This window comes from Nonomuraea sp. NPDC049750 (assembly GCF_040659625.1).
Lineage (GTDB): Bacteria > Actinomycetota > Actinomycetes > Streptosporangiales > Streptosporangiaceae > Nonomuraea.
Window position 1 is genome coordinate 114,918 of record NZ_JBFANB010000001.1, and the last position, 111,137, is coordinate 226,054.

Below are 111,137 nucleotides of genomic sequence, written 5' to 3' on the forward strand. Positions count from 1 at the left end.
CCTGGATAGGAGCACAAATCGATGAACGGCAATCACGTTCGGTTGACCACTTCCCTACCGACGGAGGTCATACGGTGTCCCGAGGCCGGGTTGTCTTTGGGGGCGCTGCTGCGCCGATGGCGGGGGCGGGCGTTGCTGACCCAGGAGCAGCTGGCCCAACGTACCGGCCTCAACGTTCGGACCGTCCGCCGGTTGGAGCACAACGTGCTCCAACAGCCGCGCATCACCTCGATCCTGCTGCTGGCGGAGGCGCTGGAGCTGGACAGCGAGGAGCGCGCGATGCTGGCCGTCGTCGCTCGCGGCCCGTCGGCTTCCCCTGAGTGCGTTGATCCGGAAGAGAGCGGCCGGGCGCCGGTGACCGTTCCGCGACAACTACCGGCCGATGTTGCGGCGTTTGTTGGCCGAAAGCATGAACTGACGGCTTTGTCGGATTATCAGAATGCGAACACGGCGACGGTCATCGCCATTGACGGCATGGCCGGCGTCGGAAAGACAGCGCTGGCCGTTCATGCCGCCCACCTGCTCAGCTCTCGGTTTCCCGACGGCCAGCTGTTCGTGAACCTTCACGGACATACCCGGGAAATGACCCCCGTCGATCCGCGTGACGCGCTCGCCCGCATGCTCCGCGCGCTTGGCATCCCCGATGACCGCATACCCGGGCATATCGATGATCGCGCGGCGCTGTATCGCAGTGTCGTGGCCGACCGCGAAGTCCTGATCGTGCTGGACAACGCCGCCGACGAGGACCAGGTCCGCCCGCTGCTGCCCGCCGGACCGGGCTGCCTGCTGATCGTCACCAGCCGCCGCCGGCTGATCGGCCTGGACGACACTCGAACCTTGTCGTTGGACGTCCTGCCGCTGGAGGAGGCGGTCGCCCTGTTCACCCGCATGGTCGGGCGGGAGCATGTCGCGGACGCGCCGGCGGGCGTGCTGACGGAGACCGTGGAGCGGTGTGGGCGGCTCCCGCTCGCCATCCGCATCGCCGCCGTCCGGCTGCGGGCACGTCCGACGTGGAGCGTGCGGCATCTGCTCGACCGGTTGAACGACGATCGGCTGTCCGAGCTGACGACCGGGCGGCACAGCGTCACCGCCGCTCTGGATCTGTCCTATCAGCGGCTTTCCGAGGATCAGCGACGCGTGTACCGGGTGCTGGGGTCACAGGCCGGTACCGAGTTCGGGGTCGACGAGGCCGCGGCCGTGCAGCACACGACAGTGGTGCGGGCGAGGCGGCAGCTGGACCAGCTGCTGGACGTCCACCTCTTGCAGGAGCCCGCACCCTGCCGGTACCGCTTCCATGATCTGGTGCGCGACCACGTCTCGGCCCTGCTTCGCCGAACGCCGTGTGAGGCCGCGCGGGCCAATTCCGCTTGACTACTCGACGGCGCCTGAGCGGGTGAGGAGGTCCTGGTACCAGGTGTCGTACGGGTGGTTGGACGCCGGATAGTTGGCCAGTGGGTCGGTGGCGTCGTCTTCGGAGTCGAAGTCCCAGCCGCGCACGAGCCGTCCCGCCTGCCGGGCCGCGGTGATGAACGAGGACTCGCCTGCGGTCGCCGCGTAGAACAGCGCGCCCTGCTGGAGCTCCGCGCTGTCGCCCTTCTGGAACTCGTCGAAGGCGGTCTGCTGGTAGCGGATGCGCTCGCCGGCGACCCTGTCGGTGTCCAGGCGCAGGGTCTGGGCCGGGGTCGGGCCGTCGGCGCCGGTCCACACGTGCACGCGCGACGAGCCGCTGGTCGAGGTGGTCGCGTCGTAGCGGGCGTCGGAGGTCTTGGCGTTGCCGCTCCAGGAGACCGTCGCCGTGGAGGCGTTGAGCACGCCGTCCCAGTCCCAGTTCTGGCTGTTGCTCTGGCTGCGGTGGATCTCGCGTAGCTGGGTGCCCGCCGCGTCGGTGAATCTGACCGTCGGCAGGACGCCGTTGTCGTACTGGTGGCTGGCCGACCAGGTGATCTCGCCGCTGGCGTCGAGGCGGCCGACGCGGTACCAGAGGGTGGTCGCGGTCTGGGACTGGTGGACCTCGACCAGGTCGCCGTTGTCGTTCAGCGCGATGGACGGGGTGACGCCGTTGTCGTACTTGCCGTGGCGTAACCAGGTCACGCGGCCGTCGGCGCCGTACGTGCCGCTCCAGTACCAGAGCGCGCCCGCGCCCGAGTCGTGCACCTCCACGACCTGGCCGCGACCGTTGATCGCGACGGCCGGGTGGTAGCCGACGTCGCGTTTGTACTGGGCGCGGGTCGTGCCGTCGCCGGAGATCACGGGGAGCACCCGGCCGCGCAGCGTGTCCACCGACGGCGGGCTCGCCGGGTAATCCTTGGCCCAGAACAGCCGCGAGGCGAAGACGGAGGTGAGCTCCTGGTTGAGTGCGGCCAGGTTGCCGGCGGCGTACGAGGTGTTGTCGGTCAGGTCGTCCTTGATGTCGAGCGCGACGACGATCGGTGCGGCGGTGGGGTGCTGGGCGGACCAGGTGTTGATCACGCCGAGCCAGTCGCGCAGGAGGTTCGAGGCGGGGTTTCCGTTGTGGTCGACCTGGTTGCCGGGAGAGTCGTGGCCGACGGAGTAGTCGTGCGAGGTGGCGTAACCGTTGTCGTGGATGTCGAGTTCGAGGAAGCGAATGCCGTGGTCGAGTTGGTAGGCGATCGAGTTCTTGGCGCCGCTGACGTTGCCCGAGTAGCTGTTGTGCGTGGCGCGGAAGATCGCCGAAGGTAACGGCACATCCGCGGCCGCTTCGGCGTTTCCGCTGATCAGCAATGCGGAAGTGGCGACGGCGAGCGCGGAGAGAACGGCTTTTGAAGGGGCCATTCCCCGATCTTCACACCGCCGATGATCCCCGACAATACGCTCGCGGACGCTCGCCGGCCCCATTCACCGGCTCTTAATCCGATATATCCGCTCTTGTCGGGGTAGCTGGACGAATGTCGCAGGAGAGGACAGGAGTCGCAAATGAGCACATTGGTGGGAAACTGGAAGATGGCGATCACCGACGGGTGCGTCAGGGGCGACCGGCTCTGCCTGTTCAATGTCAGCCCCAAGAACGCCCACGTCGAGCTCACGTTCTGCGCGACGGGCGAGGAGCCGCTCGGCCCCTACCGCGCGACGGTGCCCGCGCAGCGCACCAGCGACCTGAGCCTGGAAGACCTGGCGGCTGCCGATGCCCTGTCCCCCGGCACCCCCTACGCGGTCGCGGTCGTCTCGGACATGCCGGTGATCGTGCAACTCACCCATGCGCACCCCGGCGTACGCCGATCGGCCGCCTGACCTCCCATAGCGGTTCAGTCCTTGACGTCCCCGGCGCCGGAGAAGATCTGCCGGTAATGTTCGGCCGCCTGGTTCATGTCGTTGCTGAGGACTTGGAAGAACCGGCTTGCCATCAGGAGCCGGGAGCCGGCCGGGGTCTGGACGCCGAGAACGTCGACGCCCTCCTGGACGGTGTCGGCCCACAGCGTCATCGACCGGATGCCCACCAACCAGGCCCGATACCAGACGTCGACGTCGATGCTGTACCGGTCACGCCGATTGTCACGCTCGCGTTTGACCAGCCCCACATCCTCAAGCCAGCCGATCCCCTTGGAGATCGACGCGGGGCTGACCCGCAGCCGCTCGACCAGGTCGACGACGGTCATGTCGCCGCTGTCGCTGGTGAACAGGCAGACCATCACCTTGGCCGCCATCGGCGGGATCCCTGACATCGCCCCGGCGAGTTTCCGCTCGAATTCCTGTACGGCCCGGGGGTCACGCCCGCTGATATCCGCGGTGGCCGGAGTATTCAGCGGCGAGTGCGGCCGGCGGTGGGCACGCCGTCCGGTCGCCTGCTGGGCCCGAGCCGCACGGTAGCCGTGCGGGCCTCCGTTGCGGGCGATCTCGCGGCCGATGGTCGACCTCGGTCGTCCCAGACGACGGGCGATCTCCGCGTAGGTGAGTCCTTCCACCAGCCCCTCAGCGATCTTGCGACGGTCCTCGTACGTGAGGTGGCCTCCTGGCATGCGCCCTCCTCCGCTTGTCGCGCCCGCCCAAGTATGCGGCCGGGGCCCGATCGATCGCGACATACAGCACGGAGTTGTTGCATTTGCCAGCACCGTCGTTTCGCCAATTGCGCCATTCTGACCTGCGAAAACGACATTCTTAACTTGCCGAATCCGCGAACGCATCCGTAGCTTTCCTCATATGTGAACGATGACCGTTCACGTGGAGGGGACCGACAATGGCTGCCAAGATATGCCTCGTAACCGGCGCCTCATCCGGCATCGGCCACGCCACCGCACTCGAACTCCTGCGCGGCGGCCACGTCGTGTACGGCGGGGCGCGCCGAGTGCACCAGATGGAGGCGATCCGCGAAGCGGGCGGTCACGCCCTGCCGATGGACGTGACCAAGGAGGAAGACCTCCAGCGGGTCGTCCGTACCGTCCTGGACGCGCACGAGCGGATCGACGTCCTGGTCAACAACGCGGGAGCCGTCGTCCACGGCGCGGTCGAGGACACGCCGATGGCGATGGCGCGAGACGAGTTCGAGGTCAACGTGTTCGGGCCGGCCCGGCTGACCCAGCTCGTCCTCCCGCACATGCGCGCGCGGGGCTCGGGCACGATCGTCAACGTCTCCTCGATCGGCGGCGAGATCGCCCTTCCGCTCGGCGCCTGGTACTACGCCTCCAAGCACGCCCTGGAGGCATTCTCCGACACCCTGCGCATGGAGGTCGGACAGTTCGGCATCGACGTCGTGGTCGTCCAGCCGGGCATCATCAAGACCGACTTCGAGGCCGGGACCGCGCGGCAACTGCGGGAGATCTCCGGGACCGGCGCCTACCGGCGGATGGCCGAGGCCATGGCACAGGCGGCCGAGCCGCGGGCAGGCGTGGACAGCCCGGCCTCGGACCCCGGGGTGGTCGCGACGACGATCCGGCAGGCCGTCGAGTCGGCCCGGCCGGAAACCCGCTACGTCGTGGGCTGGCAGGCCGAGGCTTTCCTGCAGCTCAACAGATCCCTCCCGGACCGCGAATTCGACGCGCGCGTCACCGGCTCGCTCAAGTAATCGAGCCGCTGGCTCAGAAATTCGGAGAAACCCCATGACCCCTGCTATCGCCATTTCGGGGCTCGTCAAGGCCTACGGGCCGACACGCGCCCTCGACGGGCTCGACCTCACCGTGGGCACCGGAGAGGTGCACGGCTTTCTCGGCCCGAACGGGGCGGGGAAGAGCACCACCATCCGCATCCTGCTGGGCCTGATCCGAGCCACCTCCGGCAGCGCCAGGCTGCTGGGCGGCGACCCCTGGGCCGACGCTGTCGCGTTACACCGGCGCCTGGCGTACGTGCCGGGCGACGTGGAGCTGTGGCCCAACCTCACCGGAGGCGAGGCCATCGACGTGCTCGGCCGGCTGCGTGGCGGGCTCGACAACGAGCGCCGGAACGGGTTGATCGAGCGGTTCGAACTCGATCCGAAGAAGAAGACCCGGACCTACTCCAAGGGCAACCGCCAGAAGGTCGCCCTCGTCGCCGCTCTCGCCGCCGACGTGGAGCTGCTGATCCTCGACGAGCCCACGAGCGGGCTGGACCCGCTGATGGAGGCGGTGTTCCAGCAGGTCGTCGCCGAGGCCAAAGCCGCCGGCCGGACCATCCTGCTGTCCAGTCACATCCTGGCCCAGGTCGAAACCCTCGCCGATCGGATCACCATCATCCGCGACGGAAAGGCGGTGGAGTCGGGGACGCTGGCGCAGATGCGGCATCTGACCCGGACCACGGTCGTGGCCGAGACCGCCGCCGACGTGACCGGCCTCGACCGGCTGCCCGGGGTCCACAACGTGAAGACCGAGGGCAGGAGCGTGCGGTTCGGCGTGGACGCCGAACACCTCGACGCCGCCATCCGGCACCTCACCACCTTCGGCATCGACTCGCTGGTCAGCCACCCGCCAACGCTTGAGGAGCTCATGCTCCGGCACTACGCGCACAAGGAGGCGGCATGACCACCACGGTTACGCGGGCGCGCGGCCGTACCGGATCGAGCGCGGCGAGCAGCCACCTGACCGGCACCGGCGCGATGGTACGGCTGGCACTGCGCCGCGATCGGATCAAGCTCACCATCTGGCTGGTCGCCATCACGGCCCTCGTCCCACGCTTCTACTACGCCGCCGTCAGCGCGGTCGTCCCGACGCCCCAGGCCCTGGCCGAAGCGTCGCAGATGATCCGCGTCTCCTTCATGAGGGTGCTCGGCGGGCCCCTGTTCGGCGAGGTCACCACGCAGAGCTACTTCCTCGCCGCCTACTGGGTCGAGTTCCTGCTGGCCGCCGCGATCATGAACATGATGCTCATGACCCGGCACACCCGGGCGGAGGAGCAGACGGGCCGGGCCGAACTCATCCGGGCGGCCGTCGTGGGCCGGCACGCCCAGCTCACCGCCGCGCTGGTCGTCGCCGTGATCAGCAATGTCGTGCTCGCGGCCCTCACCACCGCCGCGACGATCGGCATCGGGTTCCCCGCCGGCAGCGCCCTGCTGTTCGGCGCCTCGCTCGCCGCGACCGGGCTGCTGTTCGCCGGGGTCACCGCGGTCACCGCCCAGGTCACCGAGCATCCCCGAGGCGCCAACGGGCTGGCGGGCATCGTGCTCTTCACGGCGTGGCTGCTGCGCGGCGCGGGGGCGCTGCAGAGCCCGGAGGGCGGTCCGCTGTTCTGGCTGTCGCCGATCGGCTGGTCACAGCAGACCCGGGTGCTGGCCGACGAGCGCTGGTGGCCGCTCGGCCTGTCGGTTCTGCTCGCCGGGCTGCTGGTCGCGGGCGCCTACTCGCTGGCGAGCCGCAGGGATCTCGGCGCCTCCTTGATGGCCCCGCGTCCCGGCCGGGCGTCGGCGCCTTCGTGGCTGCGCTCGCCGTTCACGCTCGCGCTGCGGCTCCAGCAGGCGGCCATCCTCGCATGGGGAGCCGCGTTCCTCGCCGTCGGCCTCGTCCTGGGCGCCATGACCGGGGGAATGGCGGAAACCGACCTCCCCATCTTCTCCGGTGCGGACTTCGGGCGGGCCTGGATCAGCCTCATGGTGTTCACCGGGTCCCTCTACACCGGCGTGTTCGTGGTCCTGTCGGTCCTCCGGCTCCGGTCGGAGGAGGTGCGCGGGCGGATCGCTCCCGTGCTGGCCGGGCCGACCGGCAGATCGACGTGGTACTGGTCGTCCCTGCTGGTCACCGCGCTCGCCGCGGTCGTCCTGCCGGTGGTGTACGGCGCCGCGCTCGGCGTCGGCGCCGCCCTGTCGACCGGCGAGGCCGGCCTCGTGGGAGAGGTCACGTGGGCGAGCCTCATCCGCGCCCCCGAGGTGCTGGTGCTGCTCGCCGTCCCCGCCGCGCTGCTCGGGCTCGCCCCACGGGCCGTGAACGCGGCCTGGGCGGTGCTCGTCTACAGCGGGTTCATGCAGGTACTGGGGTCCTACATGAACCTGCCGGAGTGGCTGGTGAACACGTCGGTGCTGTCCCACCTGCCCTGGCACCCGCTGGGCTCCTTCGCCCCGGTGGCCACGGTGGTGCTGACCGTGCTCGCCGTGCTGCTCACGATCCTCGGCCTGTACGGCCTGCGCCGCCGCGATCTCGCCTCGGGCTAGGGGCCGTAGGCATCGATGCCGCAGGGTGCCAGCGGCATCGATGCCGCAGGGCGCCGACGGCACCTTCAGCCCGTTGGTGACGGCCCGGTGGAGTGCGTTCCACCGGGCCGCCGGCCGTGGTCGCGGTCGTGGTCGTTCCGGGGTCAGCCGCCGTTGGTGAGGGTGAAGCCCTGCTCGGTGCCGAAGGCGGAGATGCGGTCCTGCCAGGTCTTCAGCGCGGCGGACAGGTCACCGCCGCTGTCGATGGCCTGGCCCACGGTGTCCTTGAAGATGCTGTTGGCGTACACCTGGAACGGGAGGTACTGCCAGTCGGGGCGGACGGCGGCCGAGGCGTCGCTCAGGACCTGGTTGATCTTCTGGCCGCCGAAGAACTCCTGCGGCGCGTCACGGAAGGTGGGGTCGTCGAGCAGCACCTTCGTGGCGGGGAACAGTCCGGCCTCGGTGTTGAGCGACTTGACGGCCTCCGGGTCGGAGTTGAGCCACTGCGCGAAGGCGACGGCGGCCGGGATGTTCTTGCTCTGCGGGATGACCGCCACCGAGGAGCCGCCGTTCTCGGCGTTCATCGGCTTGGCCGCGTCGTACTGCGGCATCGGGGCGACCGCCCACTTGCCCTTCGTCTTGGGGATGGAGTTGATGATGCCGTTCGGGGCCCAGGCGCCGGTCAGCCAGACGGCGTACTTGCCCGAGCCCATGCCCTTCCACCACTCGTCGGTCCAGCCGGGCTGCGGGTCGACCAGCTTCTCGCCGAGCAGCGTGCTCATGGTGCCGACCCACTGCTTGACGCCCGGGTCGGAGTCGAGCTTGACGCTGACCGAGCTCTCGCCCGAGGTCTTGAACGGCGCGCCGCCCGCCTGCCAGATCAGGCTGTCCACCCCGCCGGCGTCACCGGGGTCGATGGAGGTGATGAACGAGCCGGAGTCGGCGGCCTTGATCTTCTTGGCCGCGTCTACGAACTCCGCCCAGGTCGCCGGCGGCTTGATCTTCAGCTTGTCGAAGATGTCCTTGCGGTAGAACATCGCCATGGGGCCGGTGTCCTGCGGGACGCCGTAGACGCCGCCGTTGATCGCCACCTGGCCCCACGCCGAGTCGGCGAACTTGTCCTTCAGCGAGGCGGCGCCATAGTCGGCCAGGTTGACGACCTGCTTGGCGAGGGCGAACTGCGGCAGGGCGAAGTATTCGATCTGCGCCACGTCGGGCGCGCCGGAGCCGGCCTTGATCGCGGTCTGCAGCTTGGTGTACTGGTCGGCGGACTGCCCCGCGTTCACCACATTGACCTTGATGTTCGGATATTTCGTGGTAAAGCGGGCGACGGTCTTCTCGATCCCCGTGACCCACGTCCAGAACGTCAGCTCGGCGGGCTTGGACAGCGCGTCCTGCACGGCCGCCGTTGCGCTCGGGGCGGCGGCGGACGGGGCGGCGGCACTCCCACCGGAGCCGCCGCCGCACGCGGCGAGTGCCAGAGACAGGGCCGCGGCGATCCCGGCGGGGATGACACCGCGCCGTGATGGAAGGGTTTTCATGGCGTTTCCTTTATCCACGGGGGGTTTGTCGGGAATCACTGCTTGACGCTTCCAGTAGCGAGGCCCGACTGCCAGAACCGCTGGAGCCCCAGGAAAGCGATGATCAACGGCACGATCGACAGCAGGCTGCCGGTCAGGATGAGCGTGTAGGTGGCGTCACCGGCACCGGAGGTGCCGCTGTTGGCCTGTGCGTTCCACTGGTTGAGGCCGACCGTGAGCGGGAACCAGTCCGGCGAGTTCAGCACGATCAGCGGCAGGAAGTAGTTGTTCCACGTCGCGACCAGCGCGAAGAGCAGGACCGTGACGAAGCCCGGAGCGAGCAGCCGCAGCGCGATGGTGCGGAAGATCCTGAACTCGCCCGCCCCGTCGATTCGGGCCGACTCCAGGATCGAGTCGGGCACCGCGTCGGCCGCGTAGACCCGCATCAGGTAGAGGCCGAACGGGCTGCACAGCGCCGGGATGAGCACCGCCCACGGGGTGTCGACGATCCCGACCCGGCTGAACAGCAGGTACGTCGGCACCGCGAGGGCCGTGCCCGGAATGGAGATACCGCCCAGCACCACCGCGAACAGCAGCTTGCGACCCGGGAACTCGTACTTCGCCAGCGCGTAACCGCCGAGGGTGGCCAGCAGGGCGGCACCGCCCGCGCCCACCACGGAGTAGAGCACGGTGTTGCCGAACCAGCGCACGAAGATGCCGTTGTTGTAGCTCAGGGTGTCGCCGATGTTGGCGAACAGGTGGAAATCCCCGCCGAACCAGAGCCCGAAGGTCGAGAACAGGTCCCCGCCGTTCTTGCTGGCGTTGGCCAGCAGCCAGAACAGCGGCAGCACCGCGTACGCGAACATCACCAGCAAGATCACCGTGAGGGCGGGGCTCTTCCCCCGGCGCCGCGCCTTGGTGGAGCGGTGCGCGGCCTGCCCGCCCGTGGTGCGGTTCGCCTCGGCGACGGCCGTCACAGCGTCTTCTCCCTTCTCGCCGTGATGATCTGCACCGCGTACGCCACGACGATGGTGACGACGCCGAGCAGCACGGCGACGGTGGCCGAGTAGTTGATCTGCTGGCCGTTGAAGGCGAGGTTGTAGGCGTACATGTTGGGCGTGTAGCTCGTCCCGATCGCCGCCGGTGCGAGCTTCTGGAGAATGTTCGGCTCGTTGAAGAGCTGGAAGCTGCCGATGATCGAGAAGGTCGTCGCCACGAGCAGCGCGGGACGCAGGGCGGGCAGCTTGACGCTCCAGGCGATGCGGATGGCGCCCGCTCCGTCCATCTCGGCCGCCTCATAGAGCTCGGTCGGTACGGACCGCAGCGCGGCGTACAGGATGATCATGTTGTAGCCGACGAACTCCCAGGTCACCATGTTGCCGATGGAGGAGAGCATCCAGGAGCGCGAGAGCAGGTCGGGGACCGCGACGCCGACGGCCTTGCCGATCTGGCCGACCAGACCGAACTGGTCCCCGTACATGTAGCCCCACATGAGGGCCGACACCACGGCCGGCACCGCGTACGGCATGAAGATCGTGATGCGGAACAGCGACGGCCAGCGCAGCCTGCCGCTGTCGATGGCCAGCGCGCAGCCCAGGGCGATGAGCAGCATGACGGGCACCTGCACGACCAGGAAGAGCGCGACGCGGAGCAGGCCGGCGCCGAACAGCGCGTCGCCGATGGCGCGGGTGTAGTTGGCCACGCCGGCGAAGACCGTGCCGCCGATCATGCGTTCCTGGAAGAAGCTGAGATAGACCGCGTACACCAGCGGCGCGACCACCGCGACCAGGAAGACCACGAAGAACGGCAGGAAGAAGGCGTAGCCGGCGACACGCAGGCGCAGGACCGGCCGGGCGAGACCGCCGGGCGCGGTCACCGGCCCGGCGAGGCCGGCGGGCGCGGTCATCCTGTGCTCCTGCCGCGGGATGTTCGCGCTGCCACGAAGACTGGCACTGAACTCTCCTTGTCGGGGCATGGCGATCCATGGACCGCCCCATTACCTGCGCCACCGTGGAGCGCTCGGCGCTGCGATCGCGAGGACTCGTGTTTACGTGAACATGGCGAAGATGTCCCGTAGTCTCCATTCGCCGCCAGAACATGTCAATAGGTAACCCAAAGTTAACACCAATGCCGGATTTATCACTGTTTGTGACTACATGTCGGCTGAGACGGCACCCCATTGACGGATGGGTCATGTTCACGTAAACATCGTGCGAGAGTTTGCACGACAGCAAGCCCATCGGATGACCAGAGGTGCCAGTGGACGGGGCGACCCAGAAAACCGCGGCGGGACGGCGCTCGCCCAGGCGGCCGTCCATGGCCGACGTCGCCGCGATGGCTGGAGTCTCCAGCCAGACGGTCTCCCGGGTGGTCAACAACCGCAGCAACGTAGAGGAAGAGACCCGCCAGCGCGTCCTGTCGGCCATGCGGGTCCTCGGATACCGGCCCAACACCGCCGCCCGCGCCCTGGTCACCGGCCAGTTCCGCACCCTGGGCCTGATCAGCTTCGGGCTCGGCAGCTTCGGCAACGCCCGTACGGTCGACGCCGTCACCAAGGCGGCGCAGCGCGCCGGCTACACCGTGAACATGATCGCCGTCGAGTCGCAGACCGAGCGGGCCGTGCACGAGGCGTTCGACCAGCTGACAGTGCAGGCGGTCGACGGCATCGTGGTCGTCGAGGCGCAGATCCTCGACACCCCGGCGCTGCGCCTGCCGCCGGACGTGCCGGTCGTGATGGCCGACGGCGACGTCAGCCTCCGCCACCCGATGGTCGACACCGACCAGGCCCTCGGCGCCCGGCTCGTCACCCGTCACCTGCTCGGCCTCGGTCACGAGACGGTCTGGCACGTCGCCGGACCCGAGGACTCCTATGCCGCGCGACGCCGGGCGGAGTCCTGGCACGCGACGCTCAAGGAAGCGGACGCGACGGTGCCCCAGATGCTGTTCGGCGACTGGAGCGCGGCCAGCGGCTACGAGGCCGGCCGCGTCCTGGCCCGGCGGCCCGGCGTGACGGCCGTCTTCGCCGGCAACGACCAGATGGCCCTCGGCGTGATGCGCGCGATGATCCAGGCGGGACGCCGCATCCCTGAGGACGTGAGCATCGTCGGTTTCGACGACATCGACGAGTCGGCCTACCTGTCCCCCTCGCTCACCACCGTCCGGCAGGACTTCGACGTGGTGGCCGAGCGGATCGTGTCGCTCATGATCGACCAGATCGAGACCGGTACGGCTCCCGCCGCCACCGCCTTCGTCGCCCCTCAGCTGATCGTCAGGGAGAGCACCGGCGCACCGCCACCGACCGCCTGATCCGACCAACTCCAGCACGCCCCACACCGACGAAACGTCCCCGCCGAAGAACATCCCACCCGCCGCAGCACGCCCCGCCCAAGAAGGGAGGAGCGACGGTCCTCGCCCGCCGAGGCCGCCGCGCCGACGATGAACGCCGTACCTCACGATGTCAGGCCGGGCTCCGGGACCACCGGCGCCCCGTCCCCGGGCGACCGGTTGTGGCGCCGGCTCGGCGGCGTGGCCTTCGGCGGCGACTACAACCCCGAGCAGTGGCCGGCCGCGACCAGGGCGGAGGACCTGCGCCTCATGGCCGAGGCCCGGGTCAACCTCGTCACCGTCGGGGTGTTCGGCTGGGCGCGCGTGGAGCCCGCGCGCGGAGCGTACGACTTCTCCCTGTTCGACCAGGTCCTGGATGACCTGCACGCGCACGGGATCACCGTCGACCTCGCCACCATGACGGCGTCCCCGCCGCCCTGGCTCGTCCACGAGCACCCGGAGATCCTGCCGGTCACCGCGGACGGGACCGTGCTGGGCCCCGGCGGGCGGCAGCACTTCTGTCCCTCCAGCCCGGTCTACCGGGAACGGGCGGCGCTCCTGGTGGAGCGGCTGGCCACGCATTATCGCGACCATCCGGCACTCGGGCTGTGGCACATCGGCAACGAGTACGGCTGCCACATCGCCGCCTGTTACTGCGAGGTGTCGGCGGCCGATTTCCGCCGCTGGCTGCGCGAGCGCTACGGCGACGACCTGGAGGCGCTGAACGACGCCTGGTCGACGGACTTCTGGTCGCAGCGGTACGCCTCCTTCGACCACGTCCAGCCGCCCCGCGCGGCTCCGACGTACCCCAATCCGGCCCAGCAGCTCGACTACCTGCGCTTCGGCAACGAGGCGCTGCGCGACTGCTTCGACCTGGAGGCGGGCATCCTGCGGCGGGTCACTCCCGAGGTGCCGATCACCACGAACTTCCTGGGCGGCCTGAAGGCCGTGGACGTCTTCGACTGGGCACCGCGGCTGGACGTCGTGTCGGTCGACTCCTACCCCGACCCCCACGACGAGCGGCCGCATCTGGCCCCGGGCCTGCTGTACGACACGATGCGCGGCGCCGGCGGCGGGCAGCCGTGGATCCTGATGGAGCAGGCGCCGAGCGCGGTCAACTGGCGGGGCAGGAACGCGATCAAGCAGCCCGGCCAGATGCGGCTGTGGAGCTGGCAGGCCGTCGCGCAGGGCGCCGACGCGATCCTGTACTTCCAGTGGCGGCAGTCACGCGGCGGCGCCGAGAAGTTCCACTCGGGCATGGTGCCGCACGCGGGGGCCGACAGCCGGGTCTTCCGCGAGATCACCGCGCTCGGCCGGGAGCTGGCCTCGGTGCCCGACCTGCCGGGCACGCGGGTCCGCAACCAGGTGGCGATCCTGCTCGACTGGAACAGCTGGTGGGCCCTCGAGCTCGACTCCCACCCCTCGGACGGCGTACGGCAGGAGGAGCGCCTGCTGGACCATTACGGCCCGCTGTTCGACCTCGGGGTCGGCGTGGACGTGGTGCCGCCCTCGGCCGAGCTGACCGGCTACGCGCTCGTCGTGGTGCCGAATCTGTACCTCCTGTCGAGCGCGGACGCACAACGCGTCTCGTCGTACGTGTCCGGCGGCGGCGCCCTGGCCGTCTCCTTCTTCAGCGGGATCGTGGACGAGCATGACCGGGTCCACCTGGGCGGCTACCCCGCGCCGCTGCGCGAGGTCCTCGGGGTCCGGGTCGAGGAGTTCTGCCCGGCGGCCGAGCACGAGCGGTTCCCCGTACGCGGTCACGGGGTGCTTTCGCACCTCGAAGGGGTCGCCGACCTGTGGCGGGAGGACCTTCATCTGGCCGGCGCCGAGCCCGAGCTCGTCTTCGACTCCGCCGACTGGGCCGGGCGCCCGGCCGTGACCAGGCACGAGTTCGGCGCGGGGATCGCCCGCTACCTCTCGACCCGGCTCGACGCGGTCACCATGCGGGCGGTCCTCGGCCGGGCACTCGCCGAAGCGGGAGTGACCCCGGTCGTCGAGGGGCTGCCCGTAGGGGTTCAGGCGAGCGTCCGGGCCGGAGTCGGCCGCCGCTTCCTGATCCTGCTGAACCACACCGGCGACAAGCACGACATCGCCCTCGGCGGCGAGTGGACCGACGCCCTGGCTCCGTCGGACGAGAGCGTCGGGACCGTCACCCTGCCGCCTTCGGGCGTCGCCGTGCTCCGGGCCGCCGAGCGAGTGGACCAGACGACCCAGCGGGTGGATTAGGCGTCCGCTCAGCCCTCGGATGATCAGCGGATGATGCGGGCCCGAGCCCGGAGCAGTGCGGCCACGATCGCCTCCTCGCGTTCGGGATCGAGGCGGACGAGGGGGACGGAGCAGCTGAGCGCCTCGTTCGGGACGCGTCCCAGGTCCAGGGAGACGGCGAAGCAGCGCAGCCCGAGGGTCGATTCCTGCTCGTCGACGGCGTGGCCGCGGCGCCGGATCTCCTCGAGTTCGGCGCGCAGTGCCACTCGGTCGGTGAAGGTGTGGACGGTGCGGGGCTCCAGGGTGACCGGCAGGAGTTCGTCGACCTCGTCCCAGGGGCGCCCGGCGAGGATCGCCTTGCCGAGACCGGTGGCCCAGCACGGCAGCCGCCGGCCGGGGCGGGTGACTACGGCCAGGGAGTGCTTGGAGATGTTGGTGGCCAGGTAGACGATCTCCACGCCGTCGAGACGGGCCAGGTGGACGGTCTCGCCGAGCTCGTCGTTCAGGTCGTTCATCACCGGACGGGCCCGCTGGACGAGGTCGTCCCGCTCGATGTACGACATCCCGGCCCGCAGCGCGCGGATGCCGAGCCGGTAGCGGCCGCCACCGTCGGCCTCCACCCAGCCCGTGCTCACCAGTGTGGTGAGCAGCGCGTAGCCGCTCGCCCGCGGCAGGCCCAGCGCGCTGGTCAGCTCGCGCAGTGAGCACGCCTTCGGGGCTGAGCTGAGGTGTTCGAGCACCGCGATGGTCCGCTCGGCCGATTTGACGCTGCGGACGCCTCCCCCGGTCTCGGCGGATTGAGGTAACGAGTCCGGGGCGTATTGCGTCATCGACCACCTCTTGACGTTTGGTGAAACACCCACTTAATGTCTCGGCTACAAATATAGATGCTGTCTCCATATGTAGACAAGAGGTTGCTGTTGATGTCCCCCGCAGTCACGCGAGTCGCCGCTTCTCTCTCAGGCTTGCTCGCCTTCCCCGTCACACCGTTCACGGAGTCGGGGGACGTGGATCTGTCCGGGCTCAAGGCTCATCTCACCGACGTGCTCGCCGCGCGGCCCAGCGCGATCTTCGTCGCCTGCGGGACCGGGGAGATGGCGTCGTTGACGGCCACGGAGCACCAGGCGGTGGTCAAGGCCGCCGTGGAGCACGTCGCGGGAACGGTCCCGGTGCTCGCCGGGGTCGGCGGCGGCACGCGGACGGCCGCCGAGTTCGCCCGCGCCGCGCAGGCCGCCGGGGCCGACGCCCTGCTGGCGCTCCCGCCGTATTTGCAGGTCGGGCCGCCGGCCGGGCTCGTGGCGCACTACCGGGAGGTGGCCGCCGCCACGGATCTGGACGTGATCCTCTACCAGCGCGGTACGGCGCTGTTCTCCCCGGAGGCGGTGGCCGAGCTCGCCGAGGTGGACAACATCGTCGCGCTGAAGGACGGGCACGGCGACATGGAGCTGCTCCAGCTCATCCAGACCGCCACCGGCGGACGGCTGCCCCTGCTGAACGGCATGCCGACGGCCGAGATCTTCGCCCGCTCCTACGTCGGACTCGGCGCCCGCGCCTACTCCTCGGCGGTGCTGGCCTTCCTCCCGGAGGTCGCCGTCGCGTTCTTCCAGGCGTTCGAGAAGGGCGACGAGGCGACCCAGGACCTCCTGCTGCGCGAGTTCTACGCCCCCCTCGCCGCACTGCGCAACACGACGCCCGGCTACGCCGTCTCCCTCGTCAAGGCCGGGCTGGACATCCGCGGCCGCTCCGCCGGACCCGTCCGCTCGCCACTGGCGCAGGTCACCCCGGAGCACCGCGAGCAGCTCGCCCGCATCATCGACCGCGGCCTTTCCGCCCTCAGCGCGGCACCTGTCGCATAGCACGTGGCCTGCCCGGCATCAGGAGCAGGCGATTTCGGAGGAATTATGATCAACCCCCCCAACCCCCGTCAGGCAGCCTCTGCCCTCTTGGCGCTGGGCACCCTGCTGTCTGTCGGCGCCTGCTCGGTCGCGAACAGCGGCCCGGAGCCGTCGGCCGGCGGCGGCGCGGCGGCGAGCACCGTCCGCATCGTGCTGCCCGAGGAGCCGCCCACGCTGGAGCCGTGCGACGCCTCTCTCACCGCGACCGGACGCGTCACCCGGGCCAACATCACCGAGGCTCTGACGGAGCGTGACCCGAGCTCCGGGCAGCTCCAGCCGGCGCTGTCCACGGAGTGGAAGCAGGACTCGCCCACCGAGTGGACCTTCACCCTGCGCAAGGGCGTGAAGTTCCACGACGGCACCCCGTTCGACGCCAAGGCGGCCGCCTTCTCCATCGAGCGCACGCTCGGCTCCAAGGTCGACTGCAACGTCAACGGGTACGTCTTCGGCGGCATCAAGCTCACGGTGACGGCCGCGGACGACGTGACCCTCAAGGTGAAGACGGCCAAGCCGGACCCGATCCTCCCGCTGCGGCTGTCCTTCGTCGAGATCGTGCCGACCACCACGAACGCCACCGGCAAGGTCCGGGAGCCCGTCGGCACCGGCCCGTACAAGATCGCCAAGTGGGACGCCGGCCGCAGCCTGCGCCTGGAGCGCTTCCCCGGATACTGGGGCAAGGCGCCGGACTTCGCCGCGGCCGAGTACGTCTGGCGTGGTGAGGGCAGCATCCGCGCGGCCATGATCAAGAGCGACGAGGCGGACATCGCCGTCGGCCTCGCCCCCGAGGACGGCGCCGGCGACTCGGCCGTGCAGTTCCCCAACAACGAGACCTCCTACCTGCGCATCGACGCCGCCAAGCCGCCGCTCAACGACCTTCGCGTGCGCCAGGCGATCAACTACGCCATCGACAAGGACGGGCTCGTCGCCTCGGTCTTCGCCGGGCTCGGCAAGCCTGCGGGCCAGCTCGTCCCCGAAGGCGTGACCGGTCACAGCCCGGCCATCCAGCCCTGGCCGTACGACATGGCGCAGGCCAAGAAGCTGATCGCGGACGCCAAGGCGGCCGGCGTCGCCACGGACACCCCCATCACGATCATCGGACGGAACGGGATCTACCCCAAGGCCGCCGAGGCGATGGAGGTCGTGCAGAACTCGCTCACCGAGGCCGGGCTCTCGGTCAAGATCCAGATGCTCGACGTGAACGCCTGGCTGGAGTACCTGCTGCGCCCCTTCCCCAAGGACGCCGGCCCCACCCTGCTGCAGGCCCAGCACGGCAACCAGGCCGGTGACGCGGCCTTCACCATGGGCCAGATCTACGGCACCAAGGGCGCGCAGAGCAGCTTCGGCACCCCCGAACTGGACGACCTGATCACCGCCGGCGAGCAGGCCTCGGGCGAGGAGCGCCAGACGGCGTTCGCCAAGGCGCTCGATTACCAGAACAAGGACGTCGTACGCGACGCCGTCCTGGCGCACATGACCGGCATCCTCGCCCTGTCGAAGAAGGTCACCTACAAGCCCAACGCCGCCACGAACGACGAGATGCGCCTCGCCGAGCTGCACCCGGCCGGCTGAAAGGAGCAGGTGTGCTGACCTTCCTGCGGCATCGCGTCACCTCCAGTGCGATACCGCTGGTCGTGGTGGTCCTCGGCGTGTTCTACCTGGCCCGCCTGACCGGCGACCCGGCGAACCTCTACCTGCCGCTCAGCGCCACCGCTGAGATGCGGGCGGAGTTCGCCGCCCGGCACGGGTTCGACCAGCCGCTGCTCGTCCAGTTCGGTGACTACCTGGCTCAGGTGGTCCGGCTGGACTTCGGCGAGTCGCTGCGGACCGCCGAGCCCGCCGCCAACGCGGTGCTGCGGGCCTTCCCCGCGACGCTGCAGCTGGCGGGCGCCACGATGATCCTGGCGATCCTCGGCGCGGTCGTCGTCGGGAGCTGGGCGGCCTACCGCCCGAACTCCCTGGCCGACCGGGTCGCCAGCTTCACCTCGACGACCGCGGCCAGCATGCCGGACTTCTGGTTCGCCATCATGGGCGTCCTGGTCTTCTCCGTGGCTCTCGGCTGGCTGCCCACCTCAGGCACCGAGGGCGCGGCGGCGTGGGTGCTGCCGGTGCTCACCCTGCTGATCCGGCCGTTCGGCGTGCTGGTGCAGGTGGTGCGCGGGGCGATGGTCACGGCGCTGTCGGCGCCGTACATCAAGGTGGCCCGGAGCAAGGGCGCGAGCGAGCTGCGGGTGGTCTTCGGCCACGCGCTGCGCAACGCCGCGCCCCCCGCGCTCACCGTGGCCGGTGACCTGGCGGTCGGGCTGGTCAACGGGGCCGTGGTCGTCGAGACCATCTTCGGCTGGCCGGGCATCGGCAAGCTGATGATCACCTCGATCCTGCAGCGCGACTTCGCGGTGCTGCAGGCCGCGGTCCTGGTGACCGCGATCACCATCTTCGCGCTGAACATCGTCATCGACGCCTGTTACGCGCTCCTGGACTCCCGAGTCCGTCAGGGGGTGACGGCATGACCAGCCTCGTGGAGGCTCCTCCCGCCGCTCGGCGGATCACCTGGTGGCGGCTGCTGGCGCGGGATCGGTTCGCCTGCCTGGCGGTGGTGATCCTGGTGATCGTGGCCGTCGGCGCCATCGTGGGGCCGATCCTGCTCGGCGACCTGGCCGTGAAGCAGAACCTGCGGGCGGTCAACCGGCCGCCGTTCAGCCTCGACGACGGCTTCGCGTTCGTGCTCGGCAGCGACTCGCTCGGCCGCAGCCTGCTCGCCCGGCTCATCGTGGCCAGCCGTACGACGCTCTCCGTCGCCATCCCGGCCGTGGTGATCTCCCTGGTCGTCGGGTCGGTGTGGGGCATGTGGGCGGGCTACCACCGAGGCTGGCGGGAGAACGTCTCCATGCGCGTGGCCGACGTCATCCTCAGCTTCCCCTCGCTGCTGCTGGCCGTGGTCGTGCTGTACGTCTTCTCCCCCAGCGCCGGGAACATCGTCCTGGTCCTGGCCATCGCCCGCATCCCGGTCTACCTGCGGGCCGCGCGGGCGGAGTCCGCCGAGTTGCAGAGCCGGCTGTTCGTGGACGCGGCGCGGACGTTCGGCACCAAGAGCTGGGCGATCATCGGCAGGCACGTGGCGCCGACCGTGCTGCCCACCCTGTTCACCGTCGCGACCCTGGACTTCTGTTTCGTGATGCTGACCGAATCGTCGCTGAGCTTCCTGGGCATCGGCATCCAGCCGCCGGACATGAGCTGGGGCCTGATGGTCGCCCAAGGGCGGCAGGTACTGCAGAGCGCCTGGTGGATCGCCGTCTTCCCCGGAGTCGCCATCGTGGTGACGACCGTCTCGGCGACCATCCTCGCGTCCTGGGCGCGCCTGGCCATGGACCCCGGCCAGCGGTGGCGGCTCACCCTGCCCCGCTCTCGCCGCGAGAACTCCCGCCGCAAGAACAAGGAGGTGCGGCCATGAGCGAGTCTCCGGTACTGGAAGTGGACCGGCTGGCGGTCGACATCCGGACCCCCTCCGGGACGGTACGCGCCGTACGCGAGGTCAGCTTCTCCGTCCGCTCCGGTGAGACACTGGCGCTCCTGGGCGAGTCGGGCTGCGGCAAGAGCATGACGGCACAGGCCATCGTCGGTCTGCTCGACCCGGTGGCGCACGTAGCGGGCGGCGCCATACGCCTGGACGGCACCGACATCCTCACCCTGCCGCCGGCACAGCGCAGGCGGCTGGCCGGGCCCGGCCTGTCCATCGTGTTCCAGGACGCGCTCACCGCGCTGAACCCCGTACAGACGGTCGGCGCCCAGCTGGCCGAGCCGTTCAGGATCCACCAGCGTCTCTCCCGCCGCGATGCGCGCAAGCGGGCCGTCGAGCTGATGGAACGGGTCGGCATCCCCGAGGCCGGTGCCCGGGTGAGCGCCTACCCGCACCAGTTCTCCGGCGGCATGCGTCAGCGGCTGCTCATCGCGCTGGCGATGGCCCTGCACCCCAAGGTGCTGCTCGCCGACGAACCCACCACCGCCCTCGACGTCACTGTGCAGGCCCAGATCATGGAGCTGCTGCGCGAGCTGCGCACCGAGCAGCAGACGGCGCTGATCCTCATCACCCACGACCTCGCGGTGGTGGCCGAGCAGGCCGACCACGTGGCCGTCATGTACGCGGGAAACATCGTCGAGACCGGCCGGGTGGCGGACGTGTTCGCCCGGCCGCGCCACCCGTACACGCGCGGGCTGCTCGACTCGGTGCCGGCCGAGGTGGCGCGCGGCGTCACCCTGAAGTCCATCCCGGGCAGCCCGCCCGACCTGCACTCGGTTCCCTCGGGCTGCGCCTTCCGCGCGCGCTGCCCGATGGCGAGCGACGTGTGCGCGGCGGAGCGTCCCGTCCTCGTCGAGGCCGGACCCGGTCGCCTGTCCGCGTGTCATCACTGGAAGGAGCTGCCCGATGACTGACACATCCGACATGGAGGCGCCCCTGCTGGACGTGGCAGGGGTGAGCAAGACCTTCCACGTCGCTCGCGGCGCCTCCGGCAGCAACCGGCTGCGCGCACTGGACGGCGTCGACCTGCGGCTGGCCCGCGGCGAGACGCTGGGCCTGGTCGGGGAGTCCGGCTGCGGCAAGTCGACGCTCGCCCGGGTGCTGCTCATGCTGGAGCGCCCGGACCAGGGCCATGTCAGGTTCGAGGGTACGGACCCGTTCGCGCTGCGCGGCAAGGAGCTGCTGAAGTGGCGGCGCCGGGTGCAGATGGTGTTCCAGGACCCGTTCGCGTCACTGAACGCCCGGCTGTGCGCCGAGGACATCGTCGGCGAGCCCTGGCGGACGCACCGTGACCTGGTGCCGGTGAAGGAGCGCGGGAAGCGGGTGGCCGAACTCCTGGAGATGGTGGGGCTGCGGGCGAGCGACGCCCGCCGTTACCCGCAGGAGTTCTCCGGCGGCCAGCGCCAGCGCCTGGGGATCGCCCGCGCGCTCGCCCTCGAACCGGACGTCATCGTGTGCGACGAACCGGTGTCGGCGCTCGACCTGTCGGTCCAGGCGCAGGTGCTCAACCTGCTCACCGACCTGCAGGCCCGGCTGGGCGTATCGTACGTGTTCATCTCCCATGACCTGTCCGTCGTCCGCCACGTCGCCGACCGTGTCTCGGTCATGTACCTCGGCAAGATTGTCGAGACGGGGCCGACCAAGCAGGTGTTCGACCAGCCGCGCCATCCGTACACCGCCGCGCTCATGTCCGCGGCGCCGGTCCTCGACGTCACCGCGGGGGTTCGGCGGGAGCGGATCCTGCTGCAGGGCGAGGTGCCCTCTCCGCTCGACCCGCCGTCGGGATGCCGGTTCCGTACGCGCTGCTGGAAGGCTGAGGACGTCTGCGCCCAGGTGGTGCCGCCGCTGGAGCTGTACGGTGACGACCCGCCGCACCTGGCCGCGTGTCACCTCCCGCTCCAGGAGGTCGCGGAACCCGGTTGATGAGGCCGTTGCTGGGATGAGACTCTCAGGCGCTCGGTCACCTGACGACCGCTCCTGTCCACCCAGCTAACGGCGACACAGCCGGAGGTATCGATGGCGAGATTGACCCTCATCCATCCTGACGACGCGACCGGGGACGCGGCCAAAGTACTCGCGGCCCTACCGGTCAAGCTCAACATCTTCCGCATGCTGGCGCACGCGGAGTCGTGTGTGCTCCCGCAGGTGCGGCTGGGCACGGCCATCCTCAGCAGTCTTGATCTCGGGCATCGGCGACGCGAGCTGCTGATTCTGCTCGTCGCGCGGATCGAGGGCGGCACCTACGAATGGCGGCAACACGTGCCGATCGCCCTGGGGGTCGGCGTTCCGCAAGCGCAGATCGACGCGATCGAGCAGGGGAACCTCGCCGATAATGCCTTCGACGACGAGGTCTTCGACAACGCGGAGCGCGCGCTGCTCGCGTTCGGGAAGCAGGTGATCGAGGACGTCCGGGTCGAGGACAGCGTGTTCACGGAGGTTCGACGACACTTCTCGGAGCGGGAGATCGTCGAGGCGATCCTGGCGATCGGCTTCTACATGACCATGGCCCGGCTGACCGAGGTGACGCAGACCGATCTCGACCCGGCCTCGGGAATGACCGTGTTCGACTCCCTCCAGCCCCGGGACACATCCGCATGAGCCTCGTCGGCGCCTTCGGATCGCTGGTGGCCAGGGCGCCGACAGATACTCTCCCTCGCCGGACGTATGCTTGACCCGTCAACAAAATTCGCAACGCGGCGGACCGTAGACATCTCCGCGTCCCCACTCTGGAGACGAACATGACCGATCGTGCCGACCAGATCATCGACGCGCTGCGCAGCGGCCACGATCACCTGGCCACCCTTGTCCGCGGCCTCGCGGCCGACGACCTCACCCGGCCGTCCGGCGCGTCGGAGTGGGACGTGTCCCAGGTGCTCAGCCACCTGGGCAGCGGCGCCGAGATCAACCTGGCCGGTCTGGAGGCCACGCTGAGCGGCACCGCCGGCCCAGACGGAGACTTCAACAAGTCGGTCTGGGCCCGCTGGGACGCGATGTCCCCGGCCGAGCGGGCCGAGGGCTTCCTGACCGCCGACGAGGCGCTGGTCAGCCGCTACGAGAGCCTTGACGCGCAGACACGCGAGGAGCTGCGGATCAAACTCGGCTTCCTGCCGGTCCCCGTGGACGTCGCGACCGCGGCGGGGCTGCGGCTCAGCGAGTTCGCCCATCACTCGTGGGACGTCGAGGTCGCCTTCGACCCGGCGGCGACCCTGGCCCCCGCCGCGGCCGAACTGCTGCTCGACCAGGTGGGCATGCTCATCCACTTCATCGGCAAGGCCGACGCCCTCGCCGGCCGCCAGGTCGGCGTGGCCATCCGGACCACCTCGCCCGAGCGCTCCTTCGGGCTCGCCGTGGGTGACGCGGTCAGCCTCACCGACGAGCCGGCTCAGCCCGACGCCGTCCTCAGCGCGCCGGCCGAGTGGTGGCTGCGTCTCACCACCGGCCGCCACTCTCCCGAGCACACGCCGAGCGTCGTGACCCTCACGAGCGACAGCCTCACCTTGGACGACCTGCGACGGATCTTCCCTGGCTTCTGACCTGGCCGCTGACCCGGCCGCTGACCTGGCTTCTGATTCGGCTGGCGGCCGCCTGACCGCCACCGGCCCACCCCGCCGTCCCGTAACCGCCCAACGCGCCTGCCCACCCCGCCGGGCTGCACCCGCCCACCACGTCGTCCTGTAGCCGTGCGCAGCGCGCCTCCCCCCGCAGGCCGCACGGGCGGCCGACCATGAGGGGATGTCGGCCACCAACCGCCTGCCCATCCTGAGCCTGGCGCTGGCCTCGGGCTCCATGGACGCCTTCACCTTCCTCGCCCTGGGCCAGGTCTTCACCTCGAACATGACCGGCAACCTGGTCCTGCTCGGCGTGTCAGCCGGCCGTGGCCGCCTCTCCGAGGCCCTGGGCTCGCTGGTGGCGCTGATCGCCTTCACCTGTGGCCTGGTCGCCGCGTTCCGGTTCACCGGGGAGGCCACCGGCTGGGCCGCCCGGATCAGGCTGGCCTTGGCCGCCGAGCTGGGCCTGCTGATCGCGCTGGCCATCGCCTGGGCCCTGTCCGGCCCGCGCCTCCCGCTGATCGCGACCGCCGCCCTCGCCATGGGCGTCCAGAGCGCGGTGACCCATCGTCTGCGGACCTTCATCGGCTCGACGACGTTCATCACCGGCGCGCTGACCAGCTCGTTCTCCCGCCTCCTCACTCCCGAGGACGGGCAGCCGCACATTCCCGAGCTGGTGGCCGTGCTCTTCGCCCTGGCGCTCGGCGCGGCCGCCGCCACGGTGAGCCTGCACCTGCTCCCCGCGGCGGCTCCGGTGATCGCGCTGCTGGCCGTGGCCCTCGCTCTGATCACCGGTACGCGCTGACGCCGCCCGATCAGCTCTCGTACAGGACCGCGTGCAGCCGGGCGACGAAGGACTTCGGGTCGTCGACGAAGCCGATGTGACCGCCGGGGAACATCGTCGGCTCGATGCCGAGTGCCGCGGCGAGCGCGATCGACGTGCGGTCGCAGAGCTGGCCGGCCGAGTCCTCGCCGATGCCGATCACGACGCGGGTACTCGCCGCGCGCAGAGCGGCGAAATCGGGCCGCCAGCGGACGGTGTCGCGCATCTCGTGGGCGAACCAGCGGCGTTCGTCCGCGACCTGGCGCGGGTCGCGTTCCCCGCCGAACATCATCTCGATCGCGCCGTCCGGCATGACGATGTCGGCCTGAGCCATGAACTTCCGCCAGGCCCCTGTGACATCGCCCGCGAGGTAGGTGGCGATCTGGTCGTCGGTCCCGGCGTAGAGCTGCTCGCGGTCCTCCAGCGGGTCGACCACCGGGGCTTCGTGGGCGATGACGGTGTGGGCCTGCTCAGGGTGGGCCTCGGCGAACGCCAGCGCGGTGACGGCGCCGCCGCTGGAGCCGAAGATCGCGGCCGGGCCGGCGTCGAGGTGGGTCAGGAGCCGGGACAGGTCGTCGGCGCGCAGCTGCGGGGTCGAGTCCTGTTCGGGGTCGTGGAGGGGGCTGCGGTTGATGCCGCGCGGGTCGGTGGTGAGCACGGTGTGGTCGGTGGCCAGCAGCTCGGCCACCGGGGCGAAGGAGTCGGCGTTCATCGGGGCACCGACGAGCACCACCAGGGGGCCCTCGCCCCGTACCTCGTAGTACAGGCGGGCGTCAGGGACCTCAAGGGTGTTGTGCATCGGAGTTCTCCTGGTCTGGAGGTTGGTGGTCGGTCCAAGAGGTGACTCCGGTGATGGGGCAGAATCGTCGCTTGTGAGCGAAGTCTTTTCCGCCACAACAGCGGACACGTCGGCGGAGGGTGCCGAAGACCTGGTCCGGGCGCGGGCCGGGGACGATGCCGCGTTCAACCGGCTCGTGGAGCCGTTGCGCCGGGAGCTGCACGCCCACTGCTACCGCATGCTCGGCTCCACCCACGACGCCGACGACGCCCTCCAGGACGCCCTGCTGCGGGCGTGGCGGGGGCTCGCGCGTTTCGAGGGCCGCAGCTCGCTGCGCTCGTGGCTGTACACCGTGGCCACCCACACCTGCCTGGATAGCATCGAATCCAGGGGTAGGCGAGCCCTGCCGATGGATCTCGGCCCGTCCAGTGATCGCGCCGTGCTCGGCGACGCCCCGCTGGCCGACGTCGCCTGGCTGGGCCCCTATCCCGACGCGGCTCTCGGCGCGGGCGGACCGGCCGCGCGCTACGAGCAGCGCGAGGCCGTCGAACTCGCCTTCGTCGCCGCCATGCAGCACCTGCCGGGCAACCAGCGCGCGGCGCTGCTGCTCTTCGAGGTCCTCGGGTTCTCCGCCGCCGAGATCGCCACCACGATGAACACCTCCACCACGTCGGTGAACTCCGCCCTGGCCCGAGCCCGCAAGATCGTCGCGGAGAAGGTGCCCGCTCCCACCCAGCAGCGGACGTTGCGCCAGATCGACGACGCCAGGGTGCGGGAGATCGTCGCCGGTTACTCCACCGCGCTCGAACGCGGCGACGCCAACGCCCTGGTCGCGCTCCTGACCGAGGACGTCACCTGGTCGATGCCGCCGCTGCCGCACTGGTATCACGGCCTGGCGGCCGTCGCCGACTTCGCCAGGCGGGTCCCGCTGACCGCCTGCGGCAGCTGGCGGCACCTGCCGGTCACCGCGAACGGCCAGCCCGCCGTGGCCTGCTACCTCCGGAGCCAGGGCGCCGGCGCGCACCTCGCCTGGTCGATCAACGTGCTGACCCTGCGCGGCGAGCGCATCCGCGAGGTCACCTCGTTCATCGGCGCCGAGCACTTCACGCCCTTCGGGCTGCCCGCCTCACTGCCCTGAGATGGGCTCAGGGGCGCCGATGGCGGTAGTGGTGGACGGCCAGGGCGACGGCGCACGCGATGGTGACGAGCCCGAATCCGATGCCGACGAAGATGTTGGAGCCGATGTTCGAGGTCACTATGTTGAGGACGGCACTGATCGCGAGCAGGAGCCACAGCACGGGACGGAACATCCCGCGCCGAGCGTCGGCGGACTGTGCCGGACGGGCTGCCTCGGAGACGTTCAGGATGTCGGACATGAGGTGCTCCTCACTCGATGGGCTGTCACCCATCGAAGCTACGGACGATCACCACTGACGACGATCCCATCAACGGGACAAGCCGGGTACAGCAGGCTGTACTCCTCGGCCGATGATCTGCCGACCGCCCAAGTGATGCCCTATTGTCCTGGGCTGAGGAGGCGCCGCCGGGCGATCTCCCGGGCCAAGGAGGTGCCGCATGCCGACCGACGACCCCACGACCGGCCGGCGGGCGGCCCGCTGGGACGCCCTCGCCCTCGCCCGTGCCCGAGTCGTCCTGGACGCGCTCGAACACCTCGTCGGCGGGTTCGGCACCTCGTTCCTGGCGCTGATCGCCTTCGCGCTGGTGATCGCCACCGCGATCACCAGCCTCGTCGGCGTGGGCCTGCTGCTGGCGCCCGTCACGCTGCGCGTGGTGCGTGTCGTCGCCGATCGGGAACGCGGGCGGCTCTCCCGCTGGGGTCCGGAGGTCGTCGGCCCGGAGCCGATACCGCACGGGCTGCGCGCCGCCCTCGCGGACTCGGCCGTACGCGGGGAAGTGGGCTGGGTGGCGACGCATGCCGTCTTCGGGCTGTTTGTCGGTGCGATCGGTCTCTCGCTGCCCCTCTACGCGGTGCGTGACATCCCCTTCCCGTTGTACTGGCGGCTGCTGCCACCGGACGTGGCGGCCACGTCGGCCAGCGGGCTCTGGACCGTGCAGGGCTGGCCCAGCGCCCTCGCCGTCTCCTTGCTGGGCATCGGCTGGATCATCATCACCGCCACGATCATCCCGGGAATGGCGCGGCTGCAGGCCTGGCCCGGCCGACGGCTCCTGGCGCCCGTCTCCGGCACCGACCTCGCACTGCGCGTCGTACAACTCACCGCGACCCGCGCCGCCGCGCTCGACGCGCACTCCGCCGAGCTGCGGCGCATCGAGCGGTCGCTGCACGACGGGACGCAGAACCGGATCGTCGCCGTCAACGTCCTGCTCGGCGCGGCCCGCCGGGCTCTGACGCGCGACCCGGCCAGCGCCGAGGCCATTCTCGAACGCGCGCAGGACGCCGCCGAGCAGGCACTCGCCGAGCTCCGCGGGGTCGTCCGCAGTATCCTGCCGCCGGTGCTGACCGACCGGAGCCTCTCGGACGCGCTCACCGGTCTGGCCACGGCCTGCCCGGTGCCCTGCCGGATCGACGCCGACCTGCCCGTCCGGTGCGCCTCCTCGGTCGAGGCGACGGCCTACTTCGTGGTGGCCGAGACGCTCACGAACATCGCCAAGCACAGCCGTGCCAGTCGCGCCGACGTCCTGGCCCGTCTCCGGGACGACCGGCTCCACCTGCGGATCACCGACGACGGCCAGGGCGGGGCGGACGAACGCGACGGGACCGGGTTCGTCGGCATCCGCCGCCGTACCGAAGCACACGATGGGACATTCATGCTGACCAGCCCGCCCGGTGGGCCCACCACCGTGACCGTGAGCCTGCCATGCGGATCGTGATCGCCGAGGACGATCCGCTCCTGCGCGAAGGGCTCGCGCTGCTGCTCCGCGCCGAGGGCATCGACGTCGTGGCCACCGCCGGCGACCCCAGCGGCTTCCTGGACGCCGTCGGGGCCCACAAGCCGGACGTGGCGATCGTCGACGTACGGATGCCGCCGACCCACACCGACGAGGGGATCGTCGCGGCCGTCGAGGCCCGGCGCCGCCAGCCGGACCTGGCCGTGCTCGTGCTGTCCGCCTATGTCGAGCAGGCGTTCGCCACCGAGCTGCTCTCCCATGGCAGCTCCCGCCTCGGGTACCTGCTGAAGGAGCGGGTCGGGCGGGTGGACGAGTTCCTGACCGCGCTGCATCGGGTGGCGGACGGGGGCACGGCCATCGATCCGGATGTCGTCGCGCAGCTGCTCGTACGCACCCGGCCCGACACCCGGCTGGAGCGCCTCAGCCCGCGCGAACGCGACGTGCTGGCCCTGATGGCCGAAGGTCTGGGCAACGCCGCCATCGCCGAGCGGCTCTTCGTCACCGACGGCGCCGTGCACAAGCACATCCGCAGCATCTTCGCCAAGCTCGACCTGGCGCCCACCGACCGGGCGGACCGGCGCGTCACCGCCGTCCTGCACTACCTGGAGGACGCCAACCGCCGAGTCTGACCCGGGTGTCACTTGCTGGGCTGGGGTGTCTGGCAGGCGATCTTCGGGTTCATGCCGAGATAGTTCAGCGGACCGGCCACGATCGTCACGGCGATGGTGGCCAGCTTGTTGCAGTTGTCGACCGGTCCCGAGTAGTAGTCGCGCTGGCCCGCCGCGAAGGCACCGACGATCAGCCAAAGGATCACCACTACAGACGCTAAGCGCATCGGTTCTACCTCCGTCATTCCGCCTTGGTCACCAGTCTCTCCCCCTGGCGAGGCCGAGGAAACGGACAGTTTTCCCACCGTCCGTCACTGAAGAGGGACCTTCGGCGACTTTCTGAGCGGAGGAGCGCCGGTGGTCAGGTCCTTGACCTGGCCGGTGGTGCTGGTGGCCGCCAGAGCGACGGCGAACAGGATGAGCTGATTGAGCAACTTGAGAAACACCAGCATCCCCACTGCTCCGGCGACCACCTGATAGGCGGGGTTGGCCGCGGTGAGGTTGAGGTAGACCTGCCCGAGGGTCTTGAGGATCTCCAGGCCGATCATGATGACGAGCGCCGGGCCGATCACCCTGCGCAGCGGCAGGTGCAGCCGGGGCGGGGCGGTCAGCAACGCCATGGCCAGCAGGGTGTTGATGCCGAGACCGATGACGAACGCGGCCGCCGACAGCGCCCACTGGGCCCAGTCGGCGTCCGTCCCCACCGTGTGGACGGCCAGCCAGCTCAGCAGCCATTCGGCGGCGAAGGCGAGGGCGATCGACAGGAAGAGCAGCACACCGAGCCCGGCCACCACGCACAGGTCGATGAGCTGGCGCAGGATGAACCTCCCCGGATACTCCTCGATGCGCCAGATCGCCCTGCTGGCCGAGCGCAGGGCGTCCATCCAGAACAGGCCCGTCAACGGCAGCGCGACGAAGGCCACCGCTCCCGCCGTCGCCCGCGCGTCGATCAGCGCCTGCACGTTTAGCCGCGGGAAGTTCTCGCTCAGATAGTGCTGCACCGCGATCAGCACCGGCGGATAGTCCAGGTACCGGCCGAGAATGGCGAACCCCAGCAGCGCGAGCGCGAAGGTGGCGAAGAAGGAGTAGTACGTGAGCGCGGCCGACAGCCGGCCGCCGTCCACCTTGTCATAGCGGATCAGGGCCCGGACCAGATGATCCAGCCAGCCATGACGACTTCGCGCCCGAGCCCAAGCCGCCGGCAACCGTCCGAGCTTGCTCACCGTACCGTCCAAAACCGCTCGATCTTCAAGCTGAGCCTCTACCCGGGCGTGCGTCGAATCATCCTGGCCGCACCTTACTGGGCGGCCGGGATCCGTGCCTATCAGGAGCGGAGGTGAGAGTCTGGAAGACGTGAAGCCGGATCGGGGACCCCTCTGGGGGCTGGTGCCACCCACGTTGGCCAAGCTGGCCGCCTGGAGCGCCTGCTTGATCCTCATCGGCTTCGTGGCCAACTACATAGTCAACATCGTGGTGCTGATGCACCTCATCGCCCTGCCGGTCGCGGTCGCGCTGCTGCTGACCGCGTTGCTGTTCCCCCTCACCAGGCGGCTGCGCGCGATGGGGCTGCGGCCGATCTACGCCACGTGGATCACCATGCTCGTCGCGTTCGCCGTGGTGGCCGGGACGGGCTGGGTCATCGGCGTACGGGCCAACGAGGAGTTTCCCGGCCTGGTGAAACAGGTGCAGCAGACCGCCAAGACGATGGAGGGCTGGCTCTACACGGGCCCGCTGCACGTGAAGCCGAACCAGCTCAGCAACTGGGTCGACGACATCGCCAACCTGGTCACCGAACAGCAGCGGCAGATCACCTCGACCGTGCTCGCGGGCACCGTCGTGCTGCTCGAAGCGCTGGCCGCGACCGTCCTGCTGCTCTTCGTTACGTTCTTCCTGCTCAAGGACGGGGACCGGATCTGGGCGTGGTTCCTCAAGGGGTTCGGTACGGTCGCGCCACGGGTCGATCGCGCCGGGCGCACGGCCTGGGTCACGCTCTCGCACTACGTACAGGGCACCGTGGCCGTGGCGGCGGTGCACGGCATCCTCATGGGCATCGTGCTCGCGATCATGGGCGTCCCGCTCTGGGCGGCGCTGGCCGTACTGATCTTCCTGGCCAGTTTCATCCCGATCGTCGGCATCTTCTTCGCCGGAGCCGTCGCGACGCTGGTCACGCTCGGTGCGAAGGGTCCGATCTACGCGCTCATCTTCGTCGGCATCCTGGTCGTCGAGCAGCAGTTGGAGAACCACGTCCTGCAGCCGCTGATCGTCGGCCGGGCGCTCCATTTCCACCCGCTGGCGATCATCATCGTGCTCTCCGTCGGCGGCATCCTGGCGGGGATCGCGGGCGCGATCGTGGCCGTGCCGATCGCGGCGATCCTGTACCGATCGGTGCCCGAACTCTTCCGGGACGAACCGCTCCCGCTCCCACCTGCGCCGGAGCCGGAACCACCACCGCACCACGGCAAACCCGCCCAGACCGGCGGTGGACCAACGCTGCCTACCGGGTGACGCGATGATGCGCGGCGGGACTAGGCGCTCGTGGCCAGGAGGATCTTCAGCAGCTCGTCGGGCGCGTCCCGCATCACGTTGTGCCTGGACGCGAGGGCATGCGCGCGCCACGACGGATCGGCCAGCGCCCGCTCGTAGGCCGGCTTGAAGGCCGACTCCCCCTCGCCCTCGGCCGCGTACACATAGTCCTTGCTCCGGAACCGGTCGAGCCCGCCGCGCAGACGGATCGACTGGATGAGGGAGGCCAGCGGGTGCGGCGTGGCCCGCGGATCGAAGAAGGGCAGCGGCGCGGTCGCGTAGCCGTTCGCGTGGGCGTCGCCGATGTACCAGTGTCGCTGGTCGTCCGTGGCCAAGGTCCAGCAGGAGTCCCCGTCCTCGGGTACGAAGGCGTCGACATAGACCAGACCGTCGACCCGCTCGGGGACACGGTCGGCGGCACCGGTGATCACCATTCCGCCATAGCTGTGCCCCACCAGCACGACGTCGGTGATCTGCTCGTCCGCCAGGAGATTCACCACGTCCGCGACGTGCGTGTCGAGGTTGACCGAGGCGTTGAGCAGGTGCTTCCTGGCCCCCAGCCCGGTCAGCGTGATCGGGTACGCCTCGTGGCCGTGCTGCCGGAGCCGGCGCGCCAGCGGTTCGAAACACCACGCGCCGTGGCAGGCGCCGGGGACAAGTACGAAGGTCGTCATCTGGGATTCCTCAGGTAGGTGGCTTATGTCTCCAGCCTCCGACAGAAGGAATCAGAAGTCCAAGAGATAGTACGTCTCCTTATGAGAAGGAACGGTTATGGAGGATCATGCGGTGAGCCGGGCGATCTGCCGTAGCTCGCCGCGGGTCGTCTCGCAGTCCAGCCGCCGGAGTTGGTCCACCACCCGGCCGGCCTGAGGGCTGTACTTGAGCTCCTCGGGGCAGTTCTCCGCCACCTTCCTGAGCATGGCGGTGGCGGCTTCCGGGTTGCGGTCCATGGCGTGGGCCGTGGCCAGGGACAGGAAATAGCGGGCCTGCCGGTCCTTCGCGTACAAGCGGTCGGCGTCGACGTCCGCCGCCAGCCGGATGGCCTGCCGGTAGCGTCCCATGCGTGCCGCCACCACCACCGCGTGCAGGTCCACCTCGGTCATGAAATCCACATCGAGCTGCCCGCCGAGCTTGCGGGCGCGGTTCAGGAGTTCCTCGGTCCGGAGGAGGTCGTTCTCCTCGGCGGTGGCCAGCGCCGCCGTCAGGTAGCAGGTGCCGATGGTCGACGGGTCGTCCGTGAGCTCGGTCGCGGCCAGGCACAAGCGGCGGGCGTCGGCGTACCGGCCCAGGTGGATGAGGACTTCGGCCAGTTCGGCCCGGGTGAGCGCCCGCAGGGCGGCGGGGGCGGCGGCCACGGCGCGGTCGGCGGCCAGCAGGGCGAGCGGGTGGTGGCCGCAGCCGCGCAGCAGCGTCGCGAACAGCCGGTAGACGTCGGTGAGGTCGGCGGCGGCGGCCTGCCGGTCCTCGGCCTTCGCGTGCTCCGCCGACGTGTCGGCCATCAGGAGGAGGGCGGGCAGGCGACGGCGTAGCTCGGTGTAGCGCCTGGGCGAGCGCCGCCAGATCTCCCACGCCGACGACACGTGGCGGTGGACGCGGTGCACGCTCTCGGTCACGCCGTCGGCGCACAGCCGGGGGAACAGCAGCGCCCGGCCGACGTCATCGCATTCGCCGTGGTCGCCGGTGGCCGGCAATGTTATGTGGCCGCCGATGAGTTCGGAAAGGTCGTTGACGCGGAGTACGTCGGCGATTCGCATGATGGTGGATAATCGGTCCAGCGGCCTGGCGCCTTTTTCGACCAGCCGGAGCCATTCCTCGCTGCAGCCCACGAGATTCGCCAGAATGCGCCGGGACAGGCCGCGTGCGCGGCGCATGGCCATGATCCGGCCGCCGTCGACCAAGAAATCGCTGGCCATGCCGTCAGATTAGGCGATGAATTCGACGGCCATCGACGGCCATAAATGACCGCCGCTTTCTGCCATCGGGCGCCGAAGAAAAAGCCGCTATCGTCATTCGGAGAATCGTGGGATGCCGTCGCGCAACTCCAGTTGGATCCGGGCGGCCCGGCCGGGGTGAGACTGCCGCGACACCGTTCGGCAGGAGGAGACCACGATGACGATCGACGTCGAGTCGACGCGGAAGGCATTCCCGTTCTTCGAGACAGCCGCTGACGGATCCCGTCCACCCGTCTACCTCGACAGTGCCGCCACCACGCAGAAGCCGGCCGTGGTGCTCGACGCCCTCAGCCACTACTACACGCGCGCCAACGCCAACGTGCACCGTGGCGTCTACCGCCTGGCCGTGGAAGCGACCGAGCTGTACGAAGGGGCCCGGCGCAAGGTCGCGGCCTTCGTCAACGCGCCCCGCGCCGAGGAGATCGTCTTCACCAAGAACGCCACCGAGGCCACCAATCTCCTGGCCAACACGCTGATGTGGGGCGACGGGCGGCTCCGGGTCGGTCCCGGCGATGAGATCGTCCTGACCGAGATGGAGCACCACTCCAACCTCATCCCCTGGCGGCTGCTCGCCGAACGCGTGGGAGCGAAGGTCAGTTATCTGGGCATCACCGACGACGGCCGGCTGGACCTGTCCCGCCTGGCCGAGCTGGTCACGGAGCGGACCAAGGTCGTGGCCGTCGTGCACGCCTCGAACATCCTGGGCACCGTGAACCCCATCGCGCCGATCGCGGCCCGCGCGGCCGAGGTCGGCGCCCTGCTGGTCGTCGACGCGGCGCAGTCGGTTCCGCATCTCGGGGTGGACGTCGCCGCGCTCGGGGCCGACTTCGTGACGTTCTCCGGGCACAAGATGTGCGGGCCCACCGGGATCGGCGTGCTGTGGGGCCGGCACGAGCTGCTGGCGGCGCTGCCGCCCTTCCTCGGCGGCGGCGAGATGATCGAGACGGTCAGCGTGGACGCCATGCACTACGCCGCGCCGCCGCTCAAGTTCGAGGCCGGGACGCCGCCGGTGGCGCAGGCGGTCGGTCTGGGGGCCGCCTGCGACTTCCTCTCGGAGATCGGGATGGACGCGGTCGCCGCCCACGACCAGGCACTGATCGAGTACGCGCTGGACCGGCTCGGCGAGGTGCCCGGCATCCGGTTCATCGGGCCGGCGGACACCAGCGACAGACTGCCGCTGCTCTCCTTCGTCGTGGACGGCATGCCGCTCCAGCAGGTGCGCACGGCCTTGGACGAGGCGGGGATCGCGGTACGTTCGGGCCATCACTGCGCCCAGCTCGCGTGCAGCCGCTTCGGCATCCCGGCGGCCATCCGTGCCTCCTTCTACCTGTACAACTCGGCCGACGAGGTCGAGGTCCTGGCCACGACTCTGGAACAGGCGCGCGGCTCCCGGCCGGGCAAGCAGACCCCGGGCACGGTGTACGAGGCCGCCGACACCCGCCAGGTCCGCCCGTACCAGGAGGTCCTGGTGCCGGGGATCTTCCGGCCCTGGGCGTACCGGCTGGTCGAGGAGCTGGCTCCCGCCCAGGGAGCCAGGGCGCTCGACATCGGCACCGGGCCGGGCACGGTGGCCCGCGTCATGGCGGCGGCCGTGGGCGACGGCGGGGCCGTGGTCGGCACCGACCCGAGCCCGGCCATGCTCGCGCTCGCGCGGGAGGAGCCGCCCGTCAGCGGGGCCCCGATCCAGTACGTCGAGTGCGGCGCGGCTCCCCTGCACGTGTCGGACGAGGCGTTCGACCTGATCACCATGCAGCAGGCGCTCCAGTTCGTCCCGGACCGGCGCGCCGCGGTGGCCGAGATGCGCAGGGCCGCCCGTCCCGGCGCGCGGATCGCCATCGCCACCTGGTCACCGCTCCGCCGCAACCCGCTCTTCCGCGCCCTGCACGACGCGGTCGGCGCCGTGCTCGGCCCCGGACCGGCCGCGTTGTTCGAGGAGCCGTGGTCGCTGAGCGGGGAGGAGGTCGCCGCCCTGGTGGAGGAGGCGGGCTTCGGCCGGGTCGAGCTGCGCGAGTGGACGGTGCCGGTCACCATTCCCGGCGGACCGGACGCCTTGTGCTGCCTCTTCGACTTCTCGGCGGTCGGCCCGCACATCTCCGTCCATCGCCAATCCCTGTACGCGGCCGTCCGCGCGAACCTGGCCCACTGTACGGACGGGCACGGCGTCCACGCGGAGACCTCGGCGAGCGTGGTGACCGCCCGAGCCTGATCGTCAGAGACAGCCGATGGCCGAGAAAGCGACAGCCGATGGCGGAGTAAGCAGCCTCACCATTCCGCCATCGAGCCGTCGTCGTGCCGCCAGACCGGGTTGCGCCAGGCGTGCGGGTGGCGGGCGGCCTGCCGTACCGCCTGCTCGTCGATGGTCACCCCCAGGCCGGGCAGCGTGGTGCGGTGGGCGTGGCCGTCGGTGAAGGTGAACGGGGCGGGGTCGAGGACGTAGTCGAGGAGTTCGGCGCCGCTGTTGTGGTAGATGCCCACGCTCTGCTCCTGGATGAGGAAGTTGGGCGTGGCGAAGCCGATCTGCAGGCTGGCGGCCAGCGCGATCGGGCCGAGCGGGCAGTGCGGGGCGAGTTGCACGTCGAACGTCTCGGCGAGCGCGGCGATCCGCCTGACCTCCGAGATGCCGCCCGCGTGGGACAGGTCGGGCTGGGCCACGGCCAGGCCGGAGGTCAGCGGCGGCAGGAAGTCGGTGCGGGAGTAGAGGCGCTCGCCGAGCGCGATCGGCACGTCCGTCGCGGCGGTCAGGTCGCGGAGCCGGTGCAGGTGGTCGGGGGCCAGTGGCTCCTCCACGAACAGCGGTTGCAGGTCGGCGACGGCGGCGAGGATACGTCTGGCGTTGGCGGTCGTGGCGCGGCCGTGCAGGTCGATCGCGAAGTCGCGGCCGGGGCCGAGGGCCGACCTGGCGACCTCCGCCCGGCCCACCACGGACGCGAGGTCGGTGACGGTGAGCGAGCGCGGCATCAGGCCCGAGCCGTTCATCTTGACCGCGGTGAACCCGGCCTCGACCTGCTTGTCGATCTCCTCCCGCAGCTCGCCGGGGTCGTCGCCGCCGACCCAGGCGTAGACCCTGACCTTGTCGCGGACCGGCCCGCCGAGCAGGGCGTGCACGGGCGCGCCGTAGTGCTGGCCGGCGATGTCCCACAGCGCCTGGTCGAGCCCCGCGACGGCGCTGGACAGCACGGGGCCGCCCCGGTAGAAGCCGCCCTTGGTGAGCACCTGCCAGTGGTCCTCGATCCGCAGCGGGTCCTGACCGAGGAGATATTCACTGAGTACGTCCACCGCGGCCCGCACGACCTCGGCCCGTCCCTCGACGACGGGTTCGCCCCAGCCGACGATGCCCTCGTCGGTCTCCACTCGGCAGAACAGCCATCGCGGCGGCACCGGGAACGTCTCGATCCTGGTGATCTTCACAGCAGTTCCTCCAGGTCGCGCCACGCCTTGTCGAGCAGGTCCCGCATCGCCGCCGCCGCGGCCTCGCCGTCCTGTCTCTCGATGGCCGTCAGCACCGCCAAATGACTGGGTACGGGGTCGTCGCTGCCGCTGGAGCCGTGGACGAGCCGGTCGCGCCCGGCCAGGCCCGCGCCCATGACGACCTCCATGCGGATGAGCAGTTCGTTGTCGCCCGCCGCGAGCAGCGCCCGGTGGAAGTCCAGGTCGGCCGCGACGGGGGCGGCGGCGGACGCCATCGCGTCCAGCGCCTTCCGCAGCGCGTCAAGCTGTTCGGGGGTACGGCGCAGCGCGGCCAGCCGGGCGACCTGGGGCTCGACGATCGAGCGCAGCTCGTGCAGGTCGCGCAGGAAGCCCGGGTCGGGGCGCCCGGCGAACTTCCATCGGATCACGTCGCCGTCGAGGAGGTTCCAGTCGGCGCGCGGGCGTACATAGGTGCCGAGCTTGGGTTTGGCCGCGATGAGTCCCTTGGCGGTGAGGACCTTCATCGCCTCGCGCAGCGCCGTCGAGCTGACGCCGAGCCGTTCCTGCAGGGCGTTGACGTCGAGACTGTCGCCCGCCTTGAACTCCCCGCCGAAGATCATCGAGGCGATGGCCTCGACCGTCTGCCCGTGGAGCCCGCGCCCGCTGTAGGCGGCCATCACTCCGAGTCCTTCACGATGCTCCAGCCGCCGTCCACGACCACGCAGGCTCCCGTGACGAACGAGGCTTCCGGCGAGGCCAGGAAGGCGATCACCGCGGCCACCTCCTCGGGCGTGCCGAACCGGTCGAGCACGGTGGCCTTGACACTGTCCGCCCGGCCCGCCTCGTCCACCCGGTCCCAGGCGGGCGTCATGATCGGGCCGGGCAGGACGCAGTTGACGCGGACGGCGGGGCCGTACTCGACCGCCAGCTGCCGGGTGAGCGCGGTCAGTCCGCCCTTGGCAGCGGCGTAGGCGGGGTGTCCTGGCAGGCCGACGAGCGCGTGCACGGAGGAGGTGACCACCATGGCGCCGCCCCTGGTGGCCAGGCCGGGCAGCAGCCTGCGGGCGGCCAGGAAGGTGCCGGTCAGGTTGACGCCGAGCTGCCGGTTCCACGACTCCAGCGTGGTCTGGTGGGCGGGCGCCACCTCGGCGGCGGCCGCGTTGCTGACGATCACGTCGATCGGCCCCCACTCGGCGACCCGGTCCCAGGTCTCCTCCTCGGCCACGTCGCCGCGCAGGTAGCCGGCGCCTGTCCGCGGCGGTTCCGCGACGACGTCGACGACCAGGACGGACGCGCCCTCAGCGGTCAGCCGCGCCGCCGTCGCGGCGCCGATCCCCGACGCGCCGCCGGTCACGACGGCCGTCCGGCCCGCGAAACGCCCGTTCATGACCCTGCCAGTACGACGACATCATGGGGAGCCAGCTCCACCCCGGCCACGCTCACAGGCCGGTCACCGTAGTTGAGCAGGAACAGGTGCGTCCCACGCCGTACGGCCTCCACCCCGTCGGGCACCCCCTGGAGGACGGGCTCGACCTCCGCCAGCCGCAGTGCGTCGCGGACGAGCTCACGCATGGCCGTCTCGTCGGGGCGCGTGCCGAGGTAGGTGGCGGTGCCCAGGCCGAAGGCGTGCCGGGTGATCGCCGGCGACCCGGCCAGCGGGCCGCCGGTGTAGGCGGCCAGGACCTCGGCACCTTCCGGCACGACGTGGTCGGCCCACAGGTCCGCGCTCCCGCCCGAGGTCAGGCCCACACTCTCGCCCTCACTCAGCGGCCAGAACTCCTCCACCTGCAGCCCGAGCAGCTCCCGGAAGGCACCGGGGTAGCCGCCCAGCCGGATACGGTCGCACTCGTCGACGATCCCGCTGAAGAACGACATCAGCAGGTGCCCGCCGCCCTCGACATAGCCGCGCAGGTTGTCGGCCGCCGCGTCGGTGCACAGGTAGAGGTTCGGCACCACGACCAGCTTGTACGCCGACAGGTCCGCCTCGGGGGTCACCACGTCGACCGTGACGTTCTCCCGCCAGAGCGGCGCGTAGTGGGCGCGTACCCGCTCGGGTACCTTCAGCTCGCCCGGCCGGGCGTCCAGCTCCAGCGCCCACCAGTTGGCGTAGTCGTGCACGATCGCCACGTCGGCGCGCACCCGCGAGCCCGCGATGCCGGACAGCGCCGCCAGCTCGGCGCCTAGCCCGGCCACCTCGCGGAAGATCCGGTTGTCCGCGCCGCCGTGGGAGACGATCGCGGAGTGGAACTTCTCCGCGCCGCCCGCCGAGGCCCGCCACTGGAAGTACATGACCGCGTCGGCGCCGCGCGCCACCGCCTGGTGGCTCCACAGCCGGTTCAGTCCGTCCCGCTTCGGCCGGTTCGGCGGGCGGTAGCTGATCGCGCTGGTCGCGGTCTCCATCATCAGGTAGGGCCGGCCGCCGCCCAGGGAGCGCATCTGGTCGTGGAAGAAGGCCGCGTCGATGTGCGCGCCGGGGTCCTTCGGCTCGGGGTAGATGTCGAGCGCCACCACGTCGAAGTCGGCCGCCCAGGAGGCGTAGTCGGCGACCGGCTCCCACATGCCCATGATGTTCGTGGTGATCGGCACGTCGGGGGTCAGCTGCTGGAGCACCTCCCGCTCGGCCCGGTAGCAGGCCAGCAGCGCGTCGGAGCTGAAGCGGCGGTAGTCGAGATCCTGCGCGGGATTGCGCAGGGTCGGGGTCGCGCGGGGCGGCAGCACGTCGGCCCAGTCGGCGACCCGCTGGCTCCAGAACGTGGTGGACCAGGCGGCGTTCAGCGCGTCGAGGTCGCCGTAGCGCTCGCGCAGCCAGGTACGGAAGTCCGCTGCGGAGACCTCGCAGTAGCACTCCTGGATGTGGCAGCCGTACTCGTTGCCGACGTGCCAGATGGCCAGCGCGGGATGCCCGCCGTACCTCTTGGCCAGCTGGACGGCCAGATTCACGGCCGCCTCGCGGTAGACGGGGGAGCTGGGGCAGTAGTGCTGGCGCGAGCCCGGCGACAGGCGCACGCCGTCGCGGGTGACCGGCAACGTCTCGGGATGCAGGCGCGACAGCCAGGCAGGCGGCGACGCGGTGCCCGTGGCCAGGCTGACCTCGATGCCCGCGTCGCCAAGCAGGTCCATGACCTCGTCCAGCCAGCCGAAGTCGTAGACCCCCGGCTCGGGCTCGACGAGGCCCCAGGAGAAGACGCCGAACGTGACGATGGTGACGCCCGCCTCGCGCATGAGGCGGATGTCCTCGCGCCAGACCTCCGGCGACCACTGCTCGGGGTTGTAGTCGGCGCCGAAATGTACTCGGTCGTGCTTCATCTGAATGGTGGCGCGGAGACCCGGTCCTTCAGGGCCGGGAGGAAGCGCCACCCCTCCTTTCGAAAACAGTATGGAAACTATCGGTCACGTTCGGTAATGTGAGCGGTGGGTGAGGACGTTGTGACAGGAGGTGCGCGATGGCGATCCGCCGCTCCACCACCAAACTCCACGGCCTGCCCTCGATCGTGCAACTGCGGCTCACACCCGCGCCGGCCCAGGCTGGGGCGCTGGCGGCGGCGGTGCTGTTGTGCAATCAGGCGGCCACCCTCGTCTCCCGCCTGGCCTGGCAGCACCGCACGTTCGCGGTAGTGGAGCTGCACCGGCTGGCCTACTACGAGGTGCGCGGGCAGGTGGCCGGGCTGGGCGCGCAAGCGGCCGTGCGGGCGATCGCCCGCGTCGCCGGCGCCTACGCCAACCGGCGCGCCAGCAAGAAACGCGCCCACATCTTCCGCCCGCACGGCGCCGTCCCCTACGACGCCCGGCTGATGAGCTGGAATCGTGATGCCCGGACCGTGTCGTTGTGGACGCCCACCGGCCGCGTCGCCGTGTCCTACACCGGTCGGCCAGATGACCTCAAAGCCGTGGATGTGCTGCCGGTGGGTGAGGCCGATCTGATCTGCCGGCGCGGGGTGTGGCTGCTGCAGGTCGCCCTCACCCTGCCCCGACCGGTGGTGCGTGAGCCGGTCGGCGGCTTCGTGGGGGTTGATCAAGGGGTGGCGAACCTGGCGGTCACCTCCGACGGTGTGGCGCTGCCCGGCACCGAGCTGCCCGGCCCGATCGGCGGTAATGGCCACGTCCGCACCCTGCGGGAGCGGCGGCACCGGCAACGCCGCCGGTTGCAGAAGAAGGGCACGTCGGCGGCGCGGCGGGTGCTGCGCCGCCTGTCCGGGCGTGAACACCGGATGATGACCGACCTCAACCACCAAATCAGCAAATATGTGGTGCGCGAAGCCGAACGCACCGGCCGCGGCATCGCCCTGGAGGACCTTCAGGGCATCCGCAGCCGGGTAAGGGCTCACCGGCTCCAGCGGCGCACCCTGCACACCTGGGCCTTCGCCCAGCAGATCACCTTCACCCGCTACAAGGCCGCCCGCGCCGGGATCGCCTTCATCCTGGTCGACCCCGCCTACACCTCCCAGACCTGCCCGGACTGCGGGTACATCAGCCGGGCGAATCGACCCGCGCGGGGACGGTTCGTCTGCACCAGGTGTGGCCTCGCTGGGCACGCCGACCACATCGCAGCCCGCAACATCGCCACACGCGGCATAGCGGGCTGGGCTGCCATCAACCAGCCACACGCTACCGGCCTCCCCTCACCCAGACGGGACCGCGAGAGCAAACCACTAGATTCAACCAGTGGTAGTTGATCCCTTGACACTCCCAGCCGGGCCCCTGGGAATCTTCGATCCCATGCTGACTCCCTTCGAACGGAACGCCTGACCTGCGGGTTCCGGTTGAGGGGAGACATTATTCGTATTTTATTAATAATACAAGAGTGTTGCTGGGCGGTTTCCTGCGATTTCGTGTGACATATGGGACTATGGGGGTCTCGGTAGTGAAGGGATGCTGAATGCACGATGACTTGCAGGCTGCCATCGAGGGTCTGGTGGCGGAGTTCGGCAGGCAAGTCAGCCAGGTCCGGGAGACACACGCCCAGCTCCGGGAGGTCACGGCCACGGTCTCCGACGGCAACGTGACCGTGACGGCGGGTCCGCAGGGCCGGATCGACGAGGTCGTCTTCCATCCCCGCGTCTACACCCGGTTCTCCCCGTCGGAGCTGGCCCAGGCGGTCCTCGACCAGATCACCGATGCCAACGCGCGGGTCGCCGAGGAGTCGCGGAAGCTGATGGCGCCGCTCGTGCCCGAGGGGATGTCGGCCGAGCAGCTGTTCGGCGGCGAGTTCGACCTTGACCGGCTGCTGCCGGACACGCCACTCCAGCGCGGGGAGAGTCGATGAGCGAGTGGGCGCAGGGGTTCGACGTCGCCTGGGGCCAGATGCGCCGGGCGGGCACGGACTGGTGCGCTCCCGCCGCCACCCTGCGTGAGGCGAGGGGGGTCGTGCGGTCCGTGCTCGACAGCGCCCCGTGGGGACAGGACCAGTACGGCCGGCAGTTCGCCGCCCGGTTCACCGGCACCCTCGAAGACCTCCTTGAGGACTTCCACCAGGGCGCGAAGAGCGTCGACGACCTGACGGAGCAGGTCGACACGGCGGCCCGCAACTACGAGCGGGCCAATCACCTGTATCCGCAGGTCTGAGGCGTGGATCTGAAGACCCTGCTCGGCCCCGCGTTCCCGTACGTGGAACCGGTACTCGGCTGGGTCGTCGGCATGGACTACCCGCAGGGCGACGGCGAGGAGAGCCTGGCGCGAGCCGCCGACCTGCGCGGTGCGGCCGGGATGTGCCGCACAGCGGGCGGCCAGGGGGACGAAGCGCTCAACCACGTGCTGGCCTACGCCGTCGGCCCGGCGGCCACCGCGCTGTGCGGCTACTGGGAGAAGTTCACCACCGACGATCCCGCGTACGTGGAGGAGCTGGCCAAGGCCTGTGAGGCGGCGGCGAAACAGCTTGAGTCATACGGCCTGGACACCGACTACACGCAGAAGTACATCGCGCTCTGCCTGATCCTGCTGGCCTTCCTGCTGCTGCGGTCCTACGCGTTCGGGCCCGCCACGGGCGGTGCCTCGTTCCTGTCCATCGGGCCCGCCTGCTCGATGGCCAGACTGAACGTCCGGACGATCGCCAAGCTGCTGCTGCTGAGCATCGCGTTCATGGTCGGACTGGACGGCGGCACCCAGCTCTGGCAGTTCGCCGAGGGGAAGCGGCACGAATGGGACGGCGGCAAGACGGCCGCGGCGGTGGAGGGCGGGCTGCTGACCGGGCTGGCGTTCGCCGGGCTGGGCGGGATCATCGCCAAGGTCGGCGGTCCGCGACTGCTGGGCGGCGTCGTGCTGAAGGAGGAGCTGACGGCGCGCGAGCGGGTGGCCGCGTTCCTGACCCAGACCGTGGGCGGAGTGGCGACCCAGAGCAGCGTGGCCTCGGTGATCGGCTCGATCCCCATGCTCTACGAGAGCGGTCAGCTCACTCCGGAGGTGCTGGCCAAGGCGGCGGTGGCGGGCTTCGTGGGCGGCATCGACGGCAGAGCGGGCTACGCGGGCCCGCGCGTCGCCGACGGCCTGCGCATGCCGCGCCTGGGAGAGGCGCCGCGACTGGACGGCACCCGGCTGGAGGGCACGCGGGCGGAGGGTGCCCGGCTGGAGGGCACGGGGCGTCCGGCTGATCAGCGGGCGCCCGCGTACCACTTCGGCCAGGACCCGCACGACGGTCCGGGCCGGCCGCCGCCCGAGGGGACCGGACGGGCCGAAACCGGCGGCGGCGGAACGGCCGTGCCGGTGCTCACGCCCAGGCACCGGGAGATCATCCGGCAGAGCAGGCACGAGGTCGCCGCGGGCGTCTGGTACCGGGACCCGGGCCGGGCGGTCATGCCCAGCGCGGACATGCGACTGCTGCGGCAGACGCCCGGCGTCATCGACGTGGGCATCCGCACCGACCGCCACGGGTTCTACATCGGTGACGAGCGGCTGTCGAGCCGCGACGTGGGCACGATGCTCGCCCACGACCCGGCCGTGCGGGCCGACCCCACCGCCAAGCTGCGCCTCCTGGGCTGCGACCTCGACCTGAATCGCGTCGCGGTGCGGCAACTCGCCGACCTCACCGGCCGGGAGGTCATCGCCGCCGACAAGCTGGTCTACATCGGCGCCGACCGGCAGGCGCACACCGGGAGCATCCCCCAGTACCGCCCCGACGGCCGGCCGATCTTCCGCGACGACGGCCAGTGGCACCACACCCGGCCGGAGCAGCCGCACCAGCAGCCGGCCGTCCCGGCGGACATGGCCCGGCCGAGCCCCGAGCTGCCGCCGGGGGCGCTCAACGAGGAGACGCTGAAGGCGAAGCTGGAGCAGGAGAAGCCGCAGCCCAAGTTCCTGGCCGGTGGCCAGCATGGAGTGGTGCAGACGGTCCGGTTCCGCGACGGCACCGTCCTGATCCGGAAACTTCATCTCTATGGGCATGTCACGGTGAAAAAAGACCTGCTCGCCTCCCTCGTCGGGCGGATGGTCGGCGCCCCCGTACCGCACGTCATCAGGGATCCGTTCAACCGGGACGCGGTCTACATGCAGTTCATGGACGGCGTGGACCGGTCCGAGATCAGGGGCGAGATGTTGCCCTTCTACGAAAGTACGGGGGGAAGGCGGCTCGGTCTGCTCGACGCCCTGGTCGGCAACACCGACCGCAGGGGCGGCAACTGGCTCGCGCACGGGAGGGACGGGGTGGGCGGGATCGACCTCAGCAGGTCCTTCTCGTTCGGCCTCGACAAGATCGAGTACGCCCAGAACGACTTCGCCTGGCACTACATGGACGACGACGGCGAGTGGATCGACAACCAGCTCACCCGCGAGGACATCGACCTGTTCACCGAGCGGATCCAGGCGCTGCGGCCGGAGTTCGAGCGGCTGGGTCGCCAGGCGTGGCACGACGAGGTGCTCGACCGCCTGTACCAGATCGGCGACCACGCGACCGGTGACGTGCCGTTGACCCATGAGCCCGTCCACCACTTCGGCGGTTCCTGAGGTGACCGAGCAGCTCATCAGCCGCTATGCGATCATCGGCTGGCAGCCGTCCATTCGTCCGGAGGGGAACAGGCCATGATCATGGTCGCTCGGGTGTTCGACGGCGTCCTGGACGGGGTTCCGTACTTCGAGCCCGGTCATCCGCTGGTGGACAGCCCGGAGGAGCGCGAACGGCTGGCCGGCTACCTGGAGGCGGGCACGCCGATCCTGGGCACCACCGGACTGGACGTGGACCGGGTCGAGCCGGCGCGCGGCGAGGTGGTGCCGCTGAGCTTCCGCACCGACGGGACGTACGTCTGGACCGACACGGTCACCTACTACCTGCGCGCCCACCACCTGCGGCCGGACCCGGAGCTGTGCGCGCACATCGCGGCCGGCGGGTACGTGTGTCCCGAGGTCGGCGAGGACGCCGCCGCGCGGGTCCTCCAGGAGTTCTACCGGTTCTCCGCCGAGTCCGGATAGCCGATCGCGGCTCTCTCCGGGTACGGGCAGCCGCTCGGGTGAACCTGTGCGGCCGGAGGTCCGTACCTCTACGCAGGACGGGTGTCGCGAGCCGAGGAGGTCTGCCACGTGGGCGTGCGTCGTCGCCGGATCGTGGGCGGGGCCGTCGTCGCGCTCGGCCTGCTCGCCGGCGGCCCGCTGCTGCCCGCCGCACCGGCCGGCGCCCATGGGGCGCTGGAGAACCCGCTCAGCCGGGCGGCGGCTTGCGGCACCGACAGCCCGCTGACGAAGAAGTCCCCTGCCTGTACGGCCGCCCTGGCGGTGAGCGGTACGGAACTGCCCGACGAGTGGGACAACCTCAGGGTGGCGGACGTCGCGGGCCGGGACCGCGAGGTGATCCCGGACGGGAAGCTGTGCAGCGGCGGCATCGAGGGCTTCGGCGGCCTCGACCTCGCCCGTGCCGACTGGCCCGCCACCAAGCTGACGGCTGGGGCGGGGTTCACCTTCAGGTATCGCGGCACGATCCCGCACCAGGGGACCTTCCGGCTGTACGTCACGGCGGACGGCTACGACCCGTCTCGCGCCCTCAAGTGGTCCGACCTGGAGAAGCAGCCCTTCCTCAAGGTGACCGATCCGGCACTGGCGGACGGCTCGTATGTCATGAAAGGGCGGCTGCCCGCAGGCAAGAGCGGCCGTCACCTGATCTACACGATCTGGCAGAACTCCGACACGCCAGACACCTATTACTCCTGCTCCGACGTGGTCTTCCGCGCCGCCAAGGCCGCCGCCGCACCCTCCGAACCCGCACCCACGGACTCCGGGAGCGGCGGCCTGCCGTGGGCGGTCGGCGGCGTGGCGCTCCTCGCCGCCGTGGCCGGGGCGATCATCGTGCTGACCCGAGCGAAGGGCCGCCGCCCGAGGTAGGGGCCCCAGGGCTCGGGATCAGGTCCCCGGCCTCCCGAGATCATCGGGAAGCCGGGGATCCCGTCCGGTCAGCCCGTCGTGATGAAGCCGTCCGGGTTCACCACCACCGGGGACTCCAGGTAGAGGTCACGGTATTCGTCCTGGATGCCGCTGTTGTGGATCTGGATGGCCAGCGGGCCGGTCTGCCCGGCGGTGGTGTCCTTGAAGGCCAGCACCTTGACCGCCGTACACGTGGGCGTGCCCGCCGTGATCGGGCAGCAGGCCATCTTCGCCTCGCCGGTGCTCTGGTTGGCCACGAGCTCGCACTGGCTCCAGTTGTGGATGTCCCACTTGGTGTGCGGGAACTGGGTGAACAGGCTGCCGCCGCCGTTGTTGTGACCGGGGCGGTAGTCCCAGTGGCCGCCGTTGGGCGGCTGGAACTGGATGGCGCTGAGGGCGTCCCTGATCGGCGTGGTAGTCCCCCAGATCAGCACGGTCGGCGCGTGGTCGCCGGACACCTGCCGGACGCTGAAGATCCAGCGGAACGTGCCGGTCTGCTGCTTGTTGTAGTAGATCCAGCCTCTGCCTGCCGTACCCGTGCCGTGGATGGCGTTGTCGCGTACGGTCCAGCCGGCCGCGGCGTGCGGGGTCCAGCCGTTCAGCGTGGTGCCGTCGAACATGGGGACCAGGTACGGGTCGCCGTACGGGTTCTGCGCGACAGGAGTGTGGACGGTGAGATCGGGGCTCGGTGGGGAGGCGTTGCCGGCCGCGTCTCGCGCGACGACGTGGATGGCGTGGTCGGTGTCGGCGCTCAGGCCCGTACAGGTGCCCGTGGTGGTCTGTCCCGAGACGGTGCCGCATGGCCTCCCATCGCCGAACAGGTCGTAGGAGGCGATGCCCACGTCATCGGCCGAGGCCGCCCAGGTCACCGTGACGCTCGACGAGGTGATGGCCGTCTGGCTCGGCTGGCCGGGGGCCGTGGGCGGGTGGGAGTCGATGGGCCCGGAGACGGTGAGCTTGTCGAGGTTGGGCCCGCCGGTGGCGGCCGTGGCGGTCGCCCTGACCGTGTTCGCCCCGGCGTTGAGCTGGGCGGTGATGGGGAGGTCGACCCAGGTGTCCCAGTTCGCCGTGGGGCTGAACGCCTTGCCGGCCGCGACCACGGTGCCGTTGACCGAGATGTCCAGTGGGCGGTTCTCCTTCGTGCCGTTGGCGTAGCGCAGGGTCAGCGTCGCGGTGGCCGCCTCGGGTGCGTTCACGGTCCACTCGACGTAGCCGCCGGTGGTGTTGACGTAGTCGACGAAGCCGGTGCCGGTGAAGCCGGTGTGGTTGGTGGCCACCGCCGCCTGGGAGAGTACGGCGCTCTCCGCCTGGTAGGCGATGTCCTGGGTGCTGGAGGGGGTGACGTCGAGGAAGTCCAGGTTGGGGTTGCCGTTGGCGGTGGTCGCGGTGACCCGGACCGTGTTGGCGCCCGCGCGCAGCGTCGCGGTGAGCGTTGCGGTGGTCCAGGTGTCCCAGGTGCCCGTGCTGGTGAACGCGTGGCCGGTGGCGATCGCCGTGCCGTTGACCGCGATGGTGGCGGGGCGGTTGGTGGTGGTGCCGTTCGCGTAGCGCAGGTCGAGGGTCGCGCTGCCGTCCGAGGGGGCGGTGACGGCGAACTCCAGGTAACTGCCCGAGACGTTGTCGCCGTTGACGTAGCCGGTGCCGGAGAAACCCGTGTGGGTGGTCTCCAGGACGCCCTTGGAGATCGTGGCGGCCTCCGCCTCGTATCGGTTGGTTGCTGCCTGTGCTACACCTCCGATCAATATCGTCGCCAGGAGGGCGAGTACGGCTAAGACAGGCGCCGTTCTGGACATGGCGCAGCTCCCTGTGACGTGCGCTCGTTAACAAACTTTCCTAATATTTCTCGATATGACCACCGACGGTCAGGCGAGTCAATAGGTCGGATGTGTTCAGTTGGAACGGCATGGAACGCCCCTTTGTCAGGAGATATAGCTACACAGGGGAAAGGCGCCCATATGGAACTGCGGACACGCTTCACCGAGGCGTACGGTCTGACCACCCCGATCGCGCAGGCCGGCATGGCGTTCGCCGGGATGCTGCCGGAGCTGGCCATCGCGGTGAGCGACGCCGGCGCGCTGGGGTCGCTCGGGGTGGGACTGATGCCGACCGCCGCCATGGTCGAGACCATCGAAGCGGTACGGGCCGGCACGACCGGGCCGTTCAACGTCAACTTCGTCACCCCCTTCGCCAAGCCCGAGCAGATCGACGCCGTCTGCGCGGCCGGCGTCGCGGTGGCGTCGTTCCACTGGGGGCATCCGCCGAAGAGCTGGATCGGCCAGTTGCACGGTGCGGGCGTACGCGTCTTCGAGCAGGTCGGCTCGGTGGACGACGCCAAGCGGGCGGTGGACGACGGGGTGGACGTCGTGGTGGCGCAGGGGCTGGAGGCGGGCGGGCACAATTACGCGACCCTGCCGACGTTCGCGCTGGTCCCGCTGGTGGTCGACGCGATCGCCCCGGCGCTGGTCCTGGCGGCCGGCGGGATCGCGGACGGCCGGGGGCTGGCCGCCGCGCTCATGCTCGGGGCCGACGGCGCCTGGATCGGTACGCGGCTGGTGGCCACGACCGAGTCGGCGGCGCACGAGGGCTACAAGAGCCGGCTGGTGACAGCAAGGGGCACCGACACCGCGCGCACGCCGGTTTTCGGCCCGGAGCATCCGGCGTTCAATCCGACGCGGGTGCTACGTAACCGGGTCGTCCGCGAGTGGCACGACCGGGCGGACGAGGTGCCGCGCGACACCTCGGGGCTGGAGGTCATCGGGCACACGGTGGTCAACGGAGAGCCGGTGGAGATGCACAAGTTCTCCTTCCTGGTCCCGATGCGCGGCCTGACGACCGGCGACCTGGAGGAGATGGCGCTGCTCGCGGGCGAGGGCGTGGGCCTGGTCGACTCGATCGAGCCGGCGGGCGTGGTGATCGACACGATCACCACGCAGGCCCGCGCCGCCCTCGACCGCTACCGGGGAGCATCCTGAGCGTCACCAGTTGGCGGGCAGTCCCGGCGTGGTCGCGGGCAGGGCGCGGCCGGGCGGGTGGATGACGTACACGATGCCGCCGCTGCTGGAGCTGCGCAGCCAGACGTTCTCGAACGCGGCCCGCGGATAGACGTGCCGCACGGCGTCGTCATCGGCGGATGCGGGGTCGTTGGCGATCACGTCACCCTCGGCGGTGAAGCCGACGATCACCATGATGTGCCCGTTGGTGCCGTACCCTGCCCCCGGCAGCTCGCCCTTCTTGAACGACTGCGAGGTGATGACCGGGATTCCGGCGCTGATCAGCTTCTCCAGCTCGGTCAGCGTCCGCAGGCGGGTGACGAACCCGTCCATGCCGTAGCGACCGGCGTAGGCGGTGTTGAACGGCCAGTTGCCCGCGCCCTGGTAGGCGTGGTCGTAGGCGTAGCGGGCGGCGTAGTCGACCTCAGGGTCGGGATCGGACGGATCCACCCAGGAGGTGTCTTCCGCGCTCGGCCACTTGTCCCAGTAGCCCAGGACCATCGTGGTCGAGGTCGGGCTGCACCACGCCTGACCGCCGCCGTCCCATTCCGGGTAGTGGCCCTCGTGCACGTTCTGGGAACGACGTGGGACGGCCAGCTCGGTGCCCCACGCGCCGCCGCCGGGGCTGACCGGCACGGTCTTGCGCTCGGGCACGTTCGAGACCATCGCGCCCAGCGTCCGTACGGTCGGCGTCACGGCGGAGCCGGGCGTCCGGTACAGGGTGAGGCGCAGCTGGTAGGCGCTGATCTGCTTGTCCGCCGCCGCGACGAACGTATCCACGGAGACGGTGCCGTCGGCGTCGGCCTGCCCGGGCACCGAGGTGCGGCGGATGTCGCCCTCTCCGTACGCCCAGCGGCCGAGCACGTACCACTTGCTCAGCCCGGCCGTGTGCCGGGTGCGCGCCTCGACCTGCAGCCAGCTGCCCGCCGGGAGGTCGGCGGTCCAGGAGGCGATGAGCTCGGTGGCGGCGAAGCCGATCGGCCGCTCCGGGCCGGTCCAGCGGGCGTACTCCCAGCTCTTGGTGCCGAGCGCGTCGGTGTAGGTGGTGGTGCCGACCGCGGCGGCGAACGACAGGCCCTCGCCGATGGCCGTCCCTTCGGGCGTACCGGAGGCGAAGTCGGCCCGTTGATAGACGACGTCCGTCGTGGCCGCCGCGGGTTTCGTGGCGGCGAGACCGGTCGCGGGAGCCGCCAGGGTCGCGGAAACCAGGACGGTGGAGAGGAGTACGGTCAGCGCGCGCATGAACCTACCTTGCTTGGACGGCGCTCGATGCGGCAGACAGTAGACATAGAGGGCATACAACGCATCGGAAAATGTACGTACGCGCACAGCCCGTTATCTCTGCTCAGGCTCGCAGGGCTGCTCGGCGCTCCAGCCGGGGCAGCCGCATGGTGACGGTGAGACCGCCCTCCGGCCGCGCCTCGGCGGTGACCGTGCCGCCGTGCGCGTCGACGATGGCCCGTACGATCGACAGTCCCAGCCCCGCGCCGCGTGCCGACCGCACCCGGTCGCCCTGCAGCCGGCGGAACGGCTCGAACAGGTCGTCCACCTCGTACGGCGAGACCTGCGGCCCGGTGTTCTCCACCACGACCACCGCCTCGTCACCCTCCTGCCGCAGGCGCAACCACACCTCACCCCCGCGGACGTTGTACTTGATCGCGTTCTCCAGCAGGTTGAACACGCAACGCTCCAGGAACAGCGGGTCGCCCATCGCGAGGGCGGCGCTCAAGTCCTGGTGCAGGGTGACCGGCCGCTTGCGGGGTTGCAGGTCGAGCTGCTCCTCCACGGCCCGGATCACCTGGCGTACGTCGACGCTCTTACGGATGGCGAGCTCCTGCTCCGACTGGGCCAGCAGCAGCAACCCCTCGATCAACCGCTCATAACGCGCGTTGGTCCCCAGCAACGCACGAGCCAGCGCCTTCAGGTCCGGCGAGGCCGCCGGCTCCTCCAGCGACACCTCCAAAATCGTGCGATTGATCGCCAACGGCGTCCGCAACTCATGCGAAGCATTACCGATGAACCGCCGCTGCGCCTCGAACACCCGATGCAACCGATCCAACATCGCATCGAACGTATCGGCCAACCGCTTGACCTCATCCTGCGGACCCCGCAACCCGATCCGCTCATGCAACGTACTCTCCGACAACCGCCGCGCCGTCTCCGTCACCCGATCCAACGGCCGCAACGCCCGATCAGCCATCAGATAGCCGAGCACGAACGCGATGATCCCGATCACGATCATGATCACCACCGAGGACCGCAGCATCTCGTCGAGCACGCCGTCCGCCCGCTGCTGGACGTTCACCTTCTCGAAGACCATGTCGCTCTTGACGGCGCCCTCCTGCACGGGCCCGGCCCGCTCGCCGACGACCCTCATGGCCTTCGCGGGGAACTGCTGCTCCAGGGCCTGCCCCGTGATCAGGTACGTCGACCAGAGCAGCAGCGATCCGGCGACGAAGAACGAGCCGCCGTACAGGAGCGTGAGCCGCATCCGGAGCCCCAGCCGGTTCCATGGGCGCACGGCAGGACCGTCGGGCTCCGTCACGACCAGCACCCCTTCCGCTCTGGGTAGAGGATGACGGACCACGTGTCAGCCCGGGGTAAGCCAGCATGATTTCCGTACGGTCGATTACGTGACCATCAACCGGCAGGCATCCGAACAGGACGGCACACTCCTCAAGAATCGCGACTTCATGCTCTTCTGGACCGGGCAGAGCATCAGCGACCTGGGCGCGGCGGTGACGACGCTGGCGGTCCCCCTCGTGGCCGTCACCATGCTCCGCGCCACCACCTTCGAGGTGGGGGTGCTGACCGCCTGCGCCACGGCCGCCTGGCTGGTCATGACGCTGCCCGCCGGGATGATCGTCGACCGCGTGGCCAAGCGCCCGCTGATGATCGGCTGCGGCGTGGCGCGGGGGGCGGTGGTGGCCTCGATCCCGGTCGCGGCGGCGCTGGGCCATCTGACGATCAGCCACCTGTACGCGATGGCCTTCCTCGTGGGCTCGATCAACGTCGTCTTCGAGATCGCCTGCCAGAGCTACCTGCCGGTCCTGCTGCCGCGGCGGCGGCTCATCGAGGGCAACGGCAAGATCGCCACGACCAACGCGGTGGCCCTCGCCGTCGGCCCCTCCCTGGCGGGCGGCCTGATGACGCTGCTGCACACAGCGGCTCGGGTGATGGTCGTGGACTGCCTCTCGTACGTGATCGGCATCGCGTCCCTGCTGCTGATCCGCACCCCCGAACCACGGCCCGCCGACCGCGAGCCCTGGCGCATGCGCGAGGCGGCGGCCGAGGGGATCACCTTCGTTCTGGGGCACCCGGTGCTGCGGCGCGTCGTGGCGTGCAGCGCGATCTCCAATCTCTGCGACGCCATGATCACCACTCTTGTGGTCGTCTTCGTGCTCGGCGACCTCGGCGCCGATCCCGCCACGCTCGGACTGGTGCTGGGGCTGGGCAGTGCCGGTGGGATCGTGGGCGGCGTGCTCGCCACGTCGTTCGCGAGGTGGGTGGGTCCGGCCAGGGCGTTATGGGCGGGCAAGCTGTGTCTCGGCGGGTTCACGCTGCTCATCCCGCTCGGCGGGCCCGGCTGGGGAGTGCTGGCCGTGGCGGCGGGGCTGTTCGCCTCGCGCCTGTCCACCGTCGCGTACAACGTGCTGCAGATCACCTACCGGCAGTCGATCTGCCCGCCCGAACTGCTCGGCCGGATGAACGCGAGCATCAGATGGCTGATTCGCGGCGCCATGCCGTTCGGCGGCCTGCTGGCGGGCACCCTTGGCGCGTGGCTCGGCGCCCGCACGACCCTGGCGGTCGCGGTGACCTGCTCGTGGCTCGCGGTGCTCTGGCTGGTGTTCTCACCGCTGCGGCGGCAGCGGGACATCGCGCTCACGCCGGATTGGTCCTGATCACCTTCCCCTTGGTGTTGGCCACCAGGTAGCCCGTCCGGTTGTACTTGTCGCTCACATAGACGAGCAGCGACTCGCGGGCACCCACGAACTCGTAGGCGGGGTCCACGACGATGTAGTGGGTGGTGGGCTTGCGGACGCCCAGAGCCTGGTCCGCCTTGCGGAGCAGGGCGGGCAGGGCGTCCCAATTGAACTTGGTCAGGTCTACCGGATCCTCATCCGTGGTGCTGCCTCCGAGCTGCTGAGAGACGGTGCCGTCGCGGTACATGAAGTTTTCGTAGACGCCCTTCTCGCCCTTGACCGGCGCCTGGACGCTCGCGTACTCGGGGTAGATCACCATTCTGATGACCTTGGTGCCGCCTATCGCCGGCTTCAGCTTGGCGATCGCGGCCCGGATCCCGGCCGGGGCCAGCAGGTTGCCCGGGTCGGCGGCGGCCGTCTCGGTGGCCTCGGGCGTGGCCTTGGGCGTGGTCTTGGGCTTCCGCCCGGACTTGGTGGCGGTGCTGGTCGGCTCCCCGGACCCGGTGGAGCGCGGGTCGTCGGCAGCGTCGCCGTTCAGTATCGGGGGCAGGAACGTCCACACCAGCACGCCGACCACCACGACCACGGCGGCGGACACCGCGATCATGGCCGGGTGCGCGCCGCGCTTCGATCGGCGGGTGGCGCCGGTGACCGAGCGCGGGAGCGGCGGGCTGGTGTTCACCTGGGCGTACTGCGGGCCGGTGGGCCGCGAGCCCATGGGCGGCTGCGGGCCCATAGGTGAGTGCGGGCCTAAAGGCGAGTGCGGGTACGGCGAGCCGCCTGTCTGCTGCGGGTACGGCGAGCCGCCGGTCGCCTGTGGGTAGGGCGAGCCGCCCGTCGGCTGTGGGCCCATGGGCGGCTGCGGGAGCGGTGGGCCCGGGGCCCAGGCCGGCGGCGCGAGCGGCATCGACGCGGGGGCCTCGATCACCGAGGCGAGCATGCGGTCCAGCGTCTCGGCGTCGGGCCGGGCGGCCACGTCGCGCGTGAGCACGTAGCCGAGCACGGGACCGAGCGCTCCGGCCCGCTGCGGCGGCGGCACGTCCTGGTTGAGCACCGCGGCCAGCGTCGCCAGCGTGGTGGCCCGGCGCAACGGATGGCGGCCTTCGACAGCGACGTACAGCAGCATCCCCAGCGACCACAGATCCGAGGACGGGTCGCCCTCGTAGCCGTTGATGCGTTCCGGCGCGATGTACTCGGGCGAGCCGATGAACGAGCCGGTCGCGGTCAGGCTGGTGGACTCGCGTACCGCGGCGATGCCGAAGTCGGTCAGCACCGACCGGCCGTCCGGCCGCAGCAGGACGTTGGCGGGCTTGACGTCGCGGTGCTGGATGCCGACGGCGTGCGCGGCCCGCAGCGCGGAGAGGATCTCGCGGCCGAGGCGGGCGGTCTCGTGCGGTGTCATCGGGCCGCGTTCGAGGCGTTCCTGGAGCGATCCACCGGAGACCAACTCCATGACGAGCCACGGATAGCCGCTGTCGCCGTGGTCCACGATGTGGTGGATGGTCACGACGTGCGGGTGGTTGAGCCGGGCCAGGGCGCGGGCCTCACGGAGCACCCTGGCCCGCAGCTCGCGGGCGGCCTCGGGGTCGCGCTCGTCCATGTCCGGGTCGGGCGGGCGGACCTCCTTGAGGGCGACCTCCCGGTGCAGGGCCACGTCCCAGGCCCGCCACACCAGGCCCATGCCGCCGCCGCCGAGCCGTTCCACCAGCTCGAACCGGTCGTCGATCACCCGTCTGCGCATGCAGAGCAGCGTACGCTGTCGGCCTGGCCCAGGATGGGCCGTCTCATATACGGATTTTCGGCCATTTATCGCTGCTCATCGGCCGTTCAGCCCGGCGCCTTGCGGCTGAGGTGCTCCCAGGCGCGGTACACCTCCGTACGAGCCTGGTCCATCTGCTGCACGAGGTCGAAGGAGTGGCCACCGACGATCAGCCGCAGCGGCGGCTCCGGAAGATCGACCAGCTCCATGATGACGGGCGCCGCCGTGCTCGGAGCGGGTCCGGCGTCCTCGCCCCACATTTCGGCCAGCTTCGTCCGAAGGGGCTCGTACTCGGGAAGGTGCTCAGTCACCGTGGTGCCGACCGTGAACAGTCCGGTGTCGTACCCGCCCGGCTGAACGATCGTGACCTTGATCCCGAACGGCTCGACCTCCATCGCCAGCGCCTGGCTGACCGAGTCGAGGGCCGACTTGCCCGCCGCGTACAGGCCGACCGAGGCGAATCCCCCGCCGGAGCCCATCGAGGTGACCTGCAGGATGTGCCCGGAGCCCTGCTTGCGCAGGTGGGGGACCACGGCCTGGGCCACCCAGATCGCGCCGAAGAAGTTGACGTCGAAGTGCGCCCTGATCTGCTCCTCGGTGGCCTCCTCCAGCATGCCGAACAGGAACCCGCCGGCGTTGTTGACCACGACGTCGAGGCGCCCGAAGGCCGCCGCCGCCCGGTCCACGCCGTCCCGCACCGCCGCGCGGTCGGAGACGTCCATCACCAGGCGTAGGAGGCGGCCCGGATGCTCCTCGGCCAGCTCCGCGAGCGGATCGACGTTGCGCGCCGCCGCCACGACCCGGTCTCCGGCAGCCAGCGCCGCCTCCGCGAACGCTCGGCCCAGGCCCCGGGACGCCCCGGTGATGAACCACACTCGGGTGCTCGTCACAGGCCCCACCTCCTCGACTTCAAGACGAGACGGTTCGTCTCGCTGCGACGCACAGCTTGCCCGATCTCATCCATTCCGTCAAGACGGAACGTCTCGTCTCGCCTTACTGCTATCCTCACCCGCATGTCCAACGCCAAGCAGCCGGACCCCGGCCGCCGCAACGAACGGTCGCGCCAGGCGATCCTCGACGCGGCGCGCGAGCTCGTCACCGAGGTGGGGTACGCGAAGGTCACGATCGAGGCCATCGCCGCGCGGGCGGGGGTGGGCAAGCAGACGATCTACCGGTGGTGGCCGGGCAAGGGCGCGGTGATCTTCGACTCCTTCCTGACGCTCAGCGAGGGAGCCGAGGGCTTGGCGCTGCCCGACACGGGCGACATCGAGGCCGACCTGAAGATGGTCATGCGGGCGACCGTCGCCGAGTTCGCCGATCCGGCCTTCGAGGCGCCGATCAGGGCGCTCAACACGGAGATCATCCACGATCCGAAGCTCGCCGCCCAATACCGCGAGAAGCTGGCCGGCCCCGTCGACGAGGCCAAGAAGGAGCGGCTGCGCAGTGCGCAGCGGGCGGGCCAGTTCGCCGTGGACGCCGACCTCGACCTGGCGCTCGAACTGCTCTACGCCCCTCTCTACCAGCGCTGGCTGCACCGTTCCGGGCCGCTCACACCCGAGTACGCCGACGCCCTGGTGGAGCTGACACTCAAGGCGTTCCGCCCCCTGGAGTAGTGCGGGCCCTACCCACAAGTAGCCCGGCAACCTGACTGATCTTGAAGGCCACAGACCCAAGGATTAGGACATCACCCCAGATAAAGAGGAGATGTCCAAAATGCGGAAGTACCTCGCAGCAGCCGCGGCCGCCGTCGTGCTCCTGAGCGCCGCCTCTCCGGCCATGGCCGCCGTCGCCACCACTGAAGGCGTCCAGCAGCAGGTCGACCGGCTGACCAAACAGGATGGCCTGACCGGCGCGGTGGTCTCGGTGCGCGACGCGAACGGCCGCACCACCACGTGGACCTCCGGCACGGCCCAGCGTGGCACCGGCAAGCCGATGGTCGGCGCCGACGGACGGTTCCGCGTGGCCAGCGTGACCAAACCGGTCATCGCGGTGACCGTGCTGTGCCTGGCGGCCGAGGGCAAGGTGGACCTGGACGAGCGGGTCGAGCACTACCTGCCCGGCTCACTCGACGGCCGGCCGATCACCGTCCGCCAACTCCTGCTGCACACCAGCGGCCTGCCCGAGTACTTCGACCTGGTCGACTGGACCAAGCCCGCGATCCCCGCCGACCACCTCGCGCTGGCGATGACCCGCGAACCCGTGGGCGAGCCCGGCGAGCGCTGGTTTTACTCCAACACCAACTTCCTGGTCGCGGGCATGCTCATCGAGAAGGTGACGGGCAAGGACTTCCGCCGGGTCACCGAGGACACCGTGCTGCGCGGCCTGCCCGGTACGTACTGGCCCAAGAACGGCGAGCTGGACATCCGTGGCGAGCACGCACACAACTACGGCGTGAACCCGATGGACCCGAAGGGCGGCGAGACGGACATCACCCAGCTGCCCGGCTACGGCTTCGGGGCGGGCGGCGGGCTGGTCTCCACGCCGGCGGACCTGAACCGGTTCTGGCAGGCCATCCCCCAGCGGACCCTGCGGACCATGCTCACCGGCACGGTCCCCGCCACCGACCCGGCGGGCAGCCGCTACGGCCTGGGGCTGTACGCCTACCCGCTGAGCTGCGGCCTCGCCCTCATGCACGACGGCGGTCTGCCGGGCGTGCGGGTGCTCAGCGGGCGGAACCGGGCGGGCCGGGCGGCGACCGTGTACGTCACGGGCACCCCGAAGGACGACCGGCACCTCTTCGCCGCCTTCGACGCCGCCCTCTGCTCCCCGGTGAAGTAAAGCGGTTCAGCCCACGTGGACGTGCGGTCTGCGTACCGGGTCGGACTCCGCCTTGCGGAGGACCTCGCGGGTGAGGGGCGGCACGTCGCCGCCGCCGAAGACCAGGTAACGCAGCATCGCCACGACCGGGTTGCCCTCGGTCCAGTGGAAGTAGATGTGGGGTACGCCGCCGGTCCGGTCCCGCAGGTACAGCAGGAGCGCGGCCAGCGCGTTCGGCACCGCCGAGCTCTCGATCTTCAGGACCTTGTGGCCGTACCGCTCCTCGCCCTGGACGTACAGCTCGGTCTCGAACTCCGAGGCGTCCGGCACCGTCACCTCGACGAACAGGACCGGCTCGTTGCTGCGCAGCCGGTGGGTGATCCACGTCTCGCGCAGCTTGTCGTTGTACTCGGCCTGGTCGCGCTGCTGCGGCTCGTTCGCGATCACATGGATGTCGCCGCACGCCTCGTTGACGAACTCCTCGGCCAGCGAGTCCAGGTGCACGTCGATGACACGCAGCTCCGTGGAGCGCGTCGCCCGCGAGATCACCGACAGGCTGACGATGGCGGCGATGAAGAATGAGGCGATCTTCACACCGTCCGGCCGCTCGAAGACGTTGTCGATCAGCGTGTACGCCAGCACCGCCGAGATCACGCCGAACCCGGCCGTCGCCGCGTGCTGGCGTTTCTTCCTGGCCGACAGCGTCACGGCGACCGCCGCCGACAGCATGAGCACCAGCACACCGGTGGCGTAGGCGCCGCCCTGGGCGTCGACGTCGGCGTCGAAGATGATCGTGATGGCGAACGCGATGGCGGAGAAGACCAGCACGAGGGGCCGCACGGCCCCGGTCCACTCCGGCGCCATGCCGTACCGGGGCAGGTAACGCGGCACCAGGTTGATCAGGCCCGCCATCGCCGACGCCCCGGCGAACCAGAGGATCGCGATCGTGCTGATGTCATAAACCGTGCCGAACCAGTTGCCCAGATAACCGTGGGCCAGGTAGGCCAGCGCGCGCCCGTTGGCCTTGCCGCCCTCCGCGAACTCCTCGTGCGGGATGAGCACGGTGGTCACGAAGCTGGAGAAGATCAGGAAAACGCTCATGATCAATGCCGCGGTGGTGAGCATCCGCCTGGTGCCGGCGATCCGCTCCTCGATGCCGCCCTTGATCACCGGCATCACCGCCACGCCGGTCTCGAACCCGGACATTCCCAGCGCGAGCTTGGGCATCACCAGCAGCGACAGCCCGATCATCGCCAGCGGGCTGCTGTAACTCACGCTCAGCGCGCTCTCCCAGTCCCACACCAGCCGTGGCGCCTGGAGTACGTGCACGATCCCGGTCGCCACCACCACCGCGTTCAGTCCCAGATAGACGAAGACGAGCGGGACGGCGATGGCGATCGCCTCGGTGAACCCCATCAGGAACACCCCGCCGAGCAGGGCCAGCAGCACCAGCGTGACGATCACCCGCTGCCCGGCCAGGAAGTCGGGCATGAACGGGTTCTCCAGCAGGTGCGCGGTGGCGTCGGCGGCCGACAGCGTCATCGTGATCACGAAGTCGGTCGCGGCGAACCCGAGCAGGGCCAGCACGAAGAACTTGCCCCACCACTGCGGGGCGAGCCTCTCCAGCATCGCAATCGAGCCCTGCCCGTACGGGCTCTCGGCGGCCACCCGCCGATAGACCGGCAACGCGCCCAGCAACGTCAGGGCCACCAGGAACAGCGTGGCCAGCGGCGACAGCAGTCCGGCCGCCAGCACGGCGATGCCCGGCTGGTAACCGAGCGTGGAGAAGTAGTCGACACCCGTCAGGCACATCACCCGCCACCACGAGTGCTTCACGTGCGGGCCGTGCTCGATCTGCTTGCGGTCGGTCTGCAGCCCTTCGAGCAGCCACGACCGCAGCGTTCCCTCAGTAGCGACCGGCCGTTTCGCCAGCACCATCCCGGTCACCCTCCATCAATATCGTGCACTACGACACTAGTGACGGCAGATGAGTGTTTCGCCTGGTGAGGGCGTCAAGAAAACGTATATATCGCGCCAGACCGGCCACGAGGCCGGATGCGAAGACGACCGGCTATCTAACACGATCGATCACATCCACTTTGAGCTGGGCTCCACTGGACTGAGGATGATCCGGAAGGCTCCTTTGTAACACTGGACAACGTGAGAATCACATGCGAATGTTAGGCCGCTTCAGCAGCCGCGTACCCCTTGGAGCTGGCATGACCCTGCCCGTCGCGCTCGCCGACATCCTGCGTGACCCGCCCCGGGCGTACTCGCCCGCGGCCATCTGGTGGTGGAGCGGCGAGCGGTTGAGACGCGATCGGCTGCGCTGGCAGCTGGAGCGGTTCGCCGAGGGCGGCGTGTGGAACCTCGTGATACTCAACCTGGCGCCGTCGGGGCCGATGTTCGGCTCCGACGCCGACGATCCGCCGTTCTTCTCCGAGGAGTGGTGGGCCCTGCTGGAGCAGGTGTGCGACGATGCCGAGGAGCTGGGGATCTCCCTGTGGTTCTACGACCAGCTCGGCTTCTCGGGCGCCGACCTCCAGGCCCGGCTGGTCGACGAGGAGCCCCGCTTCGCCGGCCGCTGGCTGGCCCCCGACGGCTCGGTGACCACCCGCGGCTTCGACTACCTGTCCGCGGACGCGTGCGCGGCGCTGATCGACCGGGTGCACGGCGAGTTCGAGCGCCGGCTGGGGCACCGGCTGGGCGGGGTCATCGCCGGCTCCTTCCAGGACGAGCTGCCCGCGGTCCCGACCTGGTCGGGCACCTTCGCCGTGGAGTTCGAGAAGCGCCGGGGCTACGACCTCACCCCGCACCTGCCGCTGCTGTGGGCGGACGGCACGGGGGCGGGCGAGATCCGCCGCGACTACCAGCGCACCCGCGCCGAGCTGGCGGAGGAGGCGTTCTTCCGGCCGCTCGCCGAGTGGCACGCCCGCCACGGCCTGCTGAGCGGCTGTGACCAGCAGGATCCCGCCCGTGCCGGTCATCCGGTGGAGGGCGTGCAGCTGTACGCCGACTACGCGCGCACGCACCGCTGGTTCAGCGCGCCGGGCTCGGACCATCATGGTGACGCGCGAGTGCACTCCTCGCTGGCCCACCTGTACGACCGGCCGCGCACCTGGATCGAGGCGTTCCACTCCAGCGGGTGGGGCGGCACGCTGGAGGAGACCTTCGACTGGCTGCTGCCCTGGCTGCGGGCCGGAGCCACCCTGTACAACCCGCACGCCGTCTACTACACGACCAAGGCGGGATGGTGGGAGTGGGCGCCGCCCGCCACGGACTGGCGGCAGCCGTACTGGCGGCACCACCACGTCTTCGCCGACGCCGTCACGCGGTTGTGCGCGGCGCTCTCGCTGGGCCGGCACGCCTGTGACCTGGCGGTCCTCATGCCTACTGCGACAGTGCAGGCGGACACGCGGCTCGACGGGGTGGGGGCGGAAGCCGCGCGGGCGCAGGAGGTGTACCGCGAGATCGTTGGGGAGATGGCCTGGTTCCGGATGCTTCCTGGCGTTCTGGACCGGCTTGGGCTGGACGCCGATGTGATCGACGACGACTCGGTCCAGCGGGCCACCATCCGGCCCGGCCGGACCGGCGCGGCCGGGGACGGTGCGGGGGCGAGCGCCGCGAGTGGGGGCGGCGCCGTTGGGGACAGTGCGGCCCGGACGCGGCTGGAGGTCGCGGGCGAGTCCTATGCCGGGATCGTGCTGCCCGCCTGCACGACGCTCGACCCTGCCACGGAAGAGGCGCTCGTGGCGTTCGCCGATCGGGGTGGGCTGGTCGTCGCCGTGGGTGTGCGCCCGGAGGGGCCGCTGCGCTCGCGGGTCCGCTTCGCCGCGACGACGGCCGAGCTCGGTCCCCTGCTGTCGCCGCTGCGCCGGGTCGAGGCGCCGGTTCCCCCGCTGGTACGGGAGTTCGACGGCGCCACCATCGTCTACCTCCAGGCCACCTTCCCCATGGCGAGCCACGTGTCGGTCGAACGGCCGGGCGACCGCGGCATCGACCAGGGCTGGGACTCGGCCACCATCGACTTCGACCCCGGCCGATACGCCGCCGAGATGCCGGTGAGAGTGCGTGGCGTCTCCGGGACGCCGCTGCTGGTGGACCCGTTCGGCGGCGGGGTGCGCGCGCTGCCGTACACAGTGGAGGGCGAGCACACCGAGGTCGTCGTGCCGTTCGACGCCGGGCCCGCCGCACTGCTCGTCTTCACGGGCGAGCGGGACCAGCAGAATGAGCAGGGCCAGCAGGACGAGCCGGGCCAGCAGCGCAAGCGGGGCGTGCAGGTGGCGGGAATCGAACCCGCCTCCCCCACGGGGGAGCTCGATCTCGGCACCGGCTGGGAGATGGAGCTCGTACCCACCCTGGACGACGCCTGGGGCGACCTCGGCCACTCCGGGCCGGTCCTGCACCGCTGGGAGGTCGAGCACCGCGTGGACGGCCTGAAATGGCGGCCCGCGTACGCGACGTTCGGCTCGCACGGCAGTCTGCGGACGGACGGCGAGGAGTGGCGGCCCGCGGTGTACTCGACCTCGCGCGGCATCAGGAAGGACCCCATCCACCGCCTCGACCTCGGGCCCAAGGGGCACGTGCCGGAGGAATTCCTGGACTTCGGGCAGGTGGCCATGGGGCGGAGTGCCCGGTTCAGGGCCGAGCTGACCGTGCCGGAGCACGGGTTCCTCGCCGTCGGCGCCGCCGCCGCCAAGGCGGTGCGGATCGACGGCCATGACATCGACCTGGACGACAGGGGCTACCTGGCGTTGGCCCGCCGGCCTCTCTCGCCCGGCAACCATCTGCTGGAGGTCCGGCTGGTGCCCGAGGACGACGGGTGGCTGCGCGCGCACGTCGCCGTCGTGACCGACCCCGAGCACTACGTACGCCCGGAATGGATCACCGGTCCGACGGGCCCGACCGAGCTGACCGCCGCGTTCACGCCGAAGGGTACGGTCCTCCAGGTGGCCTCGATGACGGCCTGCCAGGTGCTGGTCAACGGGGTGGAGATGGGCCGGCAGGGCGGCTTCGACCCGTACGCCGACCACCGCAAGCCCCGGGTCCGCCGCTACGACCTGGCCGGGGTGCTGCGGCCCGGCGCGAACGAGGTGACCGTCCGGGTCGGTGACGGCGCCGAGCCGGTCCTGGTCGACGGCTGCGTCACCTCCGGGCCCGGCTGGTGGGCGGTGCACGACGGCGAACGGGTCGCGGCCGAGATCCACCGGACGCAGTACCGCGACCCCGCCGCCCTGCACCTGCCGCGCCGCCCGCACCCCCTCCCCGACACCTCCTGGCTGTCAGGCGACCGAAACGAACCGGGCGACCCCACGTCACCGACCACGTCCTCGACCGTGCCGCCAGCCACGGCCTCGACCGGTAGCCCTGCCGCGTCCTCGGCCGGGCTACCGGCCGTGTCCTCAGTCGTGCTGCCGGTCGTGCTGCCGACCGTTCTGGCCGAGCCGGGCACGGCGGGGCGGGTCGAATGGCTGCGCTTCCAGGTCCCGCCGGGCGCCACCGCCCTCCGGGTGCCCTTGCGCGGCGCGGCCGAGCTGCTGATCGACGGTCAGCCGGCGGCGGAGGGCACCGGCCCCCTGGCGGTGTCCCTCAACGGCCAGGCCGGACCGCGCGAGGCCCTGCTGCGCGTCGTGACCGAGGCCGGGCACACCGGCGGCGCCATCCTCACCGGCCCGATCGAGATCGAGACCGGGCCTGGCCCGATCGAGCTGGGCAACTGGGAGCGTTCGGGCCTGCCGGAGTACAGCGGCGGCGTCCGCTACCGCCGCACCGTCCATCTCGACGAGCGCCCGGACACCGCTCTCCTGGACCTCGGCCGGGTGCGCGGCACCGCGGAGGTGCGGGTCAACGGCGGGTCGTGTGGGGTCAGGGTGTGCTCGCCGTACCGGTTCGACGTCGGCCCGGCGCTACGGGAGGGTGAGAACACGGTCGAGGTCGAGGTGTACGGCACGCTCGCGCCGCACCTGGACGCGGTCAGTCCCACGCATTTCATCTTCCCCGGGCAGCGGGTGAGCGGCCTGCACGGCCCGGCCCGGCTGCTGCTCGGCTAAGACGGGTCTAGGTGCGGAATCGGTTGCGGTAGGTGGTCGCGCTGAGTCCGAAGTACGCCTTGAAGCGGCGCGCGAAGTGGCTCTGGTCCGGCCAGCCCACCGCCCGGGCGATCGACGTCACCGGCTCCTCGGTACGCAGCAGCATGTCGGCCGCGGTCTCGACGCGCAGCCGGCCCAGGTAGGCCATCGGCGGCAGTCCGGTGGCCGACTTGAACAGCCGCACCAGGTAGGCGGGGCTGAGCGCGACGGCCCCGGCCAGCTCGTTCAGCGTCCAGTCGTGGGCGAGGTCCCCCTCCACCATGCCCACCACGCGCATGACCGTCGGATGCGTCGCCGCGCCGACGGCCGCCGCCTCGTCTTGGCCGGTGTCGACGGTGCGGGAGAGGTGTCCGAGGAACAGCGAGAGCCAGCCGATGACGTCGGCCCGGTGCCGCTGGATGCTGCGGTCGCGCAGCCCGTCGAGCGCCTCCAGGTAGCCGAGGCACCTACGCAGATCAAGATCCGCCAAATGGGTGGTCAGCAGGCCGCGCCGCTGTAACGAGTGCGGACCGGTCCAGAGCAGGTAGCCCAGCCGGGGGTCCTCGCGCGTCCACGACAGCTCGTTGCGGAGCAGGTCGGTGCCGATGCAGCAGTTGTACAGGACGAGCCGCGCGCAGTCCTCGTACCCGTGCCAGACGCCTGGACGCAGCAGGACGACATCCCCGGCCTGCAGTTCCTGGCGTCCCGCGGAGGAAAGGTGTACGGCCGTGCCGGCGACCACGACGGCGATCTCCACGAAGCTGTGCGCGTGCACGGGCTCCTCGCCGTCGTGCGTGTAGCGCCGCGCGTAGGCGGGAGAGCCGTCGGCGATGAAGAGCAGACCTCGGGACAACTTCAGGGGGGTGGCCGTCACAGCCGCCACCCTAGCCGTCGCATTGATGTCAATTTCATCCGACTAAGACGTGTTTAGTGCTATCTGAGGGCCTGCTCCGGATTCCATGATTTCTGCTGTCCCCTTCTCGAAATATGGGGACATGTGCCGGTAAGAGAGGACACCCCCTTGTCCAGACTCGTGGCCATCCTTCTGCTACTCATCGTCCCCCTCGCCGTCGCCACTCCGGCGCACGCCGACCCCGTCGACGACTCCGCCTACGGAACCCCGCTCGTCGCCGTCTCCGGAGCCGGTGTCATCTGGCACCCGACGACCGGCCTGAGCACGCTCAAGGCGCAGCCGGGCCTCACCGAGGTCGAGTTCGCCGACGTCATGACCAGCGCCAACCACCCCATGCGTACCTGCGACAGCACCGAGGCCGCGGGACTACCGATCAAGCCGGCCGCCACGGTCAGCTGGTGCTGGGACAGCAGTGACGCGAGCACCGAGACGTGGATCCCACAGAGCCTCACCACCTCCGGCGACGCCGACGACGACGGCACCTGGGGCGCGTACAAGGCCATCCTCGGCGGCTGGAACTACTGCAACTCCGGCGAATGCGGCGTGAACCCCCGCAACAACGACGCCAGGGTCGCCTTCATCGACTACACCAACCCGTCGGCGCCGGAGTACCGCTGGGTCTACCTGGTCGCGCCGACGGACGGCACCACCAACGCGAACGCCACCAGCTACGCCAACAACGACTTCGGCCCCGCCAAGGCGCACATGGGCGGCATGGTCTGGTACGGCGACAAGCTGTACGTCAGCGCGACGGGCGCCAACTCCACCGGTATCAGGGTGTTCAGCATGTCGGAGATCCTGCAGGTGAACGACGCGAGCTCGGCGATCGGCAAGACGAGCAGCGGGTACGCCGCGTACGGCTACCAGTACGTCATGCCGGAGGTCGGCTTCTACAGCTACGCCAGCGGCACCTGCACCATGAGCAGCGACACGGGCGTACCGTGCTTCGCCTCCATCTCCCTGGACCGCAGCACCAGCCCCGACTCCCTGACCGCCGTGGAGTACTTCAGCAATCCCGCCCTGCACGGCAGGGTCTACCGGTACAACCTCGGCGGCGCGAACTTCCTGCTCAGCGCCAACGCCAGCGGCTACACCCCGGCGGCCCAGGCGTACCGCACCCAGGTCGGCAACATGCAGGGGGTGCTGTCCTGGAACGGCACCTGGTATGTGGCGCACAGCTGGCAGGACGAGGCAGGCGAGCTATGGGCACTGAACACCTCCACCGGCAGATCCCACACCTGCGCCAACCCCTACAGCTCGGCTTACGAGTGCTGGGGGATGCATCCGGAGTCCCTCACCTACGACTACGCCACCGGCCTGGTCTGGTCGCTGACCGAATGGACGAAGAACCAGTGCGCCACTGAGACAGCCACCCCACTGAGCTGCGGCCGAGCCATCTTCGCCGTCCCCCGCACCGCGCTTCCGTAGCCGCTACCCCTCGCCGCCCTCCCCTGATTACTCGACCTGGTTACTCGACCTGGGCGACGTCGACGCGGTGGTGGCGGTCGCGGAGCCGTTGCACGGCCTCGGGCGGCGCGTGCGAATCGACCACGATGACGTCGAAGGCGTCGAGAGGAGCGACCCGGTGCAAGGCCACGCGGTCGAGCTTCGTGTGGTCGACCGCCAGGACGCACCGCGTGCCCGCGGCCAGCATGGCCCGCTTCACCAGCACGATCTCCTGCTCCTGGTGGAAGGCGTGCCGGTCGGAGATGGCGGAGGTGGAGACGACCACCGTGTCGGTGTTCATCGCCTCGACCGCGTCGACGCAGGCCACGCCCAGGAAGGAGTCGTGCGTCGGGTAGTACTCGCCGCCGAGCGCCATGAGCCGGATGCCCGGCATGGGGGCGAGGAGCCTGATCGCCTCCAGGAAATTGGTCACCACGGTCAGGGGAGCCACCTCGTCGAGATGGCGCGCGACGGCCAGCGCGGTCGTGGAGTCGTCGATGATGACCGAGCTCCCCGGCTCGATCAGCCCCACCACATGCCGGGCGATCGCCTCCTTCTCCGCCGTCTGGGCGGTCTTGCGGTAGGCGATGTTGCTTTCGAAGATGCTGGAGGCCTGGGCACTCGCGCCACCGCGATACTTGCGCACCATGCCCTGGCTCTCCAGCTGATCCAGGTCACGGTGGACGGTCATCACGCTCACGCCGAACGTCTCGGCGAGCTCCGTCATCGAAGCCGAGCCATGCCGCAGGACATGCTCCGCCATGGCCTGGCGCCTGGTGGCCCCACTGGCCGCGCGTGACTTCACCTACGGCACTCCCCATGCATCGGTGAGACCTCCACGAATCCTTCTAATCTCTCACACCACCGGCACCGCGAGGAGCGACGAGCCGACTTGACATAAACCTTGGTTGAGGTCCGAAGCTGGTCCCATACCAATCCACAGGGGGAAATCATGAACAGAACTTCGCGGGCACTGGTCCTCGGGCCCGGAGGCGTCCCCGGCACGGCCTGGATGGCCGGCCTGGCCGCCGGGCTACGGCACCGCGGAGTGGACCTCGCGGACGCCGACCTGATCGTCGGCACCTCAGCCGGGGCGATCGTCGGCGCCATGCTGGCGACCGGTCAGGACCTCGACCGGCTCGCCACACGTACTGGTCCCGACCCCGACCTCCGACAGGAGCGGGACGGGCGCTCGACCGCCTCGCAGACAGGCCCGCAGACGGACGCGCGGGCAGACTCGCAGACGCACCCGCGAACGGACCCGGCGCGGATGGCCGAGGTCTTCACTGTGCTCGGCGACCCCACCCTGGAACCCCAGGAGGCCCTGCGCCGGGTCGGCCGCATCGCTCTCGAAGCTCCCACCATGCTTGAGGCGGAACGCATCGCCCTGATGGAGTCCCTGATCACCGCGCGCCAATGGCCCGACCGGCGACTGCTCATCACCGCGGTCAACGCGGAAACCGGCGAGCCGGAAGTCTGGGACCGCGACAGCGGCGCGCCGCTGGTAGCCGCGGTGGCGGCCAGCTCCGCCATGCCGGGCGCCTACCCGCCCATCACGATCAACGGCCACCGGTACATCGACGGCGCCCTGGCCGGCGGCACGAACGCCGCCCTGGCCACCGGCGCCCGCGTGGTGCTGCTCGTCGAGCCGCTGGCGCACCTGTTCCCCCGCGAGCCGCTCGACGGGCTCGGTGCGGACACGACCGTGGCGGTCAGCCCCGATGCCCCCTCTCTGAAGGCGTTCGGCTCCGACATGTCAGACATGGCATCCTGGCAACCGGCCTTCCACGCCGGGGTCGCGCAGGCCGCGCAGGAGGCCGAACGGCTGCTCGTGGACTGGCCCGCCACCACACTGTCTGCGGAAACGGTGAGGAAACAGCCGCTGGCCTAGAAAGTCCTCGAACGTCGGCACGCTGGGAGCGTCTTGGCCTTGCCGGATGCTCCCCGCGCGCTCCCGCGAGGAGAGGACCATTGTTGTGAATCGTGCGACCGCAGCTCGTACTGCCGGTCTGACCTGCGTGATGTTGACCCTGAGCATCGCCACGCCCGCCACGGCCGCCGACCGACCGCGGACCGGGTATGTACAGGAGGCGTTGAACGCCCTCGCGAAGACCACCGGAGTGGTCGGTGCCATCGGCGAGGTGTACGTCGACGGCAAGCGCGTCGGCCAGGGCTCGGCCGGCTCCCGCCTCCTCGACGGCAAGGGCGGCAAGATCCCCGCCGGTGCCCGCTACCGCGTCGGTTCCCAGACCAAGCAGATGACGGCCACCGTGCTGCTGCAACTGGTCAAGGAGGGCAAGCTCGGCCTGGATGACAAACTCAGCGATGTCCTGCCGCAAGTGGCTCAGCAGGACCTGGTTGAGCGGGCCGATGAGATCACCGTACGACAGCTGATCCGGCACACCTCCGGCATCCCCGACTTCTTCGCATCCGAGCTGTTCGACGACTTCGACTTCACGACCTACCACCCTCCGGTCGAGCTGGTGAAGGCCACCCGCGGCCTGCCCCGGACGGGGGCGCCGGGGGAGAAGTTCTCCTACTCCAACACTAACTACATGCTCCTCGGCATGATCATCGAGAAGGTGACCGGCCACCCCCTGTCCGCCGAACTCACCCGGCGCGTCTTCGCCCCTGTCGAGATGAACCACACCTACCTGCCCACCAAGCCGCCCGCCGCTATCAAGGGCCCGCACGGGCATGGCTACTACCCCGACCCCGAAGGCAAGCTGCGCGACGTGGACCGGCTCAACGCGAGTTACGGGTACGCGGCCGGCGGAGTGATCTCTACCGCACGTGACGTCAGCGCCTTCCAGCGCGCGTTCGTCCAGGGCAAGCTGCTGCCGGCGTCGTTGCAGAAGGTGATCACCGACCCGCCGGAGGGCGCGCCTCCCCAGCCTTCCCCCGGTGCCCGCCTGTGCGGGGGCGAGCCCGCGCTGCAGGCGATCGGGGGCAGCGGGTCCGGCTTCGTGGCCATGACCTTCACCTCACCTGATGGCCGCCTGCAGCTCGCCGTGTCCGCCACGTTGAGCGTGAGCAACAGGGACTTCTCCCCAGCCGCCATCGACCAGGTGGCCAAGGCGGTCTTCTGCCCTGGGAAGTAGGCGCCTGAGCATGGAGAGGAAGTGACGCCTGCACCCTTCGGTGAGTGGCGAAGCATTCGCCGCATAAGGTCGCCAGCATGGCAATCTTGTCCGGCTCTGGCTCTGGCTCTGGCTCTGACTCTGGCGGCGATGCGACGCTAGGTCGCACAGCGTGACGCCGGGAGAGATGCTCGCGGTGTTCGTGGCCGGGGTCTGCGCCGGCACCATCAACACCGTGGTCGGCTCCGGGACACTGATCACCTTTCCCGTTCTGCTGGCCACGGGCCTGCCGCCGGTCACCGCCACGGTCTCCAACGCGCTCGGCATGATCGCCGGCTCCATCAGCGGAGCCATCGGCTACCGGGCCGAACTCACCGGTCAGGGCCGTCGCATCCTGAAACTCAGTGTGGGTGCCATGCTGGGCGGGCTCGCGGGCGCCACGCTCCTGCTGACGCTGCCCGCCACGGCGTTCGAGACGATCGTGCCGGCTCTGGTCGGCCTCGCCCTCGTCCTGGTAGCGTTCCAGCCCTTGATCAGCAGGTACGTACGAAACCGCCGCGAACAGAACGGTAACCCCGGCATCCGGGACGGCGGCCCGCTGCTGTACATCGGCCTCACACTGGCCAGCGTCTACGGCGGCTACTTCGCCGCCGCCCAGGGCATCATCTACGTGTCCCTGATGGGCATGCTCCTGGACGAGACCCTGCAGCGCCTCAATGCCATCAAGACCGTTCTGGTCGCCGTCGTGAATGCCGTCGCCGTGCTCTTCTTCCTCTTCGTCGCGGACTTCGACTGGACGGCCGTCGTACTCATCGCGCTCGGGTCCGCTCTCGGCGGCCAGATCGGCGCCCACATGGGCCGCCGCTTCAGCCCCGCGGTGCTACGGACCCTGATCGTGGCGATCGGTACCGTCACCATCGCCCGCCTGCTGCTGTGGCCGTGATCGGTCACCGGTCCCACCGAACCGGCAACAGCGCGGACGGGACCTGCGGCACGGCCAGCCGCAGGTAGAAGTAGCCGATCCCGGCAAGACCGAGCATCAGGTTCGGGGTCTCCGCGGTATGAGTCCCGCACGGCCAGCTCACGCCGGCGCGCGCGTACCGCTCCAGACCGTGATCGGCGACGAGCCGCGGGATGTCCATGCCGACGGCGCCGGCGCCGAGCCGTGGAATGACCGTGCCGACGGCGCCGACGCCGAGCCGTGGAATGACCGTGCCGGCGGCGCCGAGGACCTCGCGGGCCTCCTCGAAGGGCTCCGCGTTGCCGGCGAGCCCGTGGCAGAGCGAGAAGTCGGCCCCGCCGCCGTTCGCCAGCGGGCGTGTCACCCGCTCCGTGGTGGCGAGCGCCGTCATCGCGTCATGCCGCCACCGCGCCTCGCCGAGCACCTCGTACGCGTACAGCCGGGACAGCGCGATGCCCGGCGCGCCATGGCACCACAGCGTCACGAAGGTGCGGGCGCGGCGGTCGGCCGTATTCTCCCGGAAGTCCGGCCAGTTGCCCTCCCCGACGTCCAGCCAGCGGTCCTCGTACCGCATCGCGTTGCGGGCGCCCGTCGCGAACATCTCCTCGCCGGTCAGCCGGAACACCTCCAGGAAGGCCACGGCGACACCCGCCGCCCCGTGCGAGAGGCCGGTGAGATCGTGCTGGTTACGCAGGCCGGGCGAGCGCCAGGACCAGCCGGTACGGGACTTCCTGGCGGATCTCCCCAGCCATAGGGCCGCCGTGACCGCCGCCTCGGCCATCCGCTCGTCGCCGGTGTACCGGTATCCCAGGGCGAATGCCGGAACGGCCCCGGCCACCCCGGACATGAGGTCGTACTCCTGGTCCCCGCCGTCCGCCACCCCGGACATGAGGTCGCGCTCCTGTCCCCCGCCCTCTGCCGCGTCGGACATGAGGTCGCGCTCCTGTCCTTCGCCCTCCGCCACCTCACTGAGCTGCTGGGCGAGGTCGTGGAGCAGGTCGCTTCCAGCGTCGACGAGCTCCGCGGAGTCGAGCAGCCGGCCGGTGCGGAGCGCGGTCGCCGCCATTCCGGCCCAGCCGCTGTAGAAGCCCAGACGGGCGGCAGGGCTGACGTCCTCGCGCCGGGAGATCGCGTGCCGCATCGCCGCCAGCGCCGTCCGGCGGAACTCGTCCTGGCCGGTGGTCGTGGCCAGCTGGGCGAGGAACAACGCGACGCCGCTGCTGCCCACGTACAGATTGGGGCCCAGCGCCCGATACGTCACCGCACCGACTCGGTCCCGCAGGTCCACCGGCTCGGCCCCGACCCAGTTGCAGCGGTCCCCCGACCAGACGGCCTCCTTCACCAGCCGCTCGCCGATCGCCACCGCGACCGCCAACTGCTCGGCAGCGGGCCCGCCAAACGGCGCGGTCATGGCGCGGTCTTGGGGGGTCATGGCGCGGGAGCCAGGTCGGCGGGCGGATCGGGGCTCAGGTGCGGGGCGTCCAGGTCGATCCCGGCGCGGGCGAAGCGTTCTTCGACGGCCGCCAGTCTGGCCGCGTCGTCCGTCCATCCCGATTCGTGCGACCGTACCAGCGCCTCCGCGAGCAGTCGGCAGCGGTGCTCCCCGAAGCTCTCCCCCGTTCCGGGATCCTCAGCGAACCCCAAGCCGGGCGCCAGCTCAGCGGTGAACACCGGTGTCCGAGGCGCCAGGAACCCACCGATCTCGGCATGCAGCGCCAGCATCAGGTCGGCCAGCTCCGGATGGTCGTCACGGGCCAGGTAGACCACACCCGCGTCGCACCGGCTGAAGGCGCCGGGATCGTTCAGTACCTTGAGCTGGAAGGCCGCGCCCGCCGAGTTGAGCAGCCGCGTCGCGGCCCCGACGAACGGGACGGCCCCGTCCGCGCGGAGGTTCCAGTACAACCGCACCACCCGGCCGCTCGGCCCGGTGTCCATCGGGCGGTCGGCGCGGGCCAGGTAGAAGCCCGGGGAGATCTCGAAGAGCTCCTTGGGCAGCCGCATCGCGGCCCGTTCACCGACGACCGGTACACCCGCCAACTCGGTGGCGTGGACGGTCAGCTCCAGCCCGTTCTTGGCGACCATCACCCCGCGCTCGTCGATTCCGCGCACGTGCCAGCCGTCGTCCAGATATCCCTGCCCGCAGTTCGCCGCCGACAGCGCGGCCGCGAAGCCGCTACGGCTCGCGGACGACCCCTGGACACTCCAGCGCGGCGGCTCGGCCCGGCCGCGCCAGTAGAAGTCGCCGTACAACTGACCGGCCAGCCGGTGCACGAGGTAGTCCCGGCTGGCACGCGGACTGAGCACCTGGGCGGCGCGTACGGTCAGCCGGGGCGACATCCGCCCGAACCAGGTGTAGCGCGTCGGCGGGTGAATACGCGTCGCGGCGACGGCCTCGGCCACCAACGCGCGGCTGTCACTCATCAGCCCCTCCTCGCAGGGTCACGCCAACCAGATCAGCTTCGCCTCGCAGTGGTGCGCCTGCTCCTCCTCGCAAGGGCGGCGCACCAACCGGGTCGGCTCCTCTTCGCGGGCGTACACCCGGCCGGTCGGCCTGGCCTCGCCAAGGCACACCGAGCAGGTGCTCGACCGCTTCTTCCGGCCGTACCAGCACGTTCTCCGCCAATTGCGCCAGGCACACCACGGTCGTGGAGACGCGGGCGGCACCCTGAGCCCGTTCGTACGCCGACTGCAGCAGGCGCGCCCCGGCGTAGCGGGCGCTGCGGATCAGCGCCGCGTCCGCCGTCGCGGCGTCCCACTCACGCGTGCCGGCGTACGCCGCCCAGAACGCGCGCATCGCCGGTCGCATGCGCGTCAGCGGGTACTCGGCCAGCTCCAGGTAGCGGTCGGGCAGCTCGCTGCCGGTCACCGGGATCGAGGCCAGCCAGCAGCCGAGGTAGGCGCCGAACACCGAACCGGTGTCCCAGCACGCGTCTCCCAGGTCGGCGAACTCCCAGTCGACGAGCGCCACCCGGGTACGCCGCCCCGACGCCCCGCTCGCGAGTACCAGGCAGTTGTCCCATTTGACGTCGTGGTGGACGAAGGCATCCTGACGCCAGCCGGTACGCAGCGCCGCGAGCGCCGCCCGGAGCTCCGGGGACGACTGCAGGATGCGGACGAGTTCGAGGCCCGCGTTGCTCATCTCGCGATAGAACGCCGTTCCCGGACGGTCGATCCCGAGCACCCAGGGCAGCCGCCCGGGAAAGTCCGCCGGATTTCGCCGCGCCGCGGCAAAGGCGCGCTCGTGCAGGTCGGCGAGCGCGGTCCCGAGCCGGGTTCCGACGGTGGCCGGAAACCGGCGCGTACGAGAGTGGTACGAGGTGAGATCCCACGCGTCCGGTAGCGCTTCCAGGATGAGCAGATCGCGCTCGGCGTCGAATCCACGGCAGCGCGGCAGTGCTCCCGTTATCCCCCCGCCGCTGGAAGGGCGCGGTAGTGAGTCGAGCAGGTCGAGCAGAGAGTAGACCGCCGCCTCGTGCGCCAGCGACCCGCTCCCGGTCCAGCCGGTAGCCGACTGGACCGGATCGGAACGACCCTGTTTGACGAACAGCCCGACCGCCGGCTCAGCACTCACCAGGACGTTGTGATTGCGGCGGGACGCGTCGACGACGATGAGACCACCGTCGACCACCGCCTCCGGGTGAACGTACTGCCGATCCAGCAGGTAGGTGGTGAGTTCCGGCAGAGCGAGAACCATCGGTCAGCACACGAACTCGCGGGTCGGGCAGAAGGAACCGGTCGGCGTGTCGGGGCAGCTGTTGGTGCAGTCGGTCGTCGGGAATCGGCAGGTCGGGATGTGCTGGTTGATCGAACAGTCGATGCCCTGTGTCCCCGAGGCGCGGACGTAGGGGTCCCGGCGCACCGCGAACGGAGTGACGTCGGCCGAAGGCAGGTACCGGGCCGCGATACCGCCCTGGAGAAAGGACGCTTGCGCGGTGACGCCGTACTGAATGCTCATTGCTTTTCTCCCCATGGGTGTGCGGCGAATGATGTCGTCGCATCCGTTTGTGAGGCGGCCCCCTGGAGATATGGCGTTCCACCACGTTCCAACCCGTTCCATGCCGCATGGCCGGGAACCCGGGGTGAGGTCAGCGGCTGGCGAGCTCAGCGAAGATGTCCACCAATTCAGGCCGGTCGAACGGCCCGAAATGGGGCGCCGCGATGCTTCGCACGTCAGTCAGGTTGTCCGGAGTGAGGCGGTCGGCCTCGTTGATGAACCGGTCCTGCAGCGCCGGCGGAACCAGCCGGTCGAGGGTGAAGCGCACATAGGTACGGGGAATCCGGCCCCAGGTCTCCGCCTGGCCCCGGGCTTCGGCCATGGGGATGCCGGCGGTCTCGTCTGGTTCGAGCAGGTTGAGTAGCCGGCTCACACCTTCGTCGGTGAAGTCGCCGGCAAGGGCCGCTTTGACGCCTTGGAACACCACCGGGTCGGCCGAGCGCCAGTTGAGCCGGCTCACCCCCAGGACCGCCGGGTCGGCGACCATCGCCGCGGTCAATTGGGGGAACAGGCTCTCGCTGTTCTCCGGCGTTTCGAGGTAGGCGGCCATGTTCGGCAGGTCGACGCAGCAGTACGCCGCGACATAGACCACCCGGTCGAGCAGGTCGGGGATGGCGTTGCCGACCCTGCTCACGGTGACCCCGCCCTGGTCGACGCCGGCGAGGATCACCGGCCCGTGGCGGCGGGCGCGACGCACCACATCCTCAACTCGCTCGACATAGTCGTCGATGGTGATCTTGGCGAGCGGCGACGGCTCGGTCGCCAGCGCCTCAAGATCCTGCGGGGCCTGGTACCCACGAGGGAAGTACGCCTCGCTGCCGTGTCCAGGAAGGTCGACGGCCACGCTCCGGTGCCCGCGCAGGTTGAGTTCGGTGATCAGCCCCGACGCCAGAGCGGACGAGGAGTTGGTGCCGTGGACGAACACCAGGGTCGGCGGGCGCCGATCAACGTTGGCCGCTGCTTCGTGGGTCATCTGTTCTTCCCTTGTGTTTGTTGGTGGATACCGCTGTGTTTGTCGGGTGCCGCGAATTGGCAGCGGTGTTTGTCGGGTGCCGCGAGTCGGCGGCTGTGTTTGTTGGGTGCCGCGAGTCGGCGGCGTTGTCGTACATCGGCCGTCAACGACTCGGGGGCCGCCACATCGGCCATAGGAGCGGGCTGTCGGCCACGCGAAGCGGTTCGCCGAGATTCTCGAATCCGTACCGCAGGTAGAGGGCCCGGCTCCGGGGCGAACTCGCCTCCAGATAAGTGCCGAGCCCGTCGGCGTCCGCTCGCGCCAGCCGGTGCCGCAGCATCGCCGAGCCCAGCCCGGCGCCCCGCCGCTCGCCGACCACCCCTATGCACGGCAGGTAGAGGTGCGGTTCGTGAGCGGGGTGCCGCTCAGCCAGTGCCTCATCCAGAGCCCGCGCCCGCGCGCCGATCTCACTGAAGCCCATGTCCGACCCCGCGTCCGGGCCCGTCTCCGGTGCATCCGGACGCCCCTCATAGACCGGATGCTCTCCAGAGAGCGTTTGACCCGCGGCCAGCGTCAGCCACACCGACGCCCCCTCGCGACGGCCGACCAGGTATGCCTCCCCGGCGGGATGGCTGAGCAAGGCGCGGTAGAAGCGCGGCTGCAGCCGACCTCTCTCGCCCGCCGCAGGAAAGGCCCAGCAGGCGACGGGATCGTTCATGAACGCCACGGCGAGGACGTCCAACACCGCCTGATGGTCTTCGACATCCGCCCGCCGCACGGATGCGTACGCCGTATCAAGTGCCATGCGCACACGGTATCGACGCCGCCAGCCGCGTGCGCTTTATCCGGCCATTTAGCAAAAACAAGTGCACTAGTCCTGCCAGATATTGCACTAGTACATTTCCAGCAGCATAAAGGGCTCGGGGACTCCAACCCGTACACGGTCAGGAGGATCCGTCACCCAGCACCTGAGGCCGCTCCCACACGTCACGGCCGTTACGCCAAAGCTCGGAAGCATGCTGCGCGAGCCGGTCGAACAGGCCGTCGTCCTGATGGCGCCGCAGGTGCAGCAGCGGTGAGTCGTGCCCCACCAGCTTGGCCAGGTGCGGGGCGACGAGCATCTCGGAGTCGAAGCGGAACACGCTCATGGCGAGGTGCTCGTCGCCGAACCGGGCCTCCACCCCCGCGACGTCCCGCAGTCGCTCGATCGCGGACAGAGTGATCCGGATGCGGGTCGAGACGCTCAGCGGAGCGTTCTCCACCTCCTCACGGTGGCGGGTCACGTCGCTCTCCGGGTCTCCGACCACGAACCAGATCTTGCATCCCTGCTGGGCTTTCCGCTCAAGGAGCGTCACCAGGTTGGGGTGTTCGAGCCACAAGAAGTAGTTGGTGTAGTCGGCGAACACGATCTCGTCGTCCGCGGAGTTGATCAGATTGCACCAGTTCGATTTCGGACACGCGGAACGATACGGATAGACGGTCAAGACTTCGCGATCCGGCCCAGTTTTGAGGGTGTTGCGAAGAGCGTCTGGCCATAGCACGGAATGTCTCAGCTCCTAGTGCCTCTCCGACGGACCACTGGCGTCGGGGCGTGGAAGGCGAGTTCGTCCTGCAACCAGCGTTGGCCACGGTGCACCTCGGGGGACTGAGGACGTCGGGGACGTTTTGACGTTAACGCCGGAAGGTCCTGGACGTCTCGATAACGCGGTGTGCACGGCGCATGACGCACGGAGAACTACGGCGACAGTACGACTCGAGTAGCCACCACAACGCCTGCATTCGAACGCGGATACGACTGCGAAGAGTGATCTATAGCCTACATAACGTGTCTGACGCGACTACCGTTTCAGACGACGGACCACCCGCCACCCATGGAGCCCCCCGCTGTGTGGACCAAACACTCCGCCGTCATCGCCACAGCCCTGACCCTGGCCACCACGCCAGCTAACTGCGGCAGCGGCAGCGGCAGCACCACCCATCCCGCAGGCCGCCACGGCTGCGTCAACTCGTGGGGACCGCTTACCGTCGTCCAGGTCGGCACCGCCGAACCCCGCATCCGAGCGAGCCTCCGCGTCAGGTGCGACCAAGAGGTCATCACCACCTTCATGGCCAGGTTCGCCATCGACCACAAGGACGGTCGTTTCGCCGACTGGTACGAGGTCGACTACGACCATTACCACGAACTGCCCGGACTCGCTCACTCGTACCCATTGCTGTCGCGGCCGTGTCGGGATGGCTGGTACCGCGCCCGAGCGTCGATCTCCGGCACGTTCATCGACGGCAGCCCCTACAAGGTCACCGACGAGAGCAGCAGTACCAGCTTGGACTGCGACAACTCCGAGCCGCTCACATGAACGGCGCTGCTGGATCTCCCCGGTGCGAACACGAGATGTGCAGGCGCGGGTGCGCGGGCACCACGCCTGCCGCCCAGCAGCAAGCCGCGTCCGAGTCGGCCTGCGGGATGTTCCCTGTCGCGTAGATGGGCTCGGCTGCCATCGGATCAGCGTCGGCCGGCCAGACGCCCCAGCCGCCGTGCCACCAGGCGACCCGCCACACCTGCTCGTCCCCTTCCGCTGGCGGGTCATCTGCGAACGCATGGATGGGCCGGTGCCAGAACCAGCGCCGTCGACTCGGCCGAAAGTAGAAGCCCTGGCGCTTGTGACCGAACATGCACCTAGGGTTGCACGAGAACTAGCGGCTTGCACGGTGAGTGCTGTAGCGATCTTGCCGTGCCGCCGTGAGCGATGGATCCAGGCACCACCTTCAACCATGGTCGGCCTCCATCCGAATGAGAAAGACGTCAGCGCAGGGCGTCGCGGAGCGCCTGGGCGAAGGGTTCCGGATCGTTGATGAAGGCGATGTGGTTGCCCGGAAACTCGACGTACGGGCAGCCGGTGCGCTCGGCGACGATGGGCGCGGTACGGGCATAGAACGCGCCGGTGCTGGCGCTGCCGGCCGCACTGACCATCGCCACCCCGTTGACGCGGATCCGGTCGAGGTCCGGCGTGTAGTACGTGATCGGCAGGAACTCTCGCGACAGAAAGAACTGGCTGTTCGGGGTGATGTTCTCCGCCGAGATGCGGGCGACCGTGGATTCGTGGAAGCCCACGAAGGAGGAGTGGAACACCTTCATGGCCGCGACCTCGCCCTCTTTGACGAAGGTGTCGTGGGCACCGTCCATGAACGTCTGCCAGAAACGGCCGTCGGGCAGGATCGACATGACCGGAGCCTCGTGGGCGATCAGTTTTGTGATCGCTTCCGGGTGGTGAGCGGCCAGTTCGAGGCCGATGGAGGCGCCGCAACTGTTGCCGAAGATGTAGGCCCGCTCGTGGCCCAGGGCATGGATCACGGCGACGGCGTCGCGGGCCTGCTGGGCCATGTCCATGTCCTGGGTGGTGTCGCCGGTGCTGCGGGAGTTGCACCGGCGGTCATAGCTGACCACCGTGTACTCCTCGGCGAGCAGGGCGGCCAGGCCCTGGTGACGGGCGGCGTCGCCGCCACCGCCGGAGATCAGCAGCAGCAGCGGGCCGCGGCCCTGGTAGTCGTAGACGATCTGCGCGCCCTCGGTGTGAACGCTGTCCGTGGTGATCATGAACTCTCCTTAAGATGCTGGGCGCATCTAATTGCGTTTCGGTACGCTAACACGCGTAAGATGCGAAGCGCATCCTAAGGAGTGATCAAGTGACGGCCACGCGGCGACGGGGAGAACGGCTGGAGCACGCCATCCTGGACGCGACCTGGCAGATAGTGACCGAAGTCGGCTATGCCAGGCTGACGTTCGAAGCGGTTGCCGCGCTGGCCGGCACCAGCCGCCCGGTGCTCAGCCGGAGATGGCCCACCCGGGCCGAACTCGCGCTCGCCGCCATGGAGCACGCCGCCCCGCCCAGCATCAAGGCGCCGGACACCGGCAGCCTGCGTTCGGACCTGATCGAGCTGCTACGGCAGGCGGTGAACGGGCTCGGCACCGTACGCGGCGAGGTGCTGGCGGGATTGGCCGCGGAAACGGCCCGCGACCCGGACGCCACCGCCGCCCTGCACGCCTGGCTCGCCCGCTCCACCCGCGAAGACACGACGGCGACCGTACTCGCCAGGGCAGCGGACCGGCACGAGATCCGCGCCGTGGACCTGTCGCCGCGAGTGCTCCGACTGCCCTTCGACCTGGTACGCAACGAAGTGGTCGTCTACGGCCACCTGCCCGCCGACGACACGATCACCTCCATCGTCGACGATGTCCTCCTCCCCCTCATCCACCAACTCACCACCGCCTGACAACGCGTCAAGAGACCCATTCGCCCGTGGAGCCCATGCGGCCCCAACGCAGCCAGCCACCCGCGCACGGCCATCGCCGCCCTTCGCAACATCAGCGTGTCACCCTGGCTCAGGCCCTGGCCATCTGCTCGGGCATGCCGAACTCGGAGGCCATGTGGAGGACCTGGCCGCTCTCCTCCAGGACGCACTTGGTGCCGATGTGCGACCCGGCGCTGGTCACGGCCTCGACCAGCAACTCATCGAGGCGGGATGAGCCGTTCGCCGCGCCGAGGACTCGGGCCTCCTGCACCCGCTCAGCACACTCCGCTCACGCGCAGGTGCATGGGCAGTTCCTCAATCTCATCCGGGCCGACCTAGCGAACCTCGATCGACTCGTCGCTGCGCGCTAGGTGGTCTCCGGTTCCCAGTGTTCGCGGTCCGCGACCTTCGAGCCGATGCCCGGCTCTGTCCGGATCAAGCCGTCCGCGCGAAGCTGCCGGATGACCTTCTGTGCTGTGGCGTTCGCGATGCCGAACTCTGCCGTCAGGTCCACGAGCGACGGGACGCGCTCCCCGACTTCGATTTCTCCTGAGCGGATCCGTCCGCTGATCACCGCGTACACCTGTCGCCAACGAGGCTGTTCGGTCTCGATCTGTGCCACGTGATCACGCTAGGGACATCTGCCTCACGTGGCGATGGCGGCGCACCTAGTAGACCTAGCGCACGTAGCGCACTAGCCCTACTCTTGGCACCAGGACAAGACAGGTGAGCGAGGCGAGGCTCAATGGATCAGCCCGATTACCAGACCCCAACCCCGATGGTCGGATTCGAGGTCTGGCGCCAGGATGACGGGACGTGGCGCGGTCGGCACAAGGACAGCGGCCGGGAGATCAGCGCGGAACACTGGGAACTGCTCATCTGGCGGGCCCGCGAAACGGTCATGTTCGTAGCGATCACGAATATGACCGAGCTTCTCCAGCGAGTCACCCCAGACACCGGCGAATCCAAGTGACCGCCGTTCACGTCGGTCTGGAGTGGACCCCATACATCGAGCGCGTCGAGCGCTCCCGCGTGCTGGAGTTCGTCGCGATGGGCAGAGTCGAGTACGAACTGTGCGGCGAAGGTGGACAGTGGGTCATCCGGCGCACCGACCGAACCAACGGCCCGACCGTCGTCACGGAGTCGAGCCGGGGACGGCCACGCGACGTTCAAGAAGTCTGGCGGAAGATCTGGCTCTGGGGTTGACCGCTCACGGCTGGCCGTGTCGCTTCAGGAGGCCACCGCAAGGGCCACGGCCCGTCATCAGGGCGGAAGAAAGAGCGGGTCACCGGCGGTCAACGATTCTGTTAATGCGGAAAAGCGTAAGGGGCTCGAATACTTGGGTTTCGCTACCGACCAACTCCGGCGTCCCCCTGGACGACAATGCGCTGCTCGCTTTCGACTGCCGGAGTACTGGACGTGGTCGAATCGGCCGAATGCCGGGGAGCGCGAGGGGCTGGCAAGCCCCTCGCCCGGGGGCGAAGCCCCCAATAAGAGCGCCCGAGCGAAGCGAGGACCATGCTTTTGTGGGGCATGGGGGCGCAGCCCCCATTGAACACAGCCCGACCTTCCATAGCGCGAAGCGCCCAAAGAGGGAGGCCCTTGCTTGTCAGGGGTGGTAGCCGATCTGCTGGAGTACGGCCGTGAGGTACGACTTGACGTCGGCCGCGCTCGTCGAGTCCGGATACGCGCCGAGGTGGTGCAGTATCGCGCCGGTGAGCAGCTGCTGGATGATGTTCAGGTCCCTGTCGGGTGGTAGCTGGCCGTTGTCGCGGGCCCGGCTCAGTGTCGTGATCTCGGCCGAGGCGCGGCCGCCGCTATAGGAGTTGCGGTACGTCTGGAGCAGCTCGGGATAGTCGTCCACGGCGCCATAAAGCCGGCGGAGCATGCAGCGGTTTCGGGGCATGCTCAGATAGGTGGCCCAGTCGGTCAGCATCCGGTCGATGTCCGGCCAGTCGAGGATCTCCGACTCGGGCGCCTGGTGGACCGACTCGATGGCCTGGATCAGCAGTGAGGTCTTGTCGGGGAATCTCCGGTAGACGGTGGCCCTGGTCACGCCGGCCCGTTGGGCGACCTGCTCGATGCTGGTGAGCACGGCGCCCCGTTCGATCAGCAGGTCCAGTGCGGCGGCGAGGATGGCCGCGTCCACCTCCTGGCTGCGCGGCCGACCAGCCGGCCGCTGCGAGGCCGCGGTGCCGCTCATGTTGACCGCCCAGGGAGAGCCACCACGCTCATCCCCTCCACGCCGACGAGCGGGCCGACGAACGGGCCGACGAAGATGCTCGCGAAGATGCCGGGCCAGCAGCCGACGAAGGGCCCGGCGAACGGACCGGGCGAGGTGCCAGGGGACGTACCGGCGATGGTGCAGACGAAGGCGCCGGCGGAGGTGCGAGACACGACCGCATTGTAGCCGCGCGGCACCGGACCGGCCCGAGCGGCCCGAGCGGCGAGCCGGGGTGATCGAAGGGCATGGGGTCTCCTGCGGTTTGATTTCAATACAGTACTGTACTGTATTGGTAGTGGCTCGAAGCCCTTCACACGAGAGGGCAGATGGGATTCAGCGATGAGCGCCTACGTACTCGGCTTCCACGAGATCGACAAGACCCTGCTCCCCCAGGTCGGCGGGAAGGGCGCCAACCTCGGCGAGCTGTCCGGCATTGACGGCGTTCGCGTGCCGGACGGGTTCTGCGTGACCACTGCGGCGTATCGGGCGATCGTGGAGGAGGACCCCACGGTCAGCGCGCTGATCGATGGGCTGGCCGGTCTGCGGGCCGACGACCGCCCGGCTATCGCCGCCGCCTGCGCCCGCCTTCGTGCGACGATCGAGGCGCTGGCCGTACCCGCTGAGATCGAGCGGGACATCGTCACCCACCTGGCGGAGCTCGGCGACGTCCCCTGTGCCGTACGGTCGAGTGCCACCGCCGAGGACCTGCCGTCGAGCTCCTTCGCCGGCCAGCAGGACACCTACCTGAACGTCCGCGGCCCCGAGTCGGTGGTCCACAACGTCAGGCGGTGCTGGGCTTCGCTGTTCACCGACCGGGCCGTGGCGTACCGCATCAAGAGCGGCTTCGACCACCGTGCGGTCCAGGTCTCGGTGGTCGTGCAGCGGATGGTCTTCCCCGAGGCGGCGGGCATCATGTTCACCGCCGACCCCGTCACGTCCAACCGGACGGTGGTCTCGATCGACGCGGGCTACGGCCTGGGCGAGGCGCTGGTCTCCGGCCTGGTCAACGCCGACACCTACCGGGTCAAGGCGGGGCAGATCATCGACAAGATCGTCTCCGTCCAGACGATGGAGTTGCGCGCCTCGGCGGATGGTGGCACGGAGGAGCGGCCGGTGGAGGCCGCGCGGCAGAACGCGCAGACCCTGGCCGACGAGCAGATCCTTCAGCTGGAGACCCTCGGGCGGCGGATCGAGGCCCACTTCGGCCGGCCGCAGGACATCGAGTGGGGCCTGTCTGACGGTGTGTTCCACGTGCTGCAGAGCCGTCCCATCACCACGCTGTACCCGGTTCCGGCCTCGGACGACGGCAAGAACCACGTCTACATCTCCTACGGGCACCGCCAGATGATGACCGACGCGTTCACCCCGCTCGGTCTGTCGTTCTTCCTCCTGCTGGACGAGTGGCTCGGCCGGCCGAAGATGGCAGTGGCCGGGAACCGGTTCTACAAGGACATGTCCAACGAGCTCTCGTCGACGTGGGCCAGGCCGGTCACGATCAAGAGCCTCGGCCAGGTCGACGTGCTGATGGCCAACGCCCTGCGCACCGTGCTCAGCCGGAAGGACTTCGTCAAGTCGCTGGCCCACGGGAAGACGTCGGTGATGAACTTCGGCAAGGGCGGGCCCCTGCCGATGGCCCGCCAATACCTCAAGCTGTCCCGCGAGGACGACCCCAGTGTGGTCCCCGAGCTCATCGAGCAGAACGAGGAGTCGGTGGCCAGGCTCCGGGAAGCGATCGCCGGCAAGTCCGGTGACGACGTGTTCGCGTTCATCATCGAGGACCATCGCGAGCTGACCGACATCATGTTCGAGCCGCGGAGCGTGGCGTCAGCGTTCCTCGGCATCCAGTCGGTGAACTGGGTCAACAAGCACATGAACGCATGGCTGGGCGTGAGGAACGCCGCCGACGCCGTCGGCCAGTCGGCCGACCACAACGTCGTCGCGGCGATGGGGCTCGACCTGCTCGACGTCGCCGACGTGGTGCGGCAGTACCCGGCCGTCCTCGACTATCTCGGCGGAGGCGCGGACGAAGGCGGGGGCGCGGGCGAAGGCGGATCCGAGCGCGACATGTTCTTCACCGGGTTCTCCGGCCTCGACGGCGGTGACGTCGTGCGCCAGGCCATCGAGGAGTACCTGCACAAGTACGGCATGCACTGCCAGGGCGACATCGACATCACCAGGACGCGCTGGAGCGAGGACCCGACGCTGCTCGTCCCGCTCATCCTCGGCAACATCAAGAACTTCCCGCCCGGCGAGCGCGAGCGCCGCGTCGAGCAGGGCCGTGCGGACGCCGAGCGCTCGATGAACGACCTCCTGGACCAGCTGAGAAGCAAGGTGGGCGGCCGGAAGGCGAAGAAGGCGGCGCGGCAGATGAGCCTGGTGCGCCACTTCATCGGATACCGGGAATACTCCAAGCACGCGTGCCTGCAGCGCTACGGCCTGTACAAGCAGGCGCTGATGGGCGAGGCCAGGAAGCTGGTGGCGCAAGGCGTGATCAAGGAGCCGGAGGACGTCTACTTCCTGTCGCTGGAGGAGTTCAGGCAGGTGGTCAACAGCGGGCGGCTGGACTACGCCGTGATCACCGAACGGCGGGAGGCGCACGAGACGTACCAGAAGCTGACCCCGCCGCGAGTGATCACCTCGGAGGGCGAGGTGATCAACGGCGAGTACGACGCGGGCGATCGGCCCGAGGGGGCGCTGGCGGGCATCCCGGTGTCGTCCGGCGTCGTGGAGGGCCGCGCGCGGGTCGTGCTGAGCATGGAGGACGCCGAGGTGGAGGAGGGCGACATCCTGGTCACGGTCTTCACCGACCCGAGCTGGTCGGCGCTGTTCGTCTCGGTGAAGGGCGTCGTCATGGAGGTCGGCGGGGTGATGACGCACGGCGCGGTGGTCGCGCGGGAGTACGGACTGCCGTCAGTCGTCGGCGTGGAGGGCGCCACCCAGCGCATCCAGGACGGGCAGCTCATCCGGGTGAACGGAAGCGAGGGCTACGTGGAGCTGCTGTCCTGATCGTCCCGAAAGGGAAGGCTACGTGGAGCTGTTGTCCTGATCACGGGTTCCGTCAATGTCCGGATCGTCGATCTTCGTGGTGTCGCGCGGCTCCACGTACGGCTCCCGCCCGGGGGACTGACCCGCCTCGATGGCGCGTTCGCGGGCGAGCTCGGCGTCGAACTCCACGCCGAGCAGCACGGCGATGTTGGTGATCCACAGCCAGATCAGGAAGACGACGACGCCGGCCAGTGCGGCGTAGGTCTTGCTGTAGGTGGCGAAGTTGGCCACGTAGAAACCGAACACGGCGGACGCGACGATCCACACCGTGACGGCCAGCACGCTCCCGGGGGTGATCCATCGGAAGCCGGGCTGTACGACGTTGGGCGCCGCCCAGTACAGCAGGGCCAGCACGAGTGTCACGACGAGGACCAGGATCGGCCACTTGGCGATGCCCCACACGGTCAGGGCGGTCTGACCGATGCCGAGAAGCCGACCGGCCTGGTCGGCGAGCCCGCCGGTGAACACGACGGCGACCGCGCCGGCCGCCATCAGGACCACCAGCACGGCGGTGATGGCCAGGCGCAGCGGCAGCGTCTTCCAGACGGGGCGGCCTTCCGGCATCTCGTACATGACGTTCGAAGCCCGCATGAAGGCCCCCACATAGCCGGAGGCCGACCACAGGGCGATGGCCAGGCCGACGACGGTGGCGAGGCTCGCGGCGCGCGGGCTCTCCTGCAGCGCCTGGAGCGCGGTGTCGATGATCTGCCGCGCGGGCCCCGGCGCCATCGCGCTCAGGTTGTCCGCCAGCGGCTGGGTGGCCGACTGGCCGAACACGCCGAGCAGCGAGACGACCGCGAGCAGCGCCGGGAAGATCGACAGGACCGCGTAGTAGGTGAGCGCCGCCGCCCAGTCGGTGACCTTGTCGTCCCTGAACTCCTTGACGGTCCGCTTGAGCACTCCCCACCAGGAGCGCTTGGACAACTCCGCCGGCCCTTCGACTACCTGCGTCACGATCTTCCCGCCCTCAGCTGGTCGTGGCCTGGCGGCTACCCTCGCCTTCCATCCCTACGCCTACGACCGCTATACGCGCGCATAGTAGGCTTTCTGTGCAGGCAGCGAGCTATACAAAAGGTGGCAGCGTGACGATCGCACCCGACCCCGAAGACCTCACCGCCCGCGCCCGGATCCGCGACGCGGCGCTGCGGCACTTCGGCGAGCACGGGTTCGAGCGGGCCACGATCCGGGGCATCGCCGAGACCGCCGGTGTGTCCTCCGGGCTGGTACGCCACCACTTCGGCTCCAAAGAGGCGCTGCGCGACGCCTGCGACGACTATCTGGCCAAGTTGATCCGCCGGATCAACGACCAGGTCCGGAACGACACCATGCCGAGTGACGTGAACTATGTGGCCGTCGCCCGGAACCTCCTGGGGCCCCACCAGCCGTATGTGGGACGGGCCCTGGCCGAGGGACGGGCCGAGGCCGTCTTCGACGAGCTCGTACGGCTGAGCGAGGAGTGGATCGAGGAGTACGACAGGACCCGGCCCGATCCCTCTCCGGTGCCCCGCAAGGCACGGGCGGCGGTGGGCACCGCGATGGCGCTGTCGGTGACCGTCCTGCGCCACCACATGTCCCGGGCCCTGGGCGTCGAGGTGCTGAGCCCCGAGGGGGACAAACTGCTCGCCAAGACCCTGATCGACATCTACTCGCATCCCATGCTCAGCCTGGAGGACGCCGCCAAAGCCCAGGCCGCCCTGGATCAGCCCGGCTGAGACTCAGTGCGGGTGAGACTCAGCCCAGCTGAGGCGACCACCCGGCGGTCCCGGCCACGATGCGCACGGCCGCGCGGGCCAGCGGCTCCAGCCCCGCCACGTCGATCTTGTCGAGCGTGTCGGCCGAGTCGAACAGGTACATCGGCGCCGACAGGAAGTGCACGAGTGGCACCCCCTCCGGATGGAAGAACGCCCCGTCGGTCGGCGGCATGGGCGAGAACACGTCGGGCGGCAGCACGAAGGACCGCCGCAGGCCCTCCTCCGCCAGCGTCTCGGCGACCAGCTTCTCCAGCCGCGGCATCCGGCTGGTGAACCACCACCTGACCTCGGGGTCCGCGGTGGGAACGAGCTCGCCGTCCACGGCCTCGCAGCGCAGCGCCGCGTGTTCGAGATGCAGCTGAAGCACCACATCGGCCAGCGCCGCGCGGTGACGCTCGATGAACGCCCGAGTGCCCGCCGCATGCGCCATGTGCCCGGACGTCAGCAGGAACATCAGGTTGTGCGGCCGCGCCGAGACGGGCACAGCGGCCCAGTGACGCGCGGCGGCCAGGACGAGCGCGATGCCGGAGGCGTCCTCGACGGCTGAGGCCCACGGCCCGTCGTGGTGGGAGCCGATGATGACCGTGTGCGGCGAATTGCCGGGCAGCGTGGCGACCACGTTGTGCGTGGTCACCGTGTCGATGACCGACTGGGCGACCAGCTCACCCGTGCAGGGCAGCCGGTCCAGGAGCCGCCGGGCATCGGCCCGCGACAGCCACAGACCGGGAATCGGCCGCTCGATCGCGTCATAGGGCACGTAGTAGTCGCGCGTCTCCCACGGCAGCCCGGTCAGCGCCCCGATGAAGCCGGCCGCGCCCGCCTCCAGCGCGGGCTCGACGACCTCCATCATCCGCGGTCCGAACGGGAGGGTCTGGACGAGCGTGTCGAAGACGCCCTCCGGGTCGTAGGACGACGTGGCCAGCGTGCTGACGTACGACTGCGGCAGCTCGGTGAAGGCCAGTTCGTCCACCGCGATGTCGCCGGGCCGCGCGTCGGCGAGCGGCGCGATCCTGGCGCGCAGGCTATCCGTCGGCAGGGTGTGCGGGAGCGGGAACCCGGTCAGCTCCGTGCCGTCGTCGAGCCGCAGCACCCCGGTGCCGGGCTGCCAGCGGGGCACCTCCACCGGCTCCAGCGAGACCTCCAGCCCGAACTCTGTCAGCCGCTCGGCCAGCCACTGCTCGGTCCACGCGTCCGCCGGATAGCCCGGCCGCCGGATGCCCCGGGACACGACGGTCTCGATCCAGCCGAGCATCTCGGCGGCGGAAGGCAGGTGATCCATGGGCTGATCCAACCATTGACAGCGGTCCTTTGTGAAGCGACAGTTTCGGTCATCCGTACAACTTTGTGGAGGCTGTATGAAGCTCGTCGTGGCCGTCATCATGGTCCTGCTGGGGATCATGGCCAGACCGGCCCAGGCCGCGGACACCATCGAGGCGCACTACAAGGTCGCGGGCCCCTGGGCGGTCACGACCGCCGACGCCCCGGGTTACAAGCTCTACTACCCGGCCGACCTCGGCGCCGGAGGTGTCAAGCATCCGATCATCACCTGGGGCAACGGCACGGGCGCCGTGCCCACGCAGTATTCCGGGTTACTCAACCAGCTCGCCTCCTGGGGCTTCGCCGTGGTCGCCTCGACCGACACCACGACCGGCACCGGGTCGGAGATGATCGCCGCCGCCCAATACCTGATCGCCAGGAACGCCGACAGCTCCAGCGTCTTCTACGGCAAGCTCGACGTGACGAAGGTCGGCGCGGTCGGCCACTCCCAGGGCGCCGGCGGCTCGGTGAACACCGCGACCAAGTCCGGCGGCCTGATCGACACCGTCGTCCCCATCGCGCTGCCCGCGCCCATCTGGGTGGGTTCGGGGGACAAGTTCTACGTCGACCAGTTGGCCTGCCCGGTGCTCTTCGTAAGCGGCGCCAACGACACCATCATCTCGCCCAACTCGGCCCTCCAGACGTACTACGGCCAGGTCCCGGGAGCGGCGGCCAAGGCGCAGCTCAAGGGCGCCGACCACAACACGATCCAGGGCACGGGCGGCGGCTTCCTGGGTTATGTGACGGCCTGGCTGATGTACCAGCTCCAGGGCGACACCTACGCCAGAGGCGCCTTCGCCGGCACCACCCCGGAGCTCAACACCAACGCCGGCTGGCAGAACCAGGTGGAGAAGAACCTGCCCTAACGACGCAGCGCGAAGGCGGCGCGCGGGTTGCCGATCAGCGCCGCCTTCGCCACCTCACCCAGCCCCGCGGCCTCCAGCCGCGGCACGAACCGCTCCAGAAGGTACGTCAGGCCGGGCCCGCCGCCCAGGCTCGGCCAGTACGACCTGCGCGCCAGGTCCATCCCGAACAGCACCCGATCCCCCAGCCCGCGCTCGGCGAGCTCGGCGACGAGCGTGACGATCGCGCTGTCCGGGCCGTACTTGACCCGCCCCGGCCGGTCAAAGGCCAGATAGGCCCCTCTCTCCGCCAATGAGGCGAGATATCCGGCGTCGGGATTGTGGTCGATGTGCCCGAGCACCACCCGATCGGCCGCCACCCCTTCCGAGGCCAGCGCGTCGAGCAGCTCGTGCCCCATCGTGCCCTTGTCGCAATGGGTGACGACCGGCACCCCCGTCCGCCGGGCGGCGGCGGCCACCGCGCCCACCAATCGCGCCACACCGCGCCCGAACGAGTGATATGACGTGGCGATCTTGATGGCGCCCGCGCGGGCAGACGACCGCCGCACCAGCGGCCCCACCAGCCCGTACTCGTCCATGCCCTGGTCGATCTCGGCCACGAGGAGCTCCGTGATCTCGTCGACCGAGTAGCGGTGCATCCAGTGCATGTCGCTGTAGTAACCGCTCTTGTGGAACCCGGTCACCGCGATCACGTGCAGCCCGGTCCGCTCCGCCAGCTCCTTCATCAGGGACGGACTGCGGCCGAACCCGAGCGGCGTCATCTCGACCACCGCGGAAAGGCCCAGCCGCTGCGCCTCCGTCACCTCCACCACGGCCGCGTCGAAGGAGTCGAGCCGGTAGTCCGGCTCGTTGCGTACCGGCCAGCCACCGGTCATGAACAGGTGCTCGTGCGCATAGGTGATGCCAAGCTCCTCGACATCCCCCAGCACGGTACGGACGGTCACAGAAGCGCTCCTTCTTCTCGCAGCCGCGTGCGCAGCAGTTCTACGTCCACCGCCGCGGGCTCCACCCCGGCCTGTACGGCCAGCGCCGCGGCCGTCCCCGCCGCCTGCCCCATCGCCATGCACTGCCCCATGGACCGGGCGGAGGCGTGGGCGTCGTGCGTGGCCGACAGGCAGCGCCCGGCCACGATCAGCCCGCCGATCTCGACGGGGAGCAGGCACCGGTAGGGGATGCCGTAGGTGCCGAAGTCGTGGACGTACTCCCAGCGGGTGGCGGCCCCCGAGTCGTGGTCCTCGATGGGCGCGCCGCACCGCGCGATCGTGTCGGGAAAATCCCTCCCGGCCAACACATCATCAGAAGTCAGGACATATCGTCCGACTAGGCGCCGTGACTCCCGTACACCAATACGTATGGACGTGCTGAGCAGCACGGCCGAGCCGTACCCCGGGACCTTCGCCCGCAGGAAGGCGACATAGTCGCGGACCTGCCGCCGCCCCACCCGCTCGGCCTCCGCCAGCTCCACCGGGTCGGTCGGGTCGAGGCCGGTCACCCGCGTGAGGTTGGTGTGCACGATCCCGTCGTTCACGGTCCGATGCACGGACCCCTCGCGCCGCGGCAGGTCGGCGTCAGCCATCAGCGCGTGCAGCTCCGCCGTACTGGTGGCGGACAGATCGACCCCGCCGAGCCGGAACGTGGCCGTCATCGGCTGGAGCCGCATGCCAGGGCGTTCGAGGGTGGCCCCGGCCCGCCAGGCGACCTCGGCGTCCCCGGTGGCGTCGATCACCACCCGGGCCTTGACCAGGAACCGGCCCGCCACGGTCTCCACGACGACGCCGGTGCCCGGCACGAAGTCGCAGACCCTGGCGTGCAGGAGCGCGTCCGGGACCAGCTCGTCCCAGACCAGCTTGAGTTCCTCGGGCTCGTAGGTCACTCCGGTGCCCGCGCCATAGGTGTTGGGCCGCTCGAAGGCGGCCCCGGCCTCGAAGAGCCGCTCGCACACCTCCCAGCCGACGCCGCCGACGACCCGCCGCGAGACGGGGCCGGGGGCGTAGAAGCCGTAGAAGGTGTCGAGCACCGCGGCACCCGTACCGCCGAGGAAGCCCGCCGACTCCACCAGCAGGCACGACGCCCCGGCACGCGCCGCCGCGACGGCGGCCGCGCACCCCGCGCTGCCGCCGCCCGCGACCACGACATCGCCTTCCCACAGGACGTTCATCGCAGGTGCCACCCTCCGTCGACGGGAATGACCGCGCCCGTGGTCCGTCCGGACGACGGCGACAGCAGCCACAGCACGGCCTGGGCGACCTCCTCCGGCTGGCACAGCTCGGCGCCGAGCGGCATCAGCGACGGCAGCTTGGCCTTGATCGCCTCGGAGGTCTGGGCGCGGCGGCTCATCGGCGTGGCCACCAGCCCGGCCGAGATCAGGTTGACCCGCACGCCGTGCGGCGCCGCCTCGCGGGCCGCGGTCCTGATCAGCGGGATCAGCGCGCCCTTGGCCGAGGCGTAGGCCACGGTGCGGAAGTCGTCGTCGAGCGAGGAGCCCAGCGCCGAGCCGATCACCACGATCGACCCGCCCTCCCGCATCGCGGGGATCGCCGCGCGCAGCAGCCGGAACACCGACTCGTGGTTGACCCGGTGCACCTCGTGCCACGCCGTGTCGGTGCACTCGACCACGCCGCCGTCACCGAGCGAGCGGCCCGACATGCCGACCGCGTGCACGACGCCGGAGATCTGCCCGTGTACGGCCGTCGCCTGGGCCAGGGCCTTCTCCGCGTGCCCCGGCGTGGTGATGTCGATCCCGCCGGCCAGGTCCACGCCGAAGGCGGCCCCGCCGGTGGCCTCCACCGCCGCCACGCAGGCCCGGCCGATGCCGCCGTCCGAGCCGGCCACCAGTACGGCGCTCATGGTTTCCTGAGCACGGCGGCGGCGCGGCGGGCGTGTTCGAGATAGGCGGCCTCGAACAGCTCCTCCGAGCGCGGGCCGCCGACGAGCTTGGCGCTGGAGATGACCGGCGGGACCCAGCCGCCCGCGACGAGCAGTTCAGCGGTACGGACCTTGATCTCGTTGACCACGGAGACCGCGGCCAGCGTGCTGCCAGGACCGACCGGCTCGGCCAGCCCGTCGACGGAGCACAGCGCGTCACCGACCGGGGTGCACAGGTCGATCACCACGTCGGCGTGGTCGGCGAGCCGGGTCCCGCTGGGGTGACCGGGCTCGACGGCCGTGGTCTCCCGCATCGACGTGACGGCGACCACGGGCAGTCCCGCCTTGCGCAGCCCCATCGCCATCTCGATCGGCACGGCGTTCAGGCCGCTGACGCTGAACACGATGGCCGCGTCGCTCGGCCGCAGCTCGAAGTTGGCCAGGATGGCGTCGGCGAGCCCTTCTACCCGCTCGATGAACATCGCCTGCCGCATCCCGTTCGACCCGGCCACCTGCGTGTAGAACGTCGTCGACAGGTCCACGATGGGATGGAAGCCGGGATAGGAGCCGTAGCGGGGGAACATCTCCTCCACACCCATCCGCGAATGTCCGGTCCCGAACGTGTGCACCACGCCCCCGCCGCCGATGGCCGAGGCGGCCGTCCGAGCGGCCGCGGCGAGCGCGTCCTCCTGTGTCCGCTCGATCTCGCCGAGCAGGTCCATCGCGCGCCGTATCCATTTCATCCAGATCTCCTCCCGTAGAGCGCGGCGCCGATCGCCCCGGCCATCGGGCCGAGTACGGCGGGTAGCACCGCGATTTCCCCGATGAGCGGGCGTCGCCGCTCAAGTTCCTTGTCCAGGGCGGATCGCATGAGATCGAGCGCGCCGGAGATCCCGCCGCCCACGACCACCGTGCCGACGCCGAAGAACGCCGCCGCGTCGCCCAGCGCGATGCCGAGCGCCCAGCCGGCCCTGGACAGCACGCCCAGCGCCCGCCCGTCGCCCGTCCTGGCGGCCTCGGCGACCTCCTTGGGCGAGCCGGAGCCGAAGGCCCGCACGATGCCCGGCCCGCCGGCGAACGTCTCCACGCAGCCCCGGTTGCCGCAGCAGCACACCGGCCCCCAGGGGGAGACCGTGACGTGCCCGATCTCGCCGAGATTGTCGCGCGGGCCGACGAGTATCCCGCCGCGCAGCGCCACCGCCCCGCCCACTCCGGTCCCGAGCACCGCGAACAGCACGTCGGGCAGCCCGCGAGCCGCCCCGAGGAGCAGCTCGGCGAGCCCGAACGCGCGGGCGTCGTTGACCACGGTCACCGGCGCCCCGGTCAGGGCGCCCAGCCGCGAGCCGACCGGATAGCCGTCCCAGTCGCCGGGCGGGTTCGGCACGAACAGCGCGGTCCCGGTGTCGCGGTCCACGTGGCCGGGCAGCCCGATCCCGATGCTCTCCACCCGGCGGGCGGCCAGCGAGGCCACGAACGTCATCGTCTCGTCGGGGTCCGGCGGGGTGGGGACAGTGCCCTCGCCGACCACCCTCTCGCCCTCCAAAACCACCCATTTGGTGTACGTCCCGCCGACGTCGATCCCGAGCCGCGTCACAGCCCGACCCTCAGGACCCGCGAGGCGAACCCGGCGTCCTCGGGCGCCGCGACCGGGCGGAACGGCTCGACGCCGAGCAGCCGCAGGTAGGCCAGCAGCGGTTGGGAGTGGCTGTGCAGGTTGGCGACGGGGTAGGCCTGCATGGCCACGCCGACGTCGGCCAGGTCCCAGGTGCGTCCCGGCCGCTCGGTCTCGGGCGCCAGATAGGCGTCGGGGCCGGACAGCGTGCCTTCCCATACCTCCGGATAGGCAGCCGCATGGGCGGCCAGGGACATCCGGCGCCACCACTGCCAGCCCAGCTCGGGAGCGTGCTCGGCGGCGGCCCAGATCAGCGTCATGTTGATCGCGTACCAGATCGTGCCGACCCCGCCGGGGCCGTATGCGCCCTTGTCGGGCCAGCGCAGCCGGGCGCCCAGCGGTGAATCGGCGGCGGAGGTCCGCTCAATCGTGTGCAACAGCTCCACAGTCCGCTCAGGCGGGGCGGCGCCGCACAGAATCGCCCAAGGCTGCACCTCCAGCCACAGGTCGGACTCCCCGACGACGGCTCCCGGGCCGTACGCGCGCCGGTACCACCGGCCGTTCCACTCCCCCGCCACCAGGTCGCGCAGCTCCTCGCCGAGCTTGCGGGCCTCGGCCGCGGTCGCGTGGTCGCCGAGCCGCTCGGCCAGGACCGCGTAGCGGGGCAGGACCCAGGCGGCCATGGCCGAGTTCAGGACCGACTCGCCGTGGGAGATCATCACCTCGCGGTCCACCCCGCTCTCGGTGATGGCCATGTCGTTCCAGTCGGCGTTCAGTATCCGCAGGTGGCCGTGCTCTCCCCGGCCCACCACGTCGGTGAGGAACCTGAACTGCCGGCGCAGGTTCGCGCCGAGCGACACAGGCGTGGCCCCGTGGACCGGGTGGTACGGCACGGGGGCGCCGAAGGCCGCCAGGTCGCCCGTCGCGCTCAGGTATTCGGCCGCCAGCCACAGGGCCCACAGGTTCTGGTCCGAGGGCCGGAAGAGGTCGGTCCATGGCTGCTTGTCCGGTCCGAGCGCATAAGGCAGATCACCGTCGGGGCCGCCCCAGGCGCACGTGTTGCGCAGTACGGACAGGGCCAGGTCCGGCTCGATGTACACCAGCGGCAGGGCGTGCTGGAGCGGGTCGCGCGCGGCGCCGTTGAAGCCGTGCCGGAAGGAGTAGCACGAGCCCTGGTCGAGGGTGTGGCCGCCGAGCACGCCGTCGGCGCAGGCCGCGCCGGTCAGCAGCGCCGCGTGCCACGGGACCTCCCGCTCGGCCTCGGGCGCCCGCGCCGCGACCGCCCTCGGCAGCCGCTCGCGCAGCGCGGCGAGGCTGCTCGCGAACGACCCCGTCACCTCGCCCACCCTGCCGTCCATCTCGTCGTCCAGCAGCCCGTATCTCAGCTCCAGCAGGCGCTCTCCGCCGGCTGCCAGCTCCAGGGGTACGGCCAGGCGGCCGGACCCGGTTCTGGGGCCGCCGACGAGCTCCAGCTCCAGCCCGGGGTCCTCGGTCGGCTTCGCGCCGTTGATGAGCTCGACCCTGGCAGCCCCGGCCGTCCACTCCTCGGTCAGCTCCAGCCGTACCGGCTCGTCGAGCAGGTTGCGTACGTGCAGCCGGATCAGCACCCATGGGTGCTCGCCCTCGGGGCACAGCACCGTGCGGTCCAGCGCCACGCGGTCGTCGGCGACCCGGACGCTCGCGAACGTCGGCCCGAAGACCCGCTCCGATCCCGAAATATCGGTGGAAAGGGTGCCGACGCGTGTCACCCCCGTGCCACGGGTGAGCCACAGCAGGCCGGTGTGCTCGTCGAACAGGTCGCTGAGCCCGTAGTTGTCCGCGACCAGCGTGATCCGCCGGTTCCCGACATGGACGAAGTGCCGCCGGGTGAGCGGGTCCAGGACGGGGTCCCACTCCGCTCGCGGGTCGCTCTCCTGGTCCGCCGTGTAGGCGAAGGCGGGCAGCCCGTACGCGGTGGTCCATGTGCCGAACGCGCTCATTTCCGTACCCCTCCCAGGGTCAGCCCCGCCACGTAGTAGCGCTGCAGCAGGAACATCAGCACCAGCGGCGGCACCGCCGTGATCAGGGCCGCGGTGCTGACCAGGCCGATGCTGAAGTCGTACTCCGTCTGGAGCTGCGAGAGCCCCACGGGCAGCGGCCAGAGGCCGGGATCGTTGGCCACGATGAGCGGCCACAGCAGGTTGTCCCACTGCGCGAGGAACTGCAGCAGGAAGAGCGTGAGCAGGGCGGGCCGCAGCAGCGGCACCCCGATGCGGAGGAAGATCCGCAACTCGCTCGCGCCGTCCACCCGCGCCGACAGCAGCAGCTCATGCGGCAGGGCCAGGGCGAACTGGCGGACCAGGAACACCCCGAACGCGCTCATCATGAACGGCACGATCATCCCCTGGTAGGAGTTGATCCAGCCCAGCTCCTTGACGATGAGGTACATCGGCACGAGCACCACGATCGGCGACAGCGACAGCGTCCCCACGATGACCGCGAACAGCACCCGGCTGCCGGGGAACCTGAGCTGCGCGAGCGCGTATCCGGCGGCCGAGGAGAAGATCACTTCGAGGACACCGATGCCGAGCGCGAGTATCAGGCTGTTGCGCAGGTAGATCGGGAAGCCGCCCTGGTCGAACAGCTGCGAGACATGCGCGCCCAGCTGGGAGACGTCGAAGCCGAACCCGCCGAGATCGGTCGCGTCCGACGCGGAGGAGACCGCGAACATCGCGTACACCGGCAGCAGCAGGACGGCCACGACCAGGGTCAGGATCGTGTTGCGTACCACCTTCACCCGTCATCGCCTCCCCGGAGCACCCTGAACTGCACGAGCGAGAGCGCCAGCATGGCCACCAGCAGGACCATCGCGATGGCCGAGGCGTAGCCCATGCGCTCGAACCCGAAGCCGGTCGCCCACAGGTAGAGCGGCAGCACCTCGGTGGCGCCGGCCGGGCCACCCTTGGTGAGCAGGAAGGCGGGCACGAACGACTGCATCGCCCCGACCACCGCGATGACCAGCACGAACAGCAGCGTGCGGCGCAGCAGCGGGAGCGTGATGCGGTAGAAGACCCGTATCGGACCTGCGCCGTCGAGCGCGGCCGCCTCGAACACGCTCAGCGGCAACCCCTGCAGCCCGGCGGTCAGGATGATCACGAACAGCCCGAGGTGCTTCCATGTCGTCATGATCACCAGGGCCCAGAGCGCGAGCCCCTCGTCGGTCAGCCACGGCTTCGGCTCGGCCCCGACGAGCCCGATCAGCGCGTTCGCCAGGCCCTTGTCGGCGAAGATCACCGACCACACCATCGAGGTGGCCACCAGCGGCATCGCCGCCGGGATCATGACCAGCCCGCGGAGGAAGGCGTTGTAGCGACCCGGCTTGCTCAGCGGCACGGCTATCGCCAGGCCGAGCACGATCGACGGGACCACGGAGCCGATCGTGTAGAGGGCGGTGACGCGGGCCGAGTTCCAGAAGCCGGGGTCGCCGAGCATTCTGCGGTAGTTGTCCAGGCCAGTCCATTCGGGTGTCCCGGCGAAGTCGTAGCTGGTGAAGCTGAGATACACGGCCGCGACGAACGGCACGAGCCAGAAGACCAGGAAGTAGACTGCCGCCGGCAGGGCCAGCAGGCCACCGGTGCGCGCCTCCGCCCATCGCTGGCCCTTGCCCGAGACCTTTGTGACGGGCGGCACCAGTCGTAAGGACATCGTCACAGCGTCATCCGCATCGCCTGGTCGAAGTCCGCCGCCGCCTGCTCGGGCGTCTTCTTGCCGAAGGCCACCGCGTCGGCCGCGTCGGTCAGCGCCTTGGCCATTTCGTTCCACACCGGCGTCTGCGGGCCGAAGTCGGCGTACGGGGCCGCGTCCGCCATGATGTCCAGCGCCTTCTGGTCGGCGCCCGACAACTTCTCCCAGCCCTTGACCGGAGTGAGGATGCTGGCGTCCTTGAGCTGCTTGGCCGCGACGTCTTGGCGCTGGAGGTAGTCGACGAAGTGCCAGGCGGTGTACGGCAGCTTCGACTGCTTGGCCACCGCCCAGCCCCAGGTGTAGGCCGGGGCGACCGGCTTGCCCGCGTCCCAGCGCGGCATCGGGGCGATGTCGAAGACGTCGCCGAAGGTCAGCTTGGGATTCAGCGTGGGGAACAGGTCCATCGCGAACAGCCCGGAGACCAGCATGGCCGCCTCACCGGTGGCGAACAGCCCGAAGCCGGACAGCGGGCTCGACAGCTTCGGGTTGCCCAGGCTCCCGTAGTAACGCAGCGCCTCGACCCCCGCGTCGGTGGCCAGCGTCGCCTTGCCCGCGTCGGGGCTGAGTATCGTGCCGCCCTTCCCCTTGACCAGAGCGAGCAGCTGCATCAGCGTCCACTGCGGATTGCCCAGGATCCACTGCAGGCCCACCTTCTTGCCGTCGGCCGAGGTCAGCCGCTTGCTGTATTCGGCGACCTCTTCCCAGGTGGTGGGCGGCTTGTCCGGATCGAGGCCGGCTGCCGCGAACCTGTCCTTGCGGTAGTAGAGGTAGCAGATCGTGTAGTCGGTGGGGACGCCGTAGAGCCTGCCCTCGTACGACAGTGAGCTGATCGCGTGCTCGTCGTAGTCCTGGACCAGCGCCTTCTCGTCGGCCACGCCCATGGCCTTGGGGATGATCGGGGCCAGCCGGCCCTTGCGCGCGTGACCCGGGATGGTCCAGCCGCCGATCCTGAACAGGTCCGGCGGCACGTCACCGGCGAAGGCGGTCAGCAGCTTGGCGTCGAGCTTGTCCACGGGCACGTAGAGCGGGGTGATGTCGACACCGCCGAACTCCTGCATGTAGCTGCGCAACAGCGGGGTGAACACCGCGTCGTACGCCTTGGTCTGGTGCAGCCAGACGGAGATCTTCCCTCGCGGCACCCCGTCGGCGGGCACCGAGGCCACCGGATCGGCGGAGCCGCAGGCGGCCAGCAGGCCGGACGCCGTGGTCAGCGCGGCGGTCTTGAGCAAGTTGCGCCGGGTCATCATGGACATGCTCAACCTCCGGAACGGCGATGCCGTCCAGGTAGATGACTGTTTTGGGGGGTGTTACTGGCCCATCAGGGCGTTCTTGGCGTCGTTGAGCTCCACGGAGAACACGGCGAAGTCGCCGCGCGCGTGGCGGATGGTGTATTCGAGCGCGACACCGCTCTCGGTGCACGTGTTGCGGGCGGTCGCGAGCAGGGCTGCGGCCATGGGGACATGCAGCAGCTGGGCGAGCCGGTAGTCGGCGTTGACCGCGCCGATCGTCTCCCTGCCGCTCGCGGGGGACAGTCCGTACTTCACCCGCAGCAGGTCATAGAGCGAACCGGTCAGATCCTCGTCGAGGATGCCGGGCACCAGCTCGGCGGGCAGGTGGGCGCTCTCCAGCATGCAGGGCGCGCCTTCGAGCAGCCGCAGCCGCTCGACGAAGACGACCTGCTCCGTCTCCCGGACACCGAGCGCCACGGCGACCTCGGCGCCCGCCGGCTGCAGATGGGCCTTGAGCACCTGCGTCGTCGGCCTGCGGCCGAGCCGCGCCATCGTCTCGGTGAAGCCGACCGGGCCCGCGCCCAGCTCGGGGGCCACGGCCAGCGGCGCGGTGTAGGTGCCGCTGCCCTGCCTGGCCACCAGCAGGCCCTCCTGCACCAGGTCGCCGATCGCCCGGCGGGCCGTCGCCCGGCTCACGCCCGCGTACGCCATGAGGTCCTTCTCGGCGGGGATGGGCGTGTCGGGCTCGCAGTCGCGGATGGCCGCCCTGAGGCGCTCGCGCAGTTGGTAGTAGAGCGGCACCACGGCTGACGGGTCGAGGGCCAGCCGGCGTTCCCAGTCGGTCATACGCTCACGTCCTAAGTTGTACGGACGACCGTATCTTTTCCGCTCGACCCGGATGGTGTCAACCACTCGTTGTGTATCGTGCTGAGGTCGAGCGCCGGTGGAGGATCTGTGCGGGGCGTCATGTGTACGGTGATCTGCGCGTCTCTCGTGCTGGGCGGCGGCGACTCCCGGCCCCACGAGGGCGGCTCCCGGCCCGCCGCGAGCTCGCCGAGCACCGCCACCCCGGTCGGCTTCAGCGCGGCCAAGGTCGACTTCAACCGTGACGGCTTCGAGGACTACGCGGTCTCAGCCCCGGCGGGCACGGTCGGCCACATCCTCAAAGCCGGATATACCGCCATCTTGTATGGCGCGGCCAGTGGCGTCGATCCCGCCCGGCGCCGGATCCTGCACCTCGACAGCTCCAACGTGGCCGGCGATCCCGTGGCCGGTGACGCGTTCGGGGCCCGCACCGCCGCCGGTGACTTCGACGCCGACGGCTACACCGATCTGGCGGTCAGCTCGTACAACCCCTTCGAGCTGGACCGGCGGTTCGTCACCCTGCTGTGGGGCGGCAAGGACGGGCTGGCGCTGGGCACTCCGCTGGTCGACCCCCCGCGCACCGACGTCCCGCCGGACCTGGTCGACCGGACCGAGGGCCGGGAGCTGGCGGTCGGTGACTTCGACGGCGACGGCAAGGACGACCTGGCCGCCACCAGCGAGCGGGGGCTGGTGAATGTCTTCCACGGCCCGTTCCCGCGTGACGGCCGCCCGGCCCGCAAGGTCGTCCTTGACGGGACCTACGAGCAGCCGACCAGGCTGGTCGCCGGCGACCTGACCGGCGACGGCAAGGACGACCTGGTCACCACGCACGCCTGGGAGGAGACGGCCGAGCCGTCCCTGTTCTGGAAGGGCGGTCCGCAGGGGCTCGCCGGGCGGCCGAGGCGGCTGGACGCGGCCGCCACCGGAGCCGTGGGCGACCTCGACGGCGACCACTACGGCGACCTGGTGCTGCGCGTCATCCCCAGCGGCTTCGTCGACACCCTGAAGGCCGACAAGGGCACCATCAAGGTCCTGTACGGCTCGCCGGACGGTCCCGGCCGCCGTACCCGCACTCTCACCCAGGACACCCCCGGCGTGCCGGGGAGCGGCGCGCGAGGTGACCAGTTCGGCTTCGACCTGGCCGCCGGGGACGTGGACGGCGACGGGTACTCCGACATCGCCGCGGGTGTACCCGGCAAGACCGGCGGCGGCGCCGTGCTGCTGCTCAGAGGCGGCAAGAGCGGCCCGGCCGGGGCACGACTGTTCACCCAGGCCAGTCCGGGCGTTCCGGGGACCGCCGAGGACGGGGACCGGTTCGGCGCCTCCGTCAGCCTGCGCGACCTCAACGGCGACGGCCGGGCCGATCTCGGCGTGGGCGCCCCCGGAGAGGACGGCACAGTCGTGAAGACTGGCGCGGCTTGGGTGCTGCCCGGTTCACCCGGCGGCTTGACCACCGACAGTGCCCTCTCGTTCGACCCGGCCGCCATCCAGGCGTCCGACACGGGCTCCCACCTGGGAATGTGGTCCGCCAAATAGGGCCGTCGAAGGGCTGCCCCGGCGTAGGCGCGGGCCGAAAGATCAGTTTCGGCTGAACCGACTCCCATACCCCCGCGTACCTACTCACGTCCGGACACGTGCCCCAGGAGGTGTCGTGGAGCTCAGCCTTTTGCGAGCGCAGGCGCACAGCCCTTCGTACTTCTCACTGCTGCGCGGATCATCGGGACAGCTTGCCCCGGTGGACTTCTGCATCCCGTGTAACCCTTACTTCCCGACCCCGGAAATATTCGAGCATCTCGGGAGGAACCTGGAGACGATCCTCAAGTTCTATCCGAGCGACGCGGACACGATCACCGCGGAGCTCTGCTCCACCCTCGGGCTCCACCCCAAGACGGTCGCAATGGGAAACGGATCCACCGAGCTGATCACCTGGATCGACCACCTGCTGGTGAAGGAGAGCCTGGCGGTGCCGATCCCCACCTTCGGCCGCTGGACCGACCAGCCGATGGAGACCGGGAAGCGGGTCGACATGTACCCGCTGATGGAGCACCACAACTTCGGCCTCGACGTCAATGACTTCGTGCGCTTCGTACGCATGCGCGGCTCCCGCGTGGCGGTGATCTGCAACCCCAACAACCCCGACGGCGGGTACCTGCCCAAGCACGAGGTCCTGCGCCTGCTCGACCTGCTCATCGACCTGGACCTGGTGATCGTCGACGAGTCGTTCGGCGAGTTCGTGGACGCCGAGCCGTATCCGGGCGTGGCCGCGGAGGCCGCGGTCCGGCCCAACGTGATCGTGCTCCGCAGCCTGGGCAAGAACTTCGGGTTGCACGGCATCCGGTTCGGCTACATGGTCGCCAACCCGGCGCTGGCCGGGAAGGTACGCGACGCGCTGCCCAAGTGGAACCTCAACTCGTTCGCCGAGGTCGTGGTGTTCATGATGAAGCAGTGCCGGCCCGAGTACCAGGAGAGCCTCAGGCGTCTCGGCCAGGACAGGCGGGCGATGTTCCACCAGCTCAGCGCGATGCCGGAGCTGACCGTCTACGCCTCGCAGGGCAACTTCCTGCTGGTGAAGCTGCCCCCGGGGCACGACGGGGTGCCGCTGCGCGACCACCTGCTCTCCGAGCACGGCGTGTACGTCCGCGAGTGCGGCAACAAACTGGGCACGACCAGCCAGTTCCTTCGCCTGGTGGTCCGGCCGCAGGAGGACGTACGGCGATTACTGGTCGGCATGACCCAGTATCTGTACTCCGGCAGCCTGCACGAGATCCCCGTCACCGGCCTGCACCATCGAGCCGTGAACCCGTTGTCCGCCTGACTCACCGGCGGAAACCCCACATTCGTGGTGCCGCGCCCGTCCACCCGGGCGCGGCACCCGGCCCTACCCAGTAAGCCGACTGGACCGAGAAGGGACCACGTCGCGGTGCGCATGAAACGCAAGATCTCCTACACCGCCGCCACGGGCACACTCGCCCTGCTCACGGCGTGCGGCGGCAACGACATGACTGGCCAGGACGGCAGAGCGGGCGGCGCGCTCGGCGCCGCCACGTCGGCCGCGTCACCGTCGGTCGTGTTCAACGACGCCGACGTCATGTTCACGCAGATGATGATCCCGCACCACGAGCAGGCGGTGGAGATGGCCGGCCTGGCGCCGTCCCGCGCGAGCGACATCGAGGTCACGGAGCTCGCCGAGAAGATCAAGGCCTCCCAGGAGCCGGAGATCCAGACCATGAAGGGCTGGCTGACGGCGTGGAACAAGCCCGAGATGTCCAGCCATGTGGGTCATGAGATGCCGGGTCTCATCTCCGAGGAGGCCATGGAGCAGCTCAGGAAGGCCAAGGGCAAGAAGTTCGACAAGCTGTTCGCCCGGCACATGATCGTGCACCACAACGGCGCGATCGAGATGGTCCGTACCCAGGAGGCCGAGGGGGCCGACCCCAAGGTCAAGAAGGTGGCCACGCACATGGCGTCCCACCAGCGGGACGAGGTCGCCCAGCTCCAGACGATCGTCGACCGCCTCTGAGCCGGGCGCTCATCCCACCGGGAAGCGTGCCACCCACCTGCGCTGCCACGGGGTCTCGACCGCCCGCCGGTTGTGGTGCTCCCGTGTCCAGGTGATCGCCTCGTCCGGCGACAGCCCGGACAGTACGGCCAGGCAGGCGATGACGGTGCCGGTACGGCCGACGCCATGTCCGCAGGCCACCTCCACCTGGCGACCGGCCTTGGCCTGCTCGTGCAACGAGCGGATCAGGCCGACCGCGCCGTCGCGGTCGCGCGGCAGCAGGAAGTCCGGCCAGTCGATCCAGTCGTGCGGCCACGACAGCCCGGCCCCGCCACGCCGCCGCAACTTCGAGGTTCCCAGGTAGAGGCCGTAGTCGGGGGCGGGCCCGGTAGGCGGCTCGTCCAACAGGCCACGGCCGCGAACATAGGTTCCATCGGGGAGGCGGATCGCTCCCACAAGCTGCGAGTCGGTCATGCCCCCATTTTTGCCCCTGATCAGCTGACCAGGAAATTGATACCGAGCATGCGGGCTCCCGTCTCGGTCCGCGGCTGGTGACGGCTGCCCGCGGCGAACACCACGTAGCTTCCCTCCCTGTACCGCGTCTCGCCCTCGATCACCTCGCCGCTGAGCACGTAGTAACGCTCCTCCCCCTCGTGTACGTCCACCTCGGGCCACTGCGTACCGGGGGCGAAGTCGATGAGCCAGCCCCGCGCCAGCCCGGTCGCGGTGAGCCGCCTCCTGATGATGCCGGGCGCCACCTCCACCGGCTCCACGTCGTCGATGTGCATTGCCTGCCGGTCCGTTTCCATGCCGCCATCCTGGCTAGCGCGCCGGGCATCCACCCAGTGCCAGAAAAGACGTCATGGAGTACTTTTCTGCCATGTCGTCAGAGCATCGCGTCGTCGCGCTGGCCAGCCCGCCCCAGGCGACGTTCGAGCTGAGCTGCGCCGCCGAGGTGTTCGCCACCGTACGGCCGGGGCTGGCCCACCCCTACGACTTCCGCGTCTGCGCCGAGACGCCGGGACCGCTGCCCACCCTGGCCGGTTACTCGATCACGGTCACCAAGGGCCTGGTCGCGCTGGAGAGCGCCGACACGGTCGTCATCCCCGGCTGGCAGACGCGCACGGCCTCGGGGGCCGTACTAGCCGCGCTCCGCCAGGCGCACCGGCGTGGCGCGCGGATCGCCGCCATCTGCTCCGGCGCGTTCGTTCTGGCGCAGGCCGGGCTGCTGGACGGGCGGCGGGCCACCACCCACTGGCGGCTGGCGGCCGAGCTCGCGGAGCGCTTCCCCGCCGTCCCCGTCGATCCCGACGTGCTCTACGTGGACCATGGCGACGTCGCCACCAGCGCCGGCACCAGCGCGGGGATCGACCTGTGCCTGCACCTCGTACGGACCGACCACGGCGCCGCCTACGCCGCGAAGGTGGCCCGCCACATGGTCATGCCGCCGCACCGGGAGGGCGGGCAGCTCCAGTACGCCATCGCGCCATCGCGTGGCCGGGCGCCCGACTCGCTCGCGCCCCTGCTGGATTGGGCGGCGGAGCGGCTCGGCGAGCCACTGACCGTCGACGACCTGGCGGCCCACGGCGGCGTGTCGACCCGGACGCTGGCCCGGATGTTCACCGCCCAGCTCGGCACCAGCCCCGGGCAGTGGGTGCTCGCCCAGCGGATCGCCGGGGCGCGGGCGCTCCTGGAGGAGACGGACCTGTCCGTGGACGCGATCGCCGCCCGGGTGGGCCTCTCCTCGGCCACGAACCTCCGCCGCCGTTTCAACGACGCCCTGCGCACCACCCCCGCCGCCTACCGGCGCGCCTTCCACCTGCGCACGCGGACCGAGCCACCGTCCGGCCAGGGCCGGGAGCAGCCGCCCGCCATAGCGGGGCAACGTCTCAGGTAGGCGGGCGGCGGAGCAGGCCGGTCCAGGACCGGATCCTGTCTCAGCACGGCCACCTCCAGGTCCCGCAGCGGCTGGCTGGGATGAATGCCCAGCTCGTCGATCAGAGTGCGGCGCAGCCGTTGATAGACGGCCAGCGCCTCACCCTGCCGACCGGCCCGGTACAGCGCGAGCATCAGCTGCGCGTGCACCTGTTCGTGGAGCGGATGCTGCCTGCTCAGGTCCGTCAGCTCGGGGACAAGCTGCCGATCCTGCCCGAGGGCCAGCCGCGCGTCGATGAGGGCGTGGCGCGCCTCCAGCAGCAGTTGCTCCAGCCGCTGGGCCTGCTCGTCGAACCAGGCCAGCCCGGCCAGCTCGGCCAGCGGCGCGCCCCGCCACAACGCCACGGCGGTTCGCAGGCGGTCGGCCCGCACGTCCGGGGCCGCGGACTCCATTCCCTGCCGGATGAGTCGCTCGGCGGTCTGGACGTCGGTGGCCTCCCGCTCGCCGAGGTCCAGCAGGTAACCGGGCCGGCGGGCGGTGATCGCCTCCCGGCGGTCGAGCACGCCGCGCAGGTAGGAGACATGGGACTGCACCGTCGTGGCGGCCGAGGCCGGTGCCGTCGTACCCCAGACCGCCTCGACCAGGAGATCGACACTGACCACGGCACCGGGCCGCAGCGCCAGCGCGGCGAGCACGGCCGTGCGGCGAAGCCCCATCACCCTTCGCGGGATGTCGTCCACCAGCACGTCCACCGGCCCCAACAGTCTCACCCGCATGCCTGTCCCCCTTACGCACCACCAGCCCCCGTCGTCTCATACCCCGTTCCAGCCTGGTTGGAGCTCCATTACAGCCCGTGATGGCACCCTGACGGAGTTTCCACCCAGGAGGGATCAACATGAGGGTGACCGTCAAACCCGGCCTGTCGGCCAGGACACGCATAATCAGGACATTCGCCGGGCTCTTCGCCCTGGTCATGGCCATGGTGGGCCTGGTGGCGACACCGGCCTCCGCCGCCGTCGCCCACACCATCTGCGCGCTCTCCCCGGGGAGCGCGGGCGTGTGGCGCTACGACGACGATGGCACCAGCTGGACACAGATCGGCGGGCCCGCCGGGAGGCTGTACGGCGGCGGCTTCGGCCTGTTCGCCACCTCGCCCGACGGCAGCGGCATCTGGCGCTATCTCCGCTCGCACAACCTCTGGCAGAACGTGGGCGGCCCCGGCCTCACCTGGTCCGTCACCAACAACGCCCTCTACGGCCTCGCTACCGACCGCAGCGGCGTGTACAAGTGGAACGGCGCCGGCACCAGCTGGACCCAGGTCGGCGGCCCGGCCAACTGGCTCTACGGCGGCGGCTTCGGCCTGTTCGCCACCTCCCCGGACCGCAGCGGCATCTGGCGCTACCTGAACTCGCCCCATCTCTGGCAGAACGTGGGCGGCCCCGGCCGGACCTGGTCCGTCACCAACGACGCCCTCTACGGCCTCGCTCCTGACCGCAGCGGCGTGTACAAGTGGGACGGCGCCGGCACCGACTGGACCCAGGTCGGCGGCCCGGCCAACTGGCTGTACGGCGGCGGCTTCGGCCTGTTCGCCACCACCCCGGACCGCGGCAGCATCTGGCGCTACCTCAACACGCCCTACGCCTGGCAGCTCGTCGGCGGCCCAGGCTGGGACTGGGCGGTCACCAACGGTGACATCTACGGCCTGAGCCCTGACCGCAGAGCCGTCTACAAGTGGACCGGCTCGGGCACCAACTGGGTCCAGGTCGGCGGCCCGGCCGAGCAGATCGTCCCCTGCCCGTAACACCGTGCCGCGCCGTATGGGCCGGGGTGACCAGTCACGACAGGTCTCCCCGGCTCGTGTGCGCGGATCCGCGGTCAGTGCCCGGAGCGGTGGATCACCAATCGCCGCCCAGCGCCTCCTTGGCGGCCGCGATGCGGTCCTCGTTACGCCGGTAGAACACCCACTGCTTGATCTTCTTCCCGCGCACCAGCCCCGCCCCGCTGAGCACCTTCAGGTGCCCGCCGCAGGTCGGCTGGCTCACCCCGAGCTTCTCCGCGATGAACAGCGAGCAGACCCCGTCCTCCACCAGGTCACCGTCACGCTGCGGCCGGAAGTGCCGCTCAGGCTCGCGCAGCCACTCGAGGATCAGCAGCCGCTTGTCGTTGGCCAGCGCCTTGACCAGGTCCACATCCAGCACCAGGGCATTGTGGCAATTAGCTAACTAGCTGTCCAGCGGCCGGTCTCGCAGCCGGGCCTTCTGGATCTTGCCCGACCCGGTCCGGGGCAACTCATCCACCCGGTCGAAGTAGCGCGGGATCTTGTACCTGGCCAGCCGCCCGTCGAGGAACTCTCGTAGCTCCTCGGCCGTCACCGCCGCCCCACTGACCACGAACGCCCGCCCGACCTCGCCCCACGTCTCGTCCGGCACTCCGACCACGGCGACCTCGGCCACCGCTGGGTGCTCGAAGAGGACGCTTTCCACCTCCGCCGGATAGACGTTCTCCCCGCCCGAGATGAACATGTCCTTGACCCGGTCCACGATGTACAGGTGCCCCTCGGCGTCGAACGCGCCGATGTCGCCCGAGCGGAGCCAGTCGCCAGACGCGAACGCCGCCGCGGTCGCGGCAGGATTCTGCCAGTAGCCGGGGCTCACGTTGGGCCCCTGGACGAGCACCTCGCCCCGCTCTCCGACTGCGGCGTCGGTGAGATCGGGCCGGACCACGCGTACATCGGCGAAGAACACCGGCACCCCGGCCGAGCCGACCTTGCGCACGCTCTGCCCGGCCTCCAGGAAGGTCGCGCCCGGCGCCGTCTCGGTCAACCCGTAGCCCTGGCAGAACACCAGGCCCCGCTCCTGGTAGACGCGGATGAGCGCGGGCGGGATGGGGGCGCCGCCCGACATCAGATTACGCAGCGAGGAGAGGTCGGCCGTGGCCCAGCGCGGCGACCGGGCGAACGCGGCGAACATCGTGGTGACGCCGAACATCCAGGTGATGCCGTGCTTCTCGATGAGGTCGTAGCACCCGTCCACGTCCCAGGACGGCATGATCACCGAGCAGCCGCCCTTGACGAACGTGGGCAGCAACGTCTGGTTCAGCGCCGCGACGTGGAAGAGCGGCGCGCTGATCAGCGTCATCTCCTCGCTCGTGACATCGACGCCGATCAGCATGTTGTAGGTGTTCCACACCAGGTTGGCGTGGCTGAGCATGGCACCTTTGGGCCGGCCCGTGGTGCCGGAGGTGTAGAGGATGAGCGCGATGTCGTCGAGCCCGACGCGTACGTCGACCGGCGCGGGATCACCCTCGGCGAGAAACGTCTCGTAGTCCGGCACCAGCAAGGGCGGGACCTCGGGGAGCGCCCCGACCACCTCGGCGCACTCGGGCGCGTGGATCAGCACAGACGGCTCGCAGTCGCCCAGCATGTAGGCGATCTCGGGCGCCGCCAGCCGGAAGTTCAGCGGCACGAAGATCCCGCCGAGCAGATGGGTGGCGAACATGGTCTCCGCCAGAGCCGGGTGATTGGGGCCAAGGTAGGCGACCCGGTCCCCCGGCCGCACCCCGGCCGCACGCAGGCGCGCGGCCAGCTTCGTCGTACGCGTGTGCACCTCGGCGTAGGTGACCGCCCGGCCCTCGAAGACGAACGCCGTACGGTCCGGCGTCATCTGGGCCCGGCGAGCCGGCCACCCTCCCACTCCCGCGTTGTTCATGGGCGTACGGCCTCCCGCGTCGGTAAGTCGCCGTGATCGCGAGGCTAGGCAGCACGATCACGCCCGTCAACAGCGTCGGTCGGCAATTTCCCAACCTGAGTCAGAGTTTTGCCGACTGTGACGGATCCGTCTACCCTCTTGCTGTGATGCTCGCCGAAGGAGACGTGCTGACGGCCCGTCCGCAGTCCCTGATGTTCAGCTTTCTCGGCGTCTACGTGCTGGGGCGCGACACCGCCGTCTATTCGGGCAGCGTCATCGACGTCTTCGCCCGGCTCGGCGTCACCGAGGAGGCGGTGCGCTCGACGCTCACCCGCATGGTCAAGCGCAACCTGCTGGCCCGGCATCGTCAGGGGCGCAGGATGTACTTCGGGCTCACCGAGCACGCGGCGGAGGTGCTCGACGACGGGCGCCGCCGGGTCTGGGAGACCGGCGCGGTCAACCGCGACTGGGACGGCGCCTGGACCCTGGTGGGCTTCTCGATCCCCGACAGCCGGCGCAGCACCCGGCACGACCTGCGCTCCCAGCTCATCTGGGCCGGGTTCGGGCTGCTGCAGAGCGGGCTGTGGATCGCGCCGGGCGTCAAGGACGTCGCGGGCATCCTCGCGCCGCTCGAACTCGGCGATCACATCACCGTTCTGACGGCGCGGGCCTTCGAGCCGACCGAGACGGCCGACCTCGTACGCAAGGCGTTCAGCACCGAGCGGATCGCCGCCCGCTACCGGGCCTTCCTCGACCGCTGGGACACCCCGACCCCGCTCCCCTTCGCGGCCGACGACCTGGCCCGGCAGCTCCTCCTGCACACCGACTGGCTGCAGCTGGTCCGCCAGGACCCGCACCTGCCGGCCGAACACCTGCCGGCCGACTGGCCGGCGATCCGGGCCGAGCAGGTGTTCCGCGCCCTGGCCCGCGACTACGCGCCGAGCGCCAGGGCGCTGGCCGACACCGTGCTGGACGAACTGACGCTCACCGCACCGGCCCGCTGACTCTCTAAGAGCCGAGGCCGGGTCAGCGGGTGCCGGCCGCCGCCCGGCGCTTGGTCCACACGTCGAAGGCGACCGCGGCCAGCAGGACCGCGCCCTTGACGAGCATGACCCGCTCACTCGGCGCGCCGACCAGCGACATGCCGTTGTTGATGACGCCCATGATCAGACCGCCGGTCACCGCGCCGACCACCTTGCCGACGCCGCCCTGTACGGCCGCGCCGCCGATGAACGCCGCCGCGATGGCGTCCAGCTCGAAGGAGTTGCCCGCCGTGGGCCCCGCCTGGTTCAGCCGTCCGGCGAAGATGATCCCGGCGAGCGCGGACAGGACGCCCATGTTCACGAAGATCCAGAAGACGACGGACTTGACCTTGACACCGGACAGCAGCGCCGCCTGCAGGTTGCCGCCGATGGCGTAGATCCGCCGGCCGAACACGGCGCGGCCGGTCAGCAGCGAGTAGCCCAGCACCAGCGCCGCGAGCAGGATCAGCACCCAGGGCAGGTTCTTGAACCTGGCCAGCTGCACCACCACGGCGAGGATCACCGCGGCGGCCGCGGCGATGCGGAGCAGGAAGATCGGCAGCGGGTCCACGCTCTGGCGGTAACCCAGCCGCGCCATCCGGCTGCGCCACTGGCTGGCGGCCATGCCGGCCACCGCCACCAGGCCGAGCAGCAGGCTGAACACGTCGGCGCCGCCCAGCGGGCCGAGCCCGACATTGCCCAGGTAGCTGTCGGTGAAGCCGTTCGACAGCGTACGGACGGCGTCAGGGAACGGGCCGATGCCCTGGTTGCCCAGCACGGTCAGCGTGAGCGCGCGGAACAGCAGCATGCCGGCCAGCGTCACGATGAACGCCGGAATGCCGTAGTAGGCGATCCAGAACCCCTGCCACGCGCCGATGAGCCCGCCCGCGACCAGCGTGATGACCAGCGCCACCGGCCACGGCACGCCGTAGTTGACCATCAGCACGGCGGCGATGGCCCCGGTGACGGCCACGACAGAACCCACCGACAGGTCGATGTGCCCGGCGATGATGATCAGGATCATCCCGATGGCCAGGATCAGGATGTAGGAGTTCTGGACGATGATGTTGGAGATGTTCTGCGGCTGGAGCAGGGCCCCCTTGGTGAGGAAGGCGAACAGCACGACGATCAGCGCGAACGCGACATAGATCCCGCTCTGCCGTACGTTGAACGACAGCCACGATGATCTGCCCGCTTCCCGCGGCGGAGGCGGCTCCTGCCCGGTGGGCGCCGGCCCCGCGGCGGTGGATGAGGTACTGCTGCTCATCGGATCTCGTCCTGTCCTTTCGTCATGTACTGCATGAGGCCCTCCTGCGTGGCCTCCTCGCGCGGGACCTCACCGGTGATCCGACCGGCCGACAGCGCGTAGATCCGGTCGCACAGGCCCAGGAGTTCCGGCAGCTCCGATGAGATGACCAGAATGGCCTTACCGTCGTCGGCGAGCTGGTTGATGATCGAGTAGATCTCGTACTTGGCCCCGACGTCGATGCCCCGGGTCGGTTCGTCCAGGATGAGCACGTCGGCGTCCGTGAAGATCCACTTCGACAGGACCACCTTCTGCTGGTTGCCGCCGCTGAGCTTGCCGGTGACGCTCAGCACGCTGGGCGCCTTGATGTTCATGCTCTTGCGGAACCCCTCGGCGACCTGGTGCTCCTCATTGTCGTTGACCCAGCCACGGCGGGCCAGCTTCCCGAGCGCGGCGGCGGAGACGTTCCGCTTGATGTCCTCGATCAGGTTGAGGCCGTACCTCTTGCGGTCCTCGGTGGCGTACGCGATGCCGTGGCGGATCGCGTCCTGCACCGACTTGATCTCTATCTGCCGGCCGTTCTTGTAGATGCGGCCGGAGATGTCGGTGCCATAGGAGCGGCCGAAGACGCTCATGGCCAGCTCCGTACGGCCGGCCCCCATGAGCCCCGCCAAGCCGACGATCTCGCCCTTGCGCAGGGTGAGGCTGGCGTTGGAGACCACCACCCGGCCCCGCTGGGCCGGGCTGTGCACCGTCCAGTCCTCGATGCGCAGCGCCTCCTCGCCGACGTTCGGCTCGTGCGGCGGGAAGCGGTTCTCCAGGGCGCGGCCGACCATGCCGGAGATGATGCGGTCCTCCGTGACGTGGTCGGTGACCATGTCGAGCCGCTCGATCGTCCGGCCGTCGCGCAGGATGGTGATCGAGTCGGCGATGTCGATGACCTCGTTGAGCTTGTGCGAGATGATCACGCAGGTGATGCCCTCGTCACGCAGGCCGCGCAGCAGGTCGAGCAGGTGCGCCGAGTCCTCGTCGTTGAGCGCCGCGGTCGGCTCGTCGAGGATGAGCAGGCGCACCCGCTTGGACAGCGCCTTGGCGATCTCCACGAGCTGCTGCTTGCCGACGCCGATGTCGGAGATGAGCGACACGGGGTTCTCCCGCAGCCCGACCCGGTTCAGCAGCTCAGCCGCCTCATGGTTGGTCCGGTTCCAGTCGATCAGGCCGCGAGTGGCCTGCTCGTTGCCGAGGAAGATGTTCTCGGCGATGGACAGTTGCGGGCACAGGGCCAGCTCCTGGTGGATGATGACGATCCCGCGGTGCTCGCTGTCACGGATGTCGGC

At 70.0% G+C, this 111,137-nt stretch carries 105 protein-coding genes (1 of these 105 only partly in view); 49 read left to right on the forward strand and 56 right to left on the reverse strand.

Features of this window, described 5'->3' with window-relative positions; all coding sequences use genetic code 11:
- Positions 1–21: 21 nt before the first annotated feature.
- Entirely contained in the window at positions 22–1,371 is a 1,350-nt protein-coding gene (locus AB0J16_RS00530) for an NB-ARC domain-containing protein (protein ID WP_358532778.1), read from the forward strand.
- Here the strand turns inward: AB0J16_RS00530 and AB0J16_RS00535 are convergent, their stop codons facing one another.
- The gene (locus AB0J16_RS00535; RefSeq protein ID WP_358532780.1) at positions 1,372–2,793 is read right to left on the reverse strand and encodes a hypothetical protein; all 1,422 of its coding nucleotides are present in this window, start codon (positions 2,791–2,793) and stop codon (positions 1,372–1,374) included. It lies immediately after the preceding gene.
- 141 nt (positions 2,794–2,934) lie between these two features.
- Here AB0J16_RS00535 and AB0J16_RS00540 point away from each other — a divergent pair, with 141 nt between their 5' ends.
- Positions 2,935–3,249 carry a sensory rhodopsin transducer gene (locus AB0J16_RS00540; RefSeq protein WP_358532783.1) on the forward strand — a complete coding sequence of 105 codons (315 nt, stop codon included), beginning with the start codon at positions 2,935–2,937 and terminating at the stop codon, positions 3,247–3,249.
- Positions 3,250–3,263: 14 nt separating this feature from the next.
- On the opposite strand, the gene AB0J16_RS00545 is transcribed toward AB0J16_RS00540, so the two are convergent.
- The gene (locus tag AB0J16_RS00545) at positions 3,264–3,974 is read right to left on the reverse strand and encodes a helix-turn-helix domain-containing protein (RefSeq protein ID WP_358532785.1); all 711 of its coding nucleotides are present in this window, start codon (positions 3,972–3,974) and stop codon (positions 3,264–3,266) included.
- Positions 3,975–4,192: 218 nt separating this feature from the next.
- On the opposite strand from AB0J16_RS00545, the gene AB0J16_RS00550 reads away from it, so the two are divergent.
- The 3 genes from AB0J16_RS00550 to AB0J16_RS00560 are packed head-to-tail and all read left to right on the forward strand — an operon-like array spanning position 4,193 to position 7,564.
- The gene (locus tag AB0J16_RS00550) at positions 4,193–5,017 is read left to right on the forward strand and encodes an oxidoreductase (RefSeq protein WP_358532788.1); all 825 of its coding nucleotides are present in this window, start codon (positions 4,193–4,195) and stop codon (positions 5,015–5,017) included.
- A 34-nt stretch (positions 5,018–5,051) separates the two neighbouring features.
- Positions 5,052–5,945, forward strand: a complete 894-nt coding sequence (locus AB0J16_RS00555; protein ID WP_358532791.1) for an ABC transporter ATP-binding protein — start codon at positions 5,052–5,054, stop codon at positions 5,943–5,945.
- The gene (locus AB0J16_RS00560) at positions 5,942–7,564 is read left to right on the forward strand and encodes a hypothetical protein (protein ID WP_358532794.1); all 1,623 of its coding nucleotides are present in this window, start codon (positions 5,942–5,944) and stop codon (positions 7,562–7,564) included. The genes AB0J16_RS00555 and AB0J16_RS00560 overlap by 4 nt, the downstream gene beginning before the upstream one ends.
- 143 nt (positions 7,565–7,707) lie before the next feature.
- On the opposite strand, the gene AB0J16_RS00565 is transcribed toward AB0J16_RS00560, so the two are convergent.
- From AB0J16_RS00565 to AB0J16_RS00575, 3 genes are read right to left on the reverse strand one after another with little or no spacing between them, the layout of a single operon-like run.
- Positions 7,708–9,084, reverse strand: coding sequence for a sugar ABC transporter substrate-binding protein (locus AB0J16_RS00565; RefSeq protein ID WP_358532797.1), 1,377 nt, complete (start codon positions 9,082–9,084; stop codon positions 7,708–7,710).
- Positions 9,085–9,119: 35 nt separating this feature from the next.
- Positions 9,120–10,040, reverse strand: a complete 921-nt coding sequence (locus AB0J16_RS00570; RefSeq protein WP_358532800.1) for a carbohydrate ABC transporter permease — start codon at positions 10,038–10,040, stop codon at positions 9,120–9,122.
- Positions 10,037–10,969 (reverse strand): sugar ABC transporter permease, encoded by a 933-nt coding sequence (locus tag AB0J16_RS00575; RefSeq protein WP_358532803.1) that lies wholly within the window; start codon positions 10,967–10,969, stop codon positions 10,037–10,039. Before AB0J16_RS00575 ends, AB0J16_RS00570 begins: the two co-directional genes overlap by 4 nt.
- 410 nt (positions 10,970–11,379) lie before the next feature.
- Between AB0J16_RS00575 and AB0J16_RS00580 the strand changes: the two genes are divergently transcribed.
- Both AB0J16_RS00580 and AB0J16_RS00585 read left to right on the forward strand, forming a co-directional pair.
- Entirely contained in the window at positions 11,380–12,369 is a 990-nt protein-coding gene (locus AB0J16_RS00580; protein ID WP_358532805.1) for a LacI family DNA-binding transcriptional regulator, read from the forward strand.
- A 129-nt stretch (positions 12,370–12,498) separates the two neighbouring features.
- Complete coding sequence (locus AB0J16_RS00585) at positions 12,499–14,616, forward strand: beta-galactosidase (RefSeq protein WP_358532808.1); 2,118 nt, start codon at positions 12,499–12,501, stop codon at positions 14,614–14,616.
- A 23-nt stretch (positions 14,617–14,639) separates the two neighbouring features.
- On the opposite strand, the gene AB0J16_RS00590 is transcribed toward AB0J16_RS00585, so the two are convergent.
- Entirely contained in the window at positions 14,640–15,425 is a 786-nt protein-coding gene (locus tag AB0J16_RS00590; RefSeq protein ID WP_358532811.1) for an IclR family transcriptional regulator, read from the reverse strand.
- Positions 15,426–15,518: 93 nt separating this feature from the next.
- On the opposite strand from AB0J16_RS00590, the gene AB0J16_RS00595 reads away from it, so the two are divergent.
- The 9 genes from AB0J16_RS00595 (at position 15,519) to AB0J16_RS00635 (ending at position 24,357) form a co-directional block, all read left to right on the forward strand.
- Entirely contained in the window at positions 15,519–16,451 is a 933-nt protein-coding gene (locus AB0J16_RS00595) for a 5-dehydro-4-deoxyglucarate dehydratase (RefSeq protein WP_358532814.1), read from the forward strand.
- Positions 16,452–16,538: 87 nt separating this feature from the next.
- Complete coding sequence (locus tag AB0J16_RS00600; protein ID WP_358532817.1) at positions 16,539–18,059, forward strand: ABC transporter substrate-binding protein; 1,521 nt, start codon at positions 16,539–16,541, stop codon at positions 18,057–18,059.
- A gap of 11 nt (positions 18,060–18,070) precedes the next feature.
- Positions 18,071–18,997, forward strand: a complete 927-nt coding sequence (locus AB0J16_RS00605; RefSeq protein WP_358532820.1) for an ABC transporter permease — start codon at positions 18,071–18,073, stop codon at positions 18,995–18,997.
- Positions 18,994–19,938: an ABC transporter permease gene (locus AB0J16_RS00610; RefSeq protein ID WP_358532823.1), complete on the forward strand. Its 945-nt coding sequence runs from the start codon at positions 18,994–18,996 to the stop codon at positions 19,936–19,938. Before AB0J16_RS00605 ends, AB0J16_RS00610 begins: the two co-directional genes overlap by 4 nt.
- Complete coding sequence (locus AB0J16_RS00615) at positions 19,935–20,918, forward strand: ABC transporter ATP-binding protein (protein WP_358532826.1); 984 nt, start codon at positions 19,935–19,937, stop codon at positions 20,916–20,918. The genes AB0J16_RS00610 and AB0J16_RS00615 overlap by 4 nt, the downstream gene beginning before the upstream one ends.
- Complete coding sequence (locus tag AB0J16_RS00620; protein WP_358532829.1) at positions 20,911–21,927, forward strand: oligopeptide/dipeptide ABC transporter ATP-binding protein; 1,017 nt, start codon at positions 20,911–20,913, stop codon at positions 21,925–21,927. The genes AB0J16_RS00615 and AB0J16_RS00620 overlap by 8 nt, the downstream gene beginning before the upstream one ends.
- A 93-nt stretch (positions 21,928–22,020) precedes the next feature.
- Positions 22,021–22,602, forward strand: a complete 582-nt coding sequence (locus AB0J16_RS00625; protein WP_358532832.1) for a carboxymuconolactone decarboxylase family protein — start codon at positions 22,021–22,023, stop codon at positions 22,600–22,602.
- Between the two features lie 140 nt (positions 22,603–22,742).
- Positions 22,743–23,537, forward strand: coding sequence for a maleylpyruvate isomerase family mycothiol-dependent enzyme (locus tag AB0J16_RS00630; protein ID WP_358532835.1), 795 nt, complete (start codon positions 22,743–22,745; stop codon positions 23,535–23,537).
- A 199-nt stretch (positions 23,538–23,736) separates the two neighbouring features.
- The gene (locus AB0J16_RS00635) at positions 23,737–24,357 is read left to right on the forward strand and encodes a YoaK family protein (protein ID WP_358532838.1); all 621 of its coding nucleotides are present in this window, start codon (positions 23,737–23,739) and stop codon (positions 24,355–24,357) included.
- Positions 24,358–24,367: 10 nt separating this feature from the next.
- Here AB0J16_RS00635 and AB0J16_RS00640 read toward each other — a convergent pair whose 3' ends face one another.
- Positions 24,368–25,174: an alpha/beta hydrolase gene (locus tag AB0J16_RS00640; RefSeq protein ID WP_358532841.1), complete on the reverse strand. Its 807-nt coding sequence runs from the start codon at positions 25,172–25,174 to the stop codon at positions 24,368–24,370.
- Between the two features lie 73 nt (positions 25,175–25,247).
- On the opposite strand from AB0J16_RS00640, the gene AB0J16_RS00645 reads away from it, so the two are divergent.
- Positions 25,248–26,291 (forward strand): sigma-70 family RNA polymerase sigma factor, encoded by a 1,044-nt coding sequence (locus tag AB0J16_RS00645; protein ID WP_358532844.1) that lies wholly within the window; start codon positions 25,248–25,250, stop codon positions 26,289–26,291.
- A gap of 7 nt (positions 26,292–26,298) precedes the next feature.
- Here the strand turns inward: AB0J16_RS00645 and AB0J16_RS00650 are convergent, their stop codons facing one another.
- Positions 26,299–26,529: a hypothetical protein gene (locus tag AB0J16_RS00650; protein ID WP_358532847.1), complete on the reverse strand. Its 231-nt coding sequence runs from the start codon at positions 26,527–26,529 to the stop codon at positions 26,299–26,301.
- Between the two features lie 199 nt (positions 26,530–26,728).
- Here AB0J16_RS00650 and AB0J16_RS00655 point away from each other — a divergent pair, with 199 nt between their 5' ends.
- Together AB0J16_RS00655 and AB0J16_RS00660 are read left to right on the forward strand one after the other, a co-directional pair.
- Positions 26,729–28,003, forward strand: coding sequence for a sensor domain-containing protein (locus tag AB0J16_RS00655; protein WP_358532850.1), 1,275 nt, complete (start codon positions 26,729–26,731; stop codon positions 28,001–28,003).
- Entirely contained in the window at positions 27,991–28,650 is a 660-nt protein-coding gene (locus AB0J16_RS00660; RefSeq protein ID WP_358532853.1) for a response regulator transcription factor, read from the forward strand. The genes AB0J16_RS00655 and AB0J16_RS00660 overlap by 13 nt, the downstream gene beginning before the upstream one ends.
- Before the next feature lie 8 nt (positions 28,651–28,658).
- Here AB0J16_RS00660 and AB0J16_RS00665 read toward each other — a convergent pair whose 3' ends face one another.
- On the reverse strand, positions 28,659–28,835 hold the full coding sequence (locus AB0J16_RS00665; RefSeq protein ID WP_357652507.1) for a hypothetical protein: 177 nt from the start codon (positions 28,833–28,835) through the stop codon (positions 28,659–28,661).
- Positions 28,836–28,940: 105 nt separating this feature from the next.
- Entirely contained in the window at positions 28,941–29,852 is a 912-nt protein-coding gene (locus tag AB0J16_RS00670) for a YihY/virulence factor BrkB family protein (RefSeq protein WP_358532856.1), read from the reverse strand.
- 130 nt (positions 29,853–29,982) lie between these two features.
- On the opposite strand from AB0J16_RS00670, the gene AB0J16_RS00675 reads away from it, so the two are divergent.
- Complete coding sequence (locus AB0J16_RS00675) at positions 29,983–31,134, forward strand: AI-2E family transporter (RefSeq protein WP_358532859.1); 1,152 nt, start codon at positions 29,983–29,985, stop codon at positions 31,132–31,134.
- A gap of 20 nt (positions 31,135–31,154) precedes the next feature.
- Here the strand turns inward: AB0J16_RS00675 and AB0J16_RS00680 are convergent, their stop codons facing one another.
- Both AB0J16_RS00680 and AB0J16_RS00685 read right to left on the reverse strand, forming a co-directional pair.
- On the reverse strand, positions 31,155–31,826 hold the full coding sequence (locus AB0J16_RS00680) for an alpha/beta hydrolase (RefSeq protein ID WP_358532862.1): 672 nt from the start codon (positions 31,824–31,826) through the stop codon (positions 31,155–31,157).
- A gap of 105 nt (positions 31,827–31,931) precedes the next feature.
- The gene (locus AB0J16_RS00685; protein WP_358532865.1) at positions 31,932–33,065 is read right to left on the reverse strand and encodes a helix-turn-helix domain-containing protein; all 1,134 of its coding nucleotides are present in this window, start codon (positions 33,063–33,065) and stop codon (positions 31,932–31,934) included.
- A gap of 196 nt (positions 33,066–33,261) precedes the next feature.
- Here AB0J16_RS00685 and AB0J16_RS00690 point away from each other — a divergent pair, with 196 nt between their 5' ends.
- Entirely contained in the window at positions 33,262–35,310 is a 2,049-nt protein-coding gene (locus tag AB0J16_RS00690; RefSeq protein ID WP_358532868.1) for a SufS family cysteine desulfurase, read from the forward strand.
- A 56-nt stretch (positions 35,311–35,366) separates the two neighbouring features.
- Here the strand turns inward: AB0J16_RS00690 and dgoD are convergent, their stop codons facing one another.
- The 4 genes from dgoD to AB0J16_RS00710 are packed head-to-tail and all read right to left on the reverse strand — an operon-like array spanning position 35,367 to position 39,818.
- A complete protein-coding gene (dgoD, locus tag AB0J16_RS00695; RefSeq protein ID WP_358532871.1) occupies positions 35,367–36,512 on the reverse strand; it encodes a galactonate dehydratase in 1,146 nt (381 codons plus the stop codon).
- Positions 36,509–37,189, reverse strand: a complete 681-nt coding sequence (locus AB0J16_RS00700; protein WP_358532874.1) for a FadR/GntR family transcriptional regulator — start codon at positions 37,187–37,189, stop codon at positions 36,509–36,511. Before AB0J16_RS00700 ends, dgoD begins: the two co-directional genes overlap by 4 nt.
- The gene (locus AB0J16_RS00705; protein WP_358532877.1) at positions 37,189–37,899 is read right to left on the reverse strand and encodes an SDR family oxidoreductase; all 711 of its coding nucleotides are present in this window, start codon (positions 37,897–37,899) and stop codon (positions 37,189–37,191) included. Before AB0J16_RS00705 ends, AB0J16_RS00700 begins: the two co-directional genes overlap by 1 nt.
- The gene (locus AB0J16_RS00710; protein WP_358532880.1) at positions 37,896–39,818 is read right to left on the reverse strand and encodes a beta-galactosidase; all 1,923 of its coding nucleotides are present in this window, start codon (positions 39,816–39,818) and stop codon (positions 37,896–37,898) included. The genes AB0J16_RS00705 and AB0J16_RS00710 overlap by 4 nt, the downstream gene beginning before the upstream one ends.
- 137 nt (positions 39,819–39,955) lie before the next feature.
- Here AB0J16_RS00710 and AB0J16_RS00715 point away from each other — a divergent pair, with 137 nt between their 5' ends.
- From AB0J16_RS00715 to AB0J16_RS00740, 6 genes are all read left to right on the forward strand, one after another.
- Positions 39,956–41,185, forward strand: coding sequence for a transposase (locus tag AB0J16_RS00715; RefSeq protein WP_358532883.1), 1,230 nt, complete (start codon positions 39,956–39,958; stop codon positions 41,183–41,185).
- Between the two features lie 203 nt (positions 41,186–41,388).
- Positions 41,389–41,775: a YbaB/EbfC family nucleoid-associated protein gene (locus AB0J16_RS00720; RefSeq protein ID WP_358532886.1), complete on the forward strand. Its 387-nt coding sequence runs from the start codon at positions 41,389–41,391 to the stop codon at positions 41,773–41,775.
- Entirely contained in the window at positions 41,772–42,074 is a 303-nt protein-coding gene (locus AB0J16_RS00725) for a hypothetical protein (protein WP_358532889.1), read from the forward strand. The genes AB0J16_RS00720 and AB0J16_RS00725 overlap by 4 nt, the downstream gene beginning before the upstream one ends.
- A gap of 3 nt (positions 42,075–42,077) precedes the next feature.
- Positions 42,078–44,444: a hypothetical protein gene (locus AB0J16_RS00730; RefSeq protein ID WP_358532892.1), complete on the forward strand. Its 2,367-nt coding sequence runs from the start codon at positions 42,078–42,080 to the stop codon at positions 44,442–44,444.
- 75 nt (positions 44,445–44,519) lie between these two features.
- The gene (locus AB0J16_RS00735) at positions 44,520–44,906 is read left to right on the forward strand and encodes a hypothetical protein (RefSeq protein ID WP_358532895.1); all 387 of its coding nucleotides are present in this window, start codon (positions 44,520–44,522) and stop codon (positions 44,904–44,906) included.
- A gap of 108 nt (positions 44,907–45,014) precedes the next feature.
- Positions 45,015–45,809 carry a lytic polysaccharide monooxygenase gene (locus tag AB0J16_RS00740; RefSeq protein ID WP_358532898.1) on the forward strand — a complete coding sequence of 265 codons (795 nt, stop codon included), beginning with the start codon at positions 45,015–45,017 and terminating at the stop codon, positions 45,807–45,809.
- 68 nt (positions 45,810–45,877) lie between these two features.
- Here AB0J16_RS00740 and AB0J16_RS00745 read toward each other — a convergent pair whose 3' ends face one another.
- Positions 45,878–47,641, reverse strand: a complete 1,764-nt coding sequence (locus AB0J16_RS00745; RefSeq protein ID WP_358532901.1) for a CBM35 domain-containing protein — start codon at positions 47,639–47,641, stop codon at positions 45,878–45,880.
- Positions 47,642–47,803: 162 nt separating this feature from the next.
- Between AB0J16_RS00745 and AB0J16_RS00750 the strand changes: the two genes are divergently transcribed.
- Positions 47,804–48,820 (forward strand): nitronate monooxygenase, encoded by a 1,017-nt coding sequence (locus AB0J16_RS00750; RefSeq protein WP_358532904.1) that lies wholly within the window; start codon positions 47,804–47,806, stop codon positions 48,818–48,820.
- A gap of 3 nt (positions 48,821–48,823) precedes the next feature.
- Here AB0J16_RS00750 and AB0J16_RS00755 read toward each other — a convergent pair whose 3' ends face one another.
- Both AB0J16_RS00755 and AB0J16_RS00760 read right to left on the reverse strand, forming a co-directional pair.
- Complete coding sequence (locus tag AB0J16_RS00755) at positions 48,824–50,080, reverse strand: C39 family peptidase (RefSeq protein WP_358532907.1); 1,257 nt, start codon at positions 50,078–50,080, stop codon at positions 48,824–48,826.
- 103 nt (positions 50,081–50,183) lie between these two features.
- The gene (locus AB0J16_RS00760) at positions 50,184–51,383 is read right to left on the reverse strand and encodes a HAMP domain-containing sensor histidine kinase (RefSeq protein WP_358532910.1); all 1,200 of its coding nucleotides are present in this window, start codon (positions 51,381–51,383) and stop codon (positions 50,184–50,186) included.
- A gap of 88 nt (positions 51,384–51,471) precedes the next feature.
- Here AB0J16_RS00760 and AB0J16_RS00765 point away from each other — a divergent pair, with 88 nt between their 5' ends.
- On the forward strand, positions 51,472–52,740 hold the full coding sequence (locus AB0J16_RS00765) for an MFS transporter (RefSeq protein ID WP_358532913.1): 1,269 nt from the start codon (positions 51,472–51,474) through the stop codon (positions 52,738–52,740).
- Here the strand turns inward: AB0J16_RS00765 and AB0J16_RS00770 are convergent.
- Together AB0J16_RS00770 and AB0J16_RS00775 are read right to left on the reverse strand one after the other, a co-directional pair.
- Entirely contained in the window at positions 52,721–54,502 is a 1,782-nt protein-coding gene (locus AB0J16_RS00770; RefSeq protein WP_358532916.1) for a protein kinase, read from the reverse strand. The genes AB0J16_RS00765 and AB0J16_RS00770 overlap by 20 nt on opposite strands.
- Positions 54,503–54,588: 86 nt before the next feature.
- Positions 54,589–55,410, reverse strand: coding sequence for an SDR family NAD(P)-dependent oxidoreductase (locus tag AB0J16_RS00775; RefSeq protein WP_358532919.1), 822 nt, complete (start codon positions 55,408–55,410; stop codon positions 54,589–54,591).
- A gap of 123 nt (positions 55,411–55,533) precedes the next feature.
- Here AB0J16_RS00775 and AB0J16_RS00780 point away from each other — a divergent pair, with 123 nt between their 5' ends.
- Both AB0J16_RS00780 and AB0J16_RS00785 read left to right on the forward strand, forming a co-directional pair.
- Entirely contained in the window at positions 55,534–56,133 is a 600-nt protein-coding gene (locus AB0J16_RS00780; RefSeq protein ID WP_358532922.1) for a TetR/AcrR family transcriptional regulator, read from the forward strand.
- Positions 56,134–56,233: 100 nt separating this feature from the next.
- Positions 56,234–57,298: a serine hydrolase domain-containing protein gene (locus tag AB0J16_RS00785; protein WP_358532925.1), complete on the forward strand. Its 1,065-nt coding sequence runs from the start codon at positions 56,234–56,236 to the stop codon at positions 57,296–57,298.
- 6 nt (positions 57,299–57,304) lie between these two features.
- Here the strand turns inward: AB0J16_RS00785 and AB0J16_RS00790 are convergent, their stop codons facing one another.
- Positions 57,305–59,215 carry an amino acid transporter gene (locus tag AB0J16_RS00790; RefSeq protein ID WP_358532928.1) on the reverse strand — a complete coding sequence of 637 codons (1,911 nt, stop codon included), beginning with the start codon at positions 59,213–59,215 and terminating at the stop codon, positions 57,305–57,307.
- Between the two features lie 281 nt (positions 59,216–59,496).
- On the opposite strand from AB0J16_RS00790, the gene AB0J16_RS00795 reads away from it, so the two are divergent.
- Positions 59,497–63,327 (forward strand): glycosyl hydrolase, encoded by a 3,831-nt coding sequence (locus AB0J16_RS00795; RefSeq protein WP_358532931.1) that lies wholly within the window; start codon positions 59,497–59,499, stop codon positions 63,325–63,327.
- Between the two features lie 7 nt (positions 63,328–63,334).
- On the opposite strand, the gene AB0J16_RS00800 is transcribed toward AB0J16_RS00795, so the two are convergent.
- Complete coding sequence (locus AB0J16_RS00800; RefSeq protein WP_358532934.1) at positions 63,335–64,219, reverse strand: AraC family transcriptional regulator; 885 nt, start codon at positions 64,217–64,219, stop codon at positions 63,335–63,337.
- Positions 64,220–64,366: 147 nt separating this feature from the next.
- Here AB0J16_RS00800 and AB0J16_RS00805 point away from each other — a divergent pair, with 147 nt between their 5' ends.
- Positions 64,367–65,686 (forward strand): hypothetical protein, encoded by a 1,320-nt coding sequence (locus AB0J16_RS00805; RefSeq protein WP_358532937.1) that lies wholly within the window; start codon positions 64,367–64,369, stop codon positions 65,684–65,686.
- Between the two features lie 40 nt (positions 65,687–65,726).
- On the opposite strand, the gene AB0J16_RS00810 is transcribed toward AB0J16_RS00805, so the two are convergent.
- The gene (locus AB0J16_RS00810; protein ID WP_358532940.1) at positions 65,727–66,509 is read right to left on the reverse strand and encodes a DeoR/GlpR family DNA-binding transcription regulator; all 783 of its coding nucleotides are present in this window, start codon (positions 66,507–66,509) and stop codon (positions 65,727–65,729) included.
- 147 nt (positions 66,510–66,656) lie between these two features.
- Here AB0J16_RS00810 and AB0J16_RS00815 point away from each other — a divergent pair, with 147 nt between their 5' ends.
- From AB0J16_RS00815 to AB0J16_RS00825, 3 genes are all read left to right on the forward strand, one after another.
- A complete protein-coding gene (locus AB0J16_RS00815; protein WP_358532943.1) occupies positions 66,657–67,595 on the forward strand; it encodes a patatin-like phospholipase family protein in 939 nt (312 codons plus the stop codon).
- Between the two features lie 130 nt (positions 67,596–67,725).
- Positions 67,726–68,805, forward strand: a complete 1,080-nt coding sequence (locus AB0J16_RS00820) for a serine hydrolase domain-containing protein (RefSeq protein WP_358534797.1) — start codon at positions 67,726–67,728, stop codon at positions 68,803–68,805.
- Positions 68,806–68,956: 151 nt separating this feature from the next.
- Positions 68,957–69,727 (forward strand): sulfite exporter TauE/SafE family protein, encoded by a 771-nt coding sequence (locus tag AB0J16_RS00825; RefSeq protein WP_358532946.1) that lies wholly within the window; start codon positions 68,957–68,959, stop codon positions 69,725–69,727.
- A 4-nt stretch (positions 69,728–69,731) separates the two neighbouring features.
- On the opposite strand, the gene AB0J16_RS00830 is transcribed toward AB0J16_RS00825, so the two are convergent.
- The 7 genes from AB0J16_RS00830 to AB0J16_RS00860 form a co-directional block, all read right to left on the reverse strand.
- Complete coding sequence (locus AB0J16_RS00830; RefSeq protein WP_358532949.1) at positions 69,732–71,156, reverse strand: lanthionine synthetase LanC family protein; 1,425 nt, start codon at positions 71,154–71,156, stop codon at positions 69,732–69,734.
- A gap of 17 nt (positions 71,157–71,173) precedes the next feature.
- Positions 71,174–72,166 carry a T3SS effector HopA1 family protein gene (locus AB0J16_RS00835; RefSeq protein ID WP_358532952.1) on the reverse strand — a complete coding sequence of 331 codons (993 nt, stop codon included), beginning with the start codon at positions 72,164–72,166 and terminating at the stop codon, positions 71,174–71,176.
- Positions 72,159–73,439: a phosphotransferase gene (locus AB0J16_RS00840; RefSeq protein ID WP_358532955.1), complete on the reverse strand. Its 1,281-nt coding sequence runs from the start codon at positions 73,437–73,439 to the stop codon at positions 72,159–72,161. The genes AB0J16_RS00835 and AB0J16_RS00840 overlap by 8 nt, the downstream gene beginning before the upstream one ends.
- 3 nt (positions 73,440–73,442) lie before the next feature.
- Positions 73,443–73,700 (reverse strand): hypothetical protein, encoded by a 258-nt coding sequence (locus AB0J16_RS00845; protein ID WP_358532957.1) that lies wholly within the window; start codon positions 73,698–73,700, stop codon positions 73,443–73,445.
- 130 nt (positions 73,701–73,830) lie between these two features.
- Complete coding sequence (locus AB0J16_RS00850; protein WP_358532959.1) at positions 73,831–74,712, reverse strand: alpha/beta hydrolase; 882 nt, start codon at positions 74,710–74,712, stop codon at positions 73,831–73,833.
- A gap of 142 nt (positions 74,713–74,854) precedes the next feature.
- Complete coding sequence (locus tag AB0J16_RS00855; RefSeq protein ID WP_358532962.1) at positions 74,855–75,496, reverse strand: GNAT family N-acetyltransferase; 642 nt, start codon at positions 75,494–75,496, stop codon at positions 74,855–74,857.
- Between the two features lie 139 nt (positions 75,497–75,635).
- On the reverse strand, positions 75,636–76,175 hold the full coding sequence (locus AB0J16_RS00860) for a hypothetical protein (protein ID WP_358532964.1): 540 nt from the start codon (positions 76,173–76,175) through the stop codon (positions 75,636–75,638).
- Positions 76,176–76,577: 402 nt separating this feature from the next.
- Here AB0J16_RS00860 and AB0J16_RS00865 point away from each other — a divergent pair, with 402 nt between their 5' ends.
- On the forward strand, positions 76,578–77,045 hold the full coding sequence (locus AB0J16_RS00865) for a hypothetical protein (RefSeq protein WP_358532967.1): 468 nt from the start codon (positions 76,578–76,580) through the stop codon (positions 77,043–77,045).
- Here the strand turns inward: AB0J16_RS00865 and AB0J16_RS00870 are convergent.
- Together AB0J16_RS00870 and AB0J16_RS00875 are read right to left on the reverse strand one after the other, a co-directional pair.
- Complete coding sequence (locus AB0J16_RS00870; RefSeq protein ID WP_358532969.1) at positions 77,038–77,361, reverse strand: hypothetical protein; 324 nt, start codon at positions 77,359–77,361, stop codon at positions 77,038–77,040. The genes AB0J16_RS00865 and AB0J16_RS00870 overlap by 8 nt on opposite strands.
- A gap of 130 nt (positions 77,362–77,491) precedes the next feature.
- On the reverse strand, positions 77,492–78,283 hold the full coding sequence (locus AB0J16_RS00875) for an alpha/beta hydrolase (RefSeq protein WP_358532971.1): 792 nt from the start codon (positions 78,281–78,283) through the stop codon (positions 77,492–77,494).
- Between the two features lie 89 nt (positions 78,284–78,372).
- On the opposite strand from AB0J16_RS00875, the gene AB0J16_RS00880 reads away from it, so the two are divergent.
- Positions 78,373–78,960: a TetR/AcrR family transcriptional regulator gene (locus AB0J16_RS00880; protein ID WP_358532972.1), complete on the forward strand. Its 588-nt coding sequence runs from the start codon at positions 78,373–78,375 to the stop codon at positions 78,958–78,960.
- Between the two features lie 109 nt (positions 78,961–79,069).
- Here the strand turns inward: AB0J16_RS00880 and AB0J16_RS00885 are convergent, their stop codons facing one another.
- The gene (locus AB0J16_RS00885; protein WP_358532975.1) at positions 79,070–79,249 is read right to left on the reverse strand and encodes a hypothetical protein; all 180 of its coding nucleotides are present in this window, start codon (positions 79,247–79,249) and stop codon (positions 79,070–79,072) included.
- Positions 79,250–79,345: 96 nt separating this feature from the next.
- Positions 79,346–79,600, reverse strand: a complete 255-nt coding sequence (locus tag AB0J16_RS00890; protein ID WP_358532978.1) for a winged helix-turn-helix domain-containing protein — start codon at positions 79,598–79,600, stop codon at positions 79,346–79,348.
- Between the two features lie 123 nt (positions 79,601–79,723).
- On the opposite strand from AB0J16_RS00890, the gene AB0J16_RS00895 reads away from it, so the two are divergent.
- Together AB0J16_RS00895 and AB0J16_RS00900 are read left to right on the forward strand one after the other, a co-directional pair.
- Complete coding sequence (locus tag AB0J16_RS00895) at positions 79,724–79,951, forward strand: hypothetical protein (RefSeq protein WP_358532981.1); 228 nt, start codon at positions 79,724–79,726, stop codon at positions 79,949–79,951.
- Positions 79,948–80,184, forward strand: coding sequence for a hypothetical protein (locus tag AB0J16_RS00900; protein WP_358532984.1), 237 nt, complete (start codon positions 79,948–79,950; stop codon positions 80,182–80,184). The genes AB0J16_RS00895 and AB0J16_RS00900 overlap by 4 nt, the downstream gene beginning before the upstream one ends.
- Before the next feature lie 403 nt (positions 80,185–80,587).
- Here AB0J16_RS00900 and AB0J16_RS00905 read toward each other — a convergent pair whose 3' ends face one another.
- Positions 80,588–81,181 carry a TetR/AcrR family transcriptional regulator gene (locus tag AB0J16_RS00905; protein WP_358532987.1) on the reverse strand — a complete coding sequence of 198 codons (594 nt, stop codon included), beginning with the start codon at positions 81,179–81,181 and terminating at the stop codon, positions 80,588–80,590.
- On the reverse strand, positions 81,178–81,375 hold the full coding sequence (locus AB0J16_RS00910; protein WP_358532990.1) for a hypothetical protein: 198 nt from the start codon (positions 81,373–81,375) through the stop codon (positions 81,178–81,180). The genes AB0J16_RS00905 and AB0J16_RS00910 overlap by 4 nt, the downstream gene beginning before the upstream one ends.
- A 166-nt stretch (positions 81,376–81,541) precedes the next feature.
- Between AB0J16_RS00910 and rph the strand changes: the two genes are divergently transcribed.
- Positions 81,542–84,208, forward strand: coding sequence for a rifamycin-inactivating phosphotransferase (gene rph / locus AB0J16_RS00915; RefSeq protein ID WP_358532992.1), 2,667 nt, complete (start codon positions 81,542–81,544; stop codon positions 84,206–84,208).
- A gap of 18 nt (positions 84,209–84,226) precedes the next feature.
- On the opposite strand, the gene AB0J16_RS00920 is transcribed toward rph, so the two are convergent.
- A complete protein-coding gene (locus AB0J16_RS00920; protein WP_358532995.1) occupies positions 84,227–85,201 on the reverse strand; it encodes a YihY/virulence factor BrkB family protein in 975 nt (324 codons plus the stop codon).
- Between the two features lie 128 nt (positions 85,202–85,329).
- Between AB0J16_RS00920 and AB0J16_RS00925 the strand changes: the two genes are divergently transcribed.
- Positions 85,330–85,959, forward strand: coding sequence for a helix-turn-helix domain-containing protein (locus AB0J16_RS00925; protein WP_358532998.1), 630 nt, complete (start codon positions 85,330–85,332; stop codon positions 85,957–85,959).
- A 19-nt stretch (positions 85,960–85,978) separates the two neighbouring features.
- Here the strand turns inward: AB0J16_RS00925 and AB0J16_RS00930 are convergent, their stop codons facing one another.
- Complete coding sequence (locus AB0J16_RS00930; RefSeq protein WP_358533001.1) at positions 85,979–87,277, reverse strand: M28 family peptidase; 1,299 nt, start codon at positions 87,275–87,277, stop codon at positions 85,979–85,981.
- Between the two features lie 76 nt (positions 87,278–87,353).
- On the opposite strand from AB0J16_RS00930, the gene AB0J16_RS00935 reads away from it, so the two are divergent.
- Positions 87,354–88,181: an alpha/beta hydrolase gene (locus AB0J16_RS00935; RefSeq protein WP_358533003.1), complete on the forward strand. Its 828-nt coding sequence runs from the start codon at positions 87,354–87,356 to the stop codon at positions 88,179–88,181.
- Here the strand turns inward: AB0J16_RS00935 and AB0J16_RS00940 are convergent.
- Genes AB0J16_RS00940 through AB0J16_RS00985 form a run of 10 tightly spaced genes read right to left on the reverse strand, consistent with a single transcriptional unit; the run spans position 88,178 to position 98,453 of the window.
- Positions 88,178–89,122, reverse strand: a complete 945-nt coding sequence (locus AB0J16_RS00940) for a hypothetical protein (protein ID WP_358533006.1) — start codon at positions 89,120–89,122, stop codon at positions 88,178–88,180. The two genes, AB0J16_RS00935 and AB0J16_RS00940, sit on opposite strands and share 4 nt — an antisense overlap.
- Complete coding sequence (locus AB0J16_RS00945) at positions 89,119–90,336, reverse strand: FAD-dependent oxidoreductase (protein WP_358533008.1); 1,218 nt, start codon at positions 90,334–90,336, stop codon at positions 89,119–89,121. Before AB0J16_RS00945 ends, AB0J16_RS00940 begins: the two co-directional genes overlap by 4 nt.
- Complete coding sequence (locus AB0J16_RS00950) at positions 90,333–91,025, reverse strand: SDR family oxidoreductase (RefSeq protein ID WP_358533010.1); 693 nt, start codon at positions 91,023–91,025, stop codon at positions 90,333–90,335. Before AB0J16_RS00950 ends, AB0J16_RS00945 begins: the two co-directional genes overlap by 4 nt.
- The gene (locus tag AB0J16_RS00955) at positions 91,022–91,786 is read right to left on the reverse strand and encodes an SIS domain-containing protein (RefSeq protein ID WP_358533012.1); all 765 of its coding nucleotides are present in this window, start codon (positions 91,784–91,786) and stop codon (positions 91,022–91,024) included. The genes AB0J16_RS00950 and AB0J16_RS00955 overlap by 4 nt, the downstream gene beginning before the upstream one ends.
- A complete protein-coding gene (locus AB0J16_RS00960; protein ID WP_358533015.1) occupies positions 91,783–92,637 on the reverse strand; it encodes an ROK family protein in 855 nt (284 codons plus the stop codon). The genes AB0J16_RS00955 and AB0J16_RS00960 overlap by 4 nt, the downstream gene beginning before the upstream one ends.
- Complete coding sequence (locus AB0J16_RS00965) at positions 92,634–94,634, reverse strand: hypothetical protein (RefSeq protein ID WP_358533017.1); 2,001 nt, start codon at positions 94,632–94,634, stop codon at positions 92,634–92,636. The genes AB0J16_RS00960 and AB0J16_RS00965 overlap by 4 nt, the downstream gene beginning before the upstream one ends.
- Positions 94,631–95,431 (reverse strand): carbohydrate ABC transporter permease, encoded by an 801-nt coding sequence (locus tag AB0J16_RS00970; RefSeq protein ID WP_358533020.1) that lies wholly within the window; start codon positions 95,429–95,431, stop codon positions 94,631–94,633. Before AB0J16_RS00970 ends, AB0J16_RS00965 begins: the two co-directional genes overlap by 4 nt.
- Positions 95,428–96,339, reverse strand: coding sequence for a sugar ABC transporter permease (locus AB0J16_RS00975; protein WP_358533023.1), 912 nt, complete (start codon positions 96,337–96,339; stop codon positions 95,428–95,430). The genes AB0J16_RS00970 and AB0J16_RS00975 overlap by 4 nt, the downstream gene beginning before the upstream one ends.
- Positions 96,340–96,341: 2 nt before the next feature.
- Positions 96,342–97,631 carry a substrate-binding domain-containing protein gene (locus tag AB0J16_RS00980; RefSeq protein WP_358533026.1) on the reverse strand — a complete coding sequence of 430 codons (1,290 nt, stop codon included), beginning with the start codon at positions 97,629–97,631 and terminating at the stop codon, positions 96,342–96,344.
- 54 nt (positions 97,632–97,685) lie between these two features.
- Complete coding sequence (locus AB0J16_RS00985) at positions 97,686–98,453, reverse strand: GntR family transcriptional regulator (RefSeq protein WP_358533029.1); 768 nt, start codon at positions 98,451–98,453, stop codon at positions 97,686–97,688.
- A 108-nt stretch (positions 98,454–98,561) separates the two neighbouring features.
- Here AB0J16_RS00985 and AB0J16_RS00990 point away from each other — a divergent pair, with 108 nt between their 5' ends.
- The 3 genes from AB0J16_RS00990 (at position 98,562) to AB0J16_RS01000 (ending at position 101,991) form a co-directional block, all read left to right on the forward strand.
- A complete protein-coding gene (locus AB0J16_RS00990; protein ID WP_358533032.1) occupies positions 98,562–100,007 on the forward strand; it encodes an FG-GAP-like repeat-containing protein in 1,446 nt (481 codons plus the stop codon).
- 115 nt (positions 100,008–100,122) lie between these two features.
- Positions 100,123–101,286, forward strand: coding sequence for a histidinol-phosphate transaminase (locus tag AB0J16_RS00995; protein WP_358533035.1), 1,164 nt, complete (start codon positions 100,123–100,125; stop codon positions 101,284–101,286).
- A 111-nt stretch (positions 101,287–101,397) separates the two neighbouring features.
- Entirely contained in the window at positions 101,398–101,991 is a 594-nt protein-coding gene (locus tag AB0J16_RS01000) for a DUF305 domain-containing protein (RefSeq protein ID WP_358533038.1), read from the forward strand.
- A gap of 9 nt (positions 101,992–102,000) precedes the next feature.
- Here AB0J16_RS01000 and AB0J16_RS01005 read toward each other — a convergent pair whose 3' ends face one another.
- On the reverse strand, positions 102,001–102,444 hold the full coding sequence (locus AB0J16_RS01005) for a protein-tyrosine phosphatase family protein (protein WP_358533041.1): 444 nt from the start codon (positions 102,442–102,444) through the stop codon (positions 102,001–102,003).
- Between the two features lie 20 nt (positions 102,445–102,464).
- Positions 102,465–102,779: a cupin domain-containing protein gene (locus tag AB0J16_RS01010; protein ID WP_358533044.1), complete on the reverse strand. Its 315-nt coding sequence runs from the start codon at positions 102,777–102,779 to the stop codon at positions 102,465–102,467.
- A 71-nt stretch (positions 102,780–102,850) separates the two neighbouring features.
- Here AB0J16_RS01010 and AB0J16_RS01015 point away from each other — a divergent pair, with 71 nt between their 5' ends.
- Complete coding sequence (locus tag AB0J16_RS01015; protein ID WP_358533047.1) at positions 102,851–103,867, forward strand: helix-turn-helix domain-containing protein; 1,017 nt, start codon at positions 102,851–102,853, stop codon at positions 103,865–103,867.
- On the opposite strand, the gene AB0J16_RS01020 is transcribed toward AB0J16_RS01015, so the two are convergent.
- The gene (locus AB0J16_RS01020) at positions 103,771–104,622 is read right to left on the reverse strand and encodes an AfsR/SARP family transcriptional regulator (protein ID WP_358533049.1); all 852 of its coding nucleotides are present in this window, start codon (positions 104,620–104,622) and stop codon (positions 103,771–103,773) included. The two genes, AB0J16_RS01015 and AB0J16_RS01020, sit on opposite strands and share 97 nt — an antisense overlap.
- 119 nt (positions 104,623–104,741) lie before the next feature.
- Between AB0J16_RS01020 and AB0J16_RS01025 the strand changes: the two genes are divergently transcribed.
- A complete protein-coding gene (locus tag AB0J16_RS01025) occupies positions 104,742–105,647 on the forward strand; it encodes a hypothetical protein (RefSeq protein WP_358533052.1) in 906 nt (301 codons plus the stop codon).
- A gap of 94 nt (positions 105,648–105,741) precedes the next feature.
- On the opposite strand, the gene AB0J16_RS01030 is transcribed toward AB0J16_RS01025, so the two are convergent.
- Positions 105,742–106,044: a metalloregulator ArsR/SmtB family transcription factor gene (locus AB0J16_RS01030; protein ID WP_357939213.1), complete on the reverse strand. Its 303-nt coding sequence runs from the start codon at positions 106,042–106,044 to the stop codon at positions 105,742–105,744.
- 24 nt (positions 106,045–106,068) lie between these two features.
- A complete protein-coding gene (locus AB0J16_RS01035) occupies positions 106,069–107,553 on the reverse strand; it encodes a long-chain fatty acid--CoA ligase (protein WP_358533055.1) in 1,485 nt (494 codons plus the stop codon).
- A gap of 146 nt (positions 107,554–107,699) precedes the next feature.
- Here AB0J16_RS01035 and AB0J16_RS01040 point away from each other — a divergent pair, with 146 nt between their 5' ends.
- Entirely contained in the window at positions 107,700–108,536 is an 837-nt protein-coding gene (locus AB0J16_RS01040; protein ID WP_358534800.1) for a PaaX family transcriptional regulator C-terminal domain-containing protein, read from the forward strand.
- A gap of 22 nt (positions 108,537–108,558) precedes the next feature.
- On the opposite strand, the gene mmsB is transcribed toward AB0J16_RS01040, so the two are convergent.
- Both mmsB and mmsA read right to left on the reverse strand, forming a co-directional pair.
- Positions 108,559–109,821, reverse strand: coding sequence for a multiple monosaccharide ABC transporter permease (gene mmsB / locus AB0J16_RS01045; protein WP_358533057.1), 1,263 nt, complete (start codon positions 109,819–109,821; stop codon positions 108,559–108,561).
- Positions 109,818–111,137 carry the 3' portion of a multiple monosaccharide ABC transporter ATP-binding protein gene (mmsA, locus tag AB0J16_RS01050; protein ID WP_358533059.1) on the reverse strand. It continues 219 nt past the right edge of the window, so 1,320 of the gene's 1,539 nt are visible here — the last part of the coding sequence; its start codon lies off the right edge, out of view — the gene reads right to left on this strand; its stop codon occupies positions 109,818–109,820. Before mmsA ends, mmsB begins: the two co-directional genes overlap by 4 nt.

Excerpts from the sequence above, each read along its gene's own strand:
- AB0J16_RS00530 (WP_358532778.1), top strand. The coding sequence starts at position 22 with ATGAACGGCAATCACGTTCGGTTGACCACTTCCCTACCGACGGAGGTC.
- AB0J16_RS00535 (WP_358532780.1), bottom strand. The coding sequence starts at position 2,793 with ATGGCCCCTTCAAAAGCCGTTCTCTCCGCGCTCGCCGTCGCCACTTCC.
- AB0J16_RS00540 (WP_358532783.1), top strand. The coding sequence starts at position 2,935 with ATGAGCACATTGGTGGGAAACTGGAAGATGGCGATCACCGACGGGTGC.
- AB0J16_RS00545 (WP_358532785.1), bottom strand. The coding sequence starts at position 3,974 with ATGCCAGGAGGCCACCTCACGTACGAGGACCGTCGCAAGATCGCTGAG.
- AB0J16_RS00550 (WP_358532788.1), top strand. The coding sequence starts at position 4,193 with ATGGCTGCCAAGATATGCCTCGTAACCGGCGCCTCATCCGGCATCGGC.
- AB0J16_RS00555 (WP_358532791.1), top strand. The coding sequence starts at position 5,052 with ATGACCCCTGCTATCGCCATTTCGGGGCTCGTCAAGGCCTACGGGCCG.
- AB0J16_RS00560 (WP_358532794.1), top strand. The coding sequence starts at position 5,942 with ATGACCACCACGGTTACGCGGGCGCGCGGCCGTACCGGATCGAGCGCG.
- AB0J16_RS00565 (WP_358532797.1), bottom strand. The coding sequence starts at position 9,084 with ATGAAAACCCTTCCATCACGGCGCGGTGTCATCCCCGCCGGGATCGCC.
- AB0J16_RS00575 (WP_358532803.1), bottom strand. The coding sequence starts at position 10,969 with ATGACCGCGCCCGCCGGCCTCGCCGGGCCGGTGACCGCGCCCGGCGGT.
- AB0J16_RS00580 (WP_358532805.1), top strand. The coding sequence starts at position 11,380 with ATGGCCGACGTCGCCGCGATGGCTGGAGTCTCCAGCCAGACGGTCTCC.
- AB0J16_RS00585 (WP_358532808.1), top strand. The coding sequence starts at position 12,499 with ATGAACGCCGTACCTCACGATGTCAGGCCGGGCTCCGGGACCACCGGC.
- AB0J16_RS00590 (WP_358532811.1), bottom strand. The coding sequence starts at position 15,425 with ATGACGCAATACGCCCCGGACTCGTTACCTCAATCCGCCGAGACCGGG.
- AB0J16_RS00595 (WP_358532814.1), top strand. The coding sequence starts at position 15,519 with ATGTCCCCCGCAGTCACGCGAGTCGCCGCTTCTCTCTCAGGCTTGCTC.
- AB0J16_RS00610 (WP_358532823.1), top strand. The coding sequence starts at position 18,994 with ATGACCAGCCTCGTGGAGGCTCCTCCCGCCGCTCGGCGGATCACCTGG.
- AB0J16_RS00615 (WP_358532826.1), top strand. The coding sequence starts at position 19,935 with ATGAGCGAGTCTCCGGTACTGGAAGTGGACCGGCTGGCGGTCGACATC.
- AB0J16_RS00620 (WP_358532829.1), top strand. The coding sequence starts at position 20,911 with ATGACTGACACATCCGACATGGAGGCGCCCCTGCTGGACGTGGCAGGG.
- AB0J16_RS00625 (WP_358532832.1), top strand. The coding sequence starts at position 22,021 with ATGGCGAGATTGACCCTCATCCATCCTGACGACGCGACCGGGGACGCG.
- AB0J16_RS00630 (WP_358532835.1), top strand. The coding sequence starts at position 22,743 with ATGACCGATCGTGCCGACCAGATCATCGACGCGCTGCGCAGCGGCCAC.
- AB0J16_RS00635 (WP_358532838.1), top strand. The coding sequence starts at position 23,737 with ATGTCGGCCACCAACCGCCTGCCCATCCTGAGCCTGGCGCTGGCCTCG.
- AB0J16_RS00640 (WP_358532841.1), bottom strand. The coding sequence starts at position 25,174 with ATGCACAACACCCTTGAGGTCCCTGACGCCCGCCTGTACTACGAGGTA.
- AB0J16_RS00650 (WP_358532847.1), bottom strand. The coding sequence starts at position 26,529 with ATGTCCGACATCCTGAACGTCTCCGAGGCAGCCCGTCCGGCACAGTCC.
- AB0J16_RS00655 (WP_358532850.1), top strand. The coding sequence starts at position 26,729 with ATGCCGACCGACGACCCCACGACCGGCCGGCGGGCGGCCCGCTGGGAC.
- AB0J16_RS00660 (WP_358532853.1), top strand. The coding sequence starts at position 27,991 with ATGCGGATCGTGATCGCCGAGGACGATCCGCTCCTGCGCGAAGGGCTC.
- AB0J16_RS00680 (WP_358532862.1), bottom strand. The coding sequence starts at position 31,826 with ATGACGACCTTCGTACTTGTCCCCGGCGCCTGCCACGGCGCGTGGTGT.
- AB0J16_RS00685 (WP_358532865.1), bottom strand. The coding sequence starts at position 33,065 with ATGGCCAGCGATTTCTTGGTCGACGGCGGCCGGATCATGGCCATGCGC.
- AB0J16_RS00690 (WP_358532868.1), top strand. The coding sequence starts at position 33,262 with ATGACGATCGACGTCGAGTCGACGCGGAAGGCATTCCCGTTCTTCGAG.
- AB0J16_RS00700 (WP_358532874.1), bottom strand. The coding sequence starts at position 37,189 with ATGGCCGCCTACAGCGGGCGCGGGCTCCACGGGCAGACGGTCGAGGCC.
- AB0J16_RS00705 (WP_358532877.1), bottom strand. The coding sequence starts at position 37,899 with ATGAACGGGCGTTTCGCGGGCCGGACGGCCGTCGTGACCGGCGGCGCG.
- AB0J16_RS00710 (WP_358532880.1), bottom strand. The coding sequence starts at position 39,818 with ATGAAGCACGACCGAGTACATTTCGGCGCCGACTACAACCCCGAGCAG.
- AB0J16_RS00715 (WP_358532883.1), top strand. The coding sequence starts at position 39,956 with ATGGCGATCCGCCGCTCCACCACCAAACTCCACGGCCTGCCCTCGATC.
- AB0J16_RS00720 (WP_358532886.1), top strand. The coding sequence starts at position 41,389 with ATGCACGATGACTTGCAGGCTGCCATCGAGGGTCTGGTGGCGGAGTTC.
- AB0J16_RS00725 (WP_358532889.1), top strand. The coding sequence starts at position 41,772 with ATGAGCGAGTGGGCGCAGGGGTTCGACGTCGCCTGGGGCCAGATGCGC.
- AB0J16_RS00735 (WP_358532895.1), top strand. The coding sequence starts at position 44,520 with ATGATCATGGTCGCTCGGGTGTTCGACGGCGTCCTGGACGGGGTTCCG.
- AB0J16_RS00745 (WP_358532901.1), bottom strand. The coding sequence starts at position 47,641 with ATGTCCAGAACGGCGCCTGTCTTAGCCGTACTCGCCCTCCTGGCGACG.
- AB0J16_RS00750 (WP_358532904.1), top strand. The coding sequence starts at position 47,804 with ATGGAACTGCGGACACGCTTCACCGAGGCGTACGGTCTGACCACCCCG.
- AB0J16_RS00755 (WP_358532907.1), bottom strand. The coding sequence starts at position 50,080 with ATGCGCGCGCTGACCGTACTCCTCTCCACCGTCCTGGTTTCCGCGACC.
- AB0J16_RS00770 (WP_358532916.1), bottom strand. The coding sequence starts at position 54,502 with ATGCGCAGACGGGTGATCGACGACCGGTTCGAGCTGGTGGAACGGCTC.
- AB0J16_RS00780 (WP_358532922.1), top strand. The coding sequence starts at position 55,534 with ATGTCCAACGCCAAGCAGCCGGACCCCGGCCGCCGCAACGAACGGTCG.
- AB0J16_RS00785 (WP_358532925.1), top strand. The coding sequence starts at position 56,234 with ATGCGGAAGTACCTCGCAGCAGCCGCGGCCGCCGTCGTGCTCCTGAGC.
- AB0J16_RS00790 (WP_358532928.1), bottom strand. The coding sequence starts at position 59,215 with ATGGTGCTGGCGAAACGGCCGGTCGCTACTGAGGGAACGCTGCGGTCG.
- AB0J16_RS00795 (WP_358532931.1), top strand. The coding sequence starts at position 59,497 with ATGACCCTGCCCGTCGCGCTCGCCGACATCCTGCGTGACCCGCCCCGG.
- AB0J16_RS00815 (WP_358532943.1), top strand. The coding sequence starts at position 66,657 with ATGAACAGAACTTCGCGGGCACTGGTCCTCGGGCCCGGAGGCGTCCCC.
- AB0J16_RS00820 (WP_358534797.1), top strand. The coding sequence starts at position 67,726 with ATGTTGACCCTGAGCATCGCCACGCCCGCCACGGCCGCCGACCGACCG.
- AB0J16_RS00830 (WP_358532949.1), bottom strand. The coding sequence starts at position 71,156 with ATGACCGCGCCGTTTGGCGGGCCCGCTGCCGAGCAGTTGGCGGTCGCG.
- AB0J16_RS00835 (WP_358532952.1), bottom strand. The coding sequence starts at position 72,166 with ATGAGTGACAGCCGCGCGTTGGTGGCCGAGGCCGTCGCCGCGACGCGT.
- AB0J16_RS00840 (WP_358532955.1), bottom strand. The coding sequence starts at position 73,439 with ATGGTTCTCGCTCTGCCGGAACTCACCACCTACCTGCTGGATCGGCAG.
- AB0J16_RS00845 (WP_358532957.1), bottom strand. The coding sequence starts at position 73,700 with ATGAGCATTCAGTACGGCGTCACCGCGCAAGCGTCCTTTCTCCAGGGC.
- AB0J16_RS00850 (WP_358532959.1), bottom strand. The coding sequence starts at position 74,712 with ATGACCCACGAAGCAGCGGCCAACGTTGATCGGCGCCCGCCGACCCTG.
- AB0J16_RS00855 (WP_358532962.1), bottom strand. The coding sequence starts at position 75,496 with ATGGCACTTGATACGGCGTACGCATCCGTGCGGCGGGCGGATGTCGAA.
- AB0J16_RS00870 (WP_358532969.1), bottom strand. The coding sequence starts at position 77,361 with ATGTTCGGTCACAAGCGCCAGGGCTTCTACTTTCGGCCGAGTCGACGG.
- AB0J16_RS00875 (WP_358532971.1), bottom strand. The coding sequence starts at position 78,283 with ATGATCACCACGGACAGCGTTCACACCGAGGGCGCGCAGATCGTCTAC.
- AB0J16_RS00895 (WP_358532981.1), top strand. The coding sequence starts at position 79,724 with ATGGATCAGCCCGATTACCAGACCCCAACCCCGATGGTCGGATTCGAG.
- AB0J16_RS00905 (WP_358532987.1), bottom strand. The coding sequence starts at position 81,181 with ATGAGCGGCACCGCGGCCTCGCAGCGGCCGGCTGGTCGGCCGCGCAGC.
- rph (WP_358532992.1), top strand. The coding sequence starts at position 81,542 with ATGAGCGCCTACGTACTCGGCTTCCACGAGATCGACAAGACCCTGCTC.
- AB0J16_RS00930 (WP_358533001.1), bottom strand. The coding sequence starts at position 87,277 with ATGGATCACCTGCCTTCCGCCGCCGAGATGCTCGGCTGGATCGAGACC.
- AB0J16_RS00935 (WP_358533003.1), top strand. The coding sequence starts at position 87,354 with ATGAAGCTCGTCGTGGCCGTCATCATGGTCCTGCTGGGGATCATGGCC.
- AB0J16_RS00945 (WP_358533008.1), bottom strand. The coding sequence starts at position 90,336 with ATGAACGTCCTGTGGGAAGGCGATGTCGTGGTCGCGGGCGGCGGCAGC.
- AB0J16_RS00950 (WP_358533010.1), bottom strand. The coding sequence starts at position 91,025 with ATGAGCGCCGTACTGGTGGCCGGCTCGGACGGCGGCATCGGCCGGGCC.
- AB0J16_RS00955 (WP_358533012.1), bottom strand. The coding sequence starts at position 91,786 with ATGAAATGGATACGGCGCGCGATGGACCTGCTCGGCGAGATCGAGCGG.
- AB0J16_RS00965 (WP_358533017.1), bottom strand. The coding sequence starts at position 94,634 with ATGAGCGCGTTCGGCACATGGACCACCGCGTACGGGCTGCCCGCCTTC.
- AB0J16_RS00975 (WP_358533023.1), bottom strand. The coding sequence starts at position 96,339 with ATGTCCTTACGACTGGTGCCGCCCGTCACAAAGGTCTCGGGCAAGGGC.
- AB0J16_RS00980 (WP_358533026.1), bottom strand. The coding sequence starts at position 97,631 with ATGTCCATGATGACCCGGCGCAACTTGCTCAAGACCGCCGCGCTGACC.
- AB0J16_RS00985 (WP_358533029.1), bottom strand. The coding sequence starts at position 98,453 with ATGACCGACTGGGAACGCCGGCTGGCCCTCGACCCGTCAGCCGTGGTG.
- AB0J16_RS01000 (WP_358533038.1), top strand. The coding sequence starts at position 101,398 with ATGAAACGCAAGATCTCCTACACCGCCGCCACGGGCACACTCGCCCTG.
- AB0J16_RS01005 (WP_358533041.1), bottom strand. The coding sequence starts at position 102,444 with ATGACCGACTCGCAGCTTGTGGGAGCGATCCGCCTCCCCGATGGAACC.
- AB0J16_RS01010 (WP_358533044.1), bottom strand. The coding sequence starts at position 102,779 with ATGGAAACGGACCGGCAGGCAATGCACATCGACGACGTGGAGCCGGTG.
- AB0J16_RS01015 (WP_358533047.1), top strand. The coding sequence starts at position 102,851 with ATGTCGTCAGAGCATCGCGTCGTCGCGCTGGCCAGCCCGCCCCAGGCG.
- AB0J16_RS01020 (WP_358533049.1), bottom strand. The coding sequence starts at position 104,622 with ATGCGGGTGAGACTGTTGGGGCCGGTGGACGTGCTGGTGGACGACATC.
- AB0J16_RS01025 (WP_358533052.1), top strand. The coding sequence starts at position 104,742 with ATGAGGGTGACCGTCAAACCCGGCCTGTCGGCCAGGACACGCATAATC.
- AB0J16_RS01035 (WP_358533055.1), bottom strand. The coding sequence starts at position 107,553 with ATGAACAACGCGGGAGTGGGAGGGTGGCCGGCTCGCCGGGCCCAGATG.
- AB0J16_RS01040 (WP_358534800.1), top strand. The coding sequence starts at position 107,700 with ATGCTCGCCGAAGGAGACGTGCTGACGGCCCGTCCGCAGTCCCTGATG.
- mmsB (WP_358533057.1), bottom strand. The coding sequence starts at position 109,821 with ATGAGCAGCAGTACCTCATCCACCGCCGCGGGGCCGGCGCCCACCGGG.